106 protein-coding genes, 1 other RNA gene and 2 pseudogenes (2 of these 109 running past the window's edge) are annotated in these 112774 nt (G+C 60.8%); 43 read left to right on the top strand and 66 right to left on the bottom strand.

Going from position 1 to position 112774, the window contains the following annotated elements:
- The 3 genes from FQ192_RS21210 to FQ192_RS21200 form a co-directional block, all read right to left on the bottom strand.
- On the bottom strand, positions 1–767 hold the 5' portion of the coding sequence (locus tag FQ192_RS21210) for a thymidylate synthase (RefSeq protein WP_149660287.1). It extends 205 nt beyond the left edge of the window; only the first 767 of its 972 coding nucleotides appear in the window; its start codon is at positions 765–767; its stop codon lies off the left edge, out of view.
- Between the two features lie 50 nt (positions 768–817).
- Positions 818–1624 (bottom strand): prolipoprotein diacylglyceryl transferase, encoded by an 807-nt coding sequence (gene lgt / locus FQ192_RS21205; RefSeq protein WP_133835540.1) that lies wholly within the window; start codon positions 1622–1624, stop codon positions 818–820.
- 74 nt (positions 1625–1698) lie between these two features.
- Entirely contained in the window at positions 1699–2481 is a 783-nt protein-coding gene (locus tag FQ192_RS21200) for a sulfite exporter TauE/SafE family protein (protein WP_149660286.1), read from the bottom strand.
- Between the two features lie 131 nt (positions 2482–2612).
- Between FQ192_RS21200 and FQ192_RS21195 the strand changes: the two genes are divergently transcribed.
- Positions 2613–3359, top strand: a complete 747-nt coding sequence (locus tag FQ192_RS21195; RefSeq protein ID WP_149660285.1) for an NRDE family protein — start codon at positions 2613–2615, stop codon at positions 3357–3359.
- Positions 3360–3481: 122 nt separating this feature from the next.
- Here FQ192_RS21195 and ptsP read toward each other — a convergent pair whose 3' ends face one another.
- A complete protein-coding gene (gene ptsP, locus FQ192_RS21190; protein ID WP_149660284.1) occupies positions 3482–5761 on the bottom strand; it encodes a phosphoenolpyruvate--protein phosphotransferase in 2280 nt (759 codons plus the stop codon).
- A 22-nt stretch (positions 5762–5783) separates the two neighbouring features.
- Entirely contained in the window at positions 5784–6263 is a 480-nt protein-coding gene (locus FQ192_RS21185) for an RNA pyrophosphohydrolase (RefSeq protein WP_007945562.1), read from the bottom strand.
- Between the two features lie 143 nt (positions 6264–6406).
- On the opposite strand from FQ192_RS21185, the gene FQ192_RS21180 reads away from it, so the two are divergent.
- Positions 6407–7063, top strand: a complete 657-nt coding sequence (locus tag FQ192_RS21180; protein WP_149660283.1) for an HAD family phosphatase — start codon at positions 6407–6409, stop codon at positions 7061–7063.
- Positions 7064–7193: 130 nt separating this feature from the next.
- On the opposite strand, the gene FQ192_RS21175 is transcribed toward FQ192_RS21180, so the two are convergent.
- Complete coding sequence (locus FQ192_RS21175; protein ID WP_054044514.1) at positions 7194–7619, bottom strand: DUF2269 family protein; 426 nt, start codon at positions 7617–7619, stop codon at positions 7194–7196.
- Between the two features lie 39 nt (positions 7620–7658).
- On the bottom strand, positions 7659–9173 hold the full coding sequence (gene ilvA, locus FQ192_RS21170; RefSeq protein ID WP_149660282.1) for a threonine ammonia-lyase, biosynthetic: 1515 nt from the start codon (positions 9171–9173) through the stop codon (positions 7659–7661).
- Positions 9174–9474: 301 nt separating this feature from the next.
- On the opposite strand from ilvA, the gene rpiA reads away from it, so the two are divergent.
- Positions 9475–10146 (top strand): ribose-5-phosphate isomerase RpiA, encoded by a 672-nt coding sequence (gene rpiA / locus FQ192_RS21165; protein ID WP_149660281.1) that lies wholly within the window; start codon positions 9475–9477, stop codon positions 10144–10146.
- Between the two features lie 119 nt (positions 10147–10265).
- Here rpiA and FQ192_RS21160 read toward each other — a convergent pair whose 3' ends face one another.
- The 4 genes from FQ192_RS21160 to FQ192_RS21145 form a co-directional block, all read right to left on the bottom strand.
- Positions 10266–11183, bottom strand: a complete 918-nt coding sequence (locus FQ192_RS21160; RefSeq protein ID WP_149660280.1) for an SdiA-regulated domain-containing protein — start codon at positions 11181–11183, stop codon at positions 10266–10268.
- A 130-nt stretch (positions 11184–11313) separates the two neighbouring features.
- Positions 11314–12243 carry an SdiA-regulated domain-containing protein gene (locus tag FQ192_RS21155; protein ID WP_149660279.1) on the bottom strand — a complete coding sequence of 310 codons (930 nt, stop codon included), beginning with the start codon at positions 12241–12243 and terminating at the stop codon, positions 11314–11316.
- Between the two features lie 248 nt (positions 12244–12491).
- Complete coding sequence (locus FQ192_RS21150; protein WP_149660278.1) at positions 12492–13157, bottom strand: fumarylacetoacetate hydrolase family protein; 666 nt, start codon at positions 13155–13157, stop codon at positions 12492–12494.
- 21 nt (positions 13158–13178) lie between these two features.
- Positions 13179–14573, bottom strand: coding sequence for an FAD-binding oxidoreductase (locus FQ192_RS21145; protein WP_149660277.1), 1395 nt, complete (start codon positions 14571–14573; stop codon positions 13179–13181).
- Between the two features lie 204 nt (positions 14574–14777).
- Here FQ192_RS21145 and serA point away from each other — a divergent pair, with 204 nt between their 5' ends.
- Entirely contained in the window at positions 14778–16007 is a 1230-nt protein-coding gene (gene serA, locus FQ192_RS21135) for a phosphoglycerate dehydrogenase (RefSeq protein WP_123404055.1), read from the top strand.
- 121 nt (positions 16008–16128) lie between these two features.
- On the opposite strand, the gene FQ192_RS21130 is transcribed toward serA, so the two are convergent.
- Positions 16129–16554, bottom strand: a complete 426-nt coding sequence (locus FQ192_RS21130; protein WP_149660276.1) for a DUF4399 domain-containing protein — start codon at positions 16552–16554, stop codon at positions 16129–16131.
- A gap of 136 nt (positions 16555–16690) precedes the next feature.
- Here FQ192_RS21130 and FQ192_RS21125 point away from each other — a divergent pair, with 136 nt between their 5' ends.
- Complete coding sequence (locus FQ192_RS21125; RefSeq protein ID WP_149660275.1) at positions 16691–17278, top strand: transporter substrate-binding domain-containing protein; 588 nt, start codon at positions 16691–16693, stop codon at positions 17276–17278.
- 35 nt (positions 17279–17313) lie between these two features.
- Here FQ192_RS21125 and FQ192_RS21120 read toward each other — a convergent pair whose 3' ends face one another.
- Both FQ192_RS21120 and FQ192_RS21115 read right to left on the bottom strand, forming a co-directional pair.
- Positions 17314–17796, bottom strand: coding sequence for a DUF523 domain-containing protein (locus tag FQ192_RS21120; protein WP_149660274.1), 483 nt, complete (start codon positions 17794–17796; stop codon positions 17314–17316).
- 2 nt (positions 17797–17798) lie between these two features.
- On the bottom strand, positions 17799–18431 hold the full coding sequence (locus tag FQ192_RS21115) for a 2OG-Fe(II) oxygenase (protein ID WP_149660273.1): 633 nt from the start codon (positions 18429–18431) through the stop codon (positions 17799–17801).
- A gap of 108 nt (positions 18432–18539) precedes the next feature.
- Here FQ192_RS21115 and FQ192_RS21110 point away from each other — a divergent pair, with 108 nt between their 5' ends.
- The gene (locus tag FQ192_RS21110) at positions 18540–19271 is read left to right on the top strand and encodes a DUF2059 domain-containing protein (protein ID WP_149660272.1); all 732 of its coding nucleotides are present in this window, start codon (positions 18540–18542) and stop codon (positions 19269–19271) included.
- A gap of 71 nt (positions 19272–19342) precedes the next feature.
- On the opposite strand, the gene FQ192_RS21105 is transcribed toward FQ192_RS21110, so the two are convergent.
- Positions 19343–20290: an alpha/beta hydrolase gene (locus FQ192_RS21105; RefSeq protein ID WP_149660271.1), complete on the bottom strand. Its 948-nt coding sequence runs from the start codon at positions 20288–20290 to the stop codon at positions 19343–19345.
- 97 nt (positions 20291–20387) lie between these two features.
- Here FQ192_RS21105 and FQ192_RS21100 point away from each other — a divergent pair, with 97 nt between their 5' ends.
- Positions 20388–20966: a DUF6436 domain-containing protein gene (locus FQ192_RS21100; RefSeq protein ID WP_149660270.1), complete on the top strand. Its 579-nt coding sequence runs from the start codon at positions 20388–20390 to the stop codon at positions 20964–20966.
- A 102-nt stretch (positions 20967–21068) separates the two neighbouring features.
- Positions 21069–23471: a penicillin acylase family protein gene (locus FQ192_RS21095; protein ID WP_149660269.1), complete on the top strand. Its 2403-nt coding sequence runs from the start codon at positions 21069–21071 to the stop codon at positions 23469–23471.
- Positions 23472–23513: 42 nt separating this feature from the next.
- Here FQ192_RS21095 and FQ192_RS21090 read toward each other — a convergent pair whose 3' ends face one another.
- On the bottom strand, positions 23514–24419 hold the full coding sequence (locus FQ192_RS21090) for an AraC family transcriptional regulator (protein ID WP_149660268.1): 906 nt from the start codon (positions 24417–24419) through the stop codon (positions 23514–23516).
- 110 nt (positions 24420–24529) lie between these two features.
- On the opposite strand from FQ192_RS21090, the gene FQ192_RS21085 reads away from it, so the two are divergent.
- Positions 24530–24871 carry a carboxymuconolactone decarboxylase family protein gene (locus tag FQ192_RS21085; protein WP_149660267.1) on the top strand — a complete coding sequence of 114 codons (342 nt, stop codon included), beginning with the start codon at positions 24530–24532 and terminating at the stop codon, positions 24869–24871.
- A 167-nt stretch (positions 24872–25038) separates the two neighbouring features.
- On the opposite strand, the gene FQ192_RS21080 is transcribed toward FQ192_RS21085, so the two are convergent.
- Positions 25039–26004, bottom strand: coding sequence for a GlxA family transcriptional regulator (locus tag FQ192_RS21080; protein WP_149660266.1), 966 nt, complete (start codon positions 26002–26004; stop codon positions 25039–25041).
- 330 nt (positions 26005–26334) lie between these two features.
- Between FQ192_RS21080 and FQ192_RS21070 the strand changes: the two genes are divergently transcribed.
- On the top strand, positions 26335–26976 hold the full coding sequence (locus FQ192_RS21070; protein ID WP_149660264.1) for an HD domain-containing protein: 642 nt from the start codon (positions 26335–26337) through the stop codon (positions 26974–26976).
- Between the two features lie 117 nt (positions 26977–27093).
- On the opposite strand, the gene FQ192_RS21065 is transcribed toward FQ192_RS21070, so the two are convergent.
- The 8 genes and pseudogenes from FQ192_RS21065 to FQ192_RS21030 all read right to left on the bottom strand — a co-directional run.
- Positions 27094–27987 carry an ABC transporter permease subunit gene (locus FQ192_RS21065; RefSeq protein ID WP_149660263.1) on the bottom strand — a complete coding sequence of 298 codons (894 nt, stop codon included), beginning with the start codon at positions 27985–27987 and terminating at the stop codon, positions 27094–27096.
- The gene (locus tag FQ192_RS21060; protein ID WP_149660262.1) at positions 27984–28904 is read right to left on the bottom strand and encodes an ABC transporter permease subunit; all 921 of its coding nucleotides are present in this window, start codon (positions 28902–28904) and stop codon (positions 27984–27986) included. The genes FQ192_RS21065 and FQ192_RS21060 overlap by 4 nt, the downstream gene beginning before the upstream one ends.
- Positions 28901–30043, bottom strand: a complete 1143-nt coding sequence (locus tag FQ192_RS21055) for an ABC transporter ATP-binding protein (RefSeq protein WP_149660261.1) — start codon at positions 30041–30043, stop codon at positions 28901–28903. Before FQ192_RS21055 ends, FQ192_RS21060 begins: the two co-directional genes overlap by 4 nt.
- Before the next feature lie 73 nt (positions 30044–30116).
- On the bottom strand, positions 30117–31214 hold the full coding sequence (locus tag FQ192_RS21050; protein WP_149660260.1) for a polyamine ABC transporter substrate-binding protein: 1098 nt from the start codon (positions 31212–31214) through the stop codon (positions 30117–30119).
- A gap of 188 nt (positions 31215–31402) precedes the next feature.
- On the bottom strand, positions 31403–32512 hold the full coding sequence (locus FQ192_RS21045; RefSeq protein ID WP_149660259.1) for a polyamine ABC transporter substrate-binding protein: 1110 nt from the start codon (positions 32510–32512) through the stop codon (positions 31403–31405).
- Between the two features lie 169 nt (positions 32513–32681).
- Positions 32682–34046 carry an aspartate aminotransferase family protein gene (locus FQ192_RS21040; RefSeq protein ID WP_149660258.1) on the bottom strand — a complete coding sequence of 455 codons (1365 nt, stop codon included), beginning with the start codon at positions 34044–34046 and terminating at the stop codon, positions 32682–32684.
- A 59-nt stretch (positions 34047–34105) separates the two neighbouring features.
- Positions 34106–35464, bottom strand: coding sequence for a glutamine synthetase family protein (locus tag FQ192_RS21035; protein ID WP_149660257.1), 1359 nt, complete (start codon positions 35462–35464; stop codon positions 34106–34108).
- A gap of 99 nt (positions 35465–35563) precedes the next feature.
- Positions 35564–35881: pseudogene (locus tag FQ192_RS21030) on the bottom strand (gamma-glutamyl-gamma-aminobutyrate hydrolase family protein); the annotation flags it as partial.
- A 278-nt stretch (positions 35882–36159) separates the two neighbouring features.
- Between FQ192_RS21030 and FQ192_RS21025 the strand changes: the two are divergent.
- Positions 36160–37536 carry a glutamine synthetase family protein gene (locus FQ192_RS21025; RefSeq protein ID WP_149660255.1) on the top strand — a complete coding sequence of 459 codons (1377 nt, stop codon included), beginning with the start codon at positions 36160–36162 and terminating at the stop codon, positions 37534–37536.
- 251 nt (positions 37537–37787) lie between these two features.
- Positions 37788–38420, top strand: a complete 633-nt coding sequence (locus tag FQ192_RS21020) for a TetR/AcrR family transcriptional regulator (protein ID WP_149660254.1) — start codon at positions 37788–37790, stop codon at positions 38418–38420.
- A gap of 125 nt (positions 38421–38545) precedes the next feature.
- Here FQ192_RS21020 and FQ192_RS21015 read toward each other — a convergent pair whose 3' ends face one another.
- From FQ192_RS21015 to FQ192_RS20970, 10 genes are all read right to left on the bottom strand, one after another.
- Positions 38546–38761 carry a molybdopterin-binding protein gene (locus FQ192_RS21015; RefSeq protein ID WP_003229256.1) on the bottom strand — a complete coding sequence of 72 codons (216 nt, stop codon included), beginning with the start codon at positions 38759–38761 and terminating at the stop codon, positions 38546–38548.
- A 107-nt stretch (positions 38762–38868) separates the two neighbouring features.
- Complete coding sequence (gene ssuB, locus FQ192_RS21010; protein WP_123509755.1) at positions 38869–39675, bottom strand: aliphatic sulfonates ABC transporter ATP-binding protein; 807 nt, start codon at positions 39673–39675, stop codon at positions 38869–38871.
- Positions 39672–40454 (bottom strand): aliphatic sulfonate ABC transporter permease SsuC, encoded by a 783-nt coding sequence (ssuC, locus tag FQ192_RS21005; RefSeq protein ID WP_133835504.1) that lies wholly within the window; start codon positions 40452–40454, stop codon positions 39672–39674. The genes ssuB and ssuC overlap by 4 nt, the downstream gene beginning before the upstream one ends.
- Positions 40455–40463: 9 nt before the next feature.
- A complete protein-coding gene (ssuD, locus tag FQ192_RS21000) occupies positions 40464–41612 on the bottom strand; it encodes an FMNH2-dependent alkanesulfonate monooxygenase (RefSeq protein WP_149660253.1) in 1149 nt (382 codons plus the stop codon).
- 25 nt (positions 41613–41637) lie between these two features.
- The gene (locus tag FQ192_RS20995) at positions 41638–42603 is read right to left on the bottom strand and encodes a sulfonate ABC transporter substrate-binding protein (protein ID WP_149660252.1); all 966 of its coding nucleotides are present in this window, start codon (positions 42601–42603) and stop codon (positions 41638–41640) included.
- Between the two features lie 90 nt (positions 42604–42693).
- Entirely contained in the window at positions 42694–43287 is a 594-nt protein-coding gene (ssuE, locus tag FQ192_RS20990) for an NADPH-dependent FMN reductase (RefSeq protein ID WP_149660251.1), read from the bottom strand.
- Positions 43288–43542, bottom strand: coding sequence for a hypothetical protein (locus tag FQ192_RS20985; protein WP_149660250.1), 255 nt, complete (start codon positions 43540–43542; stop codon positions 43288–43290).
- A gap of 88 nt (positions 43543–43630) precedes the next feature.
- A complete protein-coding gene (locus tag FQ192_RS20980; protein WP_149660249.1) occupies positions 43631–44269 on the bottom strand; it encodes a peroxiredoxin in 639 nt (212 codons plus the stop codon).
- Between the two features lie 297 nt (positions 44270–44566).
- On the bottom strand, positions 44567–45925 hold the full coding sequence (locus tag FQ192_RS20975) for an OprD family porin (RefSeq protein WP_149660248.1): 1359 nt from the start codon (positions 45923–45925) through the stop codon (positions 44567–44569).
- Positions 45926–46277: 352 nt separating this feature from the next.
- On the bottom strand, positions 46278–47621 hold the full coding sequence (locus FQ192_RS20970; RefSeq protein ID WP_149660247.1) for an OprD family porin: 1344 nt from the start codon (positions 47619–47621) through the stop codon (positions 46278–46280).
- A gap of 350 nt (positions 47622–47971) precedes the next feature.
- Here FQ192_RS20970 and FQ192_RS20965 point away from each other — a divergent pair.
- Positions 47972–48520 (top strand): annotated as a pseudogene (locus tag FQ192_RS20965) (hypothetical protein).
- A gap of 119 nt (positions 48521–48639) precedes the next feature.
- Here FQ192_RS20965 and argA read toward each other — a convergent pair.
- Together argA and argE are read right to left on the bottom strand one after the other, a co-directional pair.
- On the bottom strand, positions 48640–49938 hold the full coding sequence (gene argA, locus FQ192_RS20960) for an amino-acid N-acetyltransferase (protein ID WP_149660246.1): 1299 nt from the start codon (positions 49936–49938) through the stop codon (positions 48640–48642).
- Between the two features lie 249 nt (positions 49939–50187).
- On the bottom strand, positions 50188–51357 hold the full coding sequence (gene argE / locus FQ192_RS20955; RefSeq protein ID WP_149660245.1) for an acetylornithine deacetylase: 1170 nt from the start codon (positions 51355–51357) through the stop codon (positions 50188–50190).
- 156 nt (positions 51358–51513) lie between these two features.
- Here argE and FQ192_RS20950 point away from each other — a divergent pair, with 156 nt between their 5' ends.
- Positions 51514–52881, top strand: coding sequence for an inorganic triphosphatase (locus tag FQ192_RS20950; protein WP_149660244.1), 1368 nt, complete (start codon positions 51514–51516; stop codon positions 52879–52881).
- A 120-nt stretch (positions 52882–53001) separates the two neighbouring features.
- On the opposite strand, the gene FQ192_RS20945 is transcribed toward FQ192_RS20950, so the two are convergent.
- Complete coding sequence (locus FQ192_RS20945) at positions 53002–53472, bottom strand: Lrp/AsnC family transcriptional regulator (RefSeq protein WP_109502952.1); 471 nt, start codon at positions 53470–53472, stop codon at positions 53002–53004.
- 127 nt (positions 53473–53599) lie between these two features.
- Here FQ192_RS20945 and FQ192_RS20940 point away from each other — a divergent pair, with 127 nt between their 5' ends.
- From FQ192_RS20940 to FQ192_RS20915, 6 genes are all read left to right on the top strand, one after another.
- Positions 53600–53938: a hypothetical protein gene (locus FQ192_RS20940; protein WP_149660243.1), complete on the top strand. Its 339-nt coding sequence runs from the start codon at positions 53600–53602 to the stop codon at positions 53936–53938.
- A 114-nt stretch (positions 53939–54052) separates the two neighbouring features.
- Positions 54053–55837: a GspE/PulE family protein gene (locus tag FQ192_RS20935; RefSeq protein ID WP_054044602.1), complete on the top strand. Its 1785-nt coding sequence runs from the start codon at positions 54053–54055 to the stop codon at positions 55835–55837.
- Positions 55838–55942: 105 nt separating this feature from the next.
- Positions 55943–56863, top strand: coding sequence for an SPFH domain-containing protein (locus FQ192_RS20930; protein WP_054044604.1), 921 nt, complete (start codon positions 55943–55945; stop codon positions 56861–56863).
- Between the two features lie 10 nt (positions 56864–56873).
- Positions 56874–57323 carry an NfeD family protein gene (locus tag FQ192_RS20925; RefSeq protein WP_149660242.1) on the top strand — a complete coding sequence of 150 codons (450 nt, stop codon included), beginning with the start codon at positions 56874–56876 and terminating at the stop codon, positions 57321–57323.
- Positions 57324–57389: 66 nt separating this feature from the next.
- A complete protein-coding gene (locus FQ192_RS20920; RefSeq protein ID WP_178129183.1) occupies positions 57390–57710 on the top strand; it encodes a DUF2388 domain-containing protein in 321 nt (106 codons plus the stop codon).
- Positions 57711–57905: 195 nt separating this feature from the next.
- Positions 57906–58574, top strand: coding sequence for an outer membrane protein (locus FQ192_RS20915; RefSeq protein ID WP_149660241.1), 669 nt, complete (start codon positions 57906–57908; stop codon positions 58572–58574).
- A 99-nt stretch (positions 58575–58673) separates the two neighbouring features.
- Here FQ192_RS20915 and gcvP read toward each other — a convergent pair whose 3' ends face one another.
- Complete coding sequence (gene gcvP, locus FQ192_RS20910) at positions 58674–61547, bottom strand: aminomethyl-transferring glycine dehydrogenase (RefSeq protein ID WP_149660240.1); 2874 nt, start codon at positions 61545–61547, stop codon at positions 58674–58676.
- 154 nt (positions 61548–61701) lie between these two features.
- Between gcvP and FQ192_RS20905 the strand changes: the two genes are divergently transcribed.
- Positions 61702–62829: a DegT/DnrJ/EryC1/StrS aminotransferase family protein gene (locus tag FQ192_RS20905; protein ID WP_149660239.1), complete on the top strand. Its 1128-nt coding sequence runs from the start codon at positions 61702–61704 to the stop codon at positions 62827–62829.
- Between the two features lie 87 nt (positions 62830–62916).
- Here the strand turns inward: FQ192_RS20905 and gcvH are convergent, their stop codons facing one another.
- From gcvH to FQ192_RS20860, 9 genes are all read right to left on the bottom strand, one after another.
- Positions 62917–63300: a glycine cleavage system protein GcvH gene (gcvH, locus tag FQ192_RS20900; protein ID WP_149660238.1), complete on the bottom strand. Its 384-nt coding sequence runs from the start codon at positions 63298–63300 to the stop codon at positions 62917–62919.
- A 50-nt stretch (positions 63301–63350) separates the two neighbouring features.
- Positions 63351–64433, bottom strand: a complete 1083-nt coding sequence (gcvT, locus tag FQ192_RS20895) for a glycine cleavage system aminomethyltransferase GcvT (RefSeq protein ID WP_149660237.1) — start codon at positions 64431–64433, stop codon at positions 63351–63353.
- Positions 64434–64587: 154 nt separating this feature from the next.
- The gene (locus tag FQ192_RS20890; protein WP_149660236.1) at positions 64588–66186 is read right to left on the bottom strand and encodes an iron ABC transporter permease; all 1599 of its coding nucleotides are present in this window, start codon (positions 66184–66186) and stop codon (positions 64588–64590) included.
- Positions 66187–66360: 174 nt separating this feature from the next.
- Positions 66361–67365, bottom strand: coding sequence for an extracellular solute-binding protein (locus FQ192_RS20885; RefSeq protein WP_123403965.1), 1005 nt, complete (start codon positions 67363–67365; stop codon positions 66361–66363).
- Positions 67366–67616: 251 nt separating this feature from the next.
- Entirely contained in the window at positions 67617–68834 is a 1218-nt protein-coding gene (locus FQ192_RS20880) for a 2-octaprenyl-3-methyl-6-methoxy-1,4-benzoquinol hydroxylase (RefSeq protein WP_178129181.1), read from the bottom strand.
- 9 nt (positions 68835–68843) lie between these two features.
- A complete protein-coding gene (locus FQ192_RS20875; RefSeq protein WP_149660234.1) occupies positions 68844–69329 on the bottom strand; it encodes a DUF4442 domain-containing protein in 486 nt (161 codons plus the stop codon).
- Positions 69322–70509 carry a 2-octaprenyl-6-methoxyphenyl hydroxylase gene (ubiH, locus tag FQ192_RS20870; RefSeq protein WP_149660233.1) on the bottom strand — a complete coding sequence of 396 codons (1188 nt, stop codon included), beginning with the start codon at positions 70507–70509 and terminating at the stop codon, positions 69322–69324. Before ubiH ends, FQ192_RS20875 begins: the two co-directional genes overlap by 8 nt.
- Positions 70506–71840: a Xaa-Pro aminopeptidase gene (gene pepP / locus FQ192_RS20865; protein WP_149660232.1), complete on the bottom strand. Its 1335-nt coding sequence runs from the start codon at positions 71838–71840 to the stop codon at positions 70506–70508. The genes ubiH and pepP overlap by 4 nt, the downstream gene beginning before the upstream one ends.
- A 27-nt stretch (positions 71841–71867) precedes the next feature.
- Positions 71868–72422 (bottom strand): YecA family protein, encoded by a 555-nt coding sequence (locus FQ192_RS20860; protein WP_149660231.1) that lies wholly within the window; start codon positions 72420–72422, stop codon positions 71868–71870.
- 183 nt (positions 72423–72605) lie between these two features.
- Here FQ192_RS20860 and FQ192_RS20855 point away from each other — a divergent pair, with 183 nt between their 5' ends.
- The 4 genes from FQ192_RS20855 to FQ192_RS20840 all read left to right on the top strand — a co-directional run bounded on the left by FQ192_RS20855 (position 72606) and on the right by FQ192_RS20840 (position 74038).
- Positions 72606–72815: a TIGR02449 family protein gene (locus tag FQ192_RS20855; protein ID WP_007942437.1), complete on the top strand. Its 210-nt coding sequence runs from the start codon at positions 72606–72608 to the stop codon at positions 72813–72815.
- On the top strand, positions 72812–73129 hold the full coding sequence (locus tag FQ192_RS20850; RefSeq protein ID WP_007942435.1) for a cell division protein ZapA: 318 nt from the start codon (positions 72812–72814) through the stop codon (positions 73127–73129). The genes FQ192_RS20855 and FQ192_RS20850 overlap by 4 nt, the downstream gene beginning before the upstream one ends.
- Before the next feature lie 30 nt (positions 73130–73159).
- Positions 73160–73338, top strand: a non-coding RNA gene (ssrS, locus tag FQ192_RS20845) — 6S RNA.
- An 85-nt stretch (positions 73339–73423) separates the two neighbouring features.
- Complete coding sequence (locus tag FQ192_RS20840; RefSeq protein WP_149660230.1) at positions 73424–74038, top strand: 5-formyltetrahydrofolate cyclo-ligase; 615 nt, start codon at positions 73424–73426, stop codon at positions 74036–74038.
- A gap of 110 nt (positions 74039–74148) precedes the next feature.
- Here FQ192_RS20840 and FQ192_RS20835 read toward each other — a convergent pair whose 3' ends face one another.
- Positions 74149–74301: a hypothetical protein gene (locus FQ192_RS20835; RefSeq protein WP_007942433.1), complete on the bottom strand. Its 153-nt coding sequence runs from the start codon at positions 74299–74301 to the stop codon at positions 74149–74151.
- A gap of 195 nt (positions 74302–74496) precedes the next feature.
- Here FQ192_RS20835 and FQ192_RS20830 point away from each other — a divergent pair, with 195 nt between their 5' ends.
- The 4 genes from FQ192_RS20830 (at position 74497) to FQ192_RS20815 (ending at position 79882) form a co-directional block, all read left to right on the top strand.
- Positions 74497–74946 carry an EVE domain-containing protein gene (locus FQ192_RS20830; RefSeq protein WP_149660229.1) on the top strand — a complete coding sequence of 150 codons (450 nt, stop codon included), beginning with the start codon at positions 74497–74499 and terminating at the stop codon, positions 74944–74946.
- A 132-nt stretch (positions 74947–75078) separates the two neighbouring features.
- Entirely contained in the window at positions 75079–76044 is a 966-nt protein-coding gene (locus FQ192_RS20825; RefSeq protein WP_149660228.1) for an HlyD family secretion protein, read from the top strand.
- Positions 76041–78764: a ribosome-associated ATPase/putative transporter RbbA gene (rbbA, locus tag FQ192_RS20820; RefSeq protein ID WP_149660227.1), complete on the top strand. Its 2724-nt coding sequence runs from the start codon at positions 76041–76043 to the stop codon at positions 78762–78764. The genes FQ192_RS20825 and rbbA overlap by 4 nt, the downstream gene beginning before the upstream one ends.
- Positions 78764–79882, top strand: coding sequence for an ABC transporter permease (locus FQ192_RS20815; RefSeq protein WP_149660226.1), 1119 nt, complete (start codon positions 78764–78766; stop codon positions 79880–79882). Before rbbA ends, FQ192_RS20815 begins: the two co-directional genes overlap by 1 nt.
- 118 nt (positions 79883–80000) lie before the next feature.
- Here the strand turns inward: FQ192_RS20815 and FQ192_RS20810 are convergent, their stop codons facing one another.
- Positions 80001–80411 (bottom strand): flagellar basal body-associated protein FliL, encoded by a 411-nt coding sequence (locus FQ192_RS20810; RefSeq protein WP_149660225.1) that lies wholly within the window; start codon positions 80409–80411, stop codon positions 80001–80003.
- Positions 80412–80561: 150 nt separating this feature from the next.
- Here FQ192_RS20810 and FQ192_RS20805 point away from each other — a divergent pair, with 150 nt between their 5' ends.
- Both FQ192_RS20805 and glpT read left to right on the top strand, forming a co-directional pair.
- Complete coding sequence (locus tag FQ192_RS20805) at positions 80562–81539, top strand: NADPH:quinone oxidoreductase family protein (RefSeq protein WP_054044635.1); 978 nt, start codon at positions 80562–80564, stop codon at positions 81537–81539.
- A gap of 280 nt (positions 81540–81819) precedes the next feature.
- Positions 81820–83172, top strand: coding sequence for a glycerol-3-phosphate transporter (gene glpT / locus FQ192_RS20800; protein ID WP_149660224.1), 1353 nt, complete (start codon positions 81820–81822; stop codon positions 83170–83172).
- Here glpT and FQ192_RS20795 read toward each other — a convergent pair.
- From FQ192_RS20795 to FQ192_RS20765, 7 genes are all read right to left on the bottom strand, one after another.
- A complete protein-coding gene (locus FQ192_RS20795) occupies positions 83145–83816 on the bottom strand; it encodes a gamma-glutamylcyclotransferase (RefSeq protein ID WP_149660223.1) in 672 nt (223 codons plus the stop codon). The genes glpT and FQ192_RS20795 overlap by 28 nt on opposite strands.
- A 195-nt stretch (positions 83817–84011) precedes the next feature.
- Entirely contained in the window at positions 84012–84980 is a 969-nt protein-coding gene (locus tag FQ192_RS20790) for a CDP-6-deoxy-delta-3,4-glucoseen reductase (RefSeq protein WP_149660222.1), read from the bottom strand.
- Positions 84980–86446, bottom strand: a complete 1467-nt coding sequence (gene ubiD, locus FQ192_RS20785) for a 4-hydroxy-3-polyprenylbenzoate decarboxylase (protein ID WP_149660221.1) — start codon at positions 86444–86446, stop codon at positions 84980–84982. The genes FQ192_RS20790 and ubiD overlap by 1 nt, the downstream gene beginning before the upstream one ends.
- Before the next feature lie 69 nt (positions 86447–86515).
- Entirely contained in the window at positions 86516–88519 is a 2004-nt protein-coding gene (locus FQ192_RS20780) for an acyltransferase family protein (protein WP_149660220.1), read from the bottom strand.
- Positions 88520–88668: 149 nt separating this feature from the next.
- A complete protein-coding gene (gene rho, locus FQ192_RS20775; RefSeq protein WP_007942421.1) occupies positions 88669–89928 on the bottom strand; it encodes a transcription termination factor Rho in 1260 nt (419 codons plus the stop codon).
- Between the two features lie 242 nt (positions 89929–90170).
- Complete coding sequence (gene trxA, locus FQ192_RS20770) at positions 90171–90500, bottom strand: thioredoxin TrxA (RefSeq protein ID WP_003177349.1); 330 nt, start codon at positions 90498–90500, stop codon at positions 90171–90173.
- Between the two features lie 120 nt (positions 90501–90620).
- On the bottom strand, positions 90621–91328 hold the full coding sequence (locus FQ192_RS20765) for a FadR/GntR family transcriptional regulator (protein WP_149660219.1): 708 nt from the start codon (positions 91326–91328) through the stop codon (positions 90621–90623).
- A 256-nt stretch (positions 91329–91584) separates the two neighbouring features.
- On the opposite strand from FQ192_RS20765, the gene FQ192_RS20755 reads away from it, so the two are divergent.
- From FQ192_RS20755 to ppx, 5 genes are all read left to right on the top strand, one after another.
- The gene (locus tag FQ192_RS20755) at positions 91585–92370 is read left to right on the top strand and encodes a transporter substrate-binding domain-containing protein (RefSeq protein WP_149660217.1); all 786 of its coding nucleotides are present in this window, start codon (positions 91585–91587) and stop codon (positions 92368–92370) included.
- 21 nt (positions 92371–92391) lie between these two features.
- Positions 92392–93060: an amino acid ABC transporter permease gene (locus FQ192_RS20750; RefSeq protein ID WP_054044658.1), complete on the top strand. Its 669-nt coding sequence runs from the start codon at positions 92392–92394 to the stop codon at positions 93058–93060.
- Positions 93057–93707 (top strand): amino acid ABC transporter permease, encoded by a 651-nt coding sequence (locus FQ192_RS20745; protein WP_123403923.1) that lies wholly within the window; start codon positions 93057–93059, stop codon positions 93705–93707. Before FQ192_RS20750 ends, FQ192_RS20745 begins: the two co-directional genes overlap by 4 nt.
- Complete coding sequence (locus tag FQ192_RS20740; protein WP_149660216.1) at positions 93694–94431, top strand: amino acid ABC transporter ATP-binding protein; 738 nt, start codon at positions 93694–93696, stop codon at positions 94429–94431. The genes FQ192_RS20745 and FQ192_RS20740 overlap by 14 nt, the downstream gene beginning before the upstream one ends.
- A gap of 207 nt (positions 94432–94638) precedes the next feature.
- Positions 94639–96141 carry an exopolyphosphatase gene (ppx, locus tag FQ192_RS20735; RefSeq protein ID WP_149660215.1) on the top strand — a complete coding sequence of 501 codons (1503 nt, stop codon included), beginning with the start codon at positions 94639–94641 and terminating at the stop codon, positions 96139–96141.
- Between the two features lie 253 nt (positions 96142–96394).
- On the opposite strand, the gene ppk1 is transcribed toward ppx, so the two are convergent.
- Together ppk1 and hemB are read right to left on the bottom strand one after the other, a co-directional pair.
- Positions 96395–98617: a polyphosphate kinase 1 gene (gene ppk1 / locus FQ192_RS20730; RefSeq protein WP_149660214.1), complete on the bottom strand. Its 2223-nt coding sequence runs from the start codon at positions 98615–98617 to the stop codon at positions 96395–96397.
- A gap of 19 nt (positions 98618–98636) precedes the next feature.
- Positions 98637–99650: a porphobilinogen synthase gene (gene hemB / locus FQ192_RS20725; RefSeq protein WP_149660213.1), complete on the bottom strand. Its 1014-nt coding sequence runs from the start codon at positions 99648–99650 to the stop codon at positions 98637–98639.
- Positions 99651–99858: 208 nt separating this feature from the next.
- Between hemB and FQ192_RS20720 the strand changes: the two genes are divergently transcribed.
- On the top strand, positions 99859–100491 hold the full coding sequence (locus tag FQ192_RS20720; protein WP_149660212.1) for a DedA family protein: 633 nt from the start codon (positions 99859–99861) through the stop codon (positions 100489–100491).
- Here the strand turns inward: FQ192_RS20720 and FQ192_RS20715 are convergent.
- Entirely contained in the window at positions 100472–101707 is a 1236-nt protein-coding gene (locus tag FQ192_RS20715; RefSeq protein WP_149660211.1) for a sterol desaturase family protein, read from the bottom strand. The two genes, FQ192_RS20720 and FQ192_RS20715, sit on opposite strands and share 20 nt — an antisense overlap.
- Before the next feature lie 115 nt (positions 101708–101822).
- On the opposite strand from FQ192_RS20715, the gene elbB reads away from it, so the two are divergent.
- On the top strand, positions 101823–102491 hold the full coding sequence (gene elbB / locus FQ192_RS20710; RefSeq protein WP_149660210.1) for an isoprenoid biosynthesis glyoxalase ElbB: 669 nt from the start codon (positions 101823–101825) through the stop codon (positions 102489–102491).
- A gap of 121 nt (positions 102492–102612) precedes the next feature.
- Here elbB and FQ192_RS20705 read toward each other — a convergent pair whose 3' ends face one another.
- Both FQ192_RS20705 and FQ192_RS20700 read right to left on the bottom strand, forming a co-directional pair.
- Positions 102613–103068, bottom strand: coding sequence for a YaiI/YqxD family protein (locus FQ192_RS20705; protein WP_149660209.1), 456 nt, complete (start codon positions 103066–103068; stop codon positions 102613–102615).
- Positions 103069–103180: 112 nt separating this feature from the next.
- Positions 103181–105079, bottom strand: coding sequence for an FTR1 family protein (locus tag FQ192_RS20700; RefSeq protein ID WP_149660208.1), 1899 nt, complete (start codon positions 105077–105079; stop codon positions 103181–103183).
- Positions 105080–105245: 166 nt separating this feature from the next.
- Between FQ192_RS20700 and FQ192_RS20695 the strand changes: the two genes are divergently transcribed.
- The 4 genes from FQ192_RS20695 to FQ192_RS20680 are packed head-to-tail and all read left to right on the top strand — an operon-like array spanning position 105246 to position 108379.
- Entirely contained in the window at positions 105246–106643 is a 1398-nt protein-coding gene (locus tag FQ192_RS20695; protein WP_149660207.1) for a COG3014 family protein, read from the top strand.
- Positions 106644–106655: 12 nt separating this feature from the next.
- Positions 106656–107030, top strand: a complete 375-nt coding sequence (locus FQ192_RS20690; RefSeq protein WP_149660206.1) for a YcfL family protein — start codon at positions 106656–106658, stop codon at positions 107028–107030.
- A gap of 11 nt (positions 107031–107041) precedes the next feature.
- Positions 107042–107632 (top strand): penicillin-binding protein activator LpoB, encoded by a 591-nt coding sequence (gene lpoB, locus FQ192_RS20685; RefSeq protein ID WP_149660328.1) that lies wholly within the window; start codon positions 107042–107044, stop codon positions 107630–107632.
- A 3-nt stretch (positions 107633–107635) separates the two neighbouring features.
- Positions 107636–108379, top strand: a complete 744-nt coding sequence (locus tag FQ192_RS20680) for a penicillin-binding protein activator LpoB (RefSeq protein ID WP_149660205.1) — start codon at positions 107636–107638, stop codon at positions 108377–108379.
- Positions 108380–108568: 189 nt separating this feature from the next.
- Here FQ192_RS20680 and FQ192_RS20675 read toward each other — a convergent pair whose 3' ends face one another.
- The 3 genes from FQ192_RS20675 to FQ192_RS20665 form a co-directional block, all read right to left on the bottom strand.
- Positions 108569–109201 (bottom strand): LysE family transporter, encoded by a 633-nt coding sequence (locus tag FQ192_RS20675; protein ID WP_149660204.1) that lies wholly within the window; start codon positions 109199–109201, stop codon positions 108569–108571.
- 117 nt (positions 109202–109318) lie between these two features.
- The gene (locus FQ192_RS20670; RefSeq protein ID WP_149660203.1) at positions 109319–109900 is read right to left on the bottom strand and encodes a mechanosensitive ion channel family protein; all 582 of its coding nucleotides are present in this window, start codon (positions 109898–109900) and stop codon (positions 109319–109321) included.
- A complete protein-coding gene (locus tag FQ192_RS20665) occupies positions 109900–111810 on the bottom strand; it encodes an ATP-binding cassette domain-containing protein (RefSeq protein ID WP_149660202.1) in 1911 nt (636 codons plus the stop codon). The genes FQ192_RS20670 and FQ192_RS20665 overlap by 1 nt, the downstream gene beginning before the upstream one ends.
- Positions 111811–111860: 50 nt before the next feature.
- Between FQ192_RS20665 and FQ192_RS20660 the strand changes: the two genes are divergently transcribed.
- Positions 111861–112328, top strand: coding sequence for a TIGR02444 family protein (locus FQ192_RS20660; RefSeq protein WP_149660201.1), 468 nt, complete (start codon positions 111861–111863; stop codon positions 112326–112328).
- Here the strand turns inward: FQ192_RS20660 and FQ192_RS20655 are convergent.
- Positions 112325–112774, bottom strand: the 3' portion of a protein-coding gene (locus tag FQ192_RS20655; RefSeq protein WP_149660200.1) for an AlgP family protein. 714 nt of this gene lie beyond the right edge of the window; only the last 450 of its 1164 coding nucleotides appear in the window; its start codon lies off the right edge, out of view; the stop codon is at positions 112325–112327. The genes FQ192_RS20660 and FQ192_RS20655 overlap by 4 nt on opposite strands.

The raw sequence follows: 112774 nt of genomic DNA, 5'->3' as shown, positions 1-112774 counted from the left end.
ACGTGCGCATCGCCGATGAAATAGGTGAACCAGCGCGGCGTGTAGCCGGTCAGGCGTCCGATCAGGCTCAGCAGCGCGGCGCCTTCGGTGAGGTTGAACGGCGTGCCCAGGCCCAAATCATTGGAGCGGATGTAGAGGGTCAGGGAGATTTCCTTGGTCTCGACATTCGGGTGGAACTGGTACAGCAAGTGGCACGGCGGCAGGGCCATTTCATCGAGTTGGGCGACGTTCCAGCCGTGGAACAGGATGCGGCGGCTGCCCGGGTCTTTAATGATCGTGTCGACGCACTGACGAATCTGGTCGATCGCCTTGTACAGCACCACATAGGCCTGACCGTCTTCTTCGCCTTCGGCAATCTGCCGATAGCCCTGGCTCAAGGTCTGCTCAATCGCGGCTTGGTTGCTGACCGGGATCTGCTTGTACGCCGGCCATTTGCGCCATTGCACGCCGTAGATCTCGCCGAGGTCGTCTTCGCCCTGGCGGAACGGGTTGGCCAGCCACTGCGCGTTTTCGTTGGCGTTCTGGTCCCAGACCTTGCAGCCCAGGGCGCGGAATTCGGCGGCGTTGTTCACCCCGCGCAGGAACCCACACATCTCGCCGATGGCGGATTTGAAGGCCATTTTGCGGGTGGTGATCGCCGGAAAACCTTCCTTCAGGTCATAGCGCAGCATCGCGCCAGGGAAGCTGATGGTGTTCACGCCAGTGCGGTTGGCTTGCTTGGTGCCGTTCTTGATGACGTGGGCCACCAGATCGAGATATTGCTTCATGAGTTACCTGTGTCCTTGAACCCGGGAGCCGTCGCCCCCGGGATTCGAATTTATACGGCCGCCGCTGGCGCTGCCGGGGCGCGATGATACGCCAGCCAGATCAGGAACAGACCGGCGAGCACCATCGGTACGCACAGCACCTGACCCATGGTCAGCCAGCCCCAGGCCAGATAGCCCAGTTGCGCGTCCGGAACGCGGACGAATTCGACGATGAAACGGAAGATGCCGTAGAACAGCGTGAACATCCCGGACACCGCCATGGTTGGCCGTGGCTTGCGCGAGAAGATCCACAAGATCAGGAACAGCGCCACGCCTTCCAGCGCGAACTGATACAGCTGCGAAGGATGACGTGCCAGCTGCGCCGGATCGGTCGGGAAGACCATCGCCCACGCCACATCGGTCGGCTTGCCCCACAACTCGGCGTTGATGAAGTTACCGATGCGCCCGGCACCCAGGCCGATCGGCACCATCGGTGCGACGAAGTCCATCAACTGGAAGAACGACTTGTTGTTCTTCTTGCCGAACCACAACGCCGCCAGCATCACGCCGATAAACCCGCCGTGGAACGACATGCCGCCCTTCCACACTTCGAGAATCAGCATCGGGTTGGCCAGGTACGCGCTCAGGTCGTAGAACAGCACGTAGCCCAGGCGGCCGCCGACAATCACCCCCATCGACATCCAGAAGACCATGTCGGAGAGTTTCTCCTTGGTCCAGGTCGGGTCGAAGCGGTTCAGGCGACGGGACGCCAGCAGCCAGGCGCCGCCGATGCCGATCAGGTACATCAGGCCGTACCAGTGGATTTTCAGCGGACCGATGGCCAGGGCCACCGGGTCGATCTGCGGGTAAGGCAGCATTGCGACTCCTCGTTAGAGTTGAAACCTTCAAAATTCCCGGGGGACGTTGCCACCTCAGGATTAAGCCGGGATTGTCAGAGCAGGAAATTCAGGCCGACGCACAACAGCAAAGCGGCGAACAGTCTTTTGAGCAAGCGCGGCGACAAATTGTGCGCCAGTCGCGCGCCGAAGCGGGCGAAGAACATGCTGGTCAGGGCGATCCCCAGCAGCGCCGGCAAATAAATAAAACCGAGACTATGGGCCGGCAACAATGGATCGTGCCAGCCCAGAATCATGAAACTTAATGCACTTGCCAGAGCGATGGGCAGCCCGCAGGCCGATGACGTGGCCACCGCCTGCTGCATCGGCACGCTGCGCCAGGTCAGGAACGGCACCGTCAACGACCCGCCGCCAATCCCGAAAATCGCCGAGGCCCAGCCAATCACACTGCCGGCCACGGTCAGACCGACTTTGCCCGGCACCGTTCGGCTGGCCTTGGGTTTGAAGTCCAAAGCGAGCTGCGCGGCGACAATCAGCGCGAAGACGCCGATGATCTTCTGCAAATGCGGGCCGGAGATCGCTTCGGCGGTCAGCGCACCGAAACCGGCGCCGATCAGAATGCCGAGGGTCATCCAGGCGAAGATCGGCCAACGCACGGCGCCGCGACGGTGATGCTCGCGGATTGCATTGACCGAAGTAAAAATGATCGTCGCCAGGGACGTGCCGACGGCCAGGTGCGTGAGGATCGACGGATCGAAGCCCTGCAACTTGAAGCTGAAGACCAGCACCGGGACGATAATGATCCCGCCGCCGACGCCAAACAGCCCGGCCAGCACGCCTGCACAGGCGCCCAGCGCCAGGTAGAGCAGAAATTCCATGGCCGTAGTCCACGCATCCCGAAAATAGGAGCGGCATGGTAACGGATGCATGGCCTCAAGCTCTACTGGATGGCGATGGATGCGCGCGCAATGTCTGCGTAGAGTGAGCAAAAACACACAAGGACCACCTTATGTGCCTGATTGTTTTCGCTTGGCGACCGGGCCACGCCCAGCCGCTGATCGTGGCGGCCAACCGCGACGAATTCTATGCACGGCCCACCCAGCCCCTGGCGCAATGGGCCGATGCACCTCATGTCCATGCCGGTCGGGATCTGGAAGCGGGCGGTACCTGGCTCGGTATCGGTGCCAATGGGCGCTTTGCCGCGCTGACCAATATCCGCAAACCCGATCAACCAGCGTCACCGAAATCACGGGGTGAACTGGTCGCAGGATTTCTCAGCGGCGAGAGGTCGATTGATGACTATTTAAGCGACGTTGTCGCCCGTTCGGCGGAATACGCGGGGTTTAACCTGCTGATAGGCAATTCCAACGAGCTGTGGCACTTCAATGCTTGGGATACCGAGGCGGTGATGCTGGCGCCCGGGGTTTATGGGCTGTCGAACGCGGGACTGGATACGCCGTGGCCGAAAGTGCTCAAGGCCAAGGCTGCATTGAGCGAACTTCTGGATGATCCGCAACCTGCGGCGATGCTGGCGATTTTGGCGGACTCGGCAACGGCGCCGCTCACGGAGCTGCCGGATACCGGGGTTGGATTGGCCACCGAGACGTTGTTGTCGAGTGTGTTTATTGCCAGCCCGACGTATGGGACCCGGGCGAGTACGGCGTTGATTGTTTCGGCGGATGGGACGCGGGTGATGGTCGAAAGGAGTTTCGGGCCGTATGGCGGGCATTTGGGGGAAGTGGAGATCAGGGTTTAGATTGCGGTGATTGTGCCGACGCCTTCGCGGGCAAGCCTCGCTCCTACAGGTGATTTGCGATATCCGCGAACAACACCAAACCTGTAGGAGCGAGGCTTGCCCGCGAAGGGGCCATCAGCCTTTTAAAGCGTCTTGACCGAAGCCGGATTGATCATCCGCGCCAACCCAAGGTTCTTCAGCGCCAATTGCAGCGAGCTGTGGATAACTTGCGGGTTGTCGATGGTCATCAACTCCGCCAGTAATTCCTTGGCCTTGCTCAGGTTGATCTGACGCAGCATCCACTTCACTTTCGGCAAGTTGGTGGCGTTCATCGACAGGCTGTCGAAGCCCATCGCCATCAACAGCACCGCCGCTGCCGGGTCGCCGGCCATCTCGCCGCAGATACTCACTGGCTTGCCTTCGGCATGGGCGTCACGCACGACGTTCTGCAGGGCTTGCAGCACCGCCGGGTGCAGGTAGTCGTAAAGGTCGGCCACCCGTGGGTTGTTGCGGTCCACGGCCAGCAGGTACTGAGTCAGGTCGTTGGAGCCGACCGACAGGAAGTCCACCATCCGCGCCAGTTCCTTGGTCTGGTACACCGCCGCCGGAATCTCGATCATCACCCCAATCGGCGGCATCGGCACGTCAGTGCCTTCGTCACGGACTTCGCCCCAGGCCCGATGGATCAGGTGCAGGGCTTCTTCGAGTTCGTGGATGCCGGAGATCATCGGCAGCAGGATCCGCAGGTTGTTCAAGCCTTCGCTGGCCTTGAGCATGGCGCGGGTCTGGACCAGGAAGATTTCCGGGTGGTCGAGGGTGACGCGAATGCCGCGCCAGCCGAGGAACGGGTTGTCTTCCTTGATCGGGAAGTACGACAGCGACTTGTCGCCGCCGATGTCCAGGCTGCGCATGGTCACCGGTTGCGGGTGAAACGCGGCGAGCTGCTCGCGATAGATCGCCAGCTGCTCTTTTTCGCTCGGGAAGCGCTGGTTGATCATGAACGGCACTTCGGTGCGGTACAGGCCAACGCCTTCGGCGCCACGCTTCTGCGCCCGCGCCACGTCCGCCAGCAGGCCGGTGTTGACCCACAGCGGCATGCGGTGGCCATCGAGGGTCACGCACGGCAAGTCCCGCAGCTTATCCAGCCCCAGGGACAGTTGTTTCTCTTCCTCGACCACTTCGGCGAACTGCTTGCGCAGTACGTCACTCGGGTTGGTGTAAACCTCGCCGTGGTAGCCGTCGACGATCATCTGGATGCCGTCGACCTTGGAATACGGCAGATCGACCAGGCCCATCACCGTCGGGATACCCATGGCACGGGCCAGGATTGCAACGTGGGAGTTACCGGAGCCGAGTACCGACACCAAACCCACCAGCTTGCCTTCCGGCACCTCGCCGAGCATCGCCGGCGTCAGTTCTTCGCTGATCAGAATGGTGTTGTCGGGGTAGACCAGGGTCTGCTGACGCTCTTCCTGCAAGTAAGCCAGCAAGCGCCGGCCCAGGTCCTTGACGTCGGAGGCGCGCTCACGCAGGTAGGCGTCGTCCATCAATTCGAAACGGTTGACGTGCTCGGTGACCACCTGGCGCAACGCGCCCTGGGCCCACTGGCCGGTCTTGATCACCGTGGTGATTTCGCTGCCCAGGGAGGCATCGTCGAGCATCATCAGGTAGACGTCGAACAGCGCGCGCTCTTCCGGCCGCAGCTGGGTCGCGAGCTTGGCGGACAAGGCGCGCATGTCGGCGCGCACGCCTTCGATGGCGGTCTTGAACAGCCCGAGTTCGGCGTTGATGTCGGTGATGGTCTTGTCCGGCACCACGTCCAGGTCGGCGGGTGGCAGCATGACCACCGCGGTCCCGACCGCCGCACCCGGCGAACCCGGCACGCCGACGAACTTGGCTTCCTGGATGCCTTTGCCCTGGCGGCCCAGGCCACGGATCGAACCGGTGGCCTCGGCGTGGGCGATAACGCCCGCCAGTTGCGCGCTCATGGTCACGAGGAAGGCTTCTTCACCTTCATCGAACTGGCGACGTTCTTTTTGCTGAATGACCAACACGCCGACGACGCGACGGTGGTGAATGATCGGCGCCCCGAGGAATGAGGCGTAGCGTTCTTCACCGGTCTCGGCGAAGTAACGGTAGCGCGGGTGATCCGCGGCGTTTTCGAGGTTCAGGGGTTCTTCACGCGTGCCGACCAGGCCAACCAGACCTTCGTTGGGCGCCATGCTGACTTTGCCGATCGAGCGCTTGTTCAAGCCCTCGGTGGCCATCAGTACGAAGCGGTTGGTTTCCGGATCAAGCAGGTAGACCGAGCAGACCTGGCTGCCCATGGCCTCTTTGACGCGCAACACAATAATCCCCAACGCCGCCTTGAGATCCTTGGCGGAGTTAACTTCCTGGACGATCTTGCGCAGCGTATTGAGCATGGCTCGGGGTCGAACTCCGTCGTCAGTCGCGCGTTAAAAGGCGCGGGGCAAGCTCTTTGAGAGCGCGTCGATACACCTCGCGCTTGAATGTCACCACCTGGCCCAACGGATACCAATAACTGACCCAGCGCCAGCCATCGAATTCCGGTTTACCGGTCAAATCCATCCGCACCCGCTGCTCGTTGGAGATCAGGCGCAGGAGAAACCATTTCTGTTTCTGGCCGATGCACAGCGGTTGGCTGTGGGTACGGACCAGACGTTGCGGCAAACGATAGCGCAACCAGCCCCGGGTGCAGGCGAGAATTTCAACATCTTCGCGCTCAAGACCCACTTCTTCGTTCAACTCGCGATACAAGGCGTCTTCCGGCGTCTCCTGGGGGTTGATCCCGCCCTGTGGAAACTGCCAGGCATCTTGATTGATACGGCGAGCCCATAGCACCTGGCCGGCATCATTCGTGAGAATGATCCCGACATTGGGGCGGAAACCATCGGGGTCGATCACGGCAACAACCTCGCAAACGCATGTCGCCGCATTGTTCCACAAAGGTTGTGAAGGCAGCAACGAGCCGGCCCACCTTATGTGCACTCTTGTGAAAAGTACGTATTCTGGGCGCCTTTCTACAGACTTTTCAGCGAGTAACTGCAATGCGCCTGGCTTTATTCGACTTGGACAACACGCTTTTGGGCGGCGACAGCGACCACGCCTGGGGCGATTACCTGTGCGAACGCGGCTTTCTCGATGCCGTGACGTACAAGACACGCAACGACGAGTTCTATCAGGATTACCTCGCGGGCAAGCTGGATAACGCCGAGTACCTGAACTTTTGCCTGGAAATCCTCGGCCGCACCGAGATGGCCACCCTGGATCAATGGCATCTGGACTACATGCGCGACTGCATCGAACCGATCGTGTTGCCCAAGGCCCTGGCCCTGCTGGCCAAGCACCGCGAAGCCGGCGACAAACTGGTGATCATCACTGCCACCAACCGCTTCGTTACCGGGCCGATTGCCCGGCGCCTGGGCGTCGACACCCTGATCGCCACCGAGTGCGAAATGATCGAAGGCCGCTACACCGGGCGCAGCACCGACATTCCGTGCTTCCGTGAAGGCAAGGTCACGCGCTTGAGTCGCTGGCTGGAAGAGACCGGGCATTCGCTGGAAGACAGCTATTTCTATAGCGACTCGATGAATGATTTGCCGTTGCTGGAGCAGGTGACGCATCCGGTCGCGGTGGACCCTGATCCGAATCTGCGTGCCGAAGCCGAGAAGCGCGGTTGGCCGGTGATGACTCTGCGCGACTGATATCGCCTTCGCGGCCTCGCTCCTACAGGATTTGTGTTGCGCGCCGGAAATGGACACGGCGCATAAACCGCAGGAGCGAGCGGTGCGACGATTCGACTTGTCCGCGAATGGCTCGACGCGGTCCAGCGCCTTAAACCGGTTTCGCGCCCATCAAACCCGCAATCGCGATCAAGCAGACAAAACTGAACAACGCCAAGGCAAAGGTAAATTTCCCCACGCCACCCGGCGCCTTGCGCAGCTTGTTCAGCCGCACCAGCAGCCAGAACCACGCCAGCGCCGCCACGGTGTAAAGCACGCTCGACGCCAGAATCCAGGTCTGCCCCAGCGGCCAGCCCACCAGATGCACCATCCACCAACCGGTGAACGGCATACTCAGCAAGGCCAGGCCCATCAGCAGCCAGACGAACACCCGTGGCCGTTGCAGCGTGCGACTGCCCGCCGTGGCATCACCCTTACGCCGCGCAAGCCCGACCCAGATCGCCAGGCCCAATGCGCTGGCCAGCAGCAACACCGTCGCCACCACATGCGCCACTTTGAGGGCGGTTAATGTTTCCATGGTTCGATTTCCTTATGACGTGCCCATCAGCGTAGCCGCTCAGCCGAGAAACAGTTTGTAGGCCGGGTTGTCGCTTTCATCCCAGTACGGGTAGCCGATTTCTTCCAGCGCTGCGGGCACCAGATGACGTTCGTCGTGGGGCACTTGCAGGCCGGCGACTACCCGGCCATCCGCCGCGCCGTGGTTGCGGTAGTGGAACATCGAGATGTTCCAGCGCCCGCCGAGTTTGTTGAGGAAGTTGAACAGCGCTCCCGGACGTTCCGGGAACTCAAAGCGCAGCACCACTTCATCGACAACCTGGGCCGCACGACCACCGACCATATGGCGGATGTGCAGCTTGGCCAGTTCGTTGTCGGTCAGGTCCAACACCGGGAAGCCCTGTTCGCTCAGGCTGGTGATCAACGCGCTGCGCGGATCGGTGTCCGGGTGCGTCTGTACGCCAACGAAGATGTGCGCTTCGCTGCCGGTGTTGTAGCGGTAGTTGAATTCGGTGATCTGGCGTTTGCCGACGGCTTCGCAGAAGGCCTTGAAGCTGCCCGGTTTCTCGGGGATGGTCACGGCGATGATGGCTTCGCGGCCCTCGCCCAGCTCGGCGCGCTCGGCAACGTGGCGCAGGCGGTCGAAGTTGACGTTGGCGCCGGAGTCGATGGCCACGAACGTGTGCCCGGTGACGCCGCGTTGCTCGACGTACTTCTTGATCCCGGCCACGCCCAGGGCGCCGGCAGGTTCGGTGATCGAGCGGGTATCGTCGTAGATGTCCTTGATCGCCGCGCAGATTTCATCGGTGCTGACGGTGATCACTTCATCGACATAGTGTTTGCAGATATCAAAGGTGTGCTGGCCAATCTGCGCCACGGCCACGCCGTCGGCGAAGATGCCCACGGTCGGCAGAATCACCCGTTCGCCAGCGGCCATGGCGGCTTGCAGGCAGTTGGAGTCGTCCGGTTCGACGCCGATGATCTTGATTTCCGGACGCAGGTATTTCACATAAGCCGCAATGCCGGCGATCAGGCCGCCGCCGCCCACCGGGACGAAAATCGCGTCGAGACGGCCCGGGTGCTGGCGCAGAATCTCCATCGCCACTGTGCCCTGCCCGGCAATGGTGTGGGGATCGTCGTAGGGGTGGATGTAGACGTAGCCTTTTTCGTCGACCAGTTTCAGCGAGTAGGCCAGGGCTTCCGGGAACGAATCGCCGTGCAACACCACTTTGCCGCCACGGGAACGCACGCCTTCGACTTTGATTTCCGGGGTGGTCTTGGGCATCACGATGGTGGCTTTCACGCCCAACACCTTGGCCGCCAGGGCCAGGCCTTGAGCATGGTTGCCCGCCGATGCGGTAACCACGCCGCGCGCACGTTCTTCATCGCTCAGCTGCGTCAGCTTGTTGTAAGCGCCGCGAATCTTGAACGAGAACACGGGCTGCAAGTCTTCGCGCTTGAGCCAAATATTATTGCCCAGCCGCTCGGAGAGCTGGCGAGCAGTCTGCAATGGGGTTTCTACGGCAACGTCATAAACGCGCGAGGTGAGGATCTTCTTGACGTACTGTTCGAGCATCGGAAAGCATCACTGAGCGGGTTGGGCAGGGCCAAGGAGTCTAACCCGGCTTTCGCCTGAGCGACCACACTAAACGGGTGGTTTTACCTCTCCTGAACGGATCTCGGACCTGTAGGAGCGAGGCTTGCCCGCGAAAGCGATCTTACTGCCAACATTTATGCTGGATGTGACGGCCTCTTCGCGGGCAAGCCTCGCTCCTACAGGTAACCGTCGCGGCCTGCCAATCGGCCAATGACCTTCCCCGCCCCGAAGCCTATAATGCCGGCCTTTCCGTTCTCCCCTTGCCCGCTTCGGAGCCCGCATGACCCAGGATCAACTCAAACAGGCAGTGGCCCAGGCCGCCGTCGACTTCATCCTCCCGAAACTCGACGACAAGAGCGTCGTCGGTGTCGGCACCGGCTCCACCGCCAACTGCTTCATCGATGCACTGGCCAAGCACAAGGGTGCGTTCGATGGCGCGGTCGCCAGCTCCGAAGCCACCGCCGCGCGCCTCAAGGGCCACGGTATTCCGGTGTATGAGCTGAATACGGTCAGCGACCTGGAGTTCTACGTCGACGGTGCCGACGAAAGCGACGAGCACCTGAACCTGATCAAGGGCGGCGGTGCCGCCCTGACCCGCGAGAAGATCGTTGCGGCCGTGGCCAAGACCTTCATCTGCATCGCCGATGGCAGCAAACTGGTGCCGGTGCTCGGCGCGTTCCCGCTGCCGGTGGAAGTCATCCCGATGGCCCGCAGCCACGTGGCCCGCGAGCTGGTGAAACTGGGCGGCGACCCGGTTTACCGCGAAGGCGTGCTGACCGACAACGGCAACATCATCCTCGACGTGTTCAACATGCAGATCACCAACCCGGTGGAGCTGGAGACGCAGATCAATGCGATCGTCGGCGTGGTTACCAATGGCCTGTTCGCGGCGCGTCCGGCGGATTTGCTGTTGTTGGGTACCCCTGAAGGCGTAAAAACCCTCAAGGCCTGACGCGTTACCCTGCAGGAGCGAAGCTTGCTCGCGAAGAGGCCGTAACATTCAATATCTCAGTCGACTGTTATGGCCCCTTCGCGAGCAAGCTTCGCTCCTACAGGGGATTGTGGTGACTGTCAGGGCTGTGCAGGTTTTTTGAAGGTGTAGAACAGGTTTGGTTCGCTGACCAGGTACAAGGTGCCTTCATCGTCCATGGCGATGCCTTCCGCTTGCGGCACGGTCTTTTTCAGGCCCTGACGCCCGCTATTTAATGACATCGTGCTCAACGGTCGCCCATCCACATCCAGCTCGATAATCAGCCGCGATTCATCGGACAGCGCCATCAAGTGGCCGCTGCGTTCGTCGTATTGCAGGCTCGACAGGTCGCGCACGAACATCCCGGCATCGCGTTTGGGGTTGTTGACCACGTGCACGGCGTAGGACTTCTCCGGGTTGTAATGCGGGAAGCCCTGCACTTCGTAGATCAGCATCGGGTCGCGTTCCTTGGCGACAAACAGGCGCTTGCCCACCGAGTCATACGCCAACCCTTCGAAACCCTTGTTGCCGCTCATGTGCACACCAAGCGTCATCTGCTCGGCGTCCGCGGCGTCGAGGAACGTGGTGTCTTTCTCCAGGTGAATCTTGATCAGGCGCTGCTGGCGTTCGTCGGTGACCACGTAGGTGTCGGCGCTGATGAACTCCACCGCCTCCGGGTCGCCAAAACCAATCAGCGCGATACGCCGCAGGATCTTGCCGTCCAGGGACAGCTCGATCAGCTCGGCGTTTTTGTTGGTCACCGTGAACAGGCTGTGGCGCACCGGATCGTAGGTCAGCGCCGAGACGTCATCGTCCAGCCCTTCGATCACTTGCGCCTCGATCTCGACCCGATACTGATCCAGGCCAATGGCCTCGGCATTCATCGGCTGCCAGAGCGTGTGCACATTGAACCAGGCGCGCTCGAACAGACGCAGGTACTGGCCGACCGCGACCAGCACGATCAGCGCAATCACCGACAGGATCAGAATCAGGGGTTTGGGGCGGGCAAGTCGACGCATTCAGGCAAGCTCGAAATCAGGGCGGGCGGATGAAATACCACGGCTGACTGAATCCAAACTTAATGGCCTATGGCCGCGGCCCCGCAGGTTTACCTTAACCGGCGACCGCGCGCCACCCCGCATCTGTAGGCTATTTCTGTTTTTCGAAGCGATAAAACAGATTCGGCTCGCTGACCATGTACAGCGTGCCCGCTTCGTCCATGGTTACGCCTTCGGCGCGGGGGATGGTCTTTTTCAGACCGTTGAAGCCGCCGAGCAGAGTCATGAAGCTGACCTGCTCGCCCTTCTCGTCCAGCTCCAGCAGCAGGTGCGAGTCGGCGGACAGCGCCAGCGTATGGCCGGTGCGCGGGTCAATGGCCAGGGCCGACAGGTTGCGGATATCCAGTTCGTTGCTGGCCAGTTTCTGTTTATCGCCGGTGAGGGTCTGGCTGCCGTCGCTTTTCCAGCTGAACAGCTGCGGCGGGCGCTCTTCGCCCAGCAACAGTTGCTGATTGCGCGGGTCCCAGACGATGGCTTCGAACGCCTTGTTCTGGTCTTTCGACGGGCCCAGGTCGTATTTCGGGAAGTCTTCGCGATGCAATTCGCGGGTGTTGGCATCGACCTTGATGATCGACAACATGTGCTCGCGCTCATCGGTAATGGCGATCAAGCCATTGCCCATGGTCGTCACGCCTTCCGGATTGGTCCAGCCCACCAGTGGCATCTTGCGCAGCACATCGCCCTGCAGGGTCAGTTCGACCAGGAACGGGTTCTTGCCCATCACCGAGAACAGGGTTTTGGTCTGCGGGTCGTAGGACAGGTCCGAGGCTTCGTCCTTTTCCATGCCCGGCAGCAGTTTGGCGTCGATCACCGCCCGGTAATCCGGGAGCCAGACACTCTGTTGGCGCTCGGCCGGGCTTTCAAAACGCTCCATCAGCCAAAGCGCACCGCGGTCGTCCCAATGCATCGCAAACGCCAGGCCATAACCCGCTGCAACGGCCAGCAACAACCAGTAATACCAGCGCATGAGGAATCGTGGACGACGAGGAGTTGGCAGGGTCGGGAGCGGTGGTGTGGCCATCAGGGGATGCGTTCCAGAAATTCAGGCTAAAGGTAATAGCACAATCGGGCAGGCTCAGACGCCAGGAACCGAGGAATTATCCAGAAGGGATGTGAAAAAAACGGGAAATGGCGGGAAAGCCCTGCGCCTGATCGTTCCCTCGCACTGCGCGGGAATGCCGCCATGGACGCTCCGCGTCCGCTTCGAATGTGACGCGGAGCATCACGGGATGCATTCCCACGCAGAGCGTGGGAACGATCATGCGTAGATCAGCGAACGCTGCTGTTGAAGCTGCTGACACCCGGCAATTCCAGCACCAGTTCGTCACCGACATTCAGCGGGCCGACCCCCACCGGCGTACCGGTGAGGATCACGTCGCCGGCCTGCAGCGAGAAGCAGCCGGCCATGTACTGGATCATCGGCACGATCGGGTTGAGCATGTCCTTGCTGTTGCCATCCTGGCGCACTTCGCCATTGATGGTCAGGCGGATGCCGATGTCGGTCAGGTCGGCGAAGCTGCCCGCGGACACGAACGGGGCAAGCACCGCCGCGCCATCGAAGGACTTGGCAATTTCCCAGGGCAGGCCCTTGGATTTCAGCTCGGCCTGTTTGTCGCGCAGGGTCAGGTCCAGGGCCGGGGCGAAACCGGAGATGGCGTCGAGCACTTCTTCACGGCTCGGTTTGGTCGACAGCGGCTTGCCGATCAACACGGCGATTTCCGCTTCGTAGTGCACCGAACCGCGCTCGGTCGGAATGGCAAAACCGCCTTCCAGCGGCACCACGCAACTGCCCGGCTTGATGAACAGCAGCGGCTCGGTAGGCACCGGGTTGTCCAGTTCCTTGGCGTGTTCGGCATAGTTACGGCCGATGCACACCACTTTCCCCAGCGGGAAGTGAATACGCGTACCGTCGACATACTGGTGCTGATAGCTCATTACCGACTCCTGCTCGTTGATTCAAACAGCAAAAATTTTGCCCGGGTTCATGATGCCGTTCGGGTCGAACACCGCTTTCACGGCTTTCATGTACTCGATCTCAACCGGGGAACGGCTGTAGGTCAAGTAGTCGCGCTTGGTCATGCCCACGCCGTGTTCGGCGGAAATCGAGCCGTTGTACTTCTCGACGGTTTCGAACACCCACTTGTTCACGGTCGCGCACTTGGCAAAGAACTCGTCCTTGCTCAGGTTTTCCGGCTTGAGGATGTTCAAGTGCAGGTTGCCGTCGCCGATGTGGCCGAACCAGACGATTTCGAAGTCCGGGTAGTGTTCACCGACAATCGCGTCGATTTCCTTCAGGAACGCCGGGACTTTCGAGACGGTAACCGAGATGTCGTTCTTGTACGGCGTCCAGTGGGAGATGGTCTCGGAGATGTACTCGCGCAGCTTCCACAGGTTCTGCAACTGGGTTTCGCTCTGGCTCATCACACCGTCCAGCACCCAGCCTTGCTCGACGCAGTGCTCGAAGGTTTCCAGGGCGTGGTTGGCCACTTCTTCGGTGGTCGCTTCGAATTCCAGCAACGCGTAGAACGGGCAATCGGTTTCGAACGGCGCCGGCACGTCACCGCGCCCCATGACCTTGGCCAGGGCTTTGTCGGAGAAGAATTCGAACGCGGTCAGGTCGAGTTTGCTCTGGAACGCATGCAATACCGGCATGATCGAGTCGAAATCGGCGGTGCCGAGGACCATGGCGGTGAGGTTTTTCGGCGCCCGGTCCAGGCGCATGGTCGCTTCGACCACGAAACCGAGGGTGCCTTCAGCGCCGATGAACAACTGACGCAGGTCGTAGCCGGTGGCGTTCTTGATCAGGTCGCGGTTCAGCTCCAACAGATCGCCCTTGCCGGTGACGACTTTCATGCCAGCCACCCAGTTACGGGTCATGCCATAGCGAATCACCTTGATCCCGCCGGCATTGGTGCCGATATTGCCGCCAATCTGGCTCGAACCTGCGGACGCGAAATCCACCGGGTAGTACAGGCCTTTTTCTTCAGCGACGTTCTGCAGATGCTCGGTGACCACGCCTGGCTGACAAACGGCGGTGCGGTCGGTGAGGTTCACGTCGAGGATCTGGTTCATGTAATCGAACGAGACGACCACTTCGCCATTCGCGGCCACCGCAGCAGCGGAAAGCCCGGTGCGACCGCCGGACGGTACCAGCGCCACTTTGTGCTCATTAGCCCAGCGCACAATGGCCTGGACTTGTTCGGTGGTCTTGGGAAACACGATGGCCGTCGGGGCCGGGGCGAAATGCTTGGTCCAATCCTTGCCATAAGCATTGAGGGAGTCGGCATCGGTCAGGACCTTGCCAGGCTCAACCAGGGTCTTCAGCTCTTCAATCAGGGCAGGATTGGTCATCGACAGAACTCTCGAACAATTCATGGTCATCCTGAGAACGCTTCACGTCGCAGGAATGAGTGTTTAGCGGGGTGCGTATGCTAGCATACCGACCCCGCAGGGTAGTGCCCAACGGCTATTCTGCGGTGATGGCATTGTTGCCGTCCGGGTCAGCATCTGTTGACCATTTCCTGCCATTTTTCTCCGGGATACAGGTTTACGCAGATGAGCAAGACTTCTCTCGATAAGAGCAAGATCAAGTTCCTTCTTCTCGAAGGCGTCCACCAATCGGCTGTCGACGTTCTCAAGTCGGCTGGCTACACCAGCATCGAGTACCTCACCGGTTCTCTGCCGGAAGCCCAGTTGAAGGAAAAGATCGCTGATGCGCACTTCATCGGCATTCGCTCCCGCACTCAACTGACCGAAGAGATCTTCGATCACGCGAAGAAGCTGGTCGCTGTCGGCTGTTTCTGCATCGGCACCAACCAGGTTGACCTGAACGCTGCCCGCGAACGCGGTATCGCCGTGTTCAACGCGCCGTATTCCAACACCCGCTCCGTGGCCGAGCTGGTGCTGGCCGAAGCGATCCTGTTGCTGCGCGGCATCCCTGAGAAGAACGCTTCCTGCCACCGTGGCGGCTGGATCAAGAGCGCGGCCAACTCCTTCGAGATTCGCGGCAAGAAGCTCGGCATCGTCGGTTACGGCTCGATCGGTACTCAGCTGTCGGTCCTGGCTGAAGGCCTGGGCATGCAGGTGTTCTTCTACGACACCGTGACCAAGCTGCCGTTGGGCAACGCGACTCAGGTCGGCAAACTGACCGACCTGCTGGCCATGTCCGACATCGTCACCCTGCACGTTCCGGAAACCGCCGCCACCCAGTGGATGATCGGCGAGAAGGAAATCCGCGCCATCAAGAAGGGCGGCATCCTGATCAACGCCGCGCGCGGCACTGTGGTTGAGTTGCAAGCCCTGGCAGACGCGATCAAGGACAAGCACCTGATCGGCGCGGCCATCGACGTGTTCCCGGTGGAGCCGCGCTCCAACGACGAAGAGTTCGAAAGCCCGCTGCGTGGCCTGGACAACGTGATACTGACCCCGCACATCGGTGGTTCCACCGCTGAAGCGCAAGCCAACATCGGTCTGGAAGTGGCGGAAAAACTGGTCAAGTACAGCGACAACGGCACGTCCGTATCGTCGGTAAACTTCCCGGAAGTGGCCCTGCCGGCTCACCCTGGCAAGCACCGTTTGCTGCACATCCACGAGAACATCCCGGGTGTGATGAGCGAGATCAACAAGGTCTTCGCCGAAAACGGTATCAACATTTCCGGTCAGTTCCTGCAGACCAACGAGAAAGTCGGCTACGTCGTGATCGACGTCGATGCCGATTACTCGGAAATCGCCCAGGAGAAACTGCAGCACATCAACGGCACCATTCGTTGCCGGGTCTTGTTCTAAGACAGTGGCAAGCGGCAAGCTTCAAGCGGCAAGTTGAGTTCGCTTTTGCTTTGACTTGAGGCTTATAGCTTGAAGCTTGCAGCTATAAAAAAAGGGAGCCCCCAAAAGGGGCTCCCTTTTTTTATTTCACATTGACGGTGATCTTTTTCGACACGATGGGCGGATCGAAGGCCATATGGTTCTTGTCGCCTAATTCCAACTGCAAGGTGTGCTTGCCAGGTGTCAGCGTCAGCTCGGTTTCGGTTTGCGCCTTGCCAAAATGAACGTGATTGGCATCTGCCGGGATGACTGCGCCTGCAGCCACAACATCCTTGGCATCGATCAGCAAATGGTGGTGGCCGGTGTTCTTGGTGGTATCGCCCGCAGGCGCCAGCGCAACATTCTCGACAGCGAATTTAACCTTGAAGGTTTTCTGGACAGTCCCACCATCTTCAGGAGAAACGATGGACACTTCCGCACCTTTAGGGGCCGGGGTAGCAGCGCTGGCGAGCACCGACACACCCATCAACAGGCCAGCCAATGCTGCTCGTGACATAAACGTTTTCATTCTCTTCTCCAGTTTTTCCGTAAAATCCGCGTGACCGTATCTAACTTCACGGCCATTCGTTGTCGAAGGCACTCGACAACCATAGCAAAGCGCGCCTGAATCAGAGCGTCGCAATAATGAATTCAAAGGAGTGACCATGCGTTTCTTGCCTGGCCTGATCTGCCTGCTACCCCTTTTGAGCCCTTTGGCTCATGCCGAACTGATTGACGATGTATTCGACCGTGGCGAATTGCGCATTGCTCTTGAGGCTAATACACCGCCATTCAATTTCAAGGACGACGGCAAACTGACCGGGTTCGAAGTCGAGTTGGGTCAGCTGCTGGCCAATGAACTGGATGTGCGCGCCGACTTCGTCGTGACCGATGCCGCCGATCTGCTGCCAGGTGTTGAAACCGGCAAGTACGACGTCGCCATCAACCACATAGCAATGACCGCGGATCTGAAGGATCGTTTCGACTTCAGCGCGCCTTACAGCCACACCGATGCGCAATTGATCGCGCAGAAAGAAGAGCAGCCACAGTCGATGTTGCTGGTGCAGACGTTGAAGGAAGCGGTGCCGAAAGCCAGCGAGCCGGTGAGCCTGGCGATTCCGTTCCAGAAAGGTAACCCGGCATTCCACGCCAGCCTCGATAACGCGTTGCAGCGGATCAAGGCGGATGGTCGGCTGGAGGCGTTGACGCAGAAGTGGTTTGGGGCGGATACGAGTGTCGAGGCCAAGCCCTGATTTCAGGCTCGCCCCTTAAAGGTTGGTCTAAGTCGTCAGTCTTGTGTGAGCAAAGCGGCGGCTTCGGCCAATTCCAGTTCGCTGAACACTTGAACGCCATGGCGCTTGAGCAATGCCGCCGTCACCCCTTCGCCACTGACTTTCACGCCGCTGAAAGTCCCGTCATAGGTCAGCAAATTCCCGCAAGACGGACTGTTGGCCTTCAACACCGCAATCCGGATGCCGTGCTTTTGCACCAACTCCAGCGCTTGATAAGCCCCCGACAGAAACTCGGCACTGACGTCTTCACCTTCAGTGGTCATCACCGACGCATGCCCATCCAGCACCTCACCACCCTGCCCACCCGGAATCTCTGCCGCCGCCCTCGGTGTCGGCAACCCTCCGGCCACTTCCGGGCACAACGGCACCACCCGGCCCTCGGCGATCCATTGGTCCAATAGATCAAACGGCCCACTCGCCCCGCCGTCGTAACGCACGCGATGGCCCAGCAGGCAGCGGCTTACCAGAATTTTTTGCATGATCAGAACGGCTCGTTACCGCGACGGCGGAACCAACCGGTCAATGACAGGCGATCCCGGGTCGCGGGCAGGACTTCGTGGGGCACCTCGCCCGACAGGAACACCACCAGGCAGCCGCCGGTGGGCACCACATTGTGTTCAATGCCACCGTCCAGGTACATGCGCAGTTCGCCGCCGTGTTCCGGCAGCCAGGCATCGTTGAGGTAGATCACCGCCGAGACCATGCGCCGGTCATCGTCGCGAAAACGGTCCACGTGCTTGAGGTAGAACGCGCCGGGCGGGTACAGGGCGAAATGGCTTTCGAAATCTTCCAGGCCGAGGAACAGGCCACGATTCATCGCCTCGCGCAGGCTGTCCATCAAGCTCAGATAACTGTCGCAGGCCTCTGTCTCGCCGGGTTCGAGCCACTGGATGTGATCACCACGGATTCCTTCGCGAATCTCCGACGTCGGTCCGCGCCCCACCGCCGCCGGGGCCAGTTCACCTTCGGCCGCACGTTTACGGCACTCAGCCGCCAACGCTCGGGTCAGATCCAGAGGCAGGAAAATATTCTGCTGCGACCAGCCCCGTTCGGCCAGGTCGTCGACGATACGTAACAGCAGCGGGTGATCAGAGGGTATTTGCATGGCGCGCATAGTATTCCTGTGCCTGCAAATCCGACAGAGCCGCGCGGCGGGCTGATACGAATTCTCGACAAGTTCCTGTACCGCACGGAGAATAGTCGCCTGCCGACAGGAGTCCCTATGCGCCGTTTGCTTTTTTCACTGTTGATGCTCTGTGTTTTGCCCGCCTGGGCAGACGGCCACGACCAGTTGTACAAGGTCGCCGGTTGGCCAGACCAACGTGCGCATTTTAACGACGCCCTCTCGGCCGCCCAGCAGCGCTACCAGAACAGCCTGCCGCCCGCCGTCTTCCAAGCGTTGGTCAACAACAGCAACCAGCGCTTCGCCCCCCAGGCCATGGACCAGCGCGCCGAAGCGCAACTGCGCAAGACCCTCGCCGACCCGAAACCGGCCCTGGCGTTTTTCCAGACCCCGCTGGGCAAGAAGGTCGTCGCCGCCGAGTTGCTGGCGACCCGACGCGATCAACTGGCGAAAAACGCCAAGGGCTTGCCCAAGATTGAGGCCAGTGACACGCGCCTGCTGATCATCGGCCACCTGGCCCAGGCCCTGCCCGCCCGCGAGGCCGGTGCCGAAGTCACCCTGGCGATTGCCGGGGTCGCGGCGGACAGCTTGAGCTCGATGATCCCGGGCCTGCTCGGCGGCGGTCAGGCCCCCGGGATGTTGAATGGTCAGCGCCAGCGGCTGATGGATCAGATCGGCGCCGATCTGAACAACACGCTGCTCTACGTCTATCGCGACTTGTCGGATAACGAACTGGAAGAGTTTGCGACCTTTGCCGAGTCGGATGAGGGCAAGGCGTATTACCAGGCGGCGTTGGCGGCGATTCGGGCGGGGTTGGCGGTGGGGCAGTAGGATTTTCGCCGCCCGGAAGATTGCCTTCGCTGTAGGAACGAGGCTTGCCCGGGAAGAGGCCGGAACGACCGCTAGAGATTCCGCCCCTTGATCCGCTTCGTCAGAAACCCGAAATACTCCTCCCGAAACGCCACCGTCTCATTCGCCAAATGATGCCGCGCCTCCGGCAGCATCAACACCTGCGGCCGATCGAACTTGGCCTTCAACACCTCCAGGTTGTGCTCCCAATCCACGGTCATGTCTGCCTGCCCCTGCACAATCAGTGGCCGCCGCGGACTGTTCGTCGACGCCTCGATACGTTTGATCCAGCGTTTCAGCGCACCGACCCACGCGGTCGGCAAACGCAGCGGCTGCAACGGGTCGGCTTGCAGGAAGGGCAGGAACGCCGGGTCATTGGAGTTCTCGCTGAAGCGCCGGGCGATGCCGTTGACGAAGGGTTTGAGCAGGTAATAACTCAACTGCGACCAGCCCCAGGCCCGTGGTCGTACCAGCGGCGACAGCAGGATCACCTGACCTTGCGCCGGGCTCTCCGCGCCCTGACTCAGCACATGATCGATCACAATCGCCCCGCCGGTGCTCTGTCCGAACAAGTGCCACGGCTGTGGTAATTCCAGGGACCGCGCTTCGGTGAACAAGCCTTGCAAGGTGTCCTGATACTCGGCGAAATCCTTGATGCTCGCGCGCTCGCCACTGGACAGGCCATGCCCCGGCAAGTCGCAGGCAATCACCGCGAACCCCTGATCCAGCGCCCACTCGATCACATGCCGATACAGCCCCGTGTGATCGTAGAAACCGTGAAACAGGAACATCGTCGCCTTCGCCCGCTCCGGCCACCAGACCTGGCTGACCACTTCATAACCATCGACCTGAAACCGCCCCAGACCACGGCGCAGCGTGCGCCCCGGCAAATCCAGCCCATAGAACGCTTGATAGGCCAGGCCCTCCGTCGACAGCGGCTGCCAATCAGCCAATGGCCGCAGGCTGGCGCGCAAATGATCGGGGTCGAAAGTAGCAAGCATGGGTAATTCCAGAACGCGAAACAGACTTTATGGGCCTGCGATATTCATCTGTCGCGGCAAGCATGGCAAGCTGGGCGACCTTCGAGGATTGAAACCCATGCGTTCGGCCTACCGCACCACACTGCTTGCCAGCCTGCTCGCCCTTGTGTGCGCCGGCGTGCTGTGGGCCGCTTACGACTGGTTTCAGGGGCGCTACCTGCGGGCATTCAGCGAGCACACCGCGGTGTTTTCCGGCGATCCGTTGCGCCTGCCCGACGACCTCGCCGGCCCCGGTGCCATCCGCCTGGTGCATTTCTGGGACCCGGCCTGCCCGTGCAACGTCGGCAACCAACAACACCTCACCGAACTCGTCGAGCTGTATGTACCCCAGGGCGTCGAGTTTTACGCAGTCCAAAAACCCGGTAGCCACGGCCAGTTGCCCAGCACCTTGAGCCGCCTGAAAACCATCACCGTGCTGCCCGGTTCCGAGCAGATCCCCGCCAGCCCGGCGGTGGCGATCTGGGACCGCGCCGGCAAACTCGCGTATTTCGGCCCTTACAGCGAAGGCCTGACCTGCAATTCGAGCAACAGCTTTATCGAGCCGATCCTGCAAGCACTGAACGAAGGCCGCACAGTCAACGCCACCCACACCCTGGCGGTGGGTTGCTACTGCCCGTGGCCGGTGGAAGTGAAATAAGGCATTGCGGACAATTCGAGGACGGTGGTGCCCGGCACGGAAGGTCTGTGCTACATGTTTGCAGCCCACACGGGTGGCAACCGAAAAGAACAAGGAGTCACCATGAAACGCGTCCTGACCGTACTCGCCTTGCTGCTCGTCGCCCTCGCCATCGGGGTTGGCGGCTACGTCTACAGCAAGCAGCCGACGCGCCAGGGCCAGGTGACGTTGAACAATCTTCAGGGCTCGGTGACCGTGCGCTATGACGAGCGCGGTGTGCCGCATATCCGCGCCGAAAACGAAACCGACCTCTACCGCGCCCTCGGCTACGTGCACGCCCAGGACCGCTTGTTTCAGATGGAAGCCATGCGTCGCCTCGCCCGAGGTGAACTGGCGGAAGTCCTCGGGCCGAAACTGGTGGACACCGACAAACTGTTCCGCAGCCTGCGCATCCGCGAGCGCGCCGAGAGTTATGTGGCCGCGCTCGATCGGCAGTCACCGGCGTGGAAGGCCCTGCAAGCCTACCTGGACGGGATCAACCAATATCAGGACACCCACGCCGCGCCCGTTGAGTTTGACGTGCTGGGGATCCACAAGCGCCCCTTCACCGCCGAAGACACCATCAGCGTCGCCGGCTACATGGCCTACAGCTTTGCCGCGGCGTTTCGCACCGAACCGTTGCTGACCTTCGTGCGCGATGAGCTCGGCCCCGAGTACCTGAACATCTTCGACCTCGACTGGCAGCCCAAAGGCGTGCTGGTCAAGGCACGCAGCAAACAGGGCCCGGCCCTGGCCGCCGGCGACTGGCAAGACCTGAACGCCCTCGCCCGTTTGAGCGAACAAGCCCTGGCCGACAATGGCCTGCCGCAGTTCGAAGGCAGCAACGCCTGGGCCATCTCCGGCAACCGCAGCAAAAGCGGCAAGCCACTGCTGGCCGGTGATCCGCATATTCGCTTCTCGGTGCCGTCGGTGTGGTACGAGGCGCAACTGTCGGCGCCGGGCTTCGAACTGTACGGCCATCATCAGGCGCTGGTGCCGTTTGCCTTTCTCGGCCACAACCTGGATTTCGGCTGGAGCCTGACCATGTTCCAGAACGACGACCTGGATTTGATCGCCGAGAAGGTCAACCCGGACAACCCGAATCAGGTCTGGTATCGCGGCAAATGGGTGGACATGGTCAAGACCGAGCAGCAGATCGCGGTGAAGGGCCAGGCGCCGGTGACGCTGACCCTGCGCCAGTCGCCCCACGGCCCGATCATCAACGACGCCCTCGGCCCCGCCGCCGGCAAGACCCCGGTGGCGATGTGGTGGGCGTTCCTCGAAACGCCGAACCCGATTCTCGAAGGTTTCTACCAGCTCAATCGCGCCGACACCCTGGCCAAGGCCCGCGCCGCCGCTGCCAAGGTGCAGGCGCCAGGATTGAACATCGTGTATGCCAACGCCAAGGGCGACATCGGCTGGTGGGCCTCGGCGTTGCTGCCCAAGCGTGCGGCTGGAGTGAAGCCCGGCTTCATCCTCGACGGCAGCACTAATCAACCGGACAAGGAAGGCTTCTACCCCTTCAGCGCCAATCCCCAGGAAGAGAACCCGGCACGGGGCTATATCGTCTCGGCCAACTTCCAGCCGGTTTCGCCGACCGGGATGGAGATTCCCGGTTACTACAACCTTTCGGATCGCGGTCAGCAGCTCAATCGCCAGCTCAGCGACAAGAGCGTGAAATGGGACAACGACGCCAACCAGAAGCTGCAACTGGGCACCACCACCGCTTACGGCCCGCGCCTGCTCGCGCCATTGCTGCCGGTGCTGCGTGACGTGGTGAGCGACCCGGCCGAACTCAAACTGGTGGAGCAACTGGCTCAGTGGCCAGGCGATTACCCGCTCAGTTCGATCAGCGCCACGGTGTTCAACCAGTTCCTGTTCAACCTGACCGACGCGACGCTGCACGATGAGTTGGGCAACGACTTCTTTGAAACCCTGCTCTCGACCCGGGTGATCGACGCCGCGCTACCGCGTCTGGCCGCCAGCGCCGATTCGCCGTGGTGGGACAACCGCAACACCCCGGCCAGGGAAACCCGCGCCGACACGGTGAAAGTGGCGTGGCAGGCGAGCATCGCGCACCTCAAGACCGTCCTCGGTCCTGATTTCGCGCAGTGGCAGTGGGGCAAGGTGCACACGCTGACTCACGGTCATCCGCTGGGGGCGCAGAAGCCGTTGGACCGGATCTTCAACGTCGGCCCGTTCGACGCGCCCGGCACCCACGAAGTGCCGAACAACCTCTCGGCCCGAATCGGCCCGGCGCCATGGCCGGTGACGTATGGCCCTTCGACCCGACGCCTGATCGACTTCGCCGACCCGGCCCACAGCCTGACCATCAACCCGGTCGGCCAGAGTGGCGTGCCGTTTGACAGTCACTATGAGGATCAGGCGGAGGCGTATGTCGAGGGGATGTACATGCAGGCGCATTTCAGTGATGAGGAAGTGACGGCGAATACACGGAGTACGTTGAAGCTGTTGCCGGCGCGGTAGATTTTTGGAGGCCGCGAAGAGGCCGTCACTGACACCAAAAATCTAAATCCCGCGCCGCACCCGCCCCGGCGCCTCCCCATAAATCTCCTTGAATTTCTTGCTGAACGCCGCTTGGGACTGATACCCCACCTGCACCGCAATATCACTCAACCCCAGATGCGATTGGCTCAACAAACTGAACGCCAATTCCATCCGCACCTGCGTCAGCAACACCCACGGTGACACCCCGGCCACCTTCACAAACGCGCGCATGAACGTGGCCCGGGACATGCTCGCCGCTTCCGCCAGACTTTCGATGGTCCACTCATGGGCCGGATCGGCCAGCATCGCTTGCCAGGCACGACCCAGGCGTTTGTCGCCGAGCAGCGCCAGGGTGCCGCTGGCCGGGCCCAGCGTCGCCAGGTGCGCCCGCAGCATCAGGGTGAACAACGCCTGGGACAGGGCGTCGAGCAAAAACTTCGCCCCGGCCTGATTGCCCTCCGCCTCCCCGCGCAACACCTGGACCAACGCTGGCAACGGCCCATTCGCCGGCAACGCGCCGCTGGGGATCACCAGATAGTCCGGCAGCGACGCAAACAGCAGCGAGGCGCGGTTGTAGTGAAAGGTCCCGCAGAGCATGTCCAGATCGGCACTGGCGCCACCAATTCGATGCACCGGCAACGCGCCGCCGCGGATGATCTTTTGTGCCGTGGGCGCGACGGTTTTCCCGGGGCTGTGGATCACGTGAGGCGTGCCGCCGGGCAGCAACAGGATGTCGCCCGCGCGCATGGGCAGGCGCTGGCCGTCGGGAAATTCCACGCGGCACTCGCCGGCCAACACGATGTGGTACGGCGCCATGCCCAGCGCTTGCTGCTCGTGGGCCAGGGCCCAGTCGCCCTGGAACTGGCAGCGCAAATCCAGCGTGCCGCGCACGTTGGCCAAAGTGATGAGTTTATCGATCGGATTCATTTGAGCGCATCGAAGAAAGAACTGAGCGGATCGAACAAACCCGAACCGCGCCAAAGGACAAAACTGAGCGTGTCGAAACAGTACACCCAACCCGCTGAGGAGTTAACGCTATGTTCCATAACTGGTCCGAACTGCTGCCCACCATCCAGAAAGCCTTTGGCGCCCTGGGCAAGAGCAACCCGAAAATGGTCAAGGCCTACATGGCCCTTGGCGAAGCGGCTGCGGAAAACGATGTGCTGGATGCCAAGACCCGCGAGCTGATCTCCATTGCCGTGGCGATCACTACCCGTTGTGATGGGTGTATCGCGGCGCATACGGATGCGGCGATCAAGGCTGGGGCGAGTCGCGAAGAAGTCGCCGCGACACTGGCGACGGCGATTTCGCTGAATGCCGGGGCGGCGTACATCTACTCGCTGCGCACGCTGGAGGCGTATGACTCACTGAAAAACTGAAACGCGATCCTGTGGCGAGGGGGCTTGCCCCCGTTGGAGTGCGAAGCACTCCCAAATCCATAAACCTCGGTGCGTCTGATGCAACGGGTTTAGGGGGTTGCTTCGCAACCCAACGGGGGCAAGCCCCCTCGCCACAACAAGCGCCCTCGCCCCAGAGGCTCACGCGCTCAAACCATCGCCGCAAAGTTCAGCCTGAACTGTTGCGGCGTCACGCCCAGTCGGCGGTTGAACACGCTGCGCATGTGCTGGGCGTCACGAAATCCGCACTGGTACGCCACCGTTTTCAGCGGCGATTGGGTGCTCTCCAACAGCACCCGCGCCGCATCCACCCGCGCCCGCTCGACGAATTCCGCCGGGGTCACTTTCGCTTCCTTGGCAAACACCCGTGAAAAATTGCGCGCGCTCATGTTGGCCGCATTCGCGAGATCGGCGAGGGTCAAGTCGCCGGTGAGGTTGGCGAGCACATAGAGCTGCACCAGCGCCACCGCCGAGGTCGGTTCGGCGTGGGGCGTGAGGAACGGACTGAACTGCGATTGCCCGCCAGAGCGCTGGGTGAACACCACCAAACGCTTGGCCACGCTGAGCGCCACTTCCGGGCCGTGATCGCGCGCCAGCAGATACAGCGACAGATCGATTCCCGCCGTGACCCCCGCCGAGGTGTAGAGCTCGCCGTCCTGCACGTACAACCGATCCGCGTCCACCTGGGCGGACGGACACAACGCCGCCAGCGCCACCGCATCGCCCCAATGCGTGGTGACGGTGCGCCCATCGAGCAACCCGGCCCGCGCCAGCATGAACGCGCCGTTGCAGATCGACCCAAACCGCTGCGCCCGCGCGCAGGCCTCGCGCAGCCAGGTGTCGAACGTCGCGCCGAAATTCAGGAACGGCAACTGCGGCCCGCCCGCCACCAACAGCAAGTCGTAAGCCTCCAGCGCTTCGCTGAAATGCCGGTGCGCGTTCAGGGACAAGCCGTTGGAACACGGCATCATCCCGCGTTCGACCCCGATCACCTCCAGCCGATAGTGATCCTCGGGCGCGAGGAACCGATTGGCCTCGGCGAACACATCCATGGGGCCGGTGACGTCCAGGGACTGCACACCGGAAAACACCACGATGGCGACGGATTTTTGCATGGTTCGAAACGCCTCTGACTTCAGACCTGTGGCAAACACAAAACCTGTGGCGAGGGGGCTTGCCCCCGTTGGGCTGCGAAGCGGCCCCATTTCAGGCTCACCGCGTGTGCCGGGATGGCGAGTGCTGCGCACTCCAACGGGGGCAAGCCCCCTCGCCACAATGGGTCATTCGCAACCAACCCTAGCGAAACACCGCCCAACAAGCGAGGTTGGCGCGATATGCATGCTCATTGGCCGGGATCGCAGCCATGGATCGATTGTCCGGTTTCGGGTGCGGGCACAGACTTTCCCCATCAGCGCCGCCACGGCGTTCCCCACGAGGAAAGCACCATGAGCAGCATCATTGCCGGTATCAAAATCCCCGACAGCACATTGGCCAGGGCCACCACCGAATACATCCGCGACGTCGAATCCGACTTGTTGTTCCACCACTCGCGCCGGGTATTCCTGTTCGGCGCCTTGAGCGGTGAACGCAAGCAACTGGCCTACAACCCGGAGTTGCTCTACGTCGGCGCGATGTTCCACGACCTGGGTCTGGTGGAAGGTCAGCGCAGCGATAACGAGCGGTTTGAAGTCGACAGTGCCAATGCGGCCAAGGCCTTCCTCAAGCCTTATGGGTTGAGCGAGGACGATATCGAACAGGTGTGGTTGTCGATTGCCCTGCACACCACGCCGGGCGTGCCGCAACACCTGCGGCCGAACGTGGCGCTGGTCACGGCGGGGGTTGAGATGGATGTGTTGGGTATCGATTACGCCGCGTTCCCGACGGCGCAGCGTGAGGCGGTGGTGCATGCCCACCCCCGTGGCGAAGGCTTCAAGGAATGCATCCTGTGTGCGTTCGCCAATGGCTTCAAACACAAGCCCGACACCACGTTCGGTACGGTGAACGCGGATGTGCTGGTGGACAGCGAGCCGGGGTTCAAGCCGATGAACTTTGTCGAGATCATCCGCAAATCCCCTTGGGCTGCCTGACCCCACACTGATCGTTCCCAGGTTCTGCGTGGGAATGCAGCCCGAGACGCATCGCGTCCCAAAGCGTGACGCGGAGCGTCACAAGAGGCATTCCCACGCGGAGCGTGGGAACGATCATCAGGCCACTTCCGGCGCCTGTTGCGCCCGGCGCACGTCCGGCTGCTTCCAGGAATCGGCAGCGCCTTCTTCGATCGCTTGCTGAATCGCCTTTTTGCGCGATTCTTCGGCGCGGCGGCTGAAGAACCACACCAGGAAAGTCACGATCGACACCGCCAGCAGAATCAGACTGGCCACCGCGTTGATTTCCGGCTTCACGCCCAGGCGCACCGCCGAGAACACTTCCATCGGCAGGGTCGTCGACCCCGGACCCGACACGAAGCTCGCCAACACCAGGTCATCCAGCGACAGCGCGAAGGACATCATCCCGCCCGCCGCCAGCGATGGCGCGATCATCGGAATGGTGATCAGGAAGAACACCTTCCACGGCCGCGCACCCAAGTCCATGGCGGCCTCTTCGATGGACAGATCCAGCTCACGCAAGCGCGCCGACACCACCACCGCCACATACGCCGCACAGAACGTGGTGTGGGCGATCCAGATGGTGACGATGCCGCGTTCCTGGGGCCAACCGATCATCTGCGCCATGGCCACGAACAGCAGCAACAGCGACAGACCGGTGATCACTTCCGGCATCACCAACGGCGCGGTGACCAGGCCACCGAACAGCGTGCGGCCCTTGAAGCGCGTGATCCGCGTCAGGACGAACGCCGCCAATGTGCCCAGCGCTACGGCCGCAATCGCGGTGTAGCAGGCGATTTCCAGCGAACGCACCACCGAGCCCATCAGTTGGGTGTTGTCGAGCAAACCGACGTACCACTTGATCGACCAGCCACCCCACACCGTTACCAGTTTCGAGGCGTTGAACGAGTAGATCACCAGGATCAGCATCGGTGCGTAGATGAACAGCAGACCCAACACCAGCATCAGGCTGGAGAAACGGAAGTTCTTCATTCTTTGCCCTCCATTTCCTTGGCCTGACTGCGGTTGAACAGGATGATCGGCACAATCAGGATCGCCAGCATCACCACCGCCAGGGCGGACGCCACCGGCCAGTCACGGTTGTTGAAGAACTCTTGCCACAGCACTTTACCGATCATCAGGGTTTCCGGACCGCCGAGCAGTTCCGGGATCACGAACTCGCCCACCACCGGAATGAACACCAGCATGCAGCCGGCGACGATGCCGTTTTTCGACAGAGGAATGGTGATCTTCCAGAAGCTGTTGAAGGTGCTCGAACCCAGGTCGGACGCGGCTTCCAGCAGGCTGTTGTCGTGCTTCACCAGGTTGGCGTAGAGCGGCAGGATCATGAACGGCAGATAGGAGTAAACAACACCAATATAGACCGCGAGGTTGGTGTTGAGGATCTGCAGCGGTTCGTTGATCCAGCCCATGGTCATCAGGAAACCGTTGAGCAGACCGTTGTTGCTGAGGATGCCCATCCACGCGTAAACGCGGATCAGGATTGCGGTCCAGGTCGGCATCATGATCAGCAGCACCAGCACCGTTTGCAGCTCTTTACGGGCGCTGGCAATGGCGTAGGCCATCGGGTAACCGATCAGCAGGCACAGCACGGTGCTGATCAGCGCCATCTTCAGCGAGCCGAGGTAGGCGGCGATGTACAACTCGTCGTCGCCGAGCATCGCGTAGTTGCCCAGGTTCAACAGCACCTGGAGCTTCTGGTCGATGAAGCTGTAGATCTCGGTGTACGGCGGGATAGCCACGTCGGCTTCGGCAAAGCTGATCTTCAAGACGATGAAGAACGGCAGCATGAAGAACATGAACAGCCAGATGAACGGAACCCCGATGACCAGTTGGCGGCCACCGGGAATTATTCGGTTGAGGCGGCGTTTGAATTTGCGCATGTTCATGAGCGAAGTACCACGCCGCTATCGTCTTCCCAGTACACGTAGACCTGATCGCCCCAGGTCGGACGCTGGCCACGGCGCTCGGCGTTGGCGACGAACGATTGCACCAGTTTGCCGCTCGGCAATTCGACGTAGAACACCGAGTGACCGCCGAGGTAGGCGATGTCATGCACCTTGCCGCTGGACCAGTTGTACTCGCAGGTCGGCATTTCGGCGGTGACCAGCAGTTTCTCCGGGCGGATCGCGTAGGTGACGGACTTGTCCTGCACCGAGGTGCTGATGCCGTGGCCGACGTAGATCTGCCGATCCAGGTCTTTGCAGGTGATGGTCGCGTGGCCTTCAGCGTCGTCGATCACTTCGCCTTCGAAGATGTTGACGTTGCCGATGAATTCGCAGACCAGGCGACTGGTCGGGGTTTCGTAGATGTCGATCGGGCTGCCGATCTGGGCGATCCAGCCCAGGTGCATGATCGCGATGCGCTCGGCCATGGTCATGGCCTCTTCCTGGTCGTGGGTCACCATCACGCAGGTTACGCCGACGCGCTCGATGATCTCGACCAGCTCCAGCTGCATTTGCGAACGCAGCTTTTTATCCAGTGCGCCCATCGGTTCGTCGAGCAGCAACAGCTTCGGCCGCTTGGCCAGCGAACGGGCCAGGGCCACACGCTGACGCTGGCCACCGGACAACTGATGCGGCTTGCGCTTGGCGTACTGCGTCATCTGAACCAGCTTGAGCATGTCCGCGACACGGGCATCGACTTCAGCGGCGGGGATCTTGTCTTGCTTAAGGCCGAAGGCAATGTTCTGCGCCACGGTCATGTGCGGGAACAAGGCGTAGGACTGGAACATCATGTTGATCGGTCGCTCGTACGGCGGCATCTCGGTGATGTCGACGCCGTCGAGGTAAATGCGCCCCTCCGTGGGCCGTTCAAACCCTGCGAGCATGCGCAGCAAGGTGGATTTGCCCGATCCCGAACCGCCGAGCAGGGCGAAGATCTCGCCTTTCTTGATTTCCAGGGACACGTCGTCCACGGCAATCGTCTCGTCGAACTTCTTCGTGACCCGGTCGATTTTGACCAACACCTGTTTAGGTGTCTGGTCGCCCTCGAGGGCTTTCTTATAGGCGCCGGAGGCAACTGCCATTTACGAAACTCCCAGAAAAAAAGAGTGCAGTTCGCCCGAGGTGGGCCAACTTTGGATAGTTTGAGCCTTGAAGCTATTTACCCGTCTTGACCGTGGTCCAGCTGCGGGTCATCAAACGTTGAATCTTGGGCGGCAGCTCGACCGACACGTAGGTCTTGTCGAGCACGGCCTGCGGTGGATACACCGATTCGTCCGTGCGGATGGATTGCTCCATCAATTTGTCCGAGCCAGGGTTGGGGTTGGCATAGCCGACCGAATCACTGACCTGGGCAATCACTTCAGGTTTGAGCAAATAGTTGATGAAGGCGTGGGCTTCCTTGACGTTGGACGAGTCCTTTGGAATCGCCAGCATGTCGAACCACAGCGCCCCACCCTCTTTCGGAATGGTGTAGGCCACCTTCACGCCCTTGCCCGCTTCGGCGGCCCTGGCCTTGGCCTGGAACATGTCGCCGGAGAAACCGATGGCGATGCAGATGTCGCCGTTGGCCAGGTCGGTGATGTATTTGGACGAGTGGAAGTAGGTCACGTACGGGCGCACCGCGAGCAGCTTGGCGGTGGCCTTTTTGTAATCGTCAGGGTTGGTGCTGTTGGCGTTGAGGCCCATGTAGTTGAGCACGGTGGGCATCATTTCATCGGCGGAATCGAGGAACGCCACGCCGCAGCTGTGCAGTTTCTTGATGTTCTCCGGCTCGAACAGCACGCTCCAGGAATCGATCTTGTCGACGCCCAGCACTTGCTTGATCTTGTCGACGTTGTAACCGATGCCGTTGGTGCCCCACAGGTACGGCACGGCGTACTGGTTGCCCGGATCGTTCTGTTCCAGGCGCTTGAGCAGCACCGGGTCGAGGTTGGCGTAATTGGTCAGCAACTTGCGGTCGAGCTTCTGGAACGCGCCCGCCTTGATCTGCTTGCCGAGGAAGTGGTTGGACGGCACGACCACGTCGTAGCCGGTGCGCCCGGCCAGCAACTTGCCTTCCAGGGTTTCGTTACTGTCGAACACGTCATACACCGGTTTGATCCCGGTTTCTTTCTGGAAGTCGGCCAGGGTGGTCGAGCCGATGTAATCCGACCAGTTATAAACATGCACCGTACCGGCGGCCTGGACACTGACGGCAAGCGTCAGCCCGGCGCCGACCAGCAGGGCATTGCGTAACAAAGAAAAAATAGGCACGTGGAGGTCCTCTAAAATTAGTTGGGCCCAAGTTGCCCAGCGTTACATGACAGCCATGGCTGCCTGGCAACAAAACCGGCGCGCAACTTACCCTCGATAAACCTTTCCAGCAAAACTTTCCGTCATTTAATTATTCCTGTTGCCGCCACCGCGCAGGCAGCGGCAACAGGATGTCGCCTCAAACCGGCTTATTTACCGGACTTGATCTTGGTCCAGCTGCGGGTCAGGTCACGCTGAGTAGCGGCCGGCAAATCGGCAATCGCGTACAACTTGGCCTGCACGTCGGCTGTCGGGTAGATGCCTGGGTCCGAGGTGATGTCCTTGCTCACGAACTGGGTCGCTTCGGCGTTACCGTTAGGGAAACGCACGGCGTTGGTGATGTCGGCCATCACTTTCGGCTGCAACAGGTAGTTCATGAACTTGTAGGCACCGTCGACGTTTTCCGCGTCTTTCGGAATAGCGACCATGTCGTAGAAGCTGCCCGCGCCTTCTTTCGGAATGGCGTAGCTGACTTTGACCTTGTCACCGGCTTCAGCAGCGCGGGACTTGGCTTGTTGCACGTCACCCGAGTAACCCACGGCTACGCAGATGTTGCCGTTGGCCAGGTCGGAGATGTACTTGGACGAGTGGAAGTAGGTGACCGAAGGACGAATCTTGAGGAACAGCTCTTCGGCTTTCTTGATGTCTTCTTTCTTCTGGCTGTCGGTTGGCAGGCCCAGGTAGTGCAGCGCGACCGGCAGCATTTCGGTCGGCGAATCGAGGAAGCTCACACCGCAGCCCTTGAGCTTGGCGATGTTTTCAGGCTTGAACAGGATGTCCCAGGAATCGATGGTGTCGACGCCCAACGCGGCTTTGACTTTCTCCGCGTTGTAACCGATGCCGATCGAGCCCCACATGTAAGGGAAGGCGTGTTTGTTGTCCGGGTCGCTGACGGAAACCGCTTTAAGCAGCGATTTGTTCAGGTTGCCGTAGTTGGACAGCTTGGACTTGTCCAGCTCCTGGTAAACCCCGGCCTTGATCTGCTTGGCGAGGAAGTTGTTCGACGGCACGACCACGTCGTAACCGGACTTGCCTGCCAGCAACTTGGCTTCCAGGGTTTCGTTGCTGTCGAAAACGTCGTACACCACCTTGATCCCGGACTCTTTCTCGAAGTTCGCGATGGTGTCCGGTGCAATGTAGTCGGACCAGTTATAGACGTGCAGTACCTTGTCATCGGCCTGTACTGCACCCGCCATCACGCCCATCAGGGACATGGCGAGGAGGGTCTTGCCAGCTATCTTCATACCTAATGCCTTCATGTGGGTAATGCTCCAATTTTTCTTTTTAACCACGCGCTCAGCGGCCTGTTACTGGGCATCCGAACAACCGGTAGTCTGGCAAGTTCCGAGGCAGGCTTTCAAGGAAAGACCCCTCCTTTATTTGCACTGGGCGAAGTGCCGACCGCACACCTCGCCCAGAGCCTAGCACTTAGCCCTGCAACGCACTCAGGGTCAGGTCCAGGCACTTGCGCGCCTTGGCCACCAACTCATCGATTTCCGCCTTGGTAATCACCAATGGCGGGGAGATGATCATGGTGTCGCCCACGGCACGCATGATCAGGCCGTTGTCGAAGCAGAAAGTGCGGCAAATCATGCCCACGCCCTTGCCTTCGTAACGTTTGCGAGTGGCCTTGTCCTGGACCAGTTCGATGGCCCCCAACAGACCGACGCCGCGCACTTCTCCCACCAACGGGTGATCGTTCAGTTCCCGTAGACGCTTTTGCAAATAGGGTGCCGTTTCGGCGTGGACGCGCTCGATAATTTTTTCTTCGCGCAGGATGCGGATGTTTTCCAACGCTACCGCTGCGGCTACCGGGTGCCCGGAGTAGGTGAAACCGTGGTTGAAATCGCCACCCTCGTTGAGCACCTTCACCACTTCGTCACGCACGATCAGGCCACCCATCGGGATGTAGCCGGAGGTCAGGCCCTTGGCGATGGTCATCATGTCGGGCTTCAGATCGTAGTAATCGCTACCGAACCACTCACCGGTACGACCGAAACCACAGATCACTTCGTCGGCCACGAACAGGATGTCGTACTTGGCGAGGATTTCCTTGATGCGCGGCCAGTAGCTGTCGGGCGGCACGATCACGCCACCGGCGCCCTGGATCGGCTCGGCAATAAAGGCACCGACGTTATCCACGCCCAGTTCCAGGATTTTCTCTTCCAGTTGATTGGCGGCCCAGATACCGAACTCGTCCGGGCTCATGTCGCCGCCTTCACCGAACCAGTACGGCTGGGCAATGTGGACGATGCCCGGGATCGGCAAGTCGCCCTGTTCGTGCATGTACGTCATGCCGCCCAGGCTCGCGCCGGCCACGGTGGAACCGTGATAACCGTTCTTGCGGCTGATGATGACTTTCTTGTTCGGCTGGCCCTTGATCGCCCAATAGTGGCGGACCATGCGCAGCATGGTGTCGTTGCCTTCGGAGCCGGAACCGGTGAAGAACACGTGGTTCATGCCTTCTGGCGCGATGTCGGAAATCGCCTTGGCCAGCTCCAGTACCGGCGGGTGAGCGGTCTGGAAGAACAGGTTGTAATAAGGCAGTTCGCGCATCTGCTTGGCAGCGGCGTCGGCCAGTTCATCGCGACCGTAACCGATCGCCACGCACCACAGGCCGGCCATGCCGTCGAGGATCTTGTTGCCTTCGCTGTCCCACAGATAAACACCCTTGGCGCTGGTGATGATGCGCGGGCCTTTCTCTTTGAGCTGCTTGAAATCGCTGAACGGCGCCAGGTGGTGCTCGCTGCTCAAGGCTTGCCATTCACGGGTTTGCGGGTTGTTGCTGGTCATGCGAATTCTCCTAGTTATCCAGTGAAGGGCGCGGAAACTTCCGTCCGCGCCCCGGCGTATCAGACGGCGAAGAGCAGGAATTCCCGCTCCCACGAACTGATCACGCGCTTGAAGTTTTCATGCTCGGCCCGCTTGACCGCGACGTAGCCAGTAATGAATTTCTTGCCCAGGTATTTCTCGATGGTCGCGCTGTGTTCCATGCGTTCCAGCGCGTCTTCGATGGTCAGTGGCAGGCGCAGGTTGCGGCGTTCATAGCCACGGCCCACCACCGGCGCACTCGGGTTCAAGCCTTCGACCATGCCGATGTAGCCGCAGAGCAGGCTCGCGGCAATCGCCAGGTACGGGTTGGCGTCGGCGCCCGGCAGGCGGTTTTCCACCCGACGGTTTTGCGGGCCGGCATCCGGCACGCGCAGGCCCACGGTGCGGTTCTCTTCGCCCCACTCCACGTTCACCGGTGCCGAGGTGTCCGGCAGGAAGCGGCGGAACGAGTTGACGTTCGGGGCGAACAGCGGCAGCAGCTCGGGGATCAGTTTCTGCAAACCACCGATGTGGTGCAGGAACAACTGGCTCATGGTTCCGTCTTCATTGGAGAAGACGTTCTTGCCGGTCTCGATATCGATGATGCTCTGGTGGATATGCATCGCGCTGCCGGGTTCGCCGGTCATGGGCTTGGCCATGAACGTCGCCGCGACGTCGTGCTTGAGCGCGGCTTCGCGCATGGTGCGCTTGAACACCAGGATCTGGTCGGCCAGGGACAGGGCATCGCCGTGACGGAAATTGATTTCCATCTGCGCCGTGCCGTCCTCGTGGATCAGTGTGTCGAGGTCCAGCTCCTGCAGTTCGCACCAGTCGTAGACGTCTTCAAACAGCGGGTCGAATTCGTTTGCCGCTTCAATCGAGAACGACTGGCGACCAGTTTCCGGGCGACCGGAACGGCCGATGGGCGGTTGCAGCGGGAAGTCCGGGTCTTCGCAGCGCTTGGTCAGGTAAAACTCCATTTCCGGCGCCACGATCGGCTGCCAGCCCTTGTCGGCATAGAGTTTCAGGACCTTCTTCAATACGTTGCGCGGCGACAGCTCGATCGGGTTGCCTTGCTTATCGTAGGTGTCGTGGATCACCTGAGCCGTGGGCTCGATAGACCAGGGCACCAGGTACACCGCGTTCTGGTCGGGGCGGCAGATCATGTCGATGTCGGCCGGGTCGAGCAGTTCGTAATAGATGTCGTCTTCGACATAGTCGCCGGTCACGGTCTGCAACAGAACGCTCTCGGGCAGGCGCATGCCTTTTTCGGCAATGAACTTGTTGGTCGGCGAAATCTTGCCCCGGGTGATCCCGGTCAAGTCGGCGATCATGCATTCGACTTCTGTGATCTTGTGGTCTTTCAACCAATCGGTGAGCTGGTCGAGGTTGTTACTCATAAATGCCTCTGGGCTGAGTTTCCTGACTCTGATAAGTCAGGCGTTGTTTGACGCATCGGCGTCGCGTGTTACAGATTGCCACTGCAAGGGCCGCGCACAAACACCCGCCGCGACCAGGGCGTGGGTGAGAGAGAGCGTAGCCGCACGTGCAGAATCATGAGCAGGGCCCGACGCATTGGCCGGGCCGCTGAAGTAAAACGGTTCTATATTGGGAGTACGGGCAGTAAAGAGAATGTCGTGCAGACCGTCCAGAATATCGGACGGGGCCAGCGAGGCCACCGGGGAAGGAAGAGTCGACGGCACGCCTTTGGCAACTTGGGCCTTGGCGTGAACGCAACGATCGCCACTGATGTGATAAGCATGCAGACCGTTCTGCCCAGAGCAGACGGCGACGCCGATTGACGGCAGGCGAGACATGAAGCACCCCGGTATTATTGCTGTTATGGGTTTGAATCGAGCTTAGCCTTGTTCATTTTTTTACACAACACCCCCGTAAAAAATACAACACGGCCCGCTCAAGCCTGCGGGCGCCAAAGCGTCCAAAGGCATAAAAACGCCCCAAACTGCCTCAAAAAAGCCGCGTGAGCGCTTTTTTAGGGCAAAAAAGGCCTCGCTTGACTTCGGCATGCCGTTCGGGTTGACTGAAACCCGAAGAGATCAATGATTGATATTTTTAACAACAAAGGTGTTGCATCATGTCGGTACCCCCGCGTGCCGTTCAGCTTAACGAAGCGAACGCGTTCCTTAAGGAACATCCTGAGGTTCTGTACGTTGACCTTCTGATTGCGGATATGAATGGTGTGGTGCGCGGCAAGCGCATTGAACGCACCAGCCTCCACAAGGTTTACGAGAAAGGCATCAACCTGCCGGCCTCTCTATTTGCTCTGGATATCAATGGCTCGACGGTGGAAAGCACCGGCCTGGGCCTGGACATCGGCGATGCTGACCGAATCTGCTATCCAATCCCCGACACCCTGTGCAATGAGCCTTGGCAAAAGCGCCCTACCGCGCAACTGCTGATGACCATGCACGAAATCGAAGGTGAACCTTTCTTCGCGGATCCCCGTGAAGTCTTGCGTCAAGTGGTGACCAAGTTCGATGACATGGGTCTGACGATCTGTGCCGCGTTCGAACTGGAGTTCTACCTGATCGACCAGGAGAACGTGAACGGCCGACCGCAACCGCCACGCTCGCCGATCTCCGGCAAACGCCCGCATTCGACACAGGTCTACCTGATCGACGACCTCGACGAATACGTCGACTGCCTCCAGGACATTCTGGAAGGTGCGAAGGAGCAAGGCATCCCGGCCGACGCCATCGTCAAGGAAAGTGCCCCGGCGCAGTTCGAAGTCAACCTGCATCACGTCAACGACCCGATCAAAGCCTGCGACTACGCGGTGTTGCTCAAGCGTCTGGTGAAGAACATCGCCTATGACCACGAGATGGACACCACCTTCATGGCCAAGCCGTATCCGGGCCAGGCAGGCAATGGTCTGCACGTACACATTTCGATTCTCGACAAAGAAGGCAACAACATCTTTGCCAGCGAGGATCCCGAGCAGAACGCCGCACTGCGTCACGCGATCGGCGGTGTGCTCGAGACCCTACCGGCGCAAATGGCTTTCCTGTGCCCGAACGTCAACTCGTACCGTCGTTTCGGCGCACAGTTCTACGTGCCGAACTCGCCGTGCTGGGGCCTGGACAACCGGACCGTGGCGATTCGCGTACCGACCGGCTCGTCCGATGCGGTGCGTATCGAGCACCGCGTGGCCGGCGCCGATGCCAACCCGTACCTGCTGATGGCTTCGGTCCTGGCAGGCGTGCATCACGGCCTGACCAACAAGATCGAGCCGGGCGCGCCCGTGGAAGGCAACTCCTACGAGCAGAACGAGCAAAGCCTGCCGAACAACCTGCGTGATGCACTGCGCGAGCTGGACGACAGCGAAGTCATGGCCAAGTACATCGATCCGAAGTACATCGATATCTTCGTGGCCTGCAAGGAAAGTGAGCTGGAGGAATTCGAACACTCCATCTCCGACCTTGAGTACAACTGGTACCTGCATACCGTTTAAGCGGTTGCCGTGAAAAAAGAACGCCGTCGGCTGATGAAGCTGACGGCGTTTTTTTATGGCCTGCATAAAACCCTGTGGCGAGGGGGCTTGCCCCCGTTGGGCGGCGTAGCAGCCCCAAATTAAACCAGACACACCGCATGAGCCGGATTTGGGAGTGCTGCGCACTCCAACGGGGGCAAGCCCCCTCGCCACAGGGTATGGCTCTATCCCATCCTCTGCGTACAATGCCCGCTGCCCCGCAGGAGACTCCAATGACGCGCCCCGCCCCTATCCGCAAACCCCGCGCACGCAGCCAGGCGCGGATCGATTCGATCCTCGATGCCGCCCGCACGCTGCTCGCCGCCGAGGGCGTGGCCAGCCTGTCGATCTACAGCGTCGCCGAGCGCGCGGAGATTCCGCCCTCCTCCGTCTACCACTTCTTCGCCAGCGTTCCGGCCCTGCTCGAAGCCCTGACCGCCGACGTCCACGCCGCGTTCCGCGCCTGCCTGCTAGAACCGATCGACCACGCAGCCCTCAGCGGCTGGCGTGACCTGTCGCGGCTGGTGGAACAGCGCATGCTCGACATCTACGGCGAAGACGCCGCCGCCCGCCAGTTGATCCTCGCCCAACACGGCCTGACCGAAGTCACCCAGGCCGACCGTCAGCACGACATCGAACTGGGCGACTTGATGCACAAGCTGTTCGATCATCACTTCGAGCTGCCGAGGCTGCCCAAGGATGTCGATGTGTTTGCGTTGGCCATGGAGCTGGGGGATCGGGTGTATGCACGTTCGGTGCAGCAGCACGGGCAGATCACACCGCGAATGGCCGAGGAAGGGATGCGGGTGTTCGATGCGTATCTGGGGCTTTACCTGCCGCCGTACCTGCCCAAGCGCATCCTCTGATCGTTCCCACGCACCACGGGGGAATGCCTCCAGAGACGCTCTGCGTTCCAATGGGACGCGGAGCATCCCGGGCTGCATTCCCACGCAGAGCGTGGGAACGATCGGGGCCTACCTTTCGGCATTGTTTACAACTTGGCGATCGACACTTCAGTGGATTTCACGAAGGCAATCACTTCGCTGCCGACCACCAGTTCCAGCTCTTTCACCGAACGGGTAGTGATGACGGAAGTAACGATGCCCGACGCGGTCTGAACGTCGATTTCCGACAGCACGTCACCCAGCACGATTTCCTTGATCGAGCCCTTGAACTGGTTACGAACGTTGATGGCTTTGATAGTCATGCGATTTCTCCTCGAGTCGAAATGAGCCGCAAGCTCCAAGCTACAAGCCGCAAGAAGAAGCAGAACGCTTTTACTTACCGCTTGCAGCTTGCAACTTACCGCTGCTTCTATTGCGCCCAACGCAGTTGCGTAGGCAAGGGTGAAACGGGTTCCGGTTCCGGCGGCTCGCCCGGCAGGGACAGCACGCGGTTGAGGACTTCGGTTTCCAGCGCCGCCAGCCGATGGGAGCCGCGCACCCGAGGGCGCGGCAGTTCCACGTGCAGGTCGAGGCCGACTTCGCCGTCTTCGATCAGGATCACCCGATCGGCAATCGCCACCGCTTCACTGACGTCGTGGGTCACCAGCAACACAGTGAAGCCGTGCTTTTGCCAGAGCCGTTCGATCAGCTGCTGCATTTCAATTCGGGTCAGGGCATCCAGGGCGCCCAAAGGCTCATCCAGCAGCAGCAAGCGCGGTTGATGGATCAGCGCGCGGGCCAGGGCCACACGTTGCTTCTGCCCACCGGACAGCGCGGCTGGCCACTCATTGGCGCGATCCGCCAGGCCCACCGACTCCAGCGCTTCCAACGCTTGAGGGCGCCAGTTGCCCTTAAGCCCCAGGCCGACGTTGTCGATGACCTTCTTCCACGGCAGCAAACGCGCTTCCTGGAACATCAATCGCGTGTCTTCCCGGGCATCGCTCAGTGGCGCCGAACCGGCCAGCAGCTCGCCGCCCGTAGGCTTGTCGAGACCGGCGAGCAAGCGCAGCAGGGTACTTTTGCCACAGCCGCTGCGACCGACCACCGCCACGAATTGCCCGGCCGGAATATGCAGGTCGACCTCGCGCAGCACTTGCCGCGAACCAAAGGTCTTTTGCAACTTGCGCACGGCCAGCGGAATCCCGCGCAGCAGGCGTGGAGGTTGTTGAGCGGTCATGCGGCACCTCCTTTGGCAACCTGATACGCCGGATGCCAGCGCAACCAAACGCGCTCAAGTCCACGGGCCGCGAGATCAGCCAGTTTGCCGAGCACCGCGTAAAGCAGAATCGCCAGCACCACCACGTCGGTCTGCAAAAACTCCCGGGCATTCATCGCCAGGTAGCCAATGCCGGAACTGGCGGAAATGGTTTCGGCCACGATCAGCGTCAGCCACATGAACCCCAGAGCGAAACGCACACCGACCAGAATCGAAGGCAACGCCCCCGGCAAAATCACCTGACGGAACAGGCTGAAACCGGACAAGCCATAACTGCGCGCCATCTCTACCAGCGCCGGATCGACGTTGCGGATGCCGTGATACGTGTTGAGGTAGATCGGGAACAACGTGCCCAGGGCCACGAGGAAAATCTTCGCCGACTCATCGATGCCGAACCACAGGATCACCAGCGGAATCAGCGCCAGGTGCGGCACGTTGCGGATCATCTGCACCGAACTGTCGAGCAGGCGTTCGCCCCACTTCGACAGACCGGTGATGAAACCCAAGGCCAGACCAATGCCGCCGCCAATGGTGAAACCGAGTGCCGCACGCCAGCCGCTGATGGCCAGGTGGGTCCAGATTTCACCGCTGCGCACCAGACTCACGCCCGCCTCGATCACCGCGATGGGCGCCGGCAGGATCCGCGTCGACAACCAGCCCGCCGACACCGACAACTGCCACACCGCCAACAGCAACACCGGCAACGCCCAGGGCGCGAGGTTGTGGATAATTCTTTTCATGGCGGCGCCTCAGCTCTGGGACGCGGCTTTGGGAAGAATGTCGTTGGCCACCATTTCGCCGAACGGGCTTACGAAGTTGGCACCTTGGGGTTGTTCCGGACGCTGCACGTCGATGTGCGGGAACAGCAATTCGGCCACGCGGTAAGCCTCTTCCAGGTGTGGATAACCGGAGAAGATGAACGTATCGATGCCCAGGTCCGCGTATTCCTTCATCCGCGCAGCCACGGTCGGACCGTCGCCTACCAGCGCCGTCCCGGCACCGCCGCGCACCAGGCCGACGCCGGCCCACAGGTTAGGGCTGACTTCCAGGTTGTCGCGGCTGCCGCCATGCAGCGCGGCCATGCGTTGCTGGCCGACCGAATCGAAACGCGACAGGGACGCTTGCGCCCGAGCGATGGTTTCGTCGTCCACATGGGAGATCAGCCGATCCGCCGCCGCCCACGCTTCCTCGTTGGTTTCCCGCACGATCACATGCAAACGAATACCGAAGCGCACGGTACGCCCGAGCTTCGCCGCTTTGGCGCGCACTTGTTCAATCTTCTCGGCCACGGCCGCTGGAGGTTCGCCCCAGGTCAGGACCATCTCCACTTGCTCGGCTGCCAAGTCTTGAGCTGCTTCCGAAGAACCGCCGAAGTACAGCGGCGGACGCGGTTGCTGGATCGGCGGATAGAGCAACTTCGCGCCCTTCACGCTGATGTGCTGACCGTCGTAATCCACGGTTTCGCCTTCCAGCACCCGGCGCCAGATGCGGGTGAATTCCACCGAGGCCTGATAACGCTCTTCGTGGCTGAGGAACAAACCGTCGCCGGCCAATTCATCTGGATCGCCACCGGTCACCAGGTTGAACAGCGCACGACCGCCGGACAGTCGATCCAGAGTCGCCGCCTGCCGCGCCGCCACCGTCGGGGAAATGATCCCGGGGCGCAGGGCGACAAGGAATTTCAGACGCTGGGTCACCGGGATCAGCGACGCGGCCACCAGCCACGAGTCTTCACAGGAGCGGCCGGTCGGGATCAACACCCCGCCGAAGCCCAGGCGATCCGCTGCCTGGGCGATCTGCTGCAAATAACCGTGGTCAACGGCGCGAGCGCCTTCGGCGGTGCCAAGGTAATGGCCGTCGCCGTGGGTAGGCAGGAACCAGAAAATATTGAGGCTCATGGAGTGGTCTCCTTAGGAATTCGAATTACTGCGCTTTGGCAACGGCTGCCGGTGGCGTCCAGATCACGTCTTTAATGCTGAGCGGCTTGGGAATCAGCTTGAGCTGGTAGAAGCTGTCGGCGATTTTCTGTTGCGCGGCGACCACTTCCGGGGTCAGAAACAGCGCGCCGTAGCCCTGGCGTTTTACCGAGGTCAGGGTGATCTCCGGCGACAGGCCGAGCAGTGGCGAAACTTGTTTGGTCACGTCTTCCGGGTTGGCTTTGGACCATTCCCCAACGGCGCGCACTTCTTCGACGAGGGTCTTGATCACCTCGGGGTTTTTCTGTGCGTAAGGCTTGGTCGCCAGGTAGAACTGATGGTTGTCGACGATGCCTTGGCCATCACGCAGGGTGCGTGCTTGCAGTTGCTGTTCGGCGGCCGCCTGGTACGGGTCCCAGATCACCCAGGCATCGACGCTGCCGCGTTCGAACGCAGCGCGGGCATCGGCGGGTGGCAGGAATACGGTCTGGATATCGGTGTACTTGAGGCCGGCGTCTTCGAGGGCGCGGACCAGCAGGTAATGAACGTTGGAGCCCTTGTTCAGGACGACTTTCTTGCCCTTGAGGTCGGCAACGGATTTGATCGTCGAGTCCTTCGGCACCAGGATCGCTTCGCTGTGAGGTGCTGGCGGTTCGTAGGCGACGTAGAGCAAATCGGCACCGGCGGCTTGAGCGAAGACGGGCGGGGTTTCGCCGGTGACACCGAAGTCAATCGAGCCGACGTTCAGGCCTTCCAGCAGTTGCGGGCCACCGGGGAATTCAGTCCATTGCACGTCCACGCCTTGGGCGGCGAGGCGTTTTTCCAGGGTGCCTTTGGCCTTGAGCAGCACCAGGGTGCCGTACTTCTGATAACCGATTCGCAATGTCTCGGCTTGTGCTTGGGAAATAACGCCGAAGGACACAGCCGCCACAAACAGGGCGACCAGACCACGACGCAAAATGACAGTGCGCATAGCGCTCTCCTATTTGCTGTTGGGTGTTGGCTGCACCTGCTTGGCCGTTGGCGGCTGAGTAAGGTGAGTGGATCAAATTCGGGGTAAGGCTCAAATGCTCCAGCGAGCACTCAATAAACGTTCGTTCAAGAGGTTCGGGTCGATCGGCTTGGGCCGTCGCGCCATGGCGCTGAAAAACAGCTCCAGGGATTCAGTCAATCGTTGCTCCAGCTCCGGCGCCAATTGCGCCTGGGCACTGCCTTCGCCGTAAGCGATCTGGCTGTCCACGGCGAAAATCCCGTGGAGCATTTCCTGGGCCTTGAGTGCCGACAGCACTGGTTTGAGCGCGTAATCCACCGCCAGCATGTGGGCGATGCTGCCGCCGGTCGCCATTGGCAACACCACTTTGTGCGCCAGGGCGCGCTCGGGCAGCAAGTCGAGTACGGTTTTCAAGGCACCGGAGAACGACGCCTTGTACACCGGCGTCGCGATCAGCAGGCCGTCGGCGTTTTCAATCTGTTGCAACAGGTCGATTACCTTCGGGCTGTCGAAGCGTGCGTGCAGCAAGTCTTCGGCCGGGAAGTCCCGTACCTGATAACTCACCACTTCCACCCCTTGTTCCTGCAACCAGCGTTGCGAACGCTCCAGCAACACCCCGGAACGAGAGCGTTGGCTGGGGCTGCCACCGAGTGAGACGACCAGCATTCAGGTGATTCCTTGAGCGGTGTGGCGATTCGCAGTGTGCGATCTCGCTTTGATGGAAGTGACCTTAACAGGTGATTTATATATCCATAAATCATATTTATTCATTTGGTTATTCTTTAAAGAACTATGCGATACGCCTTTCTCCAGACAAAAAAACAGGCCGTAAAAACGGCCTGAAAAATCCCCTGCTTTGTGAATACACATACCCCCTGTAGGAGCGAGGCTTGCCCGCGAAGAGGCCATCACGGCTTGCATCAATGGCGGCCTTGATGACGCCTTCGCGGGCAAGCCTCGCTCCTACAGGGGTTGCTGATCGTTCCCACGCAGAGCGTAGGAACGATCATTAACGATTCGGCTGCGGCGTCAGGCGCAGGTACGGTTTCACCGCGCGATAGCCCTTGGGAAAGCGTTTCTTGATTTCGTCTTCGTCCTTGAGCGACGGCACGATCACCACTTCATCACCGTCCTGCCAGTTGGCCGGGGTGGCCACCTTGTAGTTGTCGGTGAGTTGCAGCGAGTCGATCACCCGCAGGATTTCATGGAAGTTACGGCCGGTGCTCGCCGGGTAGGTGATGGTTAGCCTAACCTTCTTGTTCGGGTCGATCACGAACAGCGAGCGTACGGTCAGAGTGTCGTTGGCGTTCGGGTGAATCAGGTCGTACAGGTCCGAGACCTTGCGATCAGCGTCGGCGAGGATCGGGAAGTTGACGATCGTGTTCTGGGTTTCGTTGATGTCCTCGATCCACTTGTGGTGCGAGTCCACCGGGTCCACCGACAGGGCGATGGCTTTGACGCCACGTTTGGAGAATTCATCCTTGAGCTTGGCGGTAAAGCCCAGTTCGGTGGTGCACACCGGGGTGAAGTCCGCCGGGTGGGAAAACAGCACGCCCCAGCTATCGCCCAGCCATTCGTGGAAACGGATGGTGCCGGCGCTGGAATCCTGTTCGAAATCGGGGGCGATATCGCCAAGTCTGAGGCTCATGGTGCTGCTCCTGGTGAGTGCTTGTTGAGCTCAACTGTGCCTGCATTCCGATTGAATTAAAAAGAATAAATATCGATTTATTTAGATCATAAGTGAATATTAAACATCTGTTCACTGGACCTCGCCCGCCATCGCGGCCAACATCGCCCTCAAGGTTCGAGAAGGCCTTGAGTTGCTGCAAAAGAGGGGAATTTCAGGGCGGGATTACGGGGGTGACTCCGCCCTGAAAACGCAAAAGCCCCGCCCGGCGAGGTGCCGGGCGGGGCTTTTTTTACTCAGGTGTACTTGAGCGCGCTATTACAGCAGCGGGATCGAGTAGCTGAGGATCAGGCGGTTTTCGTCCTGGGAGCGAACGCCCGGGATATCGGTACGCCAGGTAGCATTTTTCCACATGAAGCCAACGTTTTTCAGCGGACCTTCTGGTACTACGTAAGCGACGGTCAGGTCGCGTTCCCATTCAGTGCTGTTGTTACCTGCTGGAACGGTAGCGCTGACGCGGTTAGTGTCGATACCGTCGCCACGCAGATAAACCATACCAGCCGTCAAGCCAGGCAAGCCGACCTTGGCGAAATCATACGAGTAGCGAGCCTGCCAGGTTTTCTCGCCGGCACGGCCGAACTTCTGGATCTGCATATCGGTGATGGTGTAGTTCGACGAGCCGTCACCTTGGTTCAGCCAAGGGAAGTCGCTGCTGCCATTGCTGACCTGGTAACCGCCACCGAAGGTGTGACCGGCAACGGAGTACAGGAACAGGCCGCTGTACAGGTTGTTGTCGACCTTGCCTTTACCGTTGGCAGTGCTGCTGTAGTTACCGGTGCTGTAGTACAGCGGATCGGTGCCGTTCTTGCCGTCATCGGAGCTGTTGAAGTAGCGCAAGTCGGACTTCAATACGCCCGGGCCGATGGCCCAGTTGTGAACCAGACCCAGGAAATGTTGCTTGTAGAAGTCTTCCAGGTTGCCGTAGTAGTACTGAGCAGTCAGGTCCTTGGTGATTTTGTAGTCACCACCGGCGTAGATGAACTTATTGCTGTTGGCGGTACGCGGGGAGGCACCGTTAATGGACAGGTTCTCGTTGTTGCTGGAGTTACGCCCCTTCACAGCTTCGATCTGACCGCCAACCAGGGTCAGGTCCTTGATTTCGCCGGAAGTGATCTGACCGCCCTGCCAGGTTTGCGGCAGCAGACGACCGTCGTTGGTCACAATCACCGGGTTCTTCGGCTGCAGAGTGCCCAACTTCAATTCGGTCTGGGAGATCTTGGCTTTGGCGGTCAAGCCCAGGCTGGAGAAGTTATCAACCGCCTGGCCGTTGGACTCGCTTGGGAAAACAGTGCCGCCGTAAGCGGTACCAGGGCTGCCATTCGCGGCAACGTTGCCGTTAGTGCCGCCGCCCGAATCCAGGCGTACGCCCAGCAGGCCGATGGCGTCGATACCGAAGCCGACGGTGCCTTGGGTGTAACCGGAAATGAAGCGCAGGTCGAAGCCTTGGCCCCACTCTTCGTTTCGACTTGGGCTGGCGGTGCCATCACGGTTATCGGTGTTGATGTAGAAGTTACGCAGACCCAGAGTGGCCTTGCTGTCTTCGATAAAACCGGCGGCGCCTGCCTGCTGCGCCAAAACCCCTACGGCCACAGCCAGGGCCAAGGTGGACTTGTTCATTGTTTCGCTCCTCTCGTTTCTAATTCTTGTGTTCCGGCCCTGGGTCGAATGCCCTGGATCCTGAAAAATGCGCTCGCGACCGAATCGTGACTTGCCAGTCGACCAATGCAGATGGGGGCACGCATGTTAAACATATAAAAAATTATTTCATTATTTTTCATGCCGATCTGGAATATCAATGGGCACTACTTCGTAACGTCGGACATAAGGTATCGGCCCATACGGCATGCACTTTAGGCGATTCGATTAAAAGCTAAAAAGAATAAAAAATTTGTAGATAAGCTCAATTAGGAATATCAAAAAAAACACGAAAAAAAACCTCGCCATTCAGCGAGGTTTTTTTCCGAGGCGATTACAAGAAGCTGTAGGTGTAGTTGAAGATCAGACGGGTCTGGTCAACATCGGGGTTGTTAGAGACTTCGCTGCCCCGGTAGACACCATTGCGCACGGTCACGCCAAAACCTTTAAGGGCGCCCTGCTGGATGGTGTAGTCGACCCGCATGTCGCGTTCCCACTCGGATGCATCAGGGCCATTGCCAGTCGTGGCTTTGATATCGTCGCCATGCAGGTAGGCGATGGACGCTCTCAGACCAGGTACACCCAGGCTCGCGAAGTCGTAGCTGTACTGACCGAAGGTGGTGTTTTCACCGGCACGGATAAAGCTGTTAACCATGGAGTCAGTGAATAGATAGAAGCTGGTGCCTCCGTTCCCTTCAGGACGGTTATTGCCATCAACCACGTTGCCCTGGTTCAGCATGACGAAGCCGCCGTCATCGCTGACGCGCTGGTGCCCGACCAGGAAGGCGTTGCCACCCAGGGTATAGGTGAACATGGCGCTCCAGGTCTTGTTATCGACCTCGCCCGGGTTCTTGGCGAAACCGTTGTTGTTGTTGAAGCGGTAGCCTACGTCGCCGTTCTTGCCGTCAGAGCTGCTGTCGAAATAACGGATGTCAGTCTTGAACGACTGGTTCGGGGCGATCTGGTACAGGTGCACCAGGCCGAGGAAGCTCTGCTTGTAGTAGTCTTCCAGGTTCGCGTAGTAGTACTGCAGCATCAAGTCTTTGGTGACCTTCCAGTCAGCACCAGCGTAACGGAACTGGTTGCTATCCTGAGTACCGCCCGCCACTGCCAGGCCGGTGGAATTGGACGATGCACGACCGGCCGAGTGTTCCAACTGACCTGCGTTGAAGGTCACGTTGTCGATTTCTTTCGAGGTGATGGTGCCACCGTCAAAGGTCTGTGGCAGCAGACGGCTGTCGTTCGACAGCAGGATCGGCAATTGAGGTGCCAGAGCGCCACCCACGTGGGCCTCGGTCTTCGAGAAGCGAGCCTTGACGTTAGCCGATGCACGGCTCCACTCGTCCACGGCCGAACCGTCACTGTCGCTTGGGAAGAACGAGTTGCTGTCCGGATGATGGCCCTTGCCACCGTCCAAATGGATACCGACAAGCGCCTGGGCATCAATACCGAAGCCGACAACACCTTGGGTAAAACCGGACAGGTAATCGAACTTCAGACCTTCAGCGGTTTCTCGCTGACTGTTGGCAGGAGTATTAGCGCCTTCGCGGAAATCGTTGTTGTAATACATGGTGCGGGAACTGACGGAAGCCTTGCTGTCTTCCAGGAAACCCGCGGCGCCTGCCTGCTGCGCCAAAACCCCTACGGCCACAGCCAAGGCCAAGGTGGACTTGTTCATTGTTAAGCTCCTCTCGTTTCTAATTTTTGTGTTCCTGGCCCTGAGTCAATAGCCCGGGGTTTCTAGGATTGGCGATTAGCGCCAGACCGTGACCCACAAGTCAATCGTAACTTTATGTGTCTACGACCATGGTCTAACCCCCCCCTGATTTGGTCCCTGCAAGGTCATGAATTTTCATAAGCCTAAAAAGAATCAGCAGACCCTTTCTCATACCCTTTAGGAATTGATCTGCGCTGCTGCCCGCTGAAATGGCGGCTCACAAGCCAATTCCTAAAAGGTATTTATTAGTATTTTTTTAGATCGACTCGTGTTTTAAAGCACTCGCAATCCATCTCATCAAAAGCCACGCCATGACAATCAAACGCGAACTATCCGGCTCAATTGTTACAGTTTGTGTATCGATATTAAGATTTTTGGAAGCCCAGCCAGCCAGCCTCACTCCCGGCTACAAACCGGTATCGACCCGAGCAAAGCGCCGAGGCCGATGGGATTTGTGAGAAGACCATAGGTCATAAAATCGACTGACGCCGTTTTAAAAGCGGTTTGCAGGTGGTCACCGGCATCTGCATCCGGTGCCATTGAGGGTGCGTATGGCTGGTCGCCAACGCTGGGGGCCATTCGCAAGACTGACAGGCGCCTCACCGACGCGGCGCAGGTTGGCCAATGGGGGAGCGCCGACTTTTGAAGTCTGTGTACGAGGATTACGCCGAAAAGCATCCCGAGGTGGTCGCCGGTTCAACTTTCCGGAGGCCAAGGCCCGGCAAACCATCGCACGGCTCGAGGGTGGCACAGCCAAGGCGATCGGCGAGACGGCGAAGTTTTTGAAGGAACAAGGAAAGGTGGAGACGGTGCTGCCGGATTATTCGCCGTATGTCAGCGCGAAGTTCGTCACCGAGTAACACCACCTCCCGTAGGAGCGAGGCTTGCCCGCGAAGAGGCCATCACGCCCGATATTGATAGTGGCTGTGACGACGCCTTCGCGGGCAAGCCTCGCTCCTACAGGAGGGTGGCGCTACGGTTACAGGGTCTTTTCGAAGATCTTCGAATTGCGTTGGTAGTTGTACAGCGACGCCCGCGCCGACGGCAGGCGCTCGACGCTGCTCGGTTCGAAACCGCGCTCGCGGAACCAGTGCGCGGTGCGGGTGGTGAGGACGAACAAGGTTTTCAACCCCTGGGCCCGGGCGCGGGTTTCGATCCGCTCCAGCAATTCATCGCCGCGACCGCCATGGCGATACTCCGGGTTCACCGCCAGGCACGCCAGCTCCCCGGCATCCGAGTCGGCAATCTGATACAGCGCCGCGCACGCGATGATCATGCCTTCCCGCTCGACCACGCTGAACTGCTCAATCTCGCGTTCCAGCACTTCCCGGGAACGACGCACCAGAATCCCCTGCTCTTCCAGCGGGCTGATCAAATCCAGCAAACCGCCGACGTCTTCAATCGCCGCTTCGCGCACCAGTTCGAATTGCTCCTGGGCCACCAGCGTACCGCCACCGTCACGGGTGAACAGTTCGGTCAGCAGCGCGCCGTCTTCGGCGTAGCTGACGATATGGCTACGGGCTACGCCACCACGGCAGGCTTCAGCCGCCGCATCCAGCAGTTCGCCCTGATAATTGTTGCCCAGACGTTGCAGGTGCGCCGGCACTTGTTGCGGACGCAGTTCGCGAACCAGGCGACCGTTTTCATCGATCAGGCCCAGGTCGGCGCCGAACAGCAGCAATTTATCCGCACCCAGGTCGATGGCCGCGCGGGTGGCGACGTCTTCGCAAGCGAGGTTGAAGATCTCACCGGTCGGCGAGTAGCCGAGCGGCGACAACAGCACGATGGAGCGCTCGTCCAACAGGCGATTGATGCCCTTGCGGTCGACCCGGCGCACTTCGCCGGTGTGGTGATAATCGACGCCTTCAAGCACGCCGATCGGCCGTGCCGTCACCAGGTTGCCGCTGGCCACCCGCAGGCGCGAGCCCTGCATCGGCGACGAAGCCATGTCCATGGACAACCGCGCTTCGATGGCGATACGCAACTGGCCCACGGCATCGATCACGCATTCCAGGGTCGCGGCATCGGTGATGCGCATGCCGTGGTGGTAATGCGGGATCAGGCCGCGTGCGGCCAGGCGGGTTTCGATTTGCGGACGGGAACCGTGGACCAGCACCAGTCGCACGCCAAGGCTGTGCAACAGCACCAGGTCGTGGACGATATTGCCGAAGTTCGGATGCTCCACACCGTCACCGGGCAGCATGACGACGAACGTGCAATCGCGGTGGGCATTGATGTAAGGAGACGCGTGACGAAGCCAATTAACGTAGTCGGGCATGAACCTGGGCCTGTAATAAATAGCAGCCAAAAAAATGGGCGAAGCAAAAAACGCACAACGGGCTGGTGGTTATCGTCGGAACAGGCTTGGCGACACGCGAGCTCTCCTAATGAATACGGGTTGGGACACCGGTAATTTATATATTTCTGTAGGAGCAAAGCTTGCTCGCGATAGCGGTGTATCAGCCAACTGTGATGTTGGATTTAATGCCGCCATCGCGAGCAAGCGTTGCTCCTACAGGTGTTGCGTTCAATTGGCCAACGTAGGGCTTTGGGCCGGCGTCAGGCAGTAATGTTCAATCAATTGACGTAATAGATGCACGGTAGGCTGCAAACGTGACATTTCGAGGTATTCCCCCGGTTGGTGAGCACAGGCGATGTCGCCCGGGCCAAGCACCAGTGTTTCGCAGCCAAGACGCTGAAGATAAGGCGCTTCGGTGCCGAACGCTACTGCTTCGGCGCGATGGCCCGTGAGCTTTTCCGCGACGCGGACCAATTCGGCGTCCTCGGCCTGCTCGAACGGGGGCACTTCGGGGAACAGCGGCGCGTAGTCGATCTTCACCTGATGGCGTTCGGCAACCGGCTTGAGGCGCGCCAGGATTTCCGCACGCAGGGCTTTGGGGTCCATGCCCGGCAGCGGCCGCAGGTCGAATTCCAGCGAGCATTGACCACAGATGCGATTGGGGTTGTCGCCGCCATGGATGCAGCCGAAATTCATCGTCGGGGTCGGCACGCCAAACTGCGGATTGCGGAATTCGCGCTGCCACAACAGGCGCAAGCCGCGCAGTTCGCCGATGGCATCGTGCATCGCTTCGAGGGCGCTGTGGCCCAGGCGCGGGTCGGAGGAATGGCCGCTCTGCCCGAGGATGTCGATGCGCTCCATCATGATGCCTTTGTGCATGCGGATCGGCTTGAGCCCGGTCGGCTCGCCGATCACCGCCGCCCGGCCCAGCGGACGCCCGGCTTTGGCCAGGGCACGCGCGCCGGACATCGAGCTTTCTTCATCGCAGGTGGCGAGAATCAGCAACGGCTGTTTGAACGGTTGGTCGAGCAGCGGGATCACTGCCTCGATGGCCAGGGCGAAAAAGCCCTTCATGTCGCAACTGCCCAGGCCCACCCAGCGGCCGTCCACTTCGGTCAGCTTCAACGGATCGGTCTGCCACAACGCGCCATCGAACGGCACGGTGTCGCTGTGCCCGGCCAGCACCAGGCCGCCCGGGCCGGAACCGAAACTGGCAAGCAGGTTGAATTTGCCGGGGCTGACCTGCTGGATATCGCAGGTAAAACCCAGATCGCCGAGCCAGGTTGCCAGCAAATCGATCACCGGGCGATTGGTCTGATCGAGACTCGGCTGGGTACAGCTGACGGACGGCGCAGCGATCAGCGCAGCGAACTGATCTTTCATGGACGGCAAAGGCATCGCTGACTCCAACTCCCGAATTGAAGTCCATCATAGAACCATCCGGCGACAGGAATAAACCGTCGCGGCGCGTAGGACAGGCTACTCCTGTACACTGCACGACCTTGGCAGCCACACATTCCCCCGGCTGCGCTCCCGATCCTGGATTTTCCGGCCATGCAGAAAGAAACCGAAATCAAACTCCGCGTCAGCCGCGAAACCCTCGCCGCCCTGCGCGAGCACCCGCTCCTGAAAAAACGCAACAAAAGTGGCTGGGAACGCCGTGAGTTGATGAATCAGTACTTCGACACGCCTGAGCGCGACCTGGCCCGTGCCAAGGTTGCCCTGCGCCTGCGCCGCGATGGCGAAGAAGTGATCCAGACCCTCAAGACCCGTGGCCAGAGTGTTGCCGGTCTGTCCGAACGTAACGAATACGACTGGAACCTGCCCAAAGCCAAGCTCGACGTGAAGAAACTCGACGGCGAATGCTGGCCTGAAGAGCTGGCGGAGCTGGACAAGAAAACCCTGAAAGCCATCTTCACCACCGATTTCGTGCGCGAACGCGCCGAGATCGCTTGGGGTCGCGGCAAGACCAAAGTGGTCATCGAAGCGGCGCTGGACTTCGGCCACGTGGTCGTCGGCAAGCAGAAAGAAGAAATCTGCGAGCTGGAACTGGAACTGCGCGAAGGCGAACCTGCCGCGCTGCTGGAACTGGCCGCCGAACTGGCCGCGACCCTGGCCCTGATGCCGTGTGACATCAGCAAGGCCGAGCGCGGCTACCGTTTGTACGACGCCAACAGCTATTCGCTGAGCCTGCCGGCGCCGCAAATCACCGCCGAAATGCCGCTGGACGACGCTTTCGCCGCGCTGAGCTGGCACTTGCTGGGCAGCAGCCAGCGTCTGGCTGAGCAATATCGCTTCAATGGCCACTGGCGCCTGTTGCAGGACTGGGTCGAAAACCTCGGCGAACTGCGCGCACTGCTGAGCAGCCTTGGCCAAGCCGCACCGCGTCAGTCGACCCACGACCTGCGCCTTGCACTGGACGCCTTGCTGGAAGACTGGCGCCCACTGGTGCAAGCCGGCCTGGACGACGAAGACGTGCGCAAAGCCGCGCCGGAGCAGTTCCTCGAAGAACTGCAAGACCCGCGCTGGGGCCTGTTCTCGCTGAACACTTCCCGTTGGTTGCTGGCTCGCACCTGGGCTGCCGACCGCAACGTGCGTGGCAATCGCCAAGGCGCTGCACAACTGGCCAACTGGCTGCCGCGCCTGCTGGGCGAAGAAGCCACGTCGCTGCAATTGCAACGCTACCAGCAACAGCCCGAAGACCTGGCCGAGCAACTGCCGCGCATCGAACGCATCCAGGCCTGGATGCACCATGCCCGTGGCGTGTTGGACATCCCGGAAATGGATCGCCTGTACGGCGAACTGAACAAACTGGCGCAACTGGCCAACGAGCCGATCACCGACGAAAGCCTGGATGCGCGTAAGCAGCAGGCCATCGCCGTGTATCAGAATCGTGCCTGGAAAATGTTGCTGCGTATGTAAGCCCGCCCTCCACATGATCGTTCCCACGCTCTGCGTGGGAATGCCTCAAGGGACGCTCTGCGTCCAGGTGACGCGGAGCGTCACCGGCTGCATTCCCACGCAGAGCGTGGGAACGATCACTTAGCGCAACACCGGCAAACTCGTCGTCGACTTGATTTCCGATAACGCCACTATCGAATTCACTTCCTGAATCCCCGGCACCATCGACAGCTTCTCAAAAAAGAAGCGCTCATACGCCTCGATATCCGCCGTGACAATCCGCAGCAAAAAATCCACCGACCCCATCAGCACATAACACTCCAGCACTTCGGGAAAACCGCGAATTGCCTCGGTGAACTCCGTGAAGTTGGAACGCCCGTGGGCGTTGAGTTTGATTTCGGCGAAGATCTGCGTGTTCAGGCCGATTTTCTTGCGGTCGAGCAACGTCACCTGACCGCGAATGATCCCCTCCTCCTTCATCCGCTGAATCCGCCGCCAGCACGGCGACTGGGACAGCCCCACCTGCTCGGCAATCTGCGCGCTGGACAGCGAAGCGTCCTCTTGCAGCAACGCGAGAATCTTGCGGTCGTAGCCATCCAGCTCGGCGTGCATAGAAAAACCCTTGATTGGCTACTTGTTGAATCAAACGATTCGATAAACCGGTAATACGCCCGATCATAGCCAAGAAATGCCCGGCACCGAATGTAAAAATTCCTCCAGTGATTTTGGAGCCCGACCCATGCTGCATCTAGAAGCCGTGAACACCCCACCGACCCGCGTCGATGTCTGGAATGTCAGCAACGCCCATTGCCGCGTGCACTACCAACTGCTGGCCGAAGCCGAGCCGGACTTACTGTGTCGAGCACTCAACCTGTTCGCCATGCAGTTTTTGACGCCGGAGCAGGTCAACGTGCAGCGCATGGACGATCTGCTGTCGATTGACATTGTGATCGACGGCCTGACCTGGCATCGCGCCCAAGTGATCGCGGAAAAACTTCGTAACCTGATTAGCGTCTGTTCGGTGAACCTGCAAAGTGCCGATTCTGCGTGGGATGAGCAGGCGCAAGCGACCGGCTGAAAGAACTGGAAACGGCTTCGTCGGGTAGTGGCCCAACGGTCAGCGGGTCCGCGACTATCCTTTGCACACTGCGGTCTAGATCGCTGTTTGCAGGATTGTTCAAAAGGAACCCGCATGTCCGTTCAACTTGCCACTCAGGACCGCTGGCTGGATCTCAATGATTTGCTGCGAGAGCTGGTCGCCCAGGGCTTTATTAATCAGGATTCGGCCGAACTCGCGCTCAACGCCCGACGCCGGCATGCCGCCAATGGCCAGTTACATCCGTTGGAGTTTATTGCCAGCCAACACCTGGACGACCTCAGCCGTCCCGGCAAACACCTCGACCTCGAAAGCCTGACCCTGTGGTTGTCGCAACAGGCCGGCCAGCCTTACCTGCGCATCGACCCGCTGAAGATCAACGTCGCGGCCATTACGCCGCTGATGTCCTACGCCTTCGCCCAGCGCCACAAAATTCTCGCCGTTTCCATCGACCGCGATGCGGTGACCGTGGCCAGTGCCCAGCCCTACGTCACGGGCTGGGAAGCCGACCTGACTCACGTATTGAAGCTGCCGATCAAGCGCGTGGTGGCCAACCCGGCGGATATCCAGCGCTTCAGCGTGGAGTTTTTCCGCCTGGCCAAGTCGGTCACCGGCGCCACCAATGCCGATCAGCAGACCAGCACCCTCGGCAATTTCGAGCAACTGCTGAACCTCGGCGCCAGCGATCAGGAGCCGGACGCCAACGACGCGCACATCGTCAATATCGTCGACTGGCTGTTCCAGTACGCGTTCCAGCAGCGCGCCAGTGATATCCATATCGAGCCCCGGCGCGAGCAAGGCACGGTGCGGTTTCGCATCGACGGCGTGCTGCACAACGTCTATCAATTCCCGCCCCAGGTGACCATGGCCATCGTCAGTCGCCTGAAAAGCCTGGGCCGGATGAACGTCGCGGAGAAACGCAAACCCCAGGACGGCCGGGTCAAGACCAAGACCCCGGACGGCGGTGAAGTGGAACTGCGGCTATCGACGCTGCCCACCGCGTTCGGCGAAAAAATGGTCATGCGGATCTTCGATCCGGAAGTGCTGCTCAAGGACTTCGATCAGTTGGGTTTCTCCGCCGATGACCTGCGCCGCTGGCAGGACATGACCCGCCAGCCCAACGGCATCATCCTGGTGACCGGGCCGACCGGTTCGGGCAAGACCACCACGCTCTATACAACACTGAAGAAACTGGCGACGCCGGAGGTCAACCTCTGCACCATCGAAGACCCGATTGAGATGGTCGAGCCAGCGTTCAACCAGATGCAGGTCCAGCACAACATCGACCTGACCTTCGCTGCCGGCGTACGCGCACTGATGCGGCAAGACCCGGACATCATCATGATCGGCGAGATCCGCGACCTCGAAACCGCCGAAATGGCGATCCAGGCCGCGCTCACCGGTCACCTCGTGCTCTCGACCCTGCACACCAACGACGCACCGAGCGCCATCAGCCGCCTGCTGGAGCTCGGCGTGCCGCATTACCTGATCAAAGCCACGGTGCTCGGAGTCATGGCCCAGCGCCTGGTCCGCACCTTGTGCCCACACTGCAAGGCGCCGCTGACCCTCGGCGAAGAAGACTGGCAAACCCTGACCCGGCCCTGGCAAGCTCCGCTACCCAACAACGCCCACCGCGCCATCGGCTGCCTGGAATGCCGCGACACCGGCTATCGCGGCCGCGCCGGGGTCTACGAAATCATGCAACTGACCGACAGCGTCAAAGCCCTGATCACCCCCGATACCGACTTGCTGGCGATCCGGCGCCAGGCGTTCAAGGAAGGCATGCGTAGCTTGCGGCTGTCCGGCGCGCAGAAAGTGGCGGCGGGGCTCACGACGATTGAGGAGGTGTTGCGGGTGACGCCGCAGAGTGAGCAGAAATGAAACCTTTTATGTCTCCTGATGATGCGAGGCGTGACTAAGCAGTTCTGCTGGCCGACGCGCGCCGTTACACTCCTGCCATCGCCAATTCATCAACAAGGATTCGTTATGCAGATCGGTAGTGTGCTTTTACTGTTTGTCGGCCTGGTCGTCGCCATTCTGTTCATGGGTTTCAAGGTCGTGCCCCAGGGTTATCAGTGGACGGTCGAGCGTTTTGGTCGTTACACCAACACCCTCAAGCCCGGCCTGAACATCATCATTCCGGTGATGGATCGCATTGGTCGCAAGATCAACGTGATGGAAAGCGTGCTGGATATTCCGCCCCAGGAAGTCATCACCGCCGATAACGCCACGGTGCAGATCGATGCGGTGTGTTTCTTCCAGGTGGTCAACACCGCCCAGGCTGCCTATGAGGTGAACAACCTCGAGCACGCCGTGCGTAACCTGCTGCAAACCAATATCCGTACCGTGCTCGGCTCGATGGAGCTGGACGCGATGCTCAGCCAGCGCGACAACATCAACGAAAAACTGCTGCGCACGGTCGATGAAGCAACGGCACCGTGGGGCATCAAGATTACCCGGATCGAGATCAAGGACATCAGCCCGCCAGCGGACTTGATGGCCGCCATGTCCGGCCAGATGAAAGCCGAGCGGATCAAGCGCGCGCAAATCCTCGAAGCCGAAGGCCTGCGGGCCGCGGCGATCCTGACCGCAGAAGGCAAGAAGCAGGCGCAGATCCTGGAGGCCGAAGGGGGTCGTCAGGCCGCTTTCCTTGAGTCCGAAGCCCGGGAGCGTCAGGCCGAAGCCGAAGCCCAGGCCACCAAAGTGGTGTCCGAGGCCATCGCCAATGGCAACGTGCAGGCGGTGAACTACTTCGTCGCGCAAAAGTACATCGATGCCCTGGGCAAGCTGGCCTCGGCCAACAACAGCAAAGTGATCCTGATGCCGCTTGAGGCCAGCTCGATGATCGGTGCCGTCGGTGGTATCGGCGAAATCGTCAAGGCCACGTTCGACAACAAAAAAGCCTGAGGCGCGCGCCATGTGGGCATTCCTGCAACATCTGTCGTTCTGGGACTGGTTGGCACTGGGCACGGTGCTGCTGATTCTTGAAGTGTTCGGCGCCGGGGGTTACTTGCTGTGGATCGGCATGGCCGCCGCAGCGGTGGGCGTGCTGACCTTTGTGCTGCCGAGCATGTCCTGGGAGCTGCAATTTTTGCTGTTCGGCCTGCTCTCGATCGCCACCGCCGTGTACTGGTGGCGACGCCAGCGCAGCGCCGTGCGCGAGAGTGATCAGCCGAACCTCAACCTGCGCGGCCAGGAACTGATCGGCAAAACCTTTGTGGTACACGAGGCGATTGTCGACGGTCGCGGCAAGATCAAAGTCGCCGATGGCGTGTGGATGGCGCGCGGGCCAGATGCGGCGCTGGGTAGCCGCGTGCGCGTGGTCAGCCAGCAAGGGGCGATTCTGCTGGTGGAACCGGCTGACTGAGCGGTCATGGAACTCGATTGGGTAAATGACGATCCAACCCCGTAGTTAACCCCAGTGGAGTCACCCATCATGCGTCTCAAACTTGCTGTCGCTACCCTTGCCTTGCTGTCCCTCCCCGTTGGTTCAGCAATGGCCGACAGCTTTTGGCGTAACGTCATTTCGTCCGGTGCAACCACCGGTTCGACCTACCTGACCTTCAAGGATCACAAGCTGATCGTCGCGGCACAGGACGATGCCGGCAGTTTCGTCGCCAGTGACGGCGGCATCCGCGGCCCTTACCTGGAAGCGGCGATGCAGAAAGTCCGTGCCGACAACCCGGGCCTGCAAGCCACGGACATGGAGTTGGCGAACGCGATCCTGGCGAAAAATGCCGTCGCGTCGGACTAAACTTTTCCAGCTGTAGAAATGCCGCTCATATGAGCGGCATTTTTTATGGGGCATTTTCCTACAGCGATGAATGCCAATTCCCCACCACCCTGACGAGAATTCAGCGCATGACTGAGGAATGCTCTGATTTTTGCGGCGGCTGCGGGCCTGCAAACTTTGTCGATTCGAACACCCTACACAAGCGAATCGATACCCATGAAAAACCCAGGTCTGCCGTTATTGCTGCTCGCTGCAGCGTTCAGCAATGTGTCCCATGCCGAGGGCCTGTACGGCTCGGTCAAAATCCAGAGCGTCCAGCAAGACCTGGAAAGCGCCCTGCTCACCAGCCCCCGAGTCAACAATCGCGTGGCCAGCCCGGACACCAACAAAGATGTTGGCGGCTCTGTGGCGCTGGGCTACGGATTCAAGGGCGATTGGCGCCTGGAAGCCGAATACAGCATCAAGCAGGATTCGGAGTTCAAGAGCCGCTGGGCGCCGTTCAACGCCAACGTCAACAACATGCAAGTCTCGTCCAAGCGCCTGATGCTCAACGGCTACAAGGATTTCCCGCTTAACGACTACCTGTCGCTGTATGCAATGGCCGGCGTGGGGGTCGCGCACGTCAACTCCGAAGGTTATCAAACCAACCCTTCGCGACGATTCGCCAACAACAGCCAGAACAACTTCGCCTACGCCATGGGTGTCGGGGCTGACCTCAAGCTCAACCAGCAAATTAGCCTCGGCGCCGGTTATCGCTATGTCGACATGGGCAACATCGAAACCGGGTACAACACCTTCGCCAACCGCATCAATGCCCGGGACGAACAGCTCAAGGGCAAGTTGCGGGAGCAGAACCTGTACGTCGAGGCGCGTATGACGTTCTGATTCATCGACCATAAAAAGCAAAAGATCGCAGCCTTCGGCAGCTCTATGGAAACGCATCTTCCTGTACGAGTTGCCGAAGGCTGCGATCTTTTGGTCTTCTCATCGGTAATCATCCACCGGGACACACGCGCAAAACAGATTGCGGTCGCCGTAGACGTTATCGACGCGGTTCACCGCCGGCCAATATTTATGGGCCTTGGTGTGCGCATCCGGTGTCACCGCTTGCTCGATGCTGTAAGGCCGCTCCCACACGCCAGTGATGTCAGCCAGGGTGTGGGGCGAGCGTTTCAGAGGATTGTCTTCCGGGTCCCAATTACCGTTTTGTACCTCGGTGATTTCCGCACGGATGCTCAGCATCGCCCCGATAAAACGGTCCAGCTCGGCCTTGGATTCGCTCTCGGTCGGCTCGACCATCAACGTCCCCGGTACCGGGAAGGACATGGTTGGCGCATGGAAGCCGTAGTCCATTAGGCGCTTGGCCACGTCTTCTTCGCTGATCCCGGTCAGTGCCTTGAGCGGCCGCAGATCGAGGATGCATTCGTGGGCCACGCGCTCGTTACGCCCGGTGTAGAGCACCGGGAAGGCGCCGGACAAATGCTGCGCCAGGTAATTCGCCGCCAGGATCGCCACCTCACTGGCGTCCGCCAGTTGCGGCCCCATCATCGCGATGTACATCCAACTGATCGGCAAAATGCATGCACTGCCCCACGGCGCGGCGCTGACGGCACCGTTCTGCGGTTGCGGGCCGTCGATCGGCACCACCGGGTGATTGGCCACGAACGGCGCCAGATGTGCCCGCACACCAATCGGCCCCATCCCCGGCCCGCCGCCACCGTGGGGAATGCAGAAGGTTTTGTGCAGGTTCATGTGGGAAACGTCGGCGCCAATGTCCGCTGGCCGCGCCAAGCCCACCTGAGCGTTGAGGTTGGCGCCATCCATGTAGACCTGGCCGCCGTGGCTGTGGATAACTTCGCAGATTTCGCTGATGCCTTCCTCGTACACGCCGTGGGTTGAAGGATACGTCGCCATCAGGGCCGCGAGTTTGTCCCCCGCCGCCGAGGCTTTGTCCTTCAGGTCGTCCAGATCGACGTTGCCCGCCTCGTCGCACTCGACGATCACCACGCGCATCCCGGCCATTTGCGCCGAGGCCGGGTTGGTGCCGTGGGCCGAGGATGGGATCAGGCAAATGTCTCGGCCACCCTGATGCCGGCTCTCGTGGTATTTGCGGATCGCCAGCAACCCGGCGTACTCGCCCTGGGCGCCAGAGTTGGGCTGCATGCAGATCGCATCGAAACCGGTGATCGCGCAGAGCCAGCGCTCCAGCTCCTCGATCATCAGCCCATAACCAACGGCTTGTTCCTTGGGCGCGAACGGATGCAGATTGGCGAATTGCGGCCAAGTGATCGGGATCATCTCGCTGGTGGCGTTGAGCTTCATGGTGCAGGAGCCCAGCGGGATCATCGACTGGTTCAGCGCCAGGTCCTTGTTCTCCAGTTGCTTGAGGTAGCGCAGCATTTCGGTTTCGCTGTGATGGGCGCTGAACACCGGGTGACGCAGGTAAGGCGTGGTTCGCAATAATCCATCAGGAATCCCGCAGGCCAGGGTTTCAGCGTCCAGTTCCTCGACGTTGAGCCCATGATCGGCACCGAGGAACACATCGAACAATTTCGCCACGGTGCTTTCATCGCAGGTTTCATCCAGGCTCAAGCCCAATTGCCCGCGCCCGAGAATGCGCAAATTGATTTGTGCGGCCTGGGCGCTTTCAATGATCGCCGTTTGGGTGCCGCCGACTTCGAGGGTCAGGGTGTCGAAGAACTGTTGGTTGAGCCGGGTAATACCGTGCCGCTCCAGGCCGGTCGCGAGGATGCAGGTCAGCCGATGCACACGCTGGGCGATCCGTTTCAACCCTTCCGGCCCGTGATAGACCGCGTAGAAACTGGCGATATTGGCCAGCAGCACCTGGGCGGTGCAGATGTTCGAATTGGCCTTCTCCCGGCGGATATGTTGCTCGCGGGTTTGCAGGGCCATGCGCAAGGCGACGTTGCCACGGGCATCTTTCGACACACCGATGATCCGTCCGGGAATCGCCCGTTTGTACTCGTCGCGACTGGCGAAAAACGCCGCGTGGGGTCCGCCGTAGCCCATCGGTACGCCGAAACGCTGCGATGAACCGAACACCACATCAGCCCCCAACTCCCCCGGTGGCGTCAGCAGCAACAGGCTCAGCAGATCCGCCGCGACGCAGGCCAAGGCTTGCTGGGCATGCAGATGATCAATCAGCGGCCGCAAATCGCGGATCTCGCCGTGGGTGTCGGGGTACTGCAGCAACGCACCGAACACTTGATGCTGTTTCAAGTTATCCACAGCGTCGATGATCAGCTCGAAACCGAAGCCCTCGGCCCGGGTCTGCACCACGGAAATGGTCTGCGGATGACAGTTCTCGTCGACGAAAAACAGATTGCTCTTGGACTTGGCGACGCGCTTGGCCAGCGCCATGGCTTCCGCCGCAGCCGTAGCCTCATCCAGCAGCGAAGCGTTGGCCAGTTCCAGACCCGTGAGGTCGATGGTCAGTTGCTGGAAATTGAGCAGTGCTTCGAGCCGGCCCTGGGCTATCTCCGGTTGATACGGCGTGTAGGCGGTGTACCAGCCGGGATTTTCCAGCACGTTGCGCAGGATCACCGTCGGCGTGAGGGTGCCGTGGTAGCCCATGCCGATCAGGCTGGTCCAGACCTGGTTCTGTTCGGCATAGCCGCGCAGCTTGGCCAGCGCGGCTTCTTCATCGAGGGCCGACGGCAAGTCCAGTTCCCGGTTGAGGCGAATGCCCGGCGGCACGGTCTGCTCAATCAACTCGACCCGGCTGCCAACACCGAGGCTGTCGAGCATCGCCTGCTGCTCGGCGGCGTCCGGCCCCAGGTGGCGGCGCAGGAAGGCATTGGGGTCGCGTAACTGGCTCAAGGACGGCAACTGGGACATGACGGGCTCTCTCTTGACTGGCGCTCGGCGTCGATGCAACACGGTCAAACCAGCATAGCAGTCGATACCCGAGCGGATGGCGTAGCGCCTTCGGCCAATCCCGATCATCATGTTCGGCGCCTACTTAACGTCCGCTATCGGGTGTCTATCGCTTATGAGCCAATTGCCGTTTTTGCCATTTTCCAAACCGGTCATCGATGAAGCCACCATTGCCGCGGTCGGCGATGTGCTGCGCTCGGGCTGGATCACCAGCGGCCCCAAGGTCCAGGCCTTTGAAGCGCAACTGTCGGCGTTCTTTGGCGGGCGCACGGTGCGCACCTTCAACTCCGGCACCTGCACGATGGAGATTGCGTTGCGCATTGCCGGCGTCGGGCCGGGGGATGAAGTGATCACCACGCCGATTTCCTGGGTCGCCACCGCCAACGTGATTCTGGAAGTGGGCGCCACCCCGGTGTTTGCCGACATCGACCCAGTGACCCGCAACATCGACCTCGATCAACTGGAAGCGGCGATCACGCCACGCACCAAGGCGATCATTCCGGTGTACCTCGCCGGGTTGCCTCTGGACATGACTCGGCTGTATGCCATCGCGCAAAAACACGGCTTACGAATTGTCGAAGACGCGGCGCAAGCCCTGGGTTCGAGCTGGAACGGCCAGCGCATCGGCGCTACCGGCGATTTCGTGTCGTTCAGTTTCCAGGCGAACAAGAACGTCACCTGCTCGGAGGGCGGTTGCCTGGTGCTGAACACGCCTGAAGAGGTGCGACTGGCGGAGAAGTACCGTCTGCAGGGCGTCACCCGCACTGGCTTCGATGGCCTGGATGTGGATGTGCTGGGCGGCAAGTTCAATATGACCGACGTCGCGGCGGCCATTGGCCTGGGGCAATTTGCCCACATTGAAGCGATCACGGCGCATCGACGTGAGCTGGCGCGGCACTACTTCACGTGTTTCGGCGCGGATTTCGAAGCGCAGTACGGGGCACAACTGCCGCCGGCGGATTTCGAGAACAGCAACTGGCATCTGTTTCAGCTGGTGTTGCCGGAGCGCAAGCCACGGGCGATGTTTATGGAGCAGATGCAGGGATTGGGCGTCGGCATCGGCTATCACTACCCGCCGATTCACTTGCTGAGTCTTTACCGCGAACGCGGTTTCAAGGAGGGGATGTTCCCGGTGGCAGAGCGTGTCGGCCGTTTGATCGTGTCATTGCCGATGTTTACCACCATGAACAAGACGGATGTCGAGCGTTCAGTCGCAGCGGTCAAAGCCGTACTGAAGTCTTGAATCGTTTCTTGTAGGAGCATGGCTTGCCCGCGATGGCGTTTTCGAGGACGCCATCGCGGGCAAGCCTTGCTCCTACAGGGGCGAAGATTATTCGCCGATTGCGGCTTTGTAACCGGCCGCGTCGAGCAGCTTGTCCAGCTCAGCCTTGTCGCTTGGCTTGAGCTTGAAGATCCACGCACCGTACGGGTCGGTGTTGAGCAGTTCAGGCGAACCACCCAGCTCTTCGTTGATCGCGATCACTTCACCGGAAATCGGGGAGTAGATGTCGGAAGCGGCTTTAACCGACTCGACCACTCCGGCTTGATCGCCGGCAGCGAACTCTTTGCCCACTTCGGTCAGCTCAACGAACACCACGTCGCCCAAGGCTTCCTGAGCGTGATCGCTGATGCCTACGGTGACGGTGCCATCGGCTTCCAGACGCGCCCATTCGTGACTTTCGGCGAAACGCAGGCCGGCAGGGATATCGCTCATGTTCAGTGTCCTCAAGAAGAATGTCAGCGGTCGATGCCCGCCAGAAAAGTTTAAATCAAGGTTTTGCCATGGCGTACGAAGGTCGGTTTGACCACTCGGACCGGGTACCACTTGCCACGGATTTCCACTTCTGCGCGGTCGGCGGTCGCCATCGGCACGCGCGCCAGTGCAATCGACTTGCTAAGCGTAGGAGAGAAACTACCACTGGTGATCTCCCCTTCGCCAACATTGGCGATACGGACCACTTGATGGGCGCGCAAAACCCCGCGCTCTTCAAGCACCAGACCGACCAGTTTGTGCTGCACGCCGTTGGCCTTTTCGGCTTCCAGGGCAGCGCGACCGATGAACTGGCGGGTGGCCGGTTCCCAGGCAATGCTCCAGGCCATATTGGAGGCCAGCGGCGAGACGTCTTGATGAATGTCCTGGCCGTAGAGGTTCATCCCGGCCTCGACCCGCAAGGTGTCGCGGGCGCCAAGACCGATGGGCGAGATGCCCGCGCCGACCAGATCGTTGAAGAATCCGGGTGCCTGATCAGCGGGCAACACGATTTCCAACCCGTCTTCGCCGGTGTAACCGGTGCGGGCGATAAACCAGTCACCGTCGGACCGGCCTTCGAAAGGCTTGAGGATTTGAATGAGATTGCCGCGAGACTGCGTGACCAGCTCGGCAATCTTGTGCCGGGCCTGGGGACCTTGAATCGCCAGCATCGCCAACTCGGAACGCTCGTGGAGCTGGACCTTGAAGGCGCCGACATGGGCTTGCATCCAGGCCAGGTCCTGATCCCGGGTGGAAGCGTTGACCACCAGGCGATAACCGTCTTCGAGACGGTAGACGAGCATGTCATCGACGATGCCGCCACGCTCGTTGAGCATGGTGCTGTACAAGGCACGGCCGGGGCTGTGCAGGCGTTCGACGTCATTGGCCAGCAACTGCTGGAGCCAGGCCTTGGCCTGGGGGCCGTCGACATCGATCACGGTCATGTGGGATACATCGAAAACCCCGCAATCGCGGCGCACCTGATGGTGTTCCTCGACCTGCGAGCCGTAATGCAGTGGCATATCCCAACCGCCAAAATCGACCATCTTCGCGCCGAGGGCGAGATGAAGGTCATACAGAGGCGTACGCTGTCCCATGGGTTTCTCCTTCCGGGCGTGGCGAAGGTGCGGACAGGCGCTTACAGCTGAAAGCCTTGAAATAGAAGGCCTACAGCCGATTTCAGCTACCTGGTCTGTCAGACGGACCGTACCGAATGCCGCGCATTGTAGCCGCATGGTGTAGGACTGGCACCTAGGCGTTTCGATGCGCCGAACGTCGAATCAATCCGATGACCGGTAACAGCCCGACCAAAACCAGGGTCAGCGCCGGCAACGAGGCCCTCGCCCACTCGCCTTCGCTGGTCATTTCAAAGATGCGCACGGCCAGCGTGTCCCAGCCAAACGGGCGCATCAGCAGGGTCGCCGGCATTTCCTTGAGCACATCGACAAACACCAGCAACGCCGCGCTCAACGTGCCCGGCAGCAAAAGTGGCAGATACACTTTGAAAAACAGTCGTGGCCCACTGACCCCAAGGCTACGTGCTGCTTCGGGCAAAGAAGGCCGTATTCGCGCCAGGCTGCTTTCCAGTGGTCCATAAGCCACCGCGATGAAACGCACCAGATAAGCCAGGATCAGAGCCGACAGACTGCCCAACAGCAACGGTTTGCCCCACAGCGGTACGACCAGTTCGCGGTCCAGGTAACTGAACGCCAGCATGATCGACACCGCCAGCACCGAGCCGGGCAAGGCGTAGCCGAGGTTGGCCAGGCTGACGCCGGAGCGGATCGCCCGGGTTGGCGCCAGGCGTCGGGCAAACGCCAGCAGCAACGCCACGCTAACCGTGATCAGCGCCGCCATGCCGCCCAGGTACAGGGTGTGGACGATCAGGCCGGCGTAGCGCTCATCCAGATCGAAGCGCCCGCGCTGCCAGAACCACACCACCAGTTGGAGCATTGGAATGACGAAGGCGCAGGCGAACACCAACCCGCACCAAGCCGTTGCCGCCAACGCCTTGGAGCCGCGCAGGTGATACAGCGCCTTGACCCGCGGTCGCTCGTTGCTCGCCCGATTGGCGCCTCGGGCGCGGCGCTCGCCGTACAGCACCACCATCACCACCAGCAGCAACAGGCTGGCCAGTTGCGCGGCGGTCGACAGGCTGAAGAAGCCGTACCAGGTCTTGTAGATGGCGGTGGTGAAGGTGTCGAAGTTGAACACTGACACCGCGCCGAAATCCGCCAGGGTTTCCATCAACGCCAACGCCACGCCGGCACCAATGGCCGGACGCGCCATCGGCAATGCCACACGCCAGAACGCTTGCCACGGCGATTGCCCGAGGACCCGGGCAGCCTCCATCAAGCCTTTGCCCTGGGCGAGGAACGCGGTGCGGGCCAGCAGGTAAACGTAGGGATAAAACACCAGCACCAGCACCAGGATCACCCCGCCGGTGGAACGCACTCTCGGCAAGCGCAGCCCGCTGCCGAACCATTCCCGCAGCAGGGTTTGCACCGGGCCGGCGAAGTCCAGCAGACCGACGAAGACGAACGCCAGCACATAGGCGGGAATCGCAAAGGGCAGCATCAGCGCCCAGTCCAGCCAACGTCGGCCGGGGAATTCGCAAAGACTGGTGAGCCAGGCCAGGCTCACGCCCAACAGCGTCACGCCGATGCCGACACCGACGACCAGGGTCAGGGTGTTGCCCAACAGACGTGGCATCTGCGTGTCCCAGAGGTGGGACCAGATCTGTTGATCGATGGTTTGCCAGGAGAAAAACAGCACGCTCAGGGGCAGCAGGACCAGCGCAGCGATGGCGAAGACCAGGGGGTACCAGCGGCGTTGGGCGGGGTGGGCCAAGGGCGTTCTCTAGAAGGTGTTGAGCGACGCTAGCTTAACGCCGGTCTCTCTGTGGCGAGGGGGCTTGCCCCCGTTGGGCTGCGAAGCAGCCCCCTGCATTTTTTCAGACAAACCCTACACGCCAAATTGCGACCGCTTCGCGCTCGAACGGGGGCAAGCCCCCTCGCCACAGACTCAGTTCCAACCCGCCCGATCCATCATGCGAATCGCTTCAGCCTGACGCTTGCCAGCGATTTCCACCGGCAAGGTATCGGCAACAAACTTGCCCCAACTTGCCACTTCCGCAGAAGGTGCAACGGCAGGGTTGGCCGGGAATTCCTGGTTAACATCCGCAAAGATCTTCTGCGCCTCAGGCGTGGTCATCCACTCGACCAGGGCCTTGGCTGCTTCCGGGTGCGGCGCATGCTTGGTCAGGCCGATGCCCGACAGGTTGACGTGCACGCCACGGTCGCCCTGGTTCGGCCAGAACAGCTTCACCGCCAGGTCCGGTTTCTGCTTGTGCAAGCGACCGTAGTAGTAGGTGTTGACGATGCCGACGTCGCATTGGCCGGCGTTGATCGCCTCCAGCACCGCGATGTCGTCGGAGAACACGTCGGTGGACAGGTTGCTCACCCAGCCCTTGAGGATCTGCTCGGTTTTATCGGCGCCGTGGACTTCGATCATGGTGGCGGTCAGTGACTGGTTGTAGACCTTCTTCGCCGTGCGCAGGCACAGGCGACCTTCCCAGTTCTTGTCGGCCAGGCCTTCGTACGTGGTCAGTTCACCCGGCTTCACTCGGTCGGTGGAGTAAGCGATGGTCCGCGCCCGCAGGCTCAGGCCGGTCCAGGCGTGGGCCGAGGAGCGATATTGCAGCGGGATGTTGGCGTCGATGGTTTTCGAGGTGAAGGGCTGGAGGATGCCCATCTGCTCGGCCTGCCAGAGGTTGCCGGCATCGACGGTGAGCAGCAGGTCGGCGGTGGCGTTTTCGCCCTCGGCCTTGATGCGCTGCATCAGCGGCGCTTCCTTGTCGGTGATGAACTTCACCTGCACACCGGTTTTCGCGGTGTAGGCATCAAACACAGGCTTGATCAGTTCGTCGATGCGCGAGGAGTAGACCACCACCTCGTCGGCGGCCTGGGCGGCGGTGCTGCCGATCAGGGTCAGGGCCAGCGCGGTCAATAGACGCTTGGATGCCAACATGGGAGCGGTCTCTCGATTGAAAAATGAGGCCAAATGATAAGGACTCACATTTGCCAGCTCAATCGAACACTTTGCGGAGGAGTTACCAGATGTTGCACAGGATGCGCGCACACCCCTTGTGGCGAGGGGGCTTGCCCCCGTTCAACCGCGAAGCGGTCGCAAATCGGAATGCAGGGTTTGTCTGAAAAAATGCAGGGACTGCTTCGCAGCCCAACGGGGGCAAGCCCCCTCGCCACAGGGCCATGCCGACCTCAGGCCTTGGCCAACGCCGGCAAATCCCCGGTCAACCCCAGCGCCTCACGCACAAACAACGCCTTGGCCTCCGGCATCTGCTCGACCATTTTCAACCCGGCATTGCGCAACCAGCGCACCGGCAGCGGATTGGCCTGGAACAACCGTTCAAAGCCTTCCATCGCCGCCATCAACGCCAGGTTGTGCGGCATGCGCCGGCGCTCGTAGCGGCTGAGGACTTTCACATCCGCCAGGCGCTCGCCGCGTTCCGCCGCTTGCAACAGCACTTCAGCCAGCACCGCCGCATCGAGGAAGCCCAGGTTCACGCCCTGCCCGGCCAGCGGGTGAATGGTGTGCGCCGCATCGCCGATCAGCGCCAGGCCTTCGGCCACATAACGCTTGGCATGGCGCTGACGCAGCGGCACGCACAGGCGCGGATCGGCGCTGAGCACCGTGCCCAAACGCCCCTCGAAGGCCCGTTCCAGTTCACGACAGAAACCTTCGTCATCCAGCGCCATCAAGCGTTCGGCTTCGCTCGGCGTGGTCGACCAGACGATCGAACACCAATCCTGCTGACCGTCCCGCTCCAGCGGCAAAAACGCCAGCGGACCGTTATCGGTAAAACGCTGCCAAGCGGTCATCTGATGCGCTTTGGAACTGCGCACGCTGGTCACGATGGCGTGATGCAGATAATCCCACTCCCGGGTGGCGACACCGGTCAACCGGCGCACGGCCGAATTGGCGCCATCCGCCGCGATCACCAACGGCGCACGCAAGGTGCGGCCATCGGCCAGGGTCAGCAGCCAGTCATCGCCGGAGCGACGCATCTGCTCCAGGCGCGCATTGGCCAGCATCCCGAGGTCGCAGTCGTGCAAGCGGTCGAGCAAGGCGTCCTGCACCACGCGGTTCTCGACGATATGGCCGAGCACCTCGGCATGCACACTGGCGGCCGAGAAGTGGATCTGTCCGGTGCCGCTGCCGTCCCAGACGTGCATGTCGGTGTAGGGGCTGCTGCGCCGATTGGCGATGCCGTCCCAGACGCCGAGGCGTTCAAGAATTCGCTGACTGGCGGCCGACAAGGCGCTCACTCGCGGTTCGAACGGTGCCTGACCATCGAAGGGTTTGACGCTCATCGGGCTGCCGTCCAGCAGCAGGACTTCCAGCCCGCTGTCCTGTAACGCCAGCGCCAGGGCGCTGCCGACCATTCCGGCCCCGACAATCAGCAGATCTGCGCGCATGTCCATGCTTTAAGCCTGTCTCGCTTGCGGCTTGAGCCGCACGTAAAGGGTTTTTTCGACCCGCGCCACCAAGGTGCCGGCGCCGTCGTGAATATCGACCTGCAACTGCGGCAGGTATTTTTCGCCACTCGCCGTCTGCCGGCGGATCTCGTCGAGCAAGGTCTCGTCGATGTTGAAACGGGCGAACACCGGGCCTTTGCCCGGCGCAATGAAATCGATGTCGGCGGCTTTGTCCCAGACGATGTATTGACGCCCGAGGTTTTCCATCAGCATCAGCATGTAGAACGGATCGACCATCGAATACAGGCTGCCACCGAACTGGGTGCCGACGTAATTGCGGTTGTACCAGCCCAGGCCCATCGACACCTTGATGTCCCGGAAGTCATCGCTGATGTGCCGAACCCGTACCCCGGCACCGAGATACGGCGGGTAAAACGTCATGACCCAGCGCATCAACCGCGCCTTGCCGAATGTTGCAGTCAGCCACTCAAGCATCCGGGCGAGTACCCAAACCCATGGCCTGCCGGGCGAACCAGCGTTTGGCCGGCGGCAACAGATCAAGGCCAAGCAAGCCAATGTTGCGGCCCAGGGACACCAGTGGCTGAGTGCTGCCAAACAAGCGGGTGACCTGGTCGGAGAAACCGACGGTGAGGTTCTGGTCCATGCGCTGGCGTTCGCGATAAGCCTGCAAGGTCGCGAAGTCGCCGGGCCCGGTTTCGCTGGCCAGCAATGCATCGGCCAGGGCCTGGGCATCGCGCAACGACAGGTTGAAACCCTGGCCGGCAATCGGGTGCAGGCTGTGGGCGGCGTTGCCGAGAATCGCCAGATGCGGGCGCACCTGCTCTTCGGCCTCGATCAAGGTCAGCGGATACAAATGCCGCGCGCCAACCTGCTTCAAGGTACCGAGGCGATAACCGAACACGCCCTGCAGCTCGCTGAGGAAACTCTTTTCATCGAGGGCGGCCAATCGTTGCGCGTCCATGCCCAGACGGGTCCAGACCAAGGCGCAGCGATTATCCGGCAACGGCAACAAGGCCATCGGGCCTTCGTCGGTGAAACGCTCGAACGCCATGCCGTTATGGGCTTCGCTCGGGGTAATGTTGGCGATCAGCGCACTCTGGTTATACGGGCGCGTCTTGATGCCGATCCCCAGTTGCTCGCGCAGGCCGGAGCGGCCGCCATCGGCGAGCACCGCGAGGTCGCATTCCAGGGTGGTTTCGTCGTTGAGGGTCAGGCGATAGCCGTCGGTCAGCGGTTCCATGCGGGTGACTTCCGCCGGGCAACGCCAGCTGACCACGTCCTTGTCCAGGCCTTGCCAGAGGCATTGGCCGAGCCAGGCGTTTTCCACCACATAGCCGAGGGCCGGAACGCCCTCTTCCATCGCCGACAGTCGCGCCGTGGAGAAACGCCCACGGTCGGACACGTGAATCTGCTTGATCGGCTCGGCGCGGCGGGAGATTTCCTGCCACACGCCCAGCCGTTGATAAATCTGCCGGGCGCCGTAGGACAGCGCCGAAGAACGGGCGTCGTAGCTCGGTTGATAGGTGTCACCGGGGGCGAACGGTTCGATCAGCACGATCTTCCAGCCGCGCGCCTTGGCCCCGGCCTGCAAGGCCAACGCCAGACTCGCGCCGACCAGGCCGCCACCGATGATTGCCAGATTGACTCGACTCATGCCGCGTGTGCCCGTGCTTGGGCCATCAAGGCCTCGATTTCAGCGACCGTTTTCGGCACGCCTTGGGTCAGGATTTCACAACCGGTCTTGGTCACTACCACGTCGTCCTCGATGCGCACGCCAATGCCACGCCATTTCTTTGCCACGTTCGGGTTGTCCGGGGCGATGTAGATCCCCGGCTCCACGGTCAGCGCCATGCCGACCTCCAGCACGCGCCACTCGCCGCCGACCTTGTACTCGCCGACGTCATGCACATCCATGCCCAGCCAGTGGCCGGCGCGGTGCATATAGAAAGCTTTATAGGCTTCGCTGGCGATCAACTCGTCGACGTCGCCCTGCAACAGCCCCAGTTTCACCAGCCCGGTCGTAATGACCCGGACCGTGGCTTCGTGGGCCTGATTCCAATGCTTGTTCGGGGCAATCTCGGCGAACGCCGCTTCTTGCGAAGCCAGCACCAACTCGTAGATCGCCTTCTGCTCCGCTGAATATTTGCCGTTGACCGGCCAGGTGCGGGTGATGTCGCTGGCGTAGCAGTCGATCTCGCAACCGGCGTCGATCAGCACCAGGTCGCCGTCCTTGAGCACGGCGTCATTCTGCTGGTAATGCAGGATGCAGCTGTTGCGCCCGGCGGCGACGATCGAGCCGTACGCCGGCATCTTCGCCCCGCCCTTGCGGAACTCGTAATCAAGCTCGGCTTCGAGGCTGAACTCGTGCAAACCGGCGCGGCTGGCCTGCATCGCGCGGATATGCGCCTGTGCGGAAATCCGTGCGGCCTCGCGCATCACCTTCACTTCTGCCGCCGATTTATACAGGCGCATGTCGTGCAGCAGATGATCCAGGGCAACGAATTCGTTCGGTGGCTGGGCGCCAAGGTGCGCTTTAGAGCGGATCACGTTGATCCAGTCCATCAGGTGCCGGTCGAATTCCGGGTTGCTGCCCATGGCCGAATACACCCGGTCGCGCCCTTCGATCAGGCCCGGCAGGATGTCGTCGATGTCAGTGATGGGGAAGGCGTCATCGGCGCCGAAGTCGCGGATCGCGCCTTCCTGCCCGGCGCGCAGGCCGTCCCACAGCTCCCGCTCGACGTTGCGCTCCCGGCAAAACAGCAGGTATTCGCCGTGCTCTCTACCGGGCATCAGGACGATGACGGCTTGTGGCTCGGGGAAACCGCTGAGGTACTGGAAGTCGCTGTCCTGGCGATAGACATGCTCAACGTCGCGGTTGCGAATGGCCACCGCGGCGGCGGGCAGGATCGCGATGCTGTTGGGTTCCATCTGCGCCATCAAGGCCTTGCGGCGACGGCTGTATTCCGATTTCGGGATATGAATCATGGGCAGATGGCGTTCCCTGGCAGGCGATTAATGCAACGACGGTTTGGCGGCGGCTTCGTCGGTTTTCTTGGTTTCCGTGAACAGCAGCAACGGAGCCACGCGCAGGTACTCCATCACTTCCATGTAATCGCTTTCGCCGTCGTCAGACTCTTCCAGGGCGTCTTGCACCTGGGCGATGGCGGCCAGATCCTGCAACACTTCGGTCGCTTCGGTGGTCAGGGCATATTCACGACGGGTCAGACCGAAGCCGGTCAGGAAGCCCTGGCACCATTGGCCCAGCGCAGCGGCGCGGTCGGCCAGCGGGGCGTCGTCGGTGGGCAGCAGCAGGACAACGGTCATGTCGTCGCCGGTCAGCTCGCCCTTGACCATCTCTTGCAGGCCGATCAGGGCATTGCGAACGTTGTCTTGTGGCTCGCCTTCGAGCAGCTCGGCGGCATCGGCCAGCCAGCTGTCGGCTTCGAAGCCGGCACCGGCGCAACTGCGGCCGAGCAACAGGCCATGCAGTTCGGCAGGCGAGACGTTATGGCCGCTGGAAGTCAGCAGGGTGGCGAAGGCTTGGTACGGGGAATTCTGAATGGGCATGGGCAGCTAGGCGCCAGACGGCGCTATGTCTAGAATGAAGGCCTTGTATCCTACATCGACAGACTCGCCAAGACTATTAAAGGCTGTCCGCCAGCCTGGAGCTGTACGAAACTAGGCGCGCCCGACGCGTCGGCAGTTTCCTACAGAGCCTGCCACCCATCAGACACATATTCAGTGGACACAATGGAAGACACCGATCTGCAAGCGCTGATGGCAAGACTCGAGTTGCTAATTAGCCGAGTCGAGCAACTAAAGAGCCAAAATGGACTCCTATTAGCTCAGGAAAAGACCTGGCGCGAGGAACGCGCTCACCTCATTGAAAAAAACGAAATCGCCCGGCGTAAGGTCGAATCGATGATTTCGCGCCTCAAGGCCCTGGAGCAAGACTCATGAGTTCAAGCAATAGCGTTACCGTGCAGATCCTCGATAAAGAATATTCGATCATCTGCCCCCAGGAAGAGCGCAGCAACCTGGTGAGTGCCGCCCGCTACCTGGACGGCAAGATGCGCGAAATCCGCAGCAGCGGCAAAGTCATCGGCGCCGACCGCATCGCCGTGATGGCCGCGCTGAACATCACCCACGACCTGCTGCACAAGGAAGAACGCCCGGACGTACAGGCCAGCGGTTCGACCCGCGAGCAGGTTCGCGACCTGCTGGATCGCGTCGATCTGGTGCTGGCAACTGATCCGGACGTCACCAAGGGCTGATTCGTGGAATCGCTTGGGGTATACTCGCGTCACTCCCTGGGGTGCTTGCCAGTTGACGATGTCCCTGAGCCGATTCGCACTACCCTGGAAGTTGCACGTTGGGCTGGTGTGCATGTCCGCTAGACGGAAAGCCTTAAAGCCTACTGCTTCTTCCACCTTGAACTTTCGGGTTCAAGGGCTAAGTCAGCAGCGGTTCATCCGGGGAGCCTGATTCCAGTCCGATGCCGGTTTAATTACCGGCATCGGCTTTTTTACGGGTACGCTTTGTGTACCCGCCCTGCCGAAGCCTAATTCATGAACGAACCTGCGCTGCTTCCCCGCCCGCAACTTCGACGCATGCTGCGCAAGGCCCGCCGCGCACTGACACCCAGTCAGCAGCGCCAGGCCGCTCGCGGGCTATACAAGCAATTGGCCCAGCACCCGCTGTTTCGCCGCGCCAGACATATCTCTCTTTATCTGCCTACAGACGGTGAAATCGATCCGCGTGTTTTGCTGCGTGCCGCTCAACGTCGGGGCAAGGCGACGTATCTGCCGGTGCTCAGCGCCTGGCCGCGAACCAAAATGGTGTTCCAGCGCGTTCGCCCCGGCGACAAATTGAAACCCAACCGTTTCCGTATTCTCGAACCAAGGCACAACCTCGCCCGGCAACGCAAAGTCTGGGCGCTTGATTTAGTGTTGTTGCCATTGGTTGGATTTGACGATGTCGGCGGACGCCTGGGCATGGGCGGCGGCTTCTATGACCGCAGCCTGGCGTATCTGGCGCGGCGCAAAACCTGGCGCAAGCCGACGCTGCTGGGGCTGGCCCATGAATGTCAGAAGGTCGAACGATTGGCTCAAGCGAGCTGGGATGTGCCGTTGCAAGGAACGGTGACAGACAAGGCGTGGTATTTCGCAGGCGCCGCACTGTAGGAGCAAAGCTTGCTCGCGATAGCGGTCCTACAGGCACATGGATGTTGAAGGTGACGCCGTCATCGCGAGCAAGCTTTGCTGCTACGGGTGCGGCGTCCGAAAGACAGAGATCAGCGCTTGAAGGCCGACGGCTGTTGTTGCTGCGCGATTTCGATCGGTGCGTCGGTCTTGTTGTTCCATAGGCTTTGGGCATAGCCAGTGGTCACGACGCCGAGGCCGAACAAAATAACCAAAATCCATAGTAAATCCGGTTTGCGTTTCATCGATTGCCCCCCAAAGGCATATCAACACGATGACAGCAGCGGTTTCCGTTGTAGGCCGTGCAGCAGCGTAAAGCTTAGAAGGCCGGCATTTTGCGACAACGTGAACCGACACGCAAACACTGGCGTCAACCGACTGTCGGTTTGTCATAAAATTGCCCGACAACTTGCCCACCCCTCTCGCAAGGAGCAAAAACCATGGCCTATTGGCTGATGAAATCCGAGCCCGACGAGCTCTCGATCAAAGACCTTGAGAAGCTTGGCAAAGCGCGCTGGGACGGGGTTCGCAACTACCAGGCGCGCAATTTCCTGCGGGCGATGGCGGTGGGTGACGAGTTCTTCTTCTATCACTCCAGTTGCCCGGAGCCGGGGATTGCCGGGATCGGCCAGATTGTCGAAGCGGCGTACCCGGACCCGACGGCCCTTGAGCCGCAGAGTCATTACTACGATCCGAAGGCCACCCCGGAGAAAAACGCCTGGAGCGCGATTGATGTCGCGCATGTCGAGACGTTTGCCAACGTGCTGAAGCTGGATTATCTGAAGCAGCAGACGGCGCTGGCCGAGATGCCACTGGTGCAGAAAGGCACTCGGCTGTCGGTGATGCCCGTCACCGCCGAACAATGGGCTGCGGTACTCGGCTTGCGTTAAATAAAGCAGAACTGCCCGGTCATCCTCTTTTCCCTGCTCAATGGGGTTAGGCTTGCGCCTTAGTTGACTGGCATCAAGCCGCTTCGGCGCTCGATCAGCCAGACTAGGACGTTACAGCCGCAGGATGCCCGCATGTCTACGCACAGTCGCTCTTCGATTTTTTTCGCCAGTTCCTTGATGGTTTTACTGCTGGCCGCCGGAGGGTTCGGTTACTGGAAGTCGATGCATGACCGTCTGCCCGAAGGCTTGTATGTCGGCAACGGTCGCCTCGAAGCCACAGAAGTGCAGATCGCCAGCAAAACACCCGGGCGCCTGGCCGAGGTGCTCGTCGATGAGGGCGATAAAGTCACCAAGGGCCAACTGCTGGCCCGCATGGACACCCGCACCCTCGAAGCCCAGCGCAATCAGGCCGAAGCCGAGGTGCTGCGCGCCCGGGAAAACCTCGCCGCGGCCCAGGCCAACGTGCAATTGCGCCAGAGCGAACAACTGCTCGCCCAACAAGAACTCAAGCGTTCCCAGGAACTGTTCAAGCACGGCTTCGTCAGCGGCCAGATCATCGATCAACAACAGGCACGCCTGGACACCGGCAGTGCGGCAGTCGCAGCGTCCCGCGCCCAGGTGTCGGCGGTCGGCGCCGCGATCGGCGCGGCCCAGGCCCAAGTCGCAATGCTGACCAGCGAAATAGATGACAGCAGCTTGCGGGCGTCCATAGACGGGGTGATCCAGTTGCGCATGGCCGAACCGGGCGAAGTACTCGGCGCCGGCGGACGAGTGCTGCTGCTGATTGATCCGAGCGACCAATACATGAACCTCTACCTCCCGGCCTCCGTCACCGGGCGCGTGGCCGTTGGCGATGACGCGCGCATCCTGCTCGACGCCCTGCCCGACCACCCGGTGCCAGCCAAAATCACTTTCGTCGCCGGCAAATCACAGTTCACGCCCAAAGAAGTCGAAACCCGTGACGAACGCCAGAAACTGGTGTTCCGCGTCAAACTGCGGCTGACCGACCCGAGCGCCCTGCCCCAGGCCAAGCCGGGCATGCCCGGCGCCGGTTATGTGCGCACCGCGCCGATTAGCTGGCCGGCCAACCTGCAATGACCGACCTGGCGCTGCAAGCGACCGGCATCAACCACCGTTACGGCAAACAGCAGGCCCTGGCCGACATCACCTTCAGCCTGCCCGCCGGCACGCGCTGCGGGTTGATTGGCCCGGACGGCGCCGGCAAGTCGAGTTTGCTGGGCCTGATCGCCGGGGTGAAAACCCTGCAACAAGGTCAGCTGGAAGTGCTGGGCGGCTCGATCCAGGACCGTCGCCATCGCAACAGCCTCTACCCACGCATCGCCTTCATGCCGCAAGGCCTGGGCGGCAACCTGTATCCCGAATTGTCGATCAGCGAGAACATCCACTTTTTCGCCACCCTGTTCGGCCTGTCGAAAGCCGAATGCGACCAGCGCATGCACAGCCTGTTGCTGGCCACCGACCTGCTGCGCTTCGCGGACCGCCCGGCCGGCAAGCTCTCCGGTGGCATGAAGCAGAAACTCGGGCTCTGTTGCGCGCTGATCCACGAACCGGACCTGTTGATCCTCGACGAACCCACCACCGGCGTCGATCCCTTGTCCCGACGGCGCTTCTGGGAGCTGGTAGATGATGTGCGCGGCCAACGCCCGCAACTGACGCTGCTGGTCGCCACCGCGTACATGGAAGAGGCCGAGCAATTCGAACATTGCCTGATGCTCGACGGCGGCAAGCTGATCGCCACCGGTCTGAGCAGCGAATTGGCCGCCGCGACTGCCAGCGGCAAACTCGATGAAGCCTTCACCCACTTTCAGGGCGACAGTGGCCACGACAATCAGCCACTGGTGATTCCACCCCGCACCGGCGCCAACACTGACATCGCCATCGAAGCCCACGACCTGACCTTGCGCTTCGGCGATTTCACCGCCGTGGACAAGGTCAGCTTCGCCATCGGTCGCGGGGAGATTTTCGGTTTTCTCGGCTCCAACGGCTGTGGCAAAACCACCACCATGAAAGTCCTTACCGGGCTGATGCCGGCCAGTGAGGGCAGCGCCACATTGCTGGGCAACGCGGTGAACGCCAAGGACCTGGCCACGCGCAAGCGTGTCGGTTTCATGTCCCAGAGTTTCTCGCTGTATGGCGAACTCAGCGTGCGGCAAAACCTCGACTTGCACGCGCGCCTGTTCGATTTGCCCAAGGCCGACAGCGCCCAACGCATCGACGAACTGATCCAGCGTTTCAACCTGGTCAACGTGGCCGATCAACAGTCCGGCGCCCTGCCCCTGGGTTTACGCCAACGATTGTCCCTGGCCGTGGCGGTGCTGCATCGCCCGGAAGTGCTGATCCTCGATGAACCGACTTCCGGCGTCGACCCGGCGGCGCGGGATGACTTCTGGCGGCTGCTGATCGAGTTGTCCCGCGAGCAAGGCGTGACGATTTTCCTGTCCACCCATTTCATGAACGAAGCCCAGCGCTGCGACCGCATTTCGCTGATGCACGCCGGCAAAGTACTGGCCTGCGATACCCCGGCGGCGCTGCAACAGCAGTTCAAGGGCGACACCCTGGAAGCGGCGTTTGTCACCTGCCTGGAGCAGGCCCAGGGCGCTAGCGAAGCACCGACGCCGCAAGTGCCCGCCGACACGCCAGTCGCACCGACAACGCCAATGAAAGAACGTGGTTTCAGCGTCGGCCGCCTGGTAGCCGTGGCCAGTCGTGAAGGCAAGGAATTGCTGCGCGACAAAGTGCGGATGGCGTTCGCCCTGCTGGGGGCGATTTTCATGATGGTGATCTTCGGCTACGGCATTTCCCTGGACGTGGAAAAACTCGCCTTCGCCGTGTTCGACCAGGACCAGACGCCCCAAAGCCGCACGTATCTGGAAGCGTTCCGCAGTTCTCGCTATTTCGCCGAACAATCACCGATCCGCGACAGCAAAGAATTGCATCGACGCCTTCAACGCTCGGAAATCAAACTGGCGCTGGAGATCCCGCCAGGCTTTGGCCGCGACCTGTACGCCGGGCGCCAACCCACCGTCGCCGCCTGGCTGGATGGCGGCATGCCGTTTCGGGCCGAGACCAGCCGCAATTACGTGGAAGCAGTGCATCAAGCCAACCTTGAGCAACTGGCCGAACAGAGCAGCCCCGCGCGCAACCGACCCGCAGCGGCCAAACTGGAAACCCGGTTCCGCTACAACCAGGACGTGGTCAGCGTCAACGCCATCGGCCCCGGGGTGATGGCGCTGATCCTCGCCTTCATCCCGGCCATGCTCACGGCGCTGGGGATCGTGCGCGAGAAGGAGTTGGGTTCGATCACCAACTTCTACGCCACGCCCCTGACCCGACTGGAATTCCTGCTGGGTAAACAGGCGCCCTATCTGGCGATCAGCCTGATCAACCTGGCGGTGCTGGTGGCCATGAACCGCTGGCTGTTTGGCGTGCCGTTCAAGGGCAGCGGCCTGACCCTGGCCTTCGGCGGATTGCTCTACGTGCTGGCCACCACCAGCATGGGCTTGCTGATTTCGGCGTTCACCCGAACCCAGATCGCCGCGATCCTCGGCACCATGATCATCACCAGCCTGCCGACCATCCAGTTTTCCGGGCTGATCGTGCCGCGCTCTTCCCTCGAAGGCGCGGCTTCGGTCATGGGGATGCTGTTTCCGGCGGGGTATTTCCTCGATATCGCCGTCGGCACGTTCACCAAAGCACTGGACCTGCGACAGCTATGGCCGCAATGCCTGGCGCTGTTCGGGTTCTTCCTCGGATTCACCGGGCTCAGCCTGGTCATGCTGAAAAAGCAGGAGGCCTGATGCATAAGCTTGCGCATATCTTGCGACTCGGCCTCAAGGAACTGACCAGCCTGCGCCACGACAGCGTGTTGCTGCTGTTTCTGTTCTACGCCTTTACCGTGGCGATCTACATGCCGGCCGCCGGCTCGGTCATCGGCGTGCACAACGCCAGCGTGGCCGTGGTAGACGAAGACCGCAGTCACCTCTCACGGGAATTGACCCAGGCCCTGCAACCACCGGAATTCCAGCGTCCGGTGCTGCTGCCTTATGAGCAACTGGATCAAGTCATGGACAGCGGCCAGTACACGTTTGTGATCAACGTGCCGGTGAATTTCCAGACCGATTTGCTGGCCGGACGCCAACCGGCGGTGCAGGTCAATGTGGACGCCACGGCCATGAGCCAGGCGTTCATGGGCGCGGGTTACATCGGTCGGATTTTCCAGCGCGAACTGCTGAACTACAGCGGCCAGAATGATCCCGCCAGCAAAGCGCCGGCGCTGCTGACCACGCGCTCGCTGTTCAATCCAAATCTGGAAGGTGGCTGGTTTCTGGCGGTGATCCAGATCGTCAACAACATCACCATCCTCGCCATCATCCTCACCGGCACCGCGCTGCTGCGAGAGCGTGAGCACGGCACCCTCGACCATTTGCTGGTGCTGCCACTGACCGCACTGGAAATCATGCTGGCAAAAATCTGGAGCAACATGCTGGTGGTGGTGCTGTGCACCTGGATTTCGCTGGAAGTGATCGTCAAAGGCGCGCTGGGCGTGCCGCTGGCCGGCTCGATGACCTTGTTTTTGCTGGTGACGGCGGTTTATCTGTTCGCCAGTACGGCGCTGGGAATCTTTCTCGCGACCCTGGCCCGCTCGACGCCGCAGTTCGGTTTGCTGGCCATCCCGGTGATCATCCCGATGTTGCTGCTATCGGGCGGCAGCACGCCGCTCGACAGCATGCCGCAGTGGCTGCAATGGGTGATGCAGGGTTCGCCATCGACGCACTTTGTCAGCTTGAGCGCCGCGATTCTGTTTCGCGACGCCGGGCTGAGCGTGGTCTGGCCGGACTTGCTGGCACTGACCGCCATCGGGCTGGTGTTCTTTGCGATTGCGCTGATGCGGTTTCGCAAGAGTCTGGCGTCCTGACCTGTGGCGAGGGAGCTTGCTCCCGTTGGACTGCAAAGCAGTCCCTCTTTTCAGGGCCGCTTCGCAGCCCAGCGGGAGCAAGCTCCCTCGCCACAAAAGCCTCTTTGCAGCAGGGACGCTATTGAATGATCAGGTTGTTGAACAACAGATCCTCAACCACCGGCTTGCCCGTTTCATCATTCATCACTTGCTGGGTTTGCTTCAGGGCTTCCTGACGCAGCTTTTCCTTGCCCTCGACGCTGCCCATCGCCTCGGTGGTCTGCTGGCTGAACAACGCCACCAGTTGATTGCGAATCAACGGTTCGTTGGCCTTGACCGCTTTGGTCGCCTCTTCACCGGTCACCCGCAACGCCACGTCAGCCTTGAACACCTTCAACTTCGGCGTGCCGTCCAACCCATAATTGCCCACGAACGGCGGGCTCAGGGTGATGTAGTTGACCTTTGGGGCCTCACCTTCTTTGGCGGCTTCTTCAGCCACTGCTGCCAAAGGCAGAGACAGGGCCAGCAACAACATGATCCACGCTTTCACAATTCGCTCCTTATCCGGTTTGCGGCCTAGCATAACGACCCGCCGCGCAAGCACAAGCTTATGGCTGACTATCAGAGCCGGGCATGCTCGTTGACCCGTCGACTCACACACCTACACTTATCGGCCATCACTCCCAAAGGAATAGCCCTGATGAAAGCCGTGCTATGCAAAGCCTTCGGCCCCGCCGAATCGCTGGTGCTGGAAGACGTCGCCAGTCCTGTCGCCAAGAAGAACGAAATCCTGCTGGACGTGCACGCCGCCGGGGTCAACTTTCCGGACACGCTGATCATCGAGGGCAAATACCAGTTCAAACCGCCCTTCCCGTTTTCGCCGGGCGGTGAGGCGGCCGGCGTGGTCAGTGCAGTGGGTGAAAAGGTCAGCCATCTCAAGGTCGGCGACCGGGTCATGGCCCTGACCGGTTGGGGCAGCTTTGCCGAGCAGGTCGCGGTGCCGGGCTACAACGTGCTGCCGATCCCGCCGTCGATGGACTTCAACACCGCCGCCGCGTTCAGCATGACCTACGGCACCTCGATGCACGCCCTCAAGCAGCGGGCCAATCTGCAACCGGGTGAAACCTTGCTGGTGCTCGGCGCCTCTGGCGGTGTCGGCCTGGCTGCCGTGGAAATCGGCAAAGCCATGGGCGCCCGGGTGATTGCCGCCGCCAGCAGCGCGGAAAAACTCGCCGTGGCCAAGGCTGCCGGCGCCGATGAGCTGATCAACTACAGCGAAACCAGTCTCAAGGACGAAATCAAACGCCTGACCGACGGCCAGGGCGCCGACGTGATCTACGACCCGGTCGGCGGCGACCTGTTCGACCAGGCCGTGCGCGCCATCGCCTGGAACGGCCGCCTGCTGGTGGTCGGCTTTGCCAGCGGACGCATCCCCGAATTCCCGGTCAACCTCGCCCTGCTCAAAGGCGCGGCGGTGGTCGGCGTGTTCTGGGGCTCCTTCGCCCAGCGCCAACCCCAGGACAACGCGGCGAACTTCCAGCAGCTATTTGGCTGGTTTGCCGAGGGCAAGTTGAAGCCGCTGGTGTCGCAGGTGTACCCGCTGAGCAATGCGGCGCAGGCGATCAATGATCTTGGCCAGCGCAAAGCGGTCGGGAAAGTGGTGGTACAGGTTCGCTGAGCCGAGTGAAGCGATCTGGGCGGCAGAGTCCGGATCGCTTCTTCTTTATTTGAAGGACATTTCCCAAAACCCCGCACGACTCTGGCTTGAAAAGCGCACAACGGCTCACCCAGTAACCTTTCCCACACCGTCCTACACTTACACCTGAGCGACATGTTCATAAAGGAACACGCGATCTCCAACTTTTCCGCTGTTTGACCAATGCGAACCGGTGCTATTTTCGGTAACGAAACTGTAACATTCGCATCCGCAGTCAAAACAAGAAATTTGGAGCTCTTGAATGTTTGCTTTCTTTCGACCTGCCGCACATCAGGCGCCCCTGCCTGAAGAAAAAATAGACGACACCTATAAACGCCTTCGCTGGCAGATCTTCGCCGGGATTTTTATTGGCTATGCGGGTTACTACCTGCTGCGCAAAAACTTCACGCTGGCCTTCCCGGACCTGATCGCCCAGGGCTACACAAAGGGTCAACTGGGTGTGGCGATGTCGGCGATTGCGATCGCCTACGGTCTGTCCAAATTTTTGATGGGCATTGTGTCCGACCGCTCCAACCCACGTTACTTCCTGCCCTTCGGGCTGATCGTGTCGGCCGGGGTCATGTTCGTTTTCGGTTTCGCGCCCTGGGCGACGTCGAGTGTGACGATGATGTTCACCCTGTTGTTCATCAACGGCTGGGCACAAGGCATGGGCTGGCCACCGAGCGGCCGGACCATGGTGCACTGGTGGTCGCAGAAAGAACGTGGCCAGGTGGTGTCGGTCTGGAACACCGCGCATAACGTCGGCGGCGGGTTGATTGGTCCGCTGGCGATTCTCGGCATGGGCTGGTTCAACGATTGGCACAGCAAGTTCTACGTCCCGGCCGCCGTGGCGCTGCTGGTCGCCGTGTTTGCCTTCATTGTGATGCGCGATACGCCGCAATCGACCGGCCTGCCGCCGATCGAGAAGTACAAGAACGATTACCCGGAAGGCTACGACGCCAGCCACGAAGAAGAATTCAGCGCCAAGGACATCTTCGTCAAATACGTGCTGCGCAACAAAATGCTCTGGCTTATCGCCCTGGCCAACGTCTTCGTCTACCTGCTGCGCTACGGCATCCTCGACTGGGCGCCGACCTACCTCAAAGAGGTCAAGCACTTCGACTTCGACAAAACGTCCTGGGCGTATTTCCTCTACGAGTGGGCAGGCATTCCGGGCACGCTGCTGTGTGGCTGGATGTCGGACAAGGTCTTCCGTGGCAACCGTGGCCTGACCGGCATGGTGTTCATGGGGTTGGTGACCGTGGCGACGATCGTGTATTGGCTGAACCCGCCGGGCAACCCGATGATCGACATGATCTCGCTGTTCGCGATCGGCTTCCTGATCTACGGTCCGGTGATGCTGGTGGGTTTGCAAGCGCTGGAACTGGTGCCGAAGAAGGCCGCCGGTACCGCCGCGGGCTTTACCGGCCTGTTCGGTTACCTGGGCGGGTCAGTCGCGGCCAGTGCGCTGATGGGCTACACCGTGGACTATTTCGGCTGGGATGGCGGCTTCATCCTGCTGGTCGCTGCTTGTTTGCTGGCGATGGCTTTCCTGGCTCCCACGCTGGGGCACAAACAAAGCGCCAGTCAGACCCGCGAAGAAGCAATCGCCTGATCCGACTTTGATTGACAACGCTTGAGCCGCGCCTCCAGATTCCGGTCTGGCATGGCGTGGCTACGCAGGGCGTTGGCGGTCTGCTCGACGTAATCGCGAGTGGTGCCGTACCGCCCGCAAGCGCTTTCGAACACCTGGCTCAGCACGTGATCCGGCAAGTTGCCGGCATAGCTGGGCAGGTGCCGTTCCAAAACAAATCCCAACGCCTGAACCTGGCTTCCGTCTTCAAGACGGCAGTTGAGCCAATGTGGGCGATAGGACGGGAATGGCATTTCGCGCTGCCACAAGGCGTAGAGCGAGGCTTCGAGTTGTTCTTCGGGAAGGCGATAGGCAAAACCGCTGCAAGAGCCGCCGCGATCCAGGCCAAATACCAGGCCCGGCACTTCCGGCGTACCGCGATGTTCGTGGGACCACAGGTACAAACCGCGATGGTAGCCATGAACCCGACCGCGCACTCGCTCCACCGCCGGGCATTCAGGGCGCCAGATCAGTGAGCCGTACGCGAACAGCCAGACCGGCCCACCCTTGTGGCGCGCCATGGTTGCCTGCATCGAGCTGAGCAATTGTTCGTGCGTAAGCTGCGGCCCCAGATCGAGCCGCGGAGGGTAAGGCAAATTCAGAAAAGCAGATTCAATGGCGCTCATGGCGAATAGCGTTCAGCTCCCCGCGGATAAAGAATTACTTAATAGAACGCACCGCTGTAACAATAAGGCACATATGTTTTAAGGCAATTTAAGTGCCATGGCACAGTTCTTAAATAATTGCCCATATGACATATAACCTACCGGTATTTATATAAATCTATAAATACCGATCGGCTATATAGGGAGTTATAACGATTAAGATCGCGGCGCGTAGGCAAACACGTCGGCGCGCATCTGATGCGCATCCATCCCCGCTTCAACCAACGCATCCAGCGTGCCGTAGACCATCGCCGGAGAACCGCTGGCGTAAACATGCAGCGCCTTCAGATCCGGGAAATCCTCGCACACCGCCTCATGCAACATGCCGCAGCGCCCTTCCCAGCCGCATTGATCGCTGACGACTTTATGCAGGAACAGATTGGGCAGTTTCAGCCATTCGTCCCAGTGTTCTATTTCATAAAAGTCTTCAGGACGCCGCACGCCCCAATACAGATGCACCGGGTGCTTGAACCCGGTGGCGCGGCAATGTTCGATCAGGCTGTGAATCTGGCCCATGCCGGTGCCCGCGGCGATCAGCACCAGCGGCCCGTCCGGCAACTCGGCCAGGTGGGTGTCGCCGAATGGCATCTCGATGCGCACCATGGCATTGCGTTGCAGCTGGTCGATCAGGCTCAGCGCACTGCTTTCGCGCGCCAGCACATGGATTTCCAGGTCGCGCCCGGCATGGGGTGCCGAGGCCAGGGAGAACGCGGATTTCTCGCCGTTCTCGCGCTCGATCATCAAATACTGACCGGCGTGATAGCGCGGCGGCTTGCCGGCCGGCGCCCGCAGGTGCACCCGAAAGGTATCCCCGCCGACGTCCCTGCATTCAATAACCTGACACGACAAGCTGCGCACCGGCAGTTCTCCCAGCGCGAGCACGCCATCCCACAGCACGATGCAGTCTTCCAGCGGCTCAGCTATGCAAGTGTAGAACTCGCCGTGGTCCCGCACATGGCCGGCCTGTTCAACCCGGCCTTCCACCAGCAACGCCGCGCAGACGTGGCAATTGCCGTTGCGACAGCTTTGCGGGCATTCATAGCCCAAGCGCCGCGCGCCATCGAGAATCCGCTCGCCGGGCAATATCTCAAGCACTGCTCCGGAGGGCTGCAAGGTTACACGCATCAATCTATTCCTAACTGATTCCAGATGGCATCGATCCGTTTTGTCACGGCTTCATCCTTGACGATCACCCGGCCCCACTCGCGAGTGGTTTCGCCCGGCCATTTATGCGTGGCATCGAGCCCCATCTTCGACCCCAGGCCGGACACCGGCGAGGCGAAGTCGAGGTAGTCGATCGGCGTGTTGTCGATCATCACCGTGTCGCGCTTGGGGTCCATGCGCGTGGTAATGGCCCAGATCACGTCGTTCCAGTCCCGCGCGTTGATATCGTCATCAGTGACGATAACGAACTTGGTGTACATGAACTGTCGCAAAAACGACCAGACACCGAGCATTACCCGCTTGGCATGGCCCGGATACGACTTCTTCATGGTCACGATGGCCATGCGGTACGAGCAGCCTTCGGGCGGCAGGTAGAAGTCGGTGATTTCCGGGAACTGCTTCTGCAGGATCGGCACGAACACTTCGTTCAGCGCCACACCGAGAATCGCCGGTTCATCCGGTGGACGGCCGGTGTAGGTGCTGTGGTAGATCGGTTTGATCCGGTGGGTAATGCGTTCGACGGTGAACACCGGGAAGCTGTCGACTTCGTTGTAGTAACCGGTGTGGTCGCCGTACGGGCCTTCGTCGGCCATTTCGCCCGGATGGATCACGCCTTCCAGGATGATTTCGGCGGTGGCCGGCACTTGCAGGTCGTTGCCACGGCACTTCACCAGTTCGGTGCGGTTACCCCGCAGCAGACCGGCGAAGGCGTATTCGGAGAGGCTGTCCGGCACCGGCGTTACGGCGCCGAGGATGGTCGCCGGGTCAGCGCCCAACGCCACGGACACCGGGAACGGCTGGCCGGGGTGCTTCTCGCACCACTCGCGGTAATCCAGCGCGCCGCCACGGTGGCTCAGCCAACGCATGATGACCTTGTTGCGGCCGATCACTTGCTGACGGTAGATGCCGAGGTTCTGCCGGTCCTTGTTCGGGCCCTTGGTGACAGTCAGGCCCCAGGTGATCAGCGGGCCGACATCGCCAGGCCAGCAAGTCTGCACCGGCAGCATCGCCAGGTCGACGTCGTCGCCTTCGATGACCACTTCCTGGCACACCGCGTCTTTGACCACTTTCGGCGCCATGGCGATGATCTTGCGGAAGATCGGCAGCTTGGACCACGCATCCTTCAAGCCCTTCGGCGGCTCGGGTTCCTTGAGGAACGCCAGCAACTTGCCGATCTCGCGCAGCTCGCTGACGGCCTCGGCGCCCATGCCCATGGCCACCCGCTCGGGGGTGCCGAACAGGTTGCCGAGGACCGGGATGTCGTAGCCGGTAGGGTTCTCGAACAGCAGCGCCGGGCCTTTGGCCCTCAGCGTGCGATCACAGACTTCAGTCATCTCCAGCACTGGAGAGACAGGGATCTGGATGCGTTTCAACTCTCCGCGCTGCTCAAGCTGCTGCACGAAATCCCGAAGGTCCTTGAATTTCATTGATGATGGCACCCGTAAAATAGGCGTACATCCTACCTGCTCTGCCGGCCGCTGGCAGCTTATCGCTGCTTACTTGGCCGCATTCACGCTGCCATTGCCGAGTGTGGCCTGGGCCTGCAAGCGCTTGAACAGTGGCTCAAGCACCGGCGCCACGAACCGTGCGCCGATCTCCGACAGGTGATTGTCGTCGGTATACAGCGAATGGCCGTCGCGCTCGACCCGGCAAAGTCCCGCGTCATCACACAGCAACGGCGCCGGGTCCACCACGCTCACCCCCGAATTGGCAGCGGCTATTTGCGCGAACAACTGGCTGATGAACGCCTGGCGCTTGAAGTGTTCGGTCACCGCCAGACCCACGTCATCCGTCGGTCGGTGCAACATGGCCAGGCGCGTCAGGCGATAAGGCGGGCTGAACTGCTGCAACGGCGCCTCCTTGACCAGCCAGACGCGATGCCCGCCCTCACGCAGTTGCCGGACGGTCGCCTGCAAGCCGTCAGCCAGGCGTTGCTCGGCGGTGGCGCGGTCATAACGGCCATGGGTATCGCGCAGCACGTGCCCGAGATCGCCTTTCACATCGCCATAGAGATACAGGCTCCAACGCGCGACCAGCACCACGTCGCCCACTGCTTGCGGCTTCAACGCCCCTTCGACTCGACGATTGAAACGGGCACATCGCTGATCGTGTTCAAGCCCTTCAACCGGAATGCAGCCGGGAGAACTGGCGAGAATCACGCTGACACCATGCTTTTGCGCGCCATCATCGAACACCGGAATCAGCGCCGTGGCGTGACTGTCGCCCCAGACCAAGGCCTTTGTAGAGCTCGGTGCAAGCTTCCCGTAATGACAAAAGAGTTTGTCGTCAGGGGTCTTATCATCGGCCAGGCAGCGCATCAGTTCGGGCCGCCACTCCTTGCCTTTGGCGTATTGCAAAGCTTGATCAGACAGGCGCGAAGGCAAGCCATCGGTCCAGCGCAGCGCTTGACCGGCCAGACCGAGGACCACCACGCCACAACCGGCCGCGATCAGGATCTGCCGGCGGCCGGCCAACAAGCGGCGCTCGCGGAACGGTGTCTCGACGAAGCGCCACGACAGGTAACCGAGCAGCAGCGTGAGCAGAATCAAACCGGCGGTATCCACCAGCCCCGGCTCCTCGACACTGGCATAGCTGGCGAAGACAAAGACCGGCCAATGCCACAGGTACCAGGAATAGGAAATCAGGCCGAGGCCGACCAGCACACGACTGGCCAGCAGTCCACCGACCAGCGTTTGCCTATGACCATTGGCCCAGATCAACGTGACCACGCCGAGGGTCGGCAACAACGCCGCCGCGCCGGGGAATGGCGTGCTTTTATCGTAGGCAAACACCGCCAGCAGGATCAGACCGAAGCCAAACAGGCTGACGACTTGAGCGCCGGTCGCCGTCAGGCGCCAGTGACCGCGTGGCGCGACCGCCAGCATCGCGCCAGCCAATAGCTCCCAGGCACGCATCGGCAACAGAAAAAAGGCTTTCTCAGGGTGGTGCGCCACGGCCCAGACGCTGAGCCCGAACGACACCAGCAACACACCGAACAACGCCAGCCGCCAATGCTTGAGGCGGCTCGACAACAAGGTCAGCAGCAGCGGGAAGACAATGTAGAACTGCTCTTCAACCGCCAGCGACCACGTGTGCAGCAATGGCTTGAGGTCGGACGCCACATCGAAGTAACCGTCCTGGCGCATGAACAGGATGTTGGAGACGAACATCACCTGGTAGCGCACCGAGCGCCCCAGTTCTTCATAGTCCTTGGGTGCCATCAGGAACCAGCCCACTGCCAGCACCGCAGCAATCATCACAAACAGCGCCGGCAGGATCCGCCGGGCACGTCGCGCCCAGAAATCGACAAAGCTGAAACGCCCGGCCTGGCGCTGGTTCCAGATGATCGAAGTAATCAGGTAACCGGATATCACAAAGAACACGTCGACACCGACAAAGCCGCCGGTAAAGCCAGGAACGCCAAAATGGAACAACACGACCGCGATCACGGCGATTGCCCGCAAGCCGTCTATATCCCTTCGATAAGCAAGAGTGCTCATAAACAGAAAATGCCAGTCAGATTGAAGTTCTGGGTTCGTCGACCCATTTCGTTTCTGTACTGACCAACCCTAGTCGTAATCCTTCCTTTTTTTTTTGCAAAAAAAATGGCGCCCCGAAGGACGCCATTTTTAGCGGTTAAAAAACCGTCTTACTTACGCTTCATCGACAAGAAGAACTCGTCGTTGGTCTTGGTCGTTTTCAGCTTGTCGACCAGGAACTCGATGGCAGCGATTTCGTCCATCGGGTGCAGCAGCTTGCGCAGGATCCACATGCGCTGCAACTCGTCGTCCGCGGTCAGCAACTCTTCGCGGCGGGTGCCGGAACGGTTGATGTTGATGGCCGGGAACACGCGTTTTTCAGCGATGCGGCGATCCAGAGGCAGTTCCATGTTGCCGGTGCCTTTGAATTCCTCGTAGATCACTTCGTCCATTTTCGAGCCGGTTTCAACCAGCGCGGTGGCGATGATGGTCAGCGAGCCGCCCTCTTCGATGTTCCGTGCAGCGCCGAAGAAACGTTTCGGTTTCTCCAGGGCGTGGGCATCGACACCACCGGTGAGCACTTTGCCGGAGCTCGGGATCACGGTGTTGTAGGCGCGAGCCAGACGGGTGATGGAGTCGAGCAGGATCACCACGTCTTTCTTGTGTTCGACCAGGCGCTTGGCCTTCTCGATCACCATTTCGGCAACCTGCACGTGGCGGGTTGGCGGCTCATCGAACGTCGAGGCAACCACTTCGCCGCGCACGGTGCGCTGCATTTCGGTGACTTCTTCCGGACGCTCATCGATCAGCAGCACGATCAGGTGAACTTCAGGATTGTTACGTGCGATGTTCGCTGCGATGTTCTGCAGCATGATCGTTTTACCGGCTTTGGGCGGTGCAACGATCAGACCGCGCTGGCCTTTGCCGATCGGGGCGCACAGGTCGATGACACGACCGGTCAAGTCTTCGGTGGAACCGTTGCCGGCTTCCATCTTCATGCGCACGGTCGGGAACAGCGGGGTCAGGTTCTCGAAGAGAATCTTGTTTTTCGCGTTCTCGGGACGATCGTAGTTGATCGTGTCGACCTTGAGCAGTGCGAAATAACGCTCGCCTTCCTTGGGAGGGCGGATCTTGCCAACGATGGTGTCACCGGTGCGCAAGTTGAAGCGACGGATCTGGCTCGGCGAGACGTAGATATCGTCTGGGCCGGCGAGATAGGAAGCGTCAGCAGAGCGGAGGAAGCCGAAGCCGTCCTGGAGAATCTCCAGCACGCCATCACCGGAGATTTCCTCGCCGCTTTTCGCGTGCTTTTTGAGCAGGGAGAAAATCACGTCCTGCTTGCGCGAACGGGCCATATTTTCTATGCCCATCTGTTCGGCCAATTCGAGCAGTTCGGTAATCGGCTTTTGCTTGAGTTCAGTCAGATTCATATAGGAATGACGTAATCATTTATGGAGGGGGGAAATTAAGCTTTTGGCTTAATGAGGCCGCGCCGCAGAGAAGGCGACAGGATCGCGTACTTATTCGAAAAGGAGTGCGTCGGCGACGGCTAGCAGGGGGCAGTGGAGAAACCAGTGCGGGGCCGAATGTACCACCTGAGTTTCGGAGCGTCTAGCCCTGAATACGCAAAAAGCCCCGCAATATGCGGGGCTTTTCTTACAACGTCGCCGACTTAGATGTTGGCGTCGAGGAATGCAGCCAGTTGCGACTTGGACAGCGCGCCAACCTTGGTCGCTTCCACGTTGCCGTTCTTGAACAGCATCAGGGTCGGGATACCGCGCACGCCGTGCTTGGCCGGGGTTTCCTGGTTTTCATCGATGTTCAGTTTGGCAATGGTCAGCTTGCCTTTGTACGTTTCAGCAATTTCGTCCAGGACAGGAGCGATCATTTTGCAAGGGCCGCACCATTCAGCCCAGTAGTCGACCAGTACAGCGCCTTCGGCCTTGAGTACGTCGGCCTCGAAGCTAGCGTCGCTAACGTGTTTGATAAGATCGCTGCTCATGGAAGTCTCCAGGTTGTAAGCAAAAAAACGTGGCCCATCATAGCCGTCCTTCCCTCGTTCAGGAAGGTGCAGATGATTGAGTCTCGCTATGGTGGCGCATGAGTTTGGGTATAGCTCAAGTCAGGAGGTGGCGGGGGCGACGAAGGCAATTCCGGTGCGCAGTGCGGCATTGCGTACATGTTCCTGCATCGCCTTCTGTGCCGCCCCGGACGCCCGGCGCGCCAGTGCGCGGAGGATCTTGCGGTGCTCCTGCCAGGTTTCCATGGCCCGCTCGGCCCGGATGAACGGTAGCTTCTGGCTCTCCAGAAAGATGTCGGCGCTGGCGGTGAGGATGCTCAGCATCGCCTGATTACCACTGGCCAGCAGGATGCGCCGGTGAAAGTCGAAGTCCAAACGAGCGGCGGCATCGAAGTCGCCGGCCTTCAGTTCGGTACGCATGGCGGCGACGTTGTCTTCCAGGGCATCGAGATCAAACGTGCTCAACGTCACCGCCGCCAGCCCCGCCGCAAAACCTTCCAGGGCATAGCGCAACTGAAAAATATCCAGCGGCGAAGCCTGGGCCGCGAACGGCCAACTGGCCGCCGCATCACCTCGCGGCAACTCCACCGGCGCCTGCACGAACACACCCTTGCCCGGTTGAATGCTGATCACCCCCAGCGCACTCAGGGACGACAACGCCTCACGCAACGACGCCCGGCTAACCCCCAATTGCACCGCCAGGTCCCGTTGCGAGGGCAAGGCATCCCCCGCCCCGAAGCCTTGTTCGGTGATCAGTTTGCGGATGGCTTGCAGCGCCACTTCAGGTACGGCGCGAGAGATCGAGTTCATGGTTTTTCGGACGAACCAGGCCAATGAGCGGCTAGTTGTAAAGCTATTCGCCGCGCCCGGCAAGTCGTGCCCCACCGGGGTTCGGCGAGCAACGGCGATGCGCTATCGGGGTGCGAAACCGGACCTGACTGTTCAGACCAGTAAGACCGAGCAACCCCAGCAAACCCGTGGCCTGCCGCCCCAGAAGCCCGATGTTGGCATGCCCCGTGCTCTGTCGAACCGCAGAAATCACTTCCCGCCGATTCGGAGATTTGCCATGACCCAGCGTTACAGCGCCCTCCTCGCCGCCCTGTTTGCCAGCCTGATGCTGAGCCAGGCACCCGCCCACGCCGACGGTCTGGAGGATGTGGTCAAGCGCGGCACCCTCAAGGTCGCCGTGCCCCAGGACTTCCCGCCGTTCGGTTCGGTCGGCCCGGACATGAAACCCCGGGGCCTGGACATCGACACCGCCAAACTGCTGGCCGACCAGCTCAAGGTCAAACTCGAACTGACCCCGGTCAACAGCACCAACCGCATTCCGTTCCTGACCACCGGCAAGGTCGACCTGGTGATTTCCAGCCTCGGCAAGAACCCTGAGCGGGAGAAAGTCATCGACTTCTCCAGCGCCTACGCACCGTTCTACCTCGCCGTGTTCGGCCCGCCAGACGCGGCGATCAAAACCCTGGACGACCTCAAGGGCAAGACCATCAGCGTCACCCGTGGCGCCATCGAAGACATCGAGCTGACCAAAGTCGCCCCCGAAGGCGTGACCATCAAGCGCTTCGAAGACAACAACTCGACCATCGCCGCCTACCTCGCCGGCCAGGTCGACCTGATCGCCAGCGGCAACGTGGTGATGGTGGCGATCAGCGAGAAAAACCCGAAACGCGTGCCGGCGCTGAAAGTGAAGCTCAAGGATTCGCCGGTCTACGTCGGCGTGAACAAGAACGAAGCGGCGTTGCTGGACAAGGTCAACCAGATCATCGCCACCGCCAAGACCGACGGTTCGCTGGAAAAGAACGCCATGACCTGGCTCAAAGAGCCGCTGCCGGCCGATCTCTGATCGCCGCGCAGGAGACTAAACATGGCTTACCAGTTCGATTTTCTACCGGTGGTGCAAAACACCGACCTGTTGCTGCGCGGTGCGCTGTTCACCCTTGAACTGACGGCCATAGGCGCCGTGTTCGGCGTGGGCCTTGGCATTGTCGGGGCGCTGGTGCGGGCATGGAACATCCGCCCGTTCTCGGCAATCTTTGGGGTCTACGTCGAGTTGATCCGCAACACGCCGTTCCTGGTGCAGTTGTTTTTCATCTTCTTCGGCCTGCCTTCGCTCGGCGTGCAGATTTCCGAATGGCAGGCGGCGGTGCTGGCGATGGTGATCAACCTCGGGGCTTATTCGACTGAAATCATTCGCGCCGGCATTCAAGCGATTCCCCGTGGCCAGCTGGAAGCCGCTGCCGCGTTGGCGATGAGCCGCTTCGAAGCCTTTCGCCACGTGGTGTTGCTGCCGGCGCTGGGCAAGGTGTGGCCGGCGCTGAGCAGCCAGATCATCATCGTCATGCTCGGCTCGGCGGTGTGCTCGCAGATCGCCACCGAAGAGTTGAGCTTCGCCGCCAACTTCATTCAGTCGCGCAACTTCCGCGCCTTTGAAACCTACGCCCTGACCACGCTGATCTACCTGTGCATGGCGCTGATGATTCGCCAGCTATTGAACTGGATTGGCCGGCGCTACATTTCACGGAGCAGCCAATGAGCGATTTCACCTTCTGGGACGTGGTGCGCAACCTGCTCACGGGCCTGCAATGGACCCTGGCGTTGTCGCTGGTGGCGTTTATCGGCGGTGGCGTGATTGGTTTGCTGGTCATGGTCATGCGCATCTCGAAAAAGACCTTTCCCCGCAGCTTCGCCCGCACCTACATCGAACTGTTCCAGGGCACGCCGCTGCTGATGCAGCTGTTCCTGGTGTTCTTCGGCGTGGCGTTGGCCGGGGTGGAGATTTCGCCGTGGATGGCGGCGGCGGTGGCATTGACGCTGTTCACCAGCGCCTATCTCGCGGAGATCTGGCGCGGTTGCGTCGATTCGATCCCCAATGGCCAGTGGGAAGCCTCATCGAGCCTGGCGCTGAACCCGCTGGAGCAATTGCGCTACGTGATCCTGCCGCAAGCCCTGCGCATCGCCGTGGCGCCGACCGTGGGTTTCTCGGTGCAAGTGGTCAAAGGCACCGCCGTCACCTCGATCATCGGCTTCACCGAACTGACCAAGACCGGCGGCATGTTGGCCAACGCCACGTTTGAACCGTTCATGGTCTACGGCCTGGTCGCCCTTGGTTACTTTTTGCTCTGCTACCCCTTGTCCCTCAGTGCGCGCTACCTGGAAAGGAGACTGCATGCCTCTGCTTAGAATTTCGGCCCTGCATAAATATTACGGCGACCACCATGTGCTCAAAGGCATCGACCTGAGTGTCGAGGAAGGCCAGGTGGTGGCGATCATCGGTCGCAGTGGCTCGGGCAAATCCACCTTGCTCCGTACCTTGAATGGTTTGGAGTCGATCAACGACGGCGTGATCGAAGTCGACGGCGAATACCTCGACGCCGCCCGCGCCGACCTGCGCAGCTTGCGGCAGAAGGTCGGGATGGTGTTCCAGCAGTTCAACCTGTTTCCGCACCTGACCGTGGGCGAGAACGTGATGCTCGCGCCGCAGGTGGTGCAGAAAGTGCCCAAGGCGAAAGCTAAAGAGCTGGCAAAAGCGATGCTGGAACGGGTCGGCCTGGGGGAAAAATTTGATGCGTTCCCGGATCGACTGTCCGGCGGCCAGCAACAGCGCGTGGCGATTGCCCGGGCCCTGGCGATGTCGCCCAAGGTGTTGCTGTGCGACGAGATCACCTCGGCGCTGGACCCGGAACTGGTCAATGAAGTGCTGAGCGTGGTCCGGCAACTGGCCAAGGAAGGCATGACGTTGATCATGGTCACCCACGAGATGCGTTTTGCCCGGGAGGTGGGGGATAAGTTGGTGTTCATGCATCAGGGCAAGGTGCATGAGGTGGGGGATCCGAAGCTGTTGTTCGCCAATCCGCAAACGGCGGAGCTGGCGAATTTTATCGGCACGGTGGGAGCCGCCGGTTAACGATCGTTCCCACGCTCCCGCGTGGGAATACAGCCCGGGACGCTCCGCGTCCCACTGGAACGCAGAGCGTCCCTTGAGGCATTCCCACGCCGAGCGTGGGAACGATCGGACTCGGGTGCTCTGGATCAAGGCTTTGCGCCGTACGCGTTGGCGTCAGCGTTTGATCGTGGCACGATGTCGGGGTTATCGACCGAGACCCCCCTGACCATGCCGCAATCCCAAGCCAAGAATCTGTCCCTGATCGCCGCAATCGACCTGGGCTCCAACAGCTTTCACATGGTCGTGGCCAAGGCCCAGAACGGCGAAATCCGTATTCTTGAGCGCCTCGGCGAAAAGGTCCAACTGGCCGCCGGCATCGACGACGAGCGCCAGCTCAACGAAGAATCCATGCAGCGCGGGCTTGATTGCCTCAAGCGTTTTGCCCAACTGATCAACGGTATGCCCCCCGGCGCCGTGCGCATCGTCGGCACCAACGCCCTGCGTGAAGCCCGCAACCGTGGCGAATTCATCCGCCGCGCCGAAGAAATCCTCGGCCACCCGGTGGAAGTCATCTCCGGCCGTGAAGAAGCGCGCCTGATCTACCTCGGCGTCTCCCACACCCTCGCCGACACCCCGGGCAAGCGCCTGGTGGCCGACATCGGCGGTGGCAGTACCGAATTCATCATCGGCCAGCGCTTCGAGCCGCTGCTGCGCGAAAGCCTGCAAATGGGTTGCGTCAGCTACACCCAGCGTTACTTCAAAGATGGCAAGGTCACCCCGGCCCGTTACGCCCAGGCGTACACCGCGGCACGGTTGGAGATCATGAGCATCGAGCACGCCCTGCACCGCCTGACCTGGGATGAAGCCATCGGCTCCTCGGGCACCATCCGCGCCATCGGCCTGGCGCTGAAGGCTGGCGGGCACGGTACCGGCGAAGTGAATGCCCAGGGCCTGGCCTGGCTCAAGCGCAAATTGATGAAGCTGGGTGATGTCGAGAAAATCGACTTCGAAGGCATCAAGCCTGACCGCCGCGCGATTTTCCCGGCCGGTCTGGCGATTCTCGAAGCGATCTTCGATGCCCTCGAACTGCAACGCATGGACCACTGTGAAGGCGCCCTGCGTGAAGGCGTGCTCTACGACCTGCTGGGCCGTCATCATCACGAAGACGTCCGTGAGCGCACCCTCAGCTCGTTGATGGAGCGTTATCACGTCGATCTGGAACAAGCGGCGCGGGTTGAACGCAAGGCCCTGCATGCCTTCGATCAAGTGGCCGAGGACTGGGACCTGGACGACGGCGTCTGGCGCGAACTGCTGGGCTGGGCCGCCAAGGTCCATGAAGTCGGCCTGGACATCGCCCACTATCACTACCACAAGCACGGCGCCTACCTGATCGAGCACTCGGACCTGGCCGGCTTCTCTCGCGAAGACCAGCAAATGCTCGCGCTGCTGGTACGCGGTCACCGCCGCAATATCCCCAAGGACAAATTTGCCGAGTTCGGCAGCGATGGCAGCAAGCTGATTCGCCTGTGCGTGCTGCTGCGCTTTGCGATCCTGTTCCACCACATCCGCGGCACCCAGGAAATGCCTCAGGTCATCCTGCGCGCCAACGGCGACAGCCTCGATGTGTTGTTCCCGGAAAACTGGCTGGACGAAAACCAGCTGACCCAGGCCGACTTCGCCCTGGAAGCGGAATGGCTGACGCGCGTCGGGTTCACCCTGAACGTGCGCTGAAACGTGCACTGAAATTGAAAAAGGCCTTCTGCGGAAGGCCTTTTTTGTGCCTGCCATTCGGCAGGCGACTCCCTCCCTGTGGGAGCGGGCCTTTGTGGCGAGGGGGCTTGCCCCCGTTCGGCTGCGTAGCAGTCGTAGAACATTACACGCGATGTACCTGATACACCGCGATTGCGGATTTTAGGGCCGCTTCGCGACCCAACGGGGGCAAGCCCCCTCGCCACAAAGGCCCGCTCCGACAGGGTTTGGCGCGTTAGCGAACCGCCAGAATCGGACTGCCCAACCGCTCCAGCAACGTCGCCTGGGCACTGCGCGGGTTCTGGTTGCCGGTCGGGGTGTTGCGAATGTAGCGCCCGTCCGCCTGCAAGCTCCAGCTATGCGTGTTATCGGTCAGATAAAGCTCCAGCTCTTTCTTGACCCGCATGATCAGCTTCTTGCCTTCCACCGGGAAGCACGTCTCGACGCGCTTGTCGAGGTTGCGCTCCATCCAGTCGGCGCTGGAGAGGAACATCTGCTCTTCGCCGCCGTTGAGGAAGTAGAACACCCGGGTGTGTTCCAGGAAGCGACCGATGATCGAGCGCACGTGGATGTTGTGCGAAACCCCGGCAATGCCCGGACGCAGGCAACACATGCCACGCACCACCAGATCGATGCGCACACCCGACTGACTGGCCTTGTACAGCGCGCGGATGATCTTCGGATCGGTCAGCGAGTTGAACTTGGCAATGATGTGCGCCGGTTTGCCGTCGAGGGCGAACTGGGTTTCCCGGGCAATCATGTCGAGCATGCCCTTCTTCAGCGTGAACGGCGCGTGCAGCAACTTCTTCATGCGCAGGGTCTTGCCCATGCCGATCAACTGGCTGAACAGTTTGCCGACGTCTTCGCACAAGGCGTCGTCGGAGGTCAGCAAGCTGTAGTCGGTGTACAGACGGGCGTTGGCCGCGTGGTAGTTGCCGGTGCCCAAGTGCGCGTAACGCACGATTTCGCCGGCCTCGCGACGCAGGATCAGCATCATCTTGGCGTGGGTCTTGAAGCCGACCACGCCGTAAATCACCACCGCACCGGCCGCTTGCAGACGGCTGGCCAGTTGCAGGTTGGACTCTTCGTCGAACCGCGCGCGCAATTCGATCACCGCGGTGACTTCCTTGCCGTTACGCGCCGCGTCGACCAGTGCATCGACGATTTCCGAATTGGCGCCGGAGCGGTACAGGGTCTGACGGACCGCCAATACATGCGGGTCCTTGGCCGCCTGGCGCAGCAGATCGACCACTGGAGTGAAGGACTCGAACGGGTGCAGCAGCAGGATGTCCTGCTTGCTGATCACGCTGAAGATGTTCTCGCTGTTTTGCAGCAGTTTCGGGATCTGCGGGGTGAACGGCGTGTATTGCAGCGCTCGCTGGCTGTCCAGACCGGTGATGCTGAACAGGCGGGTCAGGTTGACCGGACCATTGACCTGATACAGCTCGGTCTCGTGCAGGTTGAACTGCTTGAGCAAGTAGTCGGACAGGTGTTTCGGACAGGTGTCGGCCACTTCCAGACGCACCGCGTCACCGTAGCGACGGGAGAACAACTCGCCGCGCAGGGCGCGGGCCAGGTCTTCCACGTCTTCGGTGTCGACGGCGAGGTCGGCGTTTCGGGTCAGGCGGAACTGGTAGCAGCCCTTGACCTTCATGCCCTGGAACAGGTCATCGGCGTGCGCATGGATCATCGACGACAGGAACACGTAGTTGTCGCCTGCGCCGCCCACCTCTTCCGGCAACTTGATGACGCGCGGCAGCAGACGCGGCGCCGGGATGATCGCCAGACCGGAGTCGCGACCGAAGGCATCGATGCCTTCCAGCTCGACGATGAAGTTCAGGCTCTTGTTCACCAGCAACGGGAACGGGTGCGTCGGGTCCAGGCCGATCGGGGTGATGATCGGCGCGATCTCGTCGCGGAAATAACGACGGACCCAGGTTTTGATCTTGGTCGTCCAGTGACGACGACGGATGAAGCGGACCTGATGTTTCTCCAGTTCCGGCAACAGAATGTCGTTGAGGATCGCGTACTGGCGGTCGACGTGACCGTGCACCAGTTCGCTGATCCGGGCCAGGGCCTGATGCGGTTGCAGACCATCGGCGCCGGCCTGTTCACGGGCGAAGGTGATCTGCTTCTTCAGGCCGGCCACGCGAATCTCGAAGAACTCGTCCAGGTTGCTGGAGAAGATCAGCAGGAATTTCAGCCGCTCCAGCAACGGGTAGGACTCATCCAGCGCCTGTTCCAGCACGCGGATGTTGAACTGCAGTTGCGAGAGCTCGCGATGGATGTACAGGCTGCTGTCATCCAGGCCGGGGATGGCAATCGCCGGCGCCGCGACGGCGGGTTCGGTCACCACCGCGGCGGGAGCTGGCTCTACGTCCGGCGGGGTTTCGTCGATTTGCTCCACCACGGGCTGAGCCTCTTTTACGGCAACTTCAGTGAGTCCTTCGGTATTCATGGAATGTTCCTGGGAGGGCTTATTTTTGCTCTCGTAACAATTGGGCAGCGCGCACGGCAAAGTAAGTGAGGATGCCATCTGCGCCTGCACGTTTAAAAGCGGTCAGGGATTCGAGAATAACCCCTTCGCTCAACCAGCCATTCTGGATCGCCGCCATGTGCATGGCGTATTCGCCGCTGACTTGGTAAACAAACGTCGGCACTTTGAATTCTTCTTTGACCCGGTAAAGGATGTCCAGATACGGCATGCCTGGCTTGACCATGACCATATCCGCGCCTTCTGACAAGTCCGCCGCCACTTCGTGCAGGGCTTCGTTGCCGTTGGCCGGGTCCATCTGGTAGGAGGCCTTGTTGGCCTTGCCCAGGTTCAGCGCCGAACCGACTGCATCGCGGAACGGGCCGTAATAGGCGCTGGCGTACTTCGCCGAGTAGGCCATGATCCGCACATTGACGTGATCGGCCAGCTCAAGGGCTTCGCGGATCGCCTGGATACGCCCGTCCATCATGTCCGACGGGGCCACCACCTGGGCGCCGGCTGCGGCGTGGGACAGCGCCTGTTTGACCAGCGCATCGACGGTGATGTCGTTCTGCACGTAGCCTTCTTCGTCGAGGATACCGTCCTGGCCGTGGGTGGTGAACGGGTCCAGGGCGACGTCGGTGATCACACCCAGTTCCGGGAAGCGATCACGCAGGGCGCGGGTGGCGCGCTGGGCGATGCCGTCCGGGTTCCAGGCTTCGGCGGCGTCCAGCGACTTGAGTTCTGGTGGCGTGACCGGGAACAGCGCCACTGCCGGAATCCCCAGCTCGACCCACTTCGCCGCTTCTTCCAGCAACAGATCGATGGTCAGGCGTTCCACGCCCGGCATCGACGCCACCGCTTCGCGACGGTTTTCACCGTCCAGCACGAACACCGGCAGGATCAGGTCATCGACGGTCAGGACGTTTTCACGGACCAGTCGACGCGAGAATTCATCACGACGGTTGCGACGCAGGCGGGTAGCAGGAAACAAACGGTTGGCGGGGGTAAAGCTCACGGCAGACTCCTGAGCCCGCGCTGGCAGGCGAGCGTGACAGTTATAAGCGGCCATTATGACGAACAGATGACAGTTGTGCTTATCCCCGTGACACGTAGTCGCATTCCATTGTCGTTGTAGGAATTGTTCACGTCGAGACACATTTGGACACTTTCATGAATGTGCACGAAGGGTTAGGCTGCGCGTTCATTTCGCCAGCACCCAGACAATGCTCCAACAATTTCTGCATGACTTCGGCTACTTTGCCCTTTTTCTCGGCACGTTCTTCGAAGGCGAAACCATCCTGGTGCTCGCGGGCTTCCTCGCGTTTCGCGGATACATGGACATCAATCTGGTCGTCGTCGTGGCGTTCTTCGGCAGTTATGCCGGTGATCAGCTGTGGTACTTCCTGGGGCGCAAGCACGGCCGCAAATTGCTGGCGCGCAAACCGCGCTGGCAATTGATGGGCGACCGCGCGCTGGAGCACATCCGCAAGCACCCGGACATCTGGGTCCTGAGCTTCCGCTTTGTCTACGGCCTGCGCACGGTGATGCCAGTGGCGATCGGCCTGTCGGGTTATCCGCCGGGACGTTACCTGCTGCTGAACGGGATTGGTGCCGCGGTCTGGGCCTCCGCGCTCGCAGCGGCGGCCTATCACTTCGGTGCGGTGCTCGAAGGCATGCTGGGCAGCGTCAAGAAGTACGAGCTATGGGTGCTCGGCGCGCTGCTGGTGCTGGGCCTGGGCCTGTGGCTGCGCCGGCGCTTCAAGAATGCGCGCCTGGCGAAGAAGATCTACGCCGACGAGCAAGCCTTGAAAGCCGAACAAGCCCGGATCAGCGAGCCTAAGACGCCAATCGAGTGAAGCGGTTTCTACACCAGTAGAGCCCGATGGCGCTGAGCAGGCTGTAACTGAACAGGCCGGCCCAGCCCACCGCGCTGGCCGGCCACAGCCCGACCAGCGGCGCCAGCCACACCAGCGGCAGGTTCGACGCCAGCCGCAGCAGCTCCAGCTTCCACGCCCACGGGCGATTCTCCAGGGCCACGCCCAAGGTAAACAGACCCAGCGCGATCGCGCTCCAGCCGAGCAGCAACGCGGCGGCCGGCAGGCTCTGTTCCAGGTTCATCAAATAGCTGCCCAACGCGATGTAGACGCCGAACTGCAACGCCACATACCGCTGCTGGCGCCCGTCCAGCGGCACTTCGAATTTGCGGAACTGGCTCAGATCCGGCTTGTGCATCGGGTACTGGGCCGCCACGTCCGCCGGGCGCCAACCGGTACGCATGAACCAGATCCGCAACTTGTCCCACTTGCTCTGCGCGCGCTTCGCGTCATCCCACAACTGCGCATAAAACTGCAGGTTGGCCCACAGCGGATTCCAGCTCGCCAACGGCGTGGTCACGCCAAAAATCACCGGTTCGTTGGCGTCCTCTTCCTGGAACGAGCCAAATAGACGGTCCCAAATAATGAACACCCCGCCGTAGTTGCGATCCATGTAGAGAGCGTTCTGTGCATGGTGGGCCCGATGATTGGATGGCGTGACGAAGCACCACTCGAACCAGCCAAGCTTGGAAATGTGTTTGGTGTGCACCCAGAATTGATACAGCAGGTTCAGCGCCGCGACGCTGACAAACACCAGCAACGGCACGCCGAGCACGGCCATGGGCAGGTAGAAGATCCAGCTCAGCAGAAAACCGGTGCTGGTCTGGCGCAACGCGGTGGAGAGGTTGTAGTCCTCGCTCTGGTGATGCACCGAATGCGCGGCCCACAGGATGTTGCGCTCGTGGCCCATGCGGTGCAGCCAGTAATAGCAAAAGTCATACAGGACGAACGCGAATACCCAGACCCAGACGCTGTCGCCCGAGAGTTTGAACAGCGCCAGATGTTCCAGGGCAAACGCATACGTCAGCAGCCCCACGCCCTTGGTCAGCAGGCCGGTGGTGGTGGACAACACACCGGTGCTGATGCTGTTGATTGCGTCGGCCAGTCGATAATTGCGCACCCCGCGCCAACGGTCGGCCAGCAGTTCGACGGCGATCAGCACGAAGAAAAACGGCACCGCATACAGAATGAAATTCATGACGCGACCTGAAGGCAATTGTGATGACTGATCCTAGGCCTCGCCGCGAATTAACCCTATGGCAACCCGCGACAAATTAGTGGACATTTAGCGCCATGAACCTGGAGAAAAGCCCATGAGCAAAAAAATTGCAGTGATCCTTTCCGGCTGTGGCGTGTACGACGGCGCCGAAATCCACGAAAGCGTGATCACCCTGCTGCGCCTGGACCAGCGTGGTGCCCAGGTGCAGTGCTTCGCGCCGAACATTGCGCAGTTGCATGTAATCAACCACCTGACCGGCGAAGAAATGCCCGAGTCGCGCAATGTGTTGGTGGAATCGGCGCGCATCACCCGGGGCAATATCAAGGACATCCGCGAAGCCAACGTCGAAGACTTCGATGCGTTGATCGTGCCGGGCGGTTTCGGTGCGGCGAAGAACCTCTCCAATTTTGCCGTCGAAGGCGCTGGCTGCACGGTACAACCGCAAGTCCTGGCGCTGGCCGAAGCCTTTGCCGAAGCCGCTAAACCGGTGGGGTTGATCTGCATCTCGCCGGCGCTGGCGGCGAAGATTTACGGCCCGGGCGTAACCTGCACCATTGGTAATGATGCCGAAACGGCGGCGGCCATGAACAAGATGGGCGCGACCCACGCCGATTGCGCCGTGGGCGATATTGTCGAAGACAAGGCGCGCAAGTTGGTGAGTACACCGGCGTATATGTTGGCGCAGACGATCAGCGAGGCGGCGTCGGGGATCAATAAGCTGGTCGACCGTGTGCTCGAACTGACCCACGAAAACGACGCCTGACACCGGACACCTGATCGTTCCCACGCTCTGCGTGGGAATGCCTCAACGGACGCTCCGCGTTCGGCTCTGGATGGGACGCGGAGCGTCCCGGGCTGCATTCCCACGCGGAGCGTGGGAACGATCATTGTGCCCGGGTCAGCCGGGTCAGGATCCGATCCAGCGCATTGGCAAACGCCTGTTTCTCCCGCTCGCCAAATGGCGCGGGCCCGCCGCTCATCTGGCCCTGCTCTCGCAGGTCAGTGAACAGATTACGCACCGCCAATCTGTCGCCCATGTTCTGCGCATCGAACTCTTTGCCCCGCGGGTCCAGCGCCGCAACACCCTTCTTCACCAGGCGATCAGCCAACGGCACATCGCTGCAAATCACCAGCTCACCGGGCACCGCGTGTTCCACCAGGTAATCGTCGGCCGCATCCGGGCCACTGGGCACCACGATCAGCTTCACCAGCGCCAGGCCGGGCTTGATCTGCGGCTGACCGGCCACCAGCACCACTTCGTACTGGCGCTTGAGGGCGAATTTCACCACCAGATCCTTGGCCGCCCTTGGGCAAGCGTCGGCATCGATCCACACACGCATTGTGTTACCTCTTAAAAGCATCGCGGGCAAGCCTTGCTCCTACAGGTTATACGCAACCGGCGCATGAATCCTGTAGCAGCGAGGCTTGCCCGCGAATGGGGACGACGCGGACTTAAGACGTCTGCACCCGCCGCTTCTCAGCCATCCGGCTACGACTGTAAAGCACGACAATCGCAATAATCGCCACCGCCTGCGCACTCAGCGAATACGCATCAGCGTGGATCCCCAACCAGTCGAAGTCAAAGAACGGCACCGGCCGGGTGCCGAAGATCCCGGCTTCCTGCAACGCCTTCACCCCATGCCCGGCAAACACCACCGACAACGCGCACAGCAACCCGGCGTTGATGCCGAAGAACAGCGCGAGCGGCAGTTTCGCCGAACCGCGCAGGATCACCCAGGCCAGGCCGACCAGCAACACCAGCGCCGTGGCACCGCCGGCCAATACCGCGTTGTGCCCGGCGGGACCGGCCTGCAGCCACAGGGTTTCGTAGAACAGGATCACTTCGAACAGTTCGCGATACACCGAGAAGAACGCCAGGATCGCAAAGCCGAAACGCCCGCCGCCGCCCACCAGGCTGCTCTTGATGTAATCCTGCCAGGCCGCCGCGTGGCGACGGTCGTGCATCCACACGCCAAGCCAAAGCACCATGACACTGGCAAACAACGCCGTCGCGCCCTCCAGCAATTCACGCTGGGCGCCGCTGACATCGATCACATACGCCGCCAGCGCCCAGGTCCCGAGTCCCGCCAACAACGCCAACCCCCAACCGACGTTGACGCTGCGCACCGCCGATTGCTGGCCGGTATTGCGCAGGAACGCGAGGATGGCCGCCAGCACCAGAATCGCTTCCAGGCCTTCGCGCAGCAGAATCAACAGGCCGGAGATGTAGCTCAGGGACCAGCTCAAGCCATCGCTGCCCAGCAGGCCAGCGGATTGCTTCAACTTGGCCTTGGCCGCGTCCAGACGCTGCTCGACCTGGGCCAGCGGCAAACCATCCTGCAACGACTGACGGTAGGCCATCAGGGATTTTTCAGTGTCTTTGCGCACGTTGGCGTCGACGTTGTCCAGGGAGCTTTCGACCAGTTCGAAGCCTTCCAGGTACGCGGCCACCGACAGGTCGTAGGCCTGATCGTGCTCGCCAGTCCGGTAGGCGGCGATGCTTTTGTCGAGCGTTGCGGCGGTGTAATCGAGCAACTGCGCCGGGCCACGCTTGACCTGGGGCGGTTGCGCCCGCTGCGCACGGAACGTCGCCACGGCTTGCGGGCCTTCGGCGGCCAGCACTTCGGCCGGGGTCTGACGGGCCAGGTCGGCGATGTTGTAGGTCTTTTCGGATTTAGCGGCGGCCGGGTCGGCGCTGAAACCAGCAATATAAGTCGCCAGATCCCAGCGCTGACGGTCATCCAGCTGGTCGGCGAAGGACGGCATGTCGGTGCCTTCGACGCCCTGGCCCAGGGTGTTGTAGATCCCGTAGAGGCTCAGGCGATCCAGCCGCGTTGCATCCCGCAGGTTGGCCGGCGCCGGGGTCATGCCAACGCCGGCCGGGCCGTCACCGGCGCCCGCATCGCCGTGGCACACCGAACATTGCTGGGCATACAGCGGCGCGCCGCGAGTCGGGTCCGGGGTGATCACCGGAGCCTGGCTGACTTCATAGGCTACGGCCAGCTTCGCACCGAGCTGACGGGCCTGACGCACGACGTCGGCGCTGTCCCTGCGAGCGACGATAGCCGCGCGCAGGTTGCTAACGCCCTGCTCCAGCTCGGCGCGCTCGGGCCTGGCCGGCAATTCGGCGATCAACCCTTGCAGAACCACCATGAACTCTTGTTGTTCGCGGTACTCGGACTCATCAATGACCTTGCCGGCCTCGACCGTCGCCGGGTAATCAGCGCCAATGTAGTCGAGTAAATGCAGCGCTTTGGGCGCGCCTTCGGCAGTCTCGGCCAGCGCATTGAAGCTGCAAAGCGCGATCACCGGCAGCACTAGCCACGCCAGAAAACGAGAGGAGGCAGTCATGAATGAATCTCAAATGGAAATACGAAGTAACACATTGTTCACTCCCAATGAGTTTCACTCAAGCTTTGTCTACGCCGGCCGCTGACGAACAGGAACAAAGTGCCATCATTCAAGTCTATAATTTGCCGCCTCTTGGCGGCTTATCTTCAAGGAAGACACACAGTAAATGGCCACCCGCCTGCGCTTCTGGTTTGTCCTCAGTACGTGCCTTCTACTGAGCGCGTGCACCTCGTTCCGTGACTACAACGCGGAGCTCGACGAGACCCTCTACTATTTCAGGGACGGCGATATCGAAAGCGCTGTTGCCGTGCTCGACCGCAACAACCCCATTGCCCCCGGCGACCTCCTCTACAACTTCGAGCGGGGTGAGTTGTTGCGCATGAACGGCGACATGAGCGGCAGTTACGCCAATTGGGACTACGCCGACCGCTTGATCGAAGGGTGGGCAAACTCGCCCTATTTCGGCACGTTCAAAGGCTTCACCGACTTCAACAGCTACGGCGCCAACGACAAAGTGCGCTTATACGACGGCCATGATTTCGAGAAAGTCGCGCTGACCACGCAAATGGCCCTGATGTTGCTCTCCGCCGCCGAGACGGAAAAGGCTCGCGTCGCGATCAAGAAAACCCACGAGCGCGAGGCGATCATTGCCGACAAGCGTGACTTGGAATACCTGGCCCTGGAAAACCAGGCGAAGGATCAGGGGGTCGCGCTGCAATACAAAGACCTTCAGGGCTACCCGGTGGCAACCCTCGACGCTCCCGAAGTGGTCGCGCTGAAAAACAGCTACCAGAGCGCGTTCAGCCATTACCTCGCCGGGTTCATCTATGAATCACTGGATGAGAAAGACCTCGCCGCGCCGGGTTATCGCCAGGCCATCGAACTGCACCCGAATACACCGCTGCTGGAACAAGCCTTGCGCAACCTGGCCAAATCCCCGCTCAAAGCTGGCGAGGCCGATGTGCTGTTGATCGTGCAAACCGGTCTGGCGCCGGCGCTGCAGTCGGTGCGCGTGCCGATTTCGGTCGACGTCGAGGGCCAGACCTTCATTACCAACATGTCGTTTCCGGCCGTCGTCCCCGACACCTCCACGCCACCGGTGGACTTCATAACGGTGGACGACAAAAAACAGAAGCTGACCCTGATCAACAGCTTCGGCGACATGTCGCGCCGTTCATTGCGTGACGACATGCCGGGGATTATTCAACGCACGCTGCATCGCGCCCGCACCAATGCCCAATACCTGGCGTTCCTGAAAAAACGCAGCCCGGAGAAACTTGAAGAGGAAATGCTGCGGCAAACCCAGCAAGAGGACGCCGATACCCGTGTCTGGCGCACCTTGCCCGACAGGACCTTGATCGCCCGAATCCGGCTGAGCAAGGGCATGCACAAACTGACGCTACCGAATGCGCCACAATACCTTCCGATCAAATTCGAGATTGATAAAACCCATCAAGCCTTCAGTTTGCGCGCCGTGGGTAACCGGATTTACGCCGCCGACCTCGCCATGCGACAAGACGCCCAGTCAGCCCCCCTCGTTGACGCCAAACCCGCCCTACCCTGAACGGAGATTTTCATGGGATTGAAATGCTTCGCCGTTATCGCCCTGGCCCTGTTGGCCGGTTGCGCCACCCCGCCACCGCCGCCGGAACCCGGCAGCGCCGCCAGTAAAGTCATGGCCACCGGACCGATCCAGCACGTCGCCGTCGGCCCGATGCGCATGGCCCGGGAAAACGGCTTCCTCACGGTCAACGCCCAGCTGAGCAATACCGATACCGATAACCGAACACTCTATTACCGCTATCTGTGGCTGGGACCGGAAGGATTTCCGGTCGCCGAAGCCGATACCTGGAAAAGCCTGACCCTGTACGCCGGCCAGACGAATTTCCTGCCCGCCATCGCCCCCGTACCACAAGCCGTGGACTTCCGCCTGGAGATCAATACGCCGTGAACCGCCCACACATGATGGCCCGCCTCTCTTGCGTTGCCCTGGCCGCGTTGCTGGTCGGTGGCTGTGCCGACAATCGCTCGCCGGTATTGTGCAGTGGCAACATCAGCTATGGCGACCCGAAGGCCGTGGAGCTGGTGACCAACGAATTCGGCTCGACCGACCTGCAAATGATCGCCGAGAGCATGACCCGTTCCCTCGCCCAGTCCGGTGTCCTGAAGGGCCGCCCGGTGGTGCAGGTGTACGACGTGATGAACAAGACCAGCGAGTACATCGACACGCGGGAAATCACCACCTCGATCAAGACCCAGTTGATGCGCAGCGGCGCCGCGCGTTTTGCCAGCGACAACACCGACATGCAAAGCCAGGTCGACCACCTCAAGCTGCAAAACCAGAGTGGCCTGTACAAGAAAAGCACGGTGGCCAAGACCGGCAACATGATCGCCGCCCGCTATCGCCTGGAAGGCTCGATCAGCTCGATCGTCAAGCGCAGCAACGACTACAAGGACGTCTTCTACAAATTCAGCCTGCAACTGGTCGACGTCGAAAGCGGACTGGCCGAGTGGATGGACGAGAAAGAAATCCGCAAAACCACGGAGCGCTAAGCAATGCGTGCATGGATTGGCTTCATCACCCTGGCCTGTGCGTTGAGCGCCCAGGCCGCGCCGAAAATCGCTGTCACCGACCTCGCCTATGAGGCCAGCGTGGATCAATACGTCCACGTCATCTCGGCCCGGGACAATCAACAGCAGGACTATTACGGCGCCAGCGGCTCGTCCAGTTATGACGAGTACACCACGCGCAACAGTTACCTGGAGCAGACCGAGATCCGACGCTTCAGCGGCGATATCAAGGGGGAAATGCTCAAGACCGGGATGTTTCAGCTGATCCAGGGCACGCCTTACACGGCCAGCGCCAAGCGCGATGTGTACGACGTAATCAAGCGCATCAAGGCCGGCGACTTCAAGGGCGCCGATTACGTGCTGTTTGGCACGGTGTCGGACATCGACTTCACCCAGGACATGAACGAACTGGCCAACACCGACAGCTATTCGGCGGTGCTGGCGTTGACCCTGGTGGCAGATTTTAGCCTGATCAATACCAAGACCTTCGAAATCACCTCGGCCTTCACCGCCATGGGTGAGGCCCAGGACACCAAACTGGTGAATGACCGGGACATCCACGTGTCACTGAACCGCCCACGGGTGGTGCGTGATGTGTCCAAGGCCTTGGGCGAAGACGTGGCGGCGCAACTGAGCCAACAACTGGGTGGCGGTGGTTACGAGCAGCCGGGGCCAGCCGCGCAGCGTAACAACCTGCCGCGGGACACGGCGCCGGTTATCCTGCGCTGACATCCAGGCCGGACACCACTGTGGCGAGGGGGCTTGCCCCAGTTGGACTGCGCAGCAGGCCCATTTTGGAGGCGCTTCGCACCTCAACGGGGGCAAGCCCCCTCGCCACAGAAGCTCCCTCGCCACAATGAGTGCAAGGCAAATGAAAAAGGCGACCTGAAAAGGTCGCCTTTTTTGTGCCAGCAAGGTTTACACCACCGCTTTACGCAACGTCGCCATGAACGCCGCCGCACCGATGAACAGCCCGGCAAACGTGCGATTCATGCGTTTCTGCTGTTGGGGCGTGCGCAACATCCGCAACACTTTGGCCGCCAGCCCGGTGTAACCGGCCATGACGATCAGGTCGACGCAGACCATGGTGACGCCGATGATCAGGTATTGAGCCAGCAGCGGCGCATGGGGATCAATGAACTGCGGCAACACGGCCAGCATGAACACCAGAGCCTTGGGGTTGCTGATGTTCACCAGGAACCCCCGGAACATCAGGGCCAGCGGCTTGCCAATCTGGCGCACCGCGCCGTCGTCGCTCATGTCGCTGGGCAGTGCCCGCCATTGCTTGACCGCGAGGTAAACCAGGTACGCCACACCGAACCATTTGATCGCGTAGAACGCGGTTGCCGAAGCCGTGAGAATGGCGCCCACCCCCGCACCGACAATCGCAATCTGCACCGCCAGGCCCAGCTGCAGGCCCAGGGCGTTCCAGTAACCGCGCCAGAAACCGTATCGCAGACCGCTGGACATCGACGCAATCGCGCCGGCACCGGGAGACAGGCTGATCACCCAGCAGGCGGCAAAAAACGCCAGCCATGTTTGAAGCACCATTGCACACCTCGACTCAGACTCGTGACAGACGTCTAAGCTAATGCGGCTTGGGGCCGATGACCACCGATTTTTTGCAGGACCAGAACGACGGCCGACCAGCGTGATCGGCGGTGTCGCCTATTTTTCGAAACCGCTCGAAGGGAATACATCGCTACCGCGCCAGCGCCGAACCGAGCGCTGGAAGAACAGGCTGTTAGGCACTTGCACCATGGCGCTGCCAGTCCCGGCTTCTTCGGCTTCGATCAGCGTGGTGAACAGCAGATTGATCGCCACGACCCGGCCTTTGACGCCGGGCTTGTCGAGGGTGTCCACCAGCTCGACCACGTCACCAATGCGGAACGGGCCGACGGTGAAGATCAGGATCGCGCACAGCAGGTTGGAGAGCACGCTCCACATGGCGAAGAACGCCACCGCCGCTACGGCGACGAACCCGGACAACGCGGTCCAGAGCACCGTCGCCGAAACGCCGAGGCGTTCCAGCACGAAGATCAACGCGCTACCCATGATCAGCCAGCGCAGGCCACCGCGCAGCGGCATCAGCAGTTGCGGCGGAAACGGGTAGCGCTCACCGAGGCGAGTCAGGCATTTGGCGACGAAGCGCTGGGCGAAGTAACCGGCCAGCAGGATCAGCAGGATTTGCACGACGAGCCAGATCGGCTCGACCCACACCGCCGGCAGCGGCCATTTGAAGGCGTCCATCAGGACAACGCCTCCAGCTCCGCCTGCATGCTTTCCAGCAGTTCCAGGGCTTCCATCCAGGACTCTTCCAGTTCGGCTTCACGCACCTTGAGCTTGGCTTGCTCGGCCAGCAGATCACGCAATTCGTTCTTGCGCATCGGTTCGTAGATATCGCTGTCGCCGAGGCTGACATCGATCTTCGCCAGTTTCTCGTGGATCTTGCCCAGCTCGGCTTCGAGCTTGTCAGCCTCACGCTTGTGCGGCGCCAGTTGCTGACGCAACGCAGCGGCAGCCTGACGCTGAGCCTTCTTGTCGGTCTTGTCCGGGTTCACCGGGGTGTTGCTGACCGGCGCGTTGCGCTGACGGTACTCCACCAGCCAGCGGGTGTAGTCCTCCAGATCGCCGTCGAACTCTTCGACCTTACCGTCCGCCACCAGATAGAAATTGTCAGTGGTGCTTTTGAGCAAATGACGGTCGTGGGAGACCACCAGTACCGCGCCACTGAACTCCTGCAAGGCCATGGTCAGCGCCAGGCGCATTTCCAGGTCCAGGTGGTTGGTCGGTTCGTCGAGCAGCAACAGGTTCGGGCGGCCCCAGGCGATCAACGCCAGCGCCAGTCGGGCCTTTTCGCCACCGGAGAAATTCAGCACCGGCTCATCAATGCGCGCACCGCGGAAGTCGAAACCGCCGAGGAAGTCGCGCAGGGTCTGCTCGCGCTCGGTCGGCGCCAGGCGCTGCATGTGCAGCAACGGGCTGGCCTTGGAGTCGAGCGAGTCCAGTTGATGCTGGGCAAAGTAGCCGACCACGGTGTTCTCGCCGCGGGTCAGGCGACCGGACAATGGCTCGAGTTCACCGGCGAGGTTTTTGATCAGGGTCGATTTGCCCGCGCCGTTGGGGCCGAGCAAGCCGATGCGCGCGCCAGGGGTCAGTTGCAGCTTGACCTTCTCCAGCACGGCGCGCTCGCCGTAACCCAGGCGAGCGTCGGAGATATCAATCAACGGGCTGGAGATTTTGTGCGACTCGCGGAACACGAAGTCGAACGGCGAATCGACGTGGGCGGCGGACAGTTCTTCCATCCGCTCCAGCGCCTTAATCCGGCTCTGGGCCTGACGGGCCTTGGTGGCCTGGGCCTTGAAGCGGGCGATGTAGCTTTCCATGTGCGCACGTTGCGCCTGCTGCTTCTCGTAGGCCTGCTGTTGCTGGGCCAGACGTTCAGCACGCGCACGTTCGAAGGCGCTGTAGCCGCCGCGATACAGGGTGATCTTGCGCTGATCGACGTGAGCGACGTGATCGACCACGGCATCGAGGAAGTCCCGGTCGTGGGAAATCAGCATCAAGGTGCCGGGGTAGCTCTTGAGCCACTCTTCGAGCCAGATGATGGCGTCGAGGTCCAAGTGGTTGGTCGGTTCATCGAGCAGCAGCAAGTCCGAAGGACACATCAAAGCCTGCGCCAGGTTCAGACGCATCCGCCAGCCACCGGAGAAATCGCCTACCTGACGATCCATCTGATCGTTGGTGAACCCAAGGCCGGCCAGCAACTTGCGCGCCCGGGCGTCGGCGGTGTAACCGTCGGCGCTGTCGAGCTCGGCATGCAGGCGGGCCTGGGCGGCACCGTCATGGGCCGCTTCGGCCGCGGCGAGGTCACGTTGCACCTCGCGCAGGCGCAGGTCGCCATCGAGCACGTAGTCGACCGCGATGCGATCGAGGGTGTCGATCTCCTGGCGCATGTGGGCGATGCGCCAGTCGCCCGGCAGCAAGCAATCACCCGAGTCCGGGTGCAGGTCGCCCAGGAGCAAGGCGAACAGGCTCGATTTGCCGGCGCCGTTGGCACCGATGAGGCCGGCTTTGTGGCCGGCGTGCAGGGTCAGCTCGGCGTCTTCTAGCAGACGTTGCGGGCCACGCTGTAAAGTCAGGTTCTGAATTCGGATCATAATGGCGGCGGAGTCTATCAGCTTCGCTCACAACTGGCGCGAGTAGCACTATGTCTGCTGACCTGTGGAGCTTTTCCCTGAACACTTACGCCCGTCCCGGTGTGGAAGGCCTGTGCCTGCAATGGCAGGCGGCGGGGGCGAATGTGTGCCTGCTGCTGTGTGGGCTGTGGCTGGAACAACGAGGCGTGGGCTGCACCGAGCAACGCTTGCAGGCGCTATTTCAGGTGGCCGGGCCGTGGGAGATGAATGTCGTACAGCCGCTGCGAGCATTGCGCATGCAATGGAAAGCCGCCGCCGTGGACGACGTCGAACTCAACGCGTTACGCGAACAAGTGAAGGCACTGGAGTTGGAAACCGAACGGCATCTGCTGTTGCGATTGGAACGTACGGCCCAGGATTGGCCGCAAGCTGAGGTGACCGAACGATCGGCCTGGCTGGAAGGTGTGGCGGCAGGCGCCGCCAACCTGGACCGCGACGCGCTGCTGCATCAGCTGCGCGCCGCGGTAACCGGCACTTAGGAAGCGCTGGTTGGGGTGGTGGCAGTGCTCGATGCGGCGGCTGGCGTTGGCGCAGCAGTCGGGGTCGAGGTAGTAGCGGCTGGAGCAGACGATGCTGCCGGAGCCGGGGTGGCAGGCTTGGCGACTGGCGCGGTAGCCGGTTTGGCCGTAGCGGGTTTGGCCGCGACTGGTTTTTTCACCGCTGGTTTTGCAGCAGGTTTAGCGGCAGCTGGTTTTGCAGCAGCCGGCTTGGCAGCGGGTTTGGCTGCGGCAGGTTTTGCAGCGCTCGCAGTAGCCGGTTTAGCGGCTGCTGGTTTGGCGGCCGATTTTGCAGCAGCAGGTTTAGCGGCTGCAGGCTTGGCGGCTGCGGTTTTAGCCGCTGGTTTTGCTGCCGGCTTGGCGGCTGGTTTTGCAGCGGCTTTTGCAGCTACTGGCTTCGCGGCTGGCTTGGCAGCCGGTTTCGCTGC

Origin of the sequence: Pseudomonas sp. ANT_J12, assembly GCF_008370045.1 — a bacterium.
In the GTDB taxonomy this organism is placed as follows: domain Bacteria; phylum Pseudomonadota; class Gammaproteobacteria; order Pseudomonadales; family Pseudomonadaceae; genus Aquipseudomonas.
The sequence above is the reverse complement of the archived record's forward strand: the minus strand, read 5'-3'. Positions and strand labels throughout refer to the sequence as shown.

What these genes read in the sequence shown, in the direction of transcription:
- pepP (WP_149660232.1), bottom strand. Translation starts at nt 71,840, where the DNA reads ATGATTCATATCCCGAAATCGGAATACAGCCGTCGCCGCAAGGCCTTG.
- FQ192_RS20950 (WP_149660244.1), top strand. Translation starts at nt 51,514, where the DNA reads ATGCAGAAAGAAACCGAAATCAAACTCCGCGTCAGCCGCGAAACCCTC.
- FQ192_RS21130 (WP_149660276.1), bottom strand. Translation starts at nt 16,554, where the DNA reads ATGAAAACGTTTATGTCACGAGCAGCATTGGCTGGCCTGTTGATGGGT.
- rho (WP_007942421.1), bottom strand. Translation starts at nt 89,928, where the DNA reads ATGAATCTGACTGAACTCAAGCAAAAGCCGATTACCGAACTGCTCGAA.
- gcvH (WP_149660238.1), bottom strand. Translation starts at nt 63,300, where the DNA reads ATGAGCGATATCCCTGCCGGCCTGCGTTTCGCCGAAAGTCACGAATGG.
- FQ192_RS21045 (WP_149660259.1), bottom strand. Translation starts at nt 32,512, where the DNA reads ATGAAGGCATTAGGTATGAAGATAGCTGGCAAGACCCTCCTCGCCATG.
- FQ192_RS20690 (WP_149660206.1), top strand. Translation starts at nt 106,656, where the DNA reads ATGGGATTGAAATGCTTCGCCGTTATCGCCCTGGCCCTGTTGGCCGGT.
- FQ192_RS20750 (WP_054044658.1), top strand. Translation starts at nt 92,392, where the DNA reads ATGGCTTACCAGTTCGATTTTCTACCGGTGGTGCAAAACACCGACCTG.
- FQ192_RS21040 (WP_149660258.1), bottom strand. Translation starts at nt 34,046, where the DNA reads ATGACCAGCAACAACCCGCAAACCCGTGAATGGCAAGCCTTGAGCAGC.
- FQ192_RS20675 (WP_149660204.1), bottom strand. Translation starts at nt 109,201, where the DNA reads ATGGTGCTTCAAACATGGCTGGCGTTTTTTGCCGCCTGCTGGGTGATC.
- FQ192_RS21100 (WP_149660270.1), top strand. Translation starts at nt 20,388, where the DNA reads ATGCGTTCGGCCTACCGCACCACACTGCTTGCCAGCCTGCTCGCCCTT.
- FQ192_RS20975 (WP_149660248.1), bottom strand. Translation starts at nt 45,925, where the DNA reads ATGAACAAGTCCACCTTGGCCCTGGCTGTGGCCGTAGGGGTTTTGGCG.
- FQ192_RS20930 (WP_054044604.1), top strand. Translation starts at nt 55,943, where the DNA reads ATGCAGATCGGTAGTGTGCTTTTACTGTTTGTCGGCCTGGTCGTCGCC.
- FQ192_RS21020 (WP_149660254.1), top strand. Translation starts at nt 37,788, where the DNA reads ATGACGCGCCCCGCCCCTATCCGCAAACCCCGCGCACGCAGCCAGGCG.
- FQ192_RS21150 (WP_149660278.1), bottom strand. Translation starts at nt 13,157, where the DNA reads ATGAGCTATCAGCACCAGTATGTCGACGGTACGCGTATTCACTTCCCG.
- FQ192_RS20995 (WP_149660252.1), bottom strand. Translation starts at nt 42,603, where the DNA reads ATGCGCACTGTCATTTTGCGTCGTGGTCTGGTCGCCCTGTTTGTGGCG.
- lpoB (WP_149660328.1), top strand. Translation starts at nt 107,042, where the DNA reads ATGATGGCCCGCCTCTCTTGCGTTGCCCTGGCCGCGTTGCTGGTCGGT.
- ssuD (WP_149660253.1), bottom strand. Translation starts at nt 41,612, where the DNA reads ATGAGCCTCAATATTTTCTGGTTCCTGCCTACCCACGGCGACGGCCAT.
- ubiH (WP_149660233.1), bottom strand. Translation starts at nt 70,509, where the DNA reads ATGAGTCGAGTCAATCTGGCAATCATCGGTGGCGGCCTGGTCGGCGCG.
- FQ192_RS20790 (WP_149660222.1), bottom strand. Translation starts at nt 84,980, where the DNA reads ATGCGTGTAACCTTGCAGCCCTCCGGAGCAGTGCTTGAGATATTGCCC.
- FQ192_RS20670 (WP_149660203.1), bottom strand. Translation starts at nt 109,900, where the DNA reads ATGGACGCCTTCAAATGGCCGCTGCCGGCGGTGTGGGTCGAGCCGATC.
- argE (WP_149660245.1), bottom strand. Translation starts at nt 51,357, where the DNA reads ATGCCTTTGCCGTCCATGAAAGATCAGTTCGCTGCGCTGATCGCTGCG.
- FQ192_RS21200 (WP_149660286.1), bottom strand. Translation starts at nt 2,481, where the DNA reads ATGGAATTTCTGCTCTACCTGGCGCTGGGCGCCTGTGCAGGCGTGCTG.
- argA (WP_149660246.1), bottom strand. Translation starts at nt 49,938, where the DNA reads ATGCCCGACTACGTTAATTGGCTTCGTCACGCGTCTCCTTACATCAAT.
- FQ192_RS20970 (WP_149660247.1), bottom strand. Translation starts at nt 47,621, where the DNA reads ATGAACAAGTCCACCTTGGCCTTGGCTGTGGCCGTAGGGGTTTTGGCG.
- FQ192_RS20715 (WP_149660211.1), bottom strand. Translation starts at nt 101,707, where the DNA reads ATGAATTTCATTCTGTATGCGGTGCCGTTTTTCTTCGTGCTGATCGCC.
- FQ192_RS20780 (WP_149660220.1), bottom strand. Translation starts at nt 88,519, where the DNA reads ATGAGCACTCTTGCTTATCGAAGGGATATAGACGGCTTGCGGGCAATC.
- FQ192_RS20940 (WP_149660243.1), top strand. Translation starts at nt 53,600, where the DNA reads ATGCTGCATCTAGAAGCCGTGAACACCCCACCGACCCGCGTCGATGTC.
- FQ192_RS20705 (WP_149660209.1), bottom strand. Translation starts at nt 103,068, where the DNA reads ATGCGTGTGTGGATCGATGCCGACGCTTGCCCAAGGGCGGCCAAGGAT.
- FQ192_RS21160 (WP_149660280.1), bottom strand. Translation starts at nt 11,183, where the DNA reads ATGCGTCGACTTGCCCGCCCCAAACCCCTGATTCTGATCCTGTCGGTG.
- FQ192_RS20755 (WP_149660217.1), top strand. Translation starts at nt 91,585, where the DNA reads ATGACCCAGCGTTACAGCGCCCTCCTCGCCGCCCTGTTTGCCAGCCTG.
- ssuC (WP_133835504.1), bottom strand. Translation starts at nt 40,454, where the DNA reads ATGAAAAGAATTATCCACAACCTCGCGCCCTGGGCGTTGCCGGTGTTG.
- FQ192_RS20660 (WP_149660201.1), top strand. Translation starts at nt 111,861, where the DNA reads ATGTCTGCTGACCTGTGGAGCTTTTCCCTGAACACTTACGCCCGTCCC.
- FQ192_RS21055 (WP_149660261.1), bottom strand. Translation starts at nt 30,043, where the DNA reads ATGGCAGTTGCCTCCGGCGCCTATAAGAAAGCCCTCGAGGGCGACCAG.
- FQ192_RS20885 (WP_123403965.1), bottom strand. Translation starts at nt 67,365, where the DNA reads ATGTTGGCATCCAAGCGTCTATTGACCGCGCTGGCCCTGACCCTGATC.
- FQ192_RS20875 (WP_149660234.1), bottom strand. Translation starts at nt 69,329, where the DNA reads ATGCTTGAGTGGCTGACTGCAACATTCGGCAAGGCGCGGTTGATGCGC.
- FQ192_RS20860 (WP_149660231.1), bottom strand. Translation starts at nt 72,422, where the DNA reads ATGCCCATTCAGAATTCCCCGTACCAAGCCTTCGCCACCCTGCTGACT.
- trxA (WP_003177349.1), bottom strand. Translation starts at nt 90,500, where the DNA reads ATGAGCAGCGATCTTATCAAACACGTTAGCGACGCTAGCTTCGAGGCC.
- FQ192_RS21060 (WP_149660262.1), bottom strand. Translation starts at nt 28,904, where the DNA reads ATGAACATGCGCAAATTCAAACGCCGCCTCAACCGAATAATTCCCGGT.
- FQ192_RS21065 (WP_149660263.1), bottom strand. Translation starts at nt 27,987, where the DNA reads ATGAAGAACTTCCGTTTCTCCAGCCTGATGCTGGTGTTGGGTCTGCTG.
- FQ192_RS21085 (WP_149660267.1), top strand. Translation starts at nt 24,530, where the DNA reads ATGTTCCATAACTGGTCCGAACTGCTGCCCACCATCCAGAAAGCCTTT.
- FQ192_RS21180 (WP_149660283.1), top strand. Translation starts at nt 6,407, where the DNA reads ATGCGCCTGGCTTTATTCGACTTGGACAACACGCTTTTGGGCGGCGAC.
- FQ192_RS21155 (WP_149660279.1), bottom strand. Translation starts at nt 12,243, where the DNA reads ATGGCCACACCACCGCTCCCGACCCTGCCAACTCCTCGTCGTCCACGA.
- serA (WP_123404055.1), top strand. Translation starts at nt 14,778, where the DNA reads ATGAGCAAGACTTCTCTCGATAAGAGCAAGATCAAGTTCCTTCTTCTC.
- FQ192_RS21120 (WP_149660274.1), bottom strand. Translation starts at nt 17,796, where the DNA reads ATGCAAAAAATTCTGGTAAGCCGCTGCCTGCTGGGCCATCGCGTGCGT.
- ubiD (WP_149660221.1), bottom strand. Translation starts at nt 86,446, where the DNA reads ATGAAATTCAAGGACCTTCGGGATTTCGTGCAGCAGCTTGAGCAGCGC.
- FQ192_RS21015 (WP_003229256.1), bottom strand. Translation starts at nt 38,761, where the DNA reads ATGACTATCAAAGCCATCAACGTTCGTAACCAGTTCAAGGGCTCGATC.
- FQ192_RS20805 (WP_054044635.1), top strand. Translation starts at nt 80,562, where the DNA reads ATGAAAGCCGTGCTATGCAAAGCCTTCGGCCCCGCCGAATCGCTGGTG.
- FQ192_RS21025 (WP_149660255.1), top strand. Translation starts at nt 36,160, where the DNA reads ATGTCGGTACCCCCGCGTGCCGTTCAGCTTAACGAAGCGAACGCGTTC.
- FQ192_RS21095 (WP_149660269.1), top strand. Translation starts at nt 21,069, where the DNA reads ATGAAACGCGTCCTGACCGTACTCGCCTTGCTGCTCGTCGCCCTCGCC.
- lgt (WP_133835540.1), bottom strand. Translation starts at nt 1,624, where the DNA reads ATGCTGCCTTACCCGCAGATCGACCCGGTGGCCCTGGCCATCGGTCCG.
- FQ192_RS20695 (WP_149660207.1), top strand. Translation starts at nt 105,246, where the DNA reads ATGGCCACCCGCCTGCGCTTCTGGTTTGTCCTCAGTACGTGCCTTCTA.
- FQ192_RS20665 (WP_149660202.1), bottom strand. Translation starts at nt 111,810, where the DNA reads ATGATCCGAATTCAGAACCTGACTTTACAGCGTGGCCCGCAACGTCTG.
- FQ192_RS20980 (WP_149660249.1), bottom strand. Translation starts at nt 44,269, where the DNA reads ATGAGCCTCAGACTTGGCGATATCGCCCCCGATTTCGAACAGGATTCC.
- FQ192_RS20925 (WP_149660242.1), top strand. Translation starts at nt 56,874, where the DNA reads ATGTGGGCATTCCTGCAACATCTGTCGTTCTGGGACTGGTTGGCACTG.
- FQ192_RS21145 (WP_149660277.1), bottom strand. Translation starts at nt 14,573, where the DNA reads ATGACCAATCCTGCCCTGATTGAAGAGCTGAAGACCCTGGTTGAGCCT.
- ssuB (WP_123509755.1), bottom strand. Translation starts at nt 39,675, where the DNA reads ATGACCGCTCAACAACCTCCACGCCTGCTGCGCGGGATTCCGCTGGCC.
- FQ192_RS20935 (WP_054044602.1), top strand. Translation starts at nt 54,053, where the DNA reads ATGTCCGTTCAACTTGCCACTCAGGACCGCTGGCTGGATCTCAATGAT.
- FQ192_RS20835 (WP_007942433.1), bottom strand. Translation starts at nt 74,301, where the DNA reads ATGAAACGCAAACCGGATTTACTATGGATTTTGGTTATTTTGTTCGGC.
- FQ192_RS20720 (WP_149660212.1), top strand. Translation starts at nt 99,859, where the DNA reads ATGCTCCAACAATTTCTGCATGACTTCGGCTACTTTGCCCTTTTTCTC.
- FQ192_RS20840 (WP_149660230.1), top strand. Translation starts at nt 73,424, where the DNA reads ATGAACGAACCTGCGCTGCTTCCCCGCCCGCAACTTCGACGCATGCTG.
- FQ192_RS20905 (WP_149660239.1), top strand. Translation starts at nt 61,702, where the DNA reads ATGAGCCAATTGCCGTTTTTGCCATTTTCCAAACCGGTCATCGATGAA.
- FQ192_RS21070 (WP_149660264.1), top strand. Translation starts at nt 26,335, where the DNA reads ATGAGCAGCATCATTGCCGGTATCAAAATCCCCGACAGCACATTGGCC.
- FQ192_RS20945 (WP_109502952.1), bottom strand. Translation starts at nt 53,472, where the DNA reads ATGCACGCCGAGCTGGATGGCTACGACCGCAAGATTCTCGCGTTGCTG.
- FQ192_RS20765 (WP_149660219.1), bottom strand. Translation starts at nt 91,328, where the DNA reads ATGAACTCGATCTCTCGCGCCGTACCTGAAGTGGCGCTGCAAGCCATC.
- FQ192_RS21110 (WP_149660272.1), top strand. Translation starts at nt 18,540, where the DNA reads ATGCGCCGTTTGCTTTTTTCACTGTTGATGCTCTGTGTTTTGCCCGCC.
- ilvA (WP_149660282.1), bottom strand. Translation starts at nt 9,173, where the DNA reads ATGCTCGAACAGTACGTCAAGAAGATCCTCACCTCGCGCGTTTATGAC.
- FQ192_RS20825 (WP_149660228.1), top strand. Translation starts at nt 75,079, where the DNA reads ATGTCTACGCACAGTCGCTCTTCGATTTTTTTCGCCAGTTCCTTGATG.
- FQ192_RS20855 (WP_007942437.1), top strand. Translation starts at nt 72,606, where the DNA reads ATGGAAGACACCGATCTGCAAGCGCTGATGGCAAGACTCGAGTTGCTA.
- elbB (WP_149660210.1), top strand. Translation starts at nt 101,823, where the DNA reads ATGAGCAAAAAAATTGCAGTGATCCTTTCCGGCTGTGGCGTGTACGAC.
- FQ192_RS20815 (WP_149660226.1), top strand. Translation starts at nt 78,764, where the DNA reads ATGCATAAGCTTGCGCATATCTTGCGACTCGGCCTCAAGGAACTGACC.
- FQ192_RS21090 (WP_149660268.1), bottom strand. Translation starts at nt 24,419, where the DNA reads ATGAATCCGATCGATAAACTCATCACTTTGGCCAACGTGCGCGGCACG.
- glpT (WP_149660224.1), top strand. Translation starts at nt 81,820, where the DNA reads ATGTTTGCTTTCTTTCGACCTGCCGCACATCAGGCGCCCCTGCCTGAA.
- FQ192_RS21125 (WP_149660275.1), top strand. Translation starts at nt 16,691, where the DNA reads ATGCGTTTCTTGCCTGGCCTGATCTGCCTGCTACCCCTTTTGAGCCCT.
- FQ192_RS20740 (WP_149660216.1), top strand. Translation starts at nt 93,694, where the DNA reads ATGCCTCTGCTTAGAATTTCGGCCCTGCATAAATATTACGGCGACCAC.
- FQ192_RS20700 (WP_149660208.1), bottom strand. Translation starts at nt 105,079, where the DNA reads ATGACTGCCTCCTCTCGTTTTCTGGCGTGGCTAGTGCTGCCGGTGATC.
- ptsP (WP_149660284.1), bottom strand. Translation starts at nt 5,761, where the DNA reads ATGCTCAATACGCTGCGCAAGATCGTCCAGGAAGTTAACTCCGCCAAG.
- FQ192_RS20915 (WP_149660241.1), top strand. Translation starts at nt 57,906, where the DNA reads ATGAAAAACCCAGGTCTGCCGTTATTGCTGCTCGCTGCAGCGTTCAGC.
- ssuE (WP_149660251.1), bottom strand. Translation starts at nt 43,287, where the DNA reads ATGCTGGTCGTCTCACTCGGTGGCAGCCCCAGCCAACGCTCTCGTTCC.
- FQ192_RS21080 (WP_149660266.1), bottom strand. Translation starts at nt 26,004, where the DNA reads ATGCAAAAATCCGTCGCCATCGTGGTGTTTTCCGGTGTGCAGTCCCTG.
- FQ192_RS20985 (WP_149660250.1), bottom strand. Translation starts at nt 43,542, where the DNA reads ATGCAAGCCGTGATGGCCTCTTCGCGGGCAAGCCTCGCTCCTACAGGG.
- rpiA (WP_149660281.1), top strand. Translation starts at nt 9,475, where the DNA reads ATGACCCAGGATCAACTCAAACAGGCAGTGGCCCAGGCCGCCGTCGAC.
- FQ192_RS21115 (WP_149660273.1), bottom strand. Translation starts at nt 18,431, where the DNA reads ATGCGCGCCATGCAAATACCCTCTGATCACCCGCTGCTGTTACGTATC.
- ppx (WP_149660215.1), top strand. Translation starts at nt 94,639, where the DNA reads ATGCCGCAATCCCAAGCCAAGAATCTGTCCCTGATCGCCGCAATCGAC.
- rbbA (WP_149660227.1), top strand. Translation starts at nt 76,041, where the DNA reads ATGACCGACCTGGCGCTGCAAGCGACCGGCATCAACCACCGTTACGGC.
- FQ192_RS20745 (WP_123403923.1), top strand. Translation starts at nt 93,057, where the DNA reads ATGAGCGATTTCACCTTCTGGGACGTGGTGCGCAACCTGCTCACGGGC.
- FQ192_RS20680 (WP_149660205.1), top strand. Translation starts at nt 107,636, where the DNA reads ATGCGTGCATGGATTGGCTTCATCACCCTGGCCTGTGCGTTGAGCGCC.
- FQ192_RS20830 (WP_149660229.1), top strand. Translation starts at nt 74,497, where the DNA reads ATGGCCTATTGGCTGATGAAATCCGAGCCCGACGAGCTCTCGATCAAA.
- FQ192_RS20795 (WP_149660223.1), bottom strand. Translation starts at nt 83,816, where the DNA reads ATGAGCGCCATTGAATCTGCTTTTCTGAATTTGCCTTACCCTCCGCGG.
- FQ192_RS21175 (WP_054044514.1), bottom strand. Translation starts at nt 7,619, where the DNA reads ATGGAAACATTAACCGCCCTCAAAGTGGCGCATGTGGTGGCGACGGTG.
- gcvT (WP_149660237.1), bottom strand. Translation starts at nt 64,433, where the DNA reads ATGGGACAGCGTACGCCTCTGTATGACCTTCATCTCGCCCTCGGCGCG.
- ppk1 (WP_149660214.1), bottom strand. Translation starts at nt 98,617, where the DNA reads ATGAATACCGAAGGACTCACTGAAGTTGCCGTAAAAGAGGCTCAGCCC.
- gcvP (WP_149660240.1), bottom strand. Translation starts at nt 61,547, where the DNA reads ATGTCCCAGTTGCCGTCCTTGAGCCAGTTACGCGACCCCAATGCCTTC.
- FQ192_RS21195 (WP_149660285.1), top strand. Translation starts at nt 2,613, where the DNA reads ATGTGCCTGATTGTTTTCGCTTGGCGACCGGGCCACGCCCAGCCGCTG.
- FQ192_RS21105 (WP_149660271.1), bottom strand. Translation starts at nt 20,290, where the DNA reads ATGCTTGCTACTTTCGACCCCGATCATTTGCGCGCCAGCCTGCGGCCA.
- FQ192_RS21035 (WP_149660257.1), bottom strand. Translation starts at nt 35,464, where the DNA reads ATGAGTAACAACCTCGACCAGCTCACCGATTGGTTGAAAGACCACAAG.
- FQ192_RS20850 (WP_007942435.1), top strand. Translation starts at nt 72,812, where the DNA reads ATGAGTTCAAGCAATAGCGTTACCGTGCAGATCCTCGATAAAGAATAT.
- FQ192_RS20880 (WP_178129181.1), bottom strand. Translation starts at nt 68,834, where the DNA reads ATGCGCGCAGATCTGCTGATTGTCGGGGCCGGAATGGTCGGCAGCGCC.